We start from the raw sequence: 96255 nt of genomic DNA on the forward strand, positions 1-96255 counted from the left end.
ACTTGCAGCGACGGACCTCGGGACGCTCTTACACCACGTCTGCGCGCGCCACCGGTGGGATAGATGAATAGTGCGGTTACGCTGGTCGATTTCGACCGGATGCTCAATGGACTCGACCATATCTATTCGGAGTTCTCGCGCACCTGCGGTCTTTCGGATTGCGCCTATTGGATGCTCGTCGACACCAGCACGGCGGACGGCAGCATCGCCGTGAGTCGGCTGACGAGTGAATGGTTCTATAGCAAGCAGACCATCAATTCGGAATCAAGACGCTTAGGGCACGAGGGCTTGCGACGTTGGAGTTTGCCGAGGGCAGTCGTAAGAACAAGGTTGTGCGACTGACCGCAGAAGGTATGCAGTTTGCCAAGCGCTACGCGTTGCCGGCGCAAAAGGCCGAGCAACAGGCATTCGAGGCGCTCGAGCCGTGGGAACAGCGCGAGATCATGCGCTTGGTCGGTAAGTTCTCCCATGTTCTTAACGAAGAGTGCGAGGCATTTAAACGGCAAGTGGCCGCCGAGAACGAGGCTGACGATAAGGGCGAGGGGGAGACATGCGACTCTTAATGAGGTTTATGAGGCCGTACCGCGGTCTGATCGCGGTGACGCTGCTGGTGCTGCTAGTCGACAACGTCGGTACGCTGCTCGTGCCCACGATGTTGGCGAACATGGTCAACACGGGCATCACGACGGGCGACGTCGATTACATCTTGCGCAACGGTCTGTACATGCTCATCGCGACCGGCATGGCCAGCGGTGGTGCGGTGCTGGGCTGTTATCTTTCGGCCCGTCTGGCGGCCAATGTGGCCTGCGACATCCGCAACGCCGTCTACGATAAGTCGCTCGAGCTGTCCGCCAGCGACTTTGAGCGCTTTGGCACGGGTTCGATGATCACGCGCTCGCTCAACGACATCAACGTGATCCAGCAAGCGATCCTGCAGACGATTCAGCTGGTGCTGCCGGTACCGTTCTTGGCCGTGGCGGGCATCATCTTTGCCTGGTTTATCGATCCTGCCATGGGCACGCTGCTGGGCGTGGTCGTTGCGATCGTGCTGGTGGCGGCGGTCTTTACCGTTGCCAACGCCGCGCCGATCTTTATGCGCCTGCAGAGCTTTATCGACCGCATGAACGTGGTGCTGCGCGAGAACATCGTGGGCGTGCGCGTCATCCGCGCATTTAACAAGGAGCGCCACGAGGAGCAGCGCCTGGACGAGGTGTTTAGCGATTACGCGGCCAACGCCATCAAGGTCAACCACCTGTTTGTGGGCCTCGATAGCTCCAGCTTCTTTCTGATGAACATCGCCGAGGTGGCGGTGCTGTGGGTGGGCGGCAACCGCGTGGGCGTCCATGCCATGCAAATCGGCAGCATCTCGGCCGTGCTGGAGTACGCGATTCTGATCCTGTTCTTTGTGATGATGGCGCAGATGGTGGTGCTGACGCTTCCGCGCGCCGCGGCGTGCCTCAACCGTGCGCAGCAGGTGCTCGAAATCGAGCCGAGCATTGTGGACGGCAAGGCTACGCTGGGCGACGGGGCGCCTGAGTCCGCAGACGGCGCCGACGCGGTGGCCGTGTTCGACCACATGTCGTTCCGTTTTGACGATGCCGACGAGGACACCCTGTGCAACCTGAGTTTTGCCTGCCGCCGTGGACAGACGACCGCGATCGTGGGCTCAACGGGCTCGGGCAAGTCAACGGTGGCCAAGCTCTTGCTTCGCTTCCACGATGCCACGAAGGGCGCCATTCGCCTGAACGGCGTCGACCTGCGCGACCTTTCGCAAGACGACATCCGCGGGCGTATCGCCTATGTGCCGCAGAAGGCATGGCTGTTCTCGGGTACCGTGGCGAGCAACCTGCGCTTTGGTAACGAGGGTGCGACCGAGGCTGACATGCTCCATGCGCTCCAGGTTGCCCAGAGCACCTTTGTACTCGATCAACCGCAGGGGCTCGACACTCCGGTGGCGCAGGGCGGTACGAACTTTTCGGGCGGCCAGCGCCAGCGTTTGGCAATCGCCCGCGCACTCATGAAGCGCGCCGACCTGTATATCTTCGACGACAGTTTTTCGGCCCTGGACTTTAAGACCGATGCGGCACTGCGCCATGCGCTGCAGGACGAGACGTGCGATGCCGCGGTGCTCATCATCGCCCAGCGCATCTCGACTATTTTGCATGCCGATCAGATCGTGGTGCTCAAGGATGGCGAGGTCGTGGGCCTGGGCACGCATGGCGAGCTTATGGAAACCTGCGAGGTGTACCGCGCCATCGCGGAATCGCAGATGAAGGGAGGTGAGTAGCATGACCGAGGAGCTCGAGAAGCAGGGCGGCGTTGATGACGCCGTTGCCGCGGGGCTGGTTGAGGAAACGGCTGCCGCGTCGACCGAGCTGGATGACGCCGCCAAGGCTGCAGTCGAGCGCGAGGCTCGCCGCCAAGCGCTCTACGAGGAAAACGAGCGTGCCGAGGACGAGCGTGCCCGCGCCGAGGCAGAGCGTATGCGCGACGTGGACGACGAAGAAGAGGACGAGACGCCCCGGGATACCTGGGCGACGGTGCGCCGCCTGTGGAGCGAGGCCGTCGGCGACCATTGGCGCTTCTATATCGTGTTCGCGAGCATTGTGTTCTATGTCATCTTTAACACCGCCGCGCCGGCATATAGCGCCCGCGTGATCGATGAGCTGTGGGGCCACATTCAGGTGGCGTTTGCCAACGGAACCACCTTCAACATCACCTGGGAGAACTGCGGCAAGACCATCTTCGTCTACTTTATGATCTGGACTGCCGCTGCCTCGTTCTATGCGCTCCAGAGCTTTTTGATGTCGAGCGTGGCCGAACGCCTCAACCTGCGTCTACGCAACCGCATCGCACAAAAGCTCAACCGTCTGCCGCTTGCCTTCTTTGACGCGCATCGTCCCGGTGAGGTCGTCAGCCGTGCGACCAACGACTTGGACAAGATGTCCGAGAGCATGCAGCGCGGATTGCTGCAGCTGCTTGTGTCGGTCGGCACCGTGGTGGGCGCCGTGGGCGTGATGTTCGTGTTTAGCGTGCCGCTTACGCTAGTCTTTTTGTTCTTTACGGCGTTGTCGCTGCTGGTGACCAAGGTGGTTTCGCGCCGTACGCATGATGTGACGGGCGAGCGTCAGGAGTGGGTGTCCAAAATCACGAGCGCGGTCGAGGAAGGCTATTCGGGCCGTTTGGTGATTCGCGCATTCAACCGCGAGCACCAGAGCTCTGCCGAGGTGCACGAGGCCTCGGGCGAGCTGGCGCGCGTGAGCACCAAGGCCGACTTTATGATCAACGCCGTCGGACCCGCGGTTCGCTTTATCGGCCGTTTGGCGCAGATTGTGATTGCGCTCGTGGGCTGCAGCATGCTGGTCGCCGGTCACATGACCGTCGGCGTGTTCCAGGCGTTCTTCCAGTTTATCTACGAGGCGTCCGAACCCATGACGCAGCTGTCTTTCACTTTTAACTCGCTGCAGAGCGCGCTGGCGAGTGCGGAGCGCGTGTTCGACCTGCTTGATGAGCCCGAGATGGAGGCCGATCCGCTGCCGGATGAGGCCGCCAAGCTGCCGGGTCGCATTGAGGGCCGCGTCGCTTTTGAGCACGTGCGCTTTGGCTATGCGCCCGACAAGCCGCTCATGCGCGACGTGTCGTTTACCGCCGAGCCGGGCCAGAAGATTGCCGTGGTGGGAACCACGGGCGCAGGCAAGACGACGCTCATCAACCTGCTCATGCGCTTCTACGAGATTGACGGCGGGCGTATTACGCTCGACGGCGTGGATACGAGCCGCATGGATCGCGGCGAGCTGCGACAGCAGTTTGGCATGGTGCTACAGGACGCCTGGCTGTTCGACGGCACGATTGCCGAGAACATCGCCTACGGCTGCCCCGAGGCAACGCGCGAGGAGATTGTTGCGGCCGCTCGCGCCGCCCAGGTCGACTTCTTTGTGCGCACCATGCCTCAGGGCTACGACACGCGCGTAGCCAACGATGCCGAAAGCATCAGCCAGGGCCAGCGTCAGCTGCTAACCATCGCACGCGTGCTGCTCAACAACCCGGCGATTCTCATCCTGGACGAGGCGACCTCAAGTGTGGACACGCGCACCGAGCTTGCTATCGGCCGCGCCATGGACGCGCTCATGCGCGGGCGCACGAGCTTTGTGATCGCGCATCGCCTGTCGACGATCGTGGATGCCGACCTGATTCTGGTCATGGATCATGGCAACATTATCGAGCAAGGCACGCATAAGGAACTGCTGGCTGCCGAGGGTGCTTACGCCGACCTCTATCTGAGTCAGTTCGCATAGTGTGACAAAGGGACAGTCCCGCATGTCACATCAAAAAGAAAGGCGCGCCGGGGATGGATTCCCTGGCGCGCCTTTTGCGTCGGTGCCGATGTTGTTTTGTGCCGCTCGCGTTCCTAGTGCTCGTCCACGAGCTTGGCGACGAGGGCCTTGAGCTCGGCCACCTCTCGCTCGAGTTCCTTGACGCGGCGGGCATTCTCGGTAATGCCCTGGCGGTTGAGGGCGCTCTGCTCGGCGGCGTCATCGGGCATGTACTCGCGATGCTGCTTGGCGTCAAAGCTCTCCTCGAACACGCGGCAGCCGTTGCGCTTGATGATGCGCCCGGGCACGCCCACGACGGTACAGTTATCGGGTACGTCTTTGACGACGACCGAGTTGCCGCCGATCTTGACGTTGTTGCCGATGCGGATGTTGCCGAGCACCTTGGCGCCTGTGCCCACAGTGACGTTGTTGCCCAGGGTGGGGTGGCGCTTACCGGTCTCGTTGCCGGTACCGCCGAGCGTGACGCCCTGATAGAGCACGCAGCTGTCGCCCACAATGGTGGTCTCGCCGATGACGACGCCCATGGCGTGGTCGATAAAGAAATGTTTGCCGATCTGTGCAGCGGGATGAATCTCGACGCCGGTGATGTGGCGGGTGATTTGCGAGAGCACACGGGCGAGCGAGCGATGACCGTGCTCCCACAGCCAGTGCTCGGGCACGTGGTTCCACTTGGCGTGCAGGCCAGGATAGGAAAGGAAAATGACCAGACCGTTTTGCGCGGCGGGGTCCTGCGCTTGGACGGTCTTGATGTCCTCGCGAATGGTATTGATAAAGCTCACCGGCCGCCCTCCCTTAGCGCCATGGCAATGCGATTCAATAAAGTATAGCGATTCGCTAGGGATTAGGTAGAACAATCTTGGCAGCTTTGCACGACAGGTGTCAGTTATGCAAACTTGCTGGTAATGGAGTCATGCTTTTGTGGGGTTGCGCACGAGGGGGCGCCGCAACCGTATACTGGTCAACTTGGACGTATCCGCGCCCACAACTGAGAGGTTTTACTTCATGGGTTTCATCAATTTTATCGCCGAGCTGCTTAAGGACCCGCGCACCGCGATCGCCAGCTGGATCGCCGCCGGCCCGCTTATGGCCTACGGCTGCGTGTTCCTGATCATCTTTATCGAGACGGGCGTGGTGTTCTTCCCGTTCCTTCCCGGTGATTCGCTGCTGTTCGCCTCGGGTTTCTTCGCCCACAACGGCGGCTTTAACATTGTGGCGCTTCTGGCCACCGCATGGGCCGCTGCCATTTTGGGCGATCAGTGCAACTTTATGATCGGCCATTTCTTTGGCAAAAAGATCATTGCCTCGGGCAAGGTCAAGGCCATGACGCCCGAGCGCATCAAAAAGTCCGAGGACTTCTTGGACAAGTGGGGCCACCTGGCCATCTTCCTGGGCCGCTTCTTTCCGTTTATCCGCACCTTTGTGCCCTTCATCGCTGGCATGGGCGGCATGCACTGGCGCAACTTTGTCATCTTTAACGTGCTGGGCGGCATTACCTGGTCGACGGTCTTTACGCTGCTGGGCTACTTCTTTGGCGGCATTCCCTTTGTGCAGGAGCACTTTGAGCTGCTAATCGTTGGCATCGTTGCCGTGTCGATTATCCCGACCGTGGTCGGTCTGGTTAAGGCTAAGCTGGGCAAAAAGAACGCGTAGATCGAGCCGGCGCGCAAACCGTGCCGTTGAGGCCCGTCACCGCTTACGGTGACGGGCCTTTTTGCTTCGGTCAAATGAAAATACTTTAGTTAGTTAAAGAAAAACGTTTTATCCGACGCGCGTGCGGAGTACAATCTCGTGCATGCGAATCGACATGCCATTGGCTTTGATGCTGTTCGCGTGTCCTGTCCGGCTCTACGCTCCGGACGTGCGACGTTGCGACGCGGCCGGCCTCGGTCCTTGCGTGCGGGTTCGCGAGTGTGCAACTGTGTATGTAAGGAGCGACACATGACTGTCGAGAAGAAGGATATCGATTGGGGTAGCCTCGGCTTTGGCTACATGAAGACCGATTACAGCTACGAGGCTCATTGGAAGGATGGCGAGTGGGACGAGGGCGGCCTGACCACCGACCACACCCTGCATGTCTCCGAGTGCGGTGGCATCTTCCATTACTGCCAGGAGGTCTTTGAGGGCCTGAAGGCCTACACCGCCGAGGACGGCAGCATCGTCTGCTTCCGTCCCGACATGAACGCCGAGCGCATGTATAACTCCGCCCAGCGTCTCGAGATGCCCCCGTTCCCCAAGGACAAGTTCGTCGAGGCTGTCAAGCAGGTCGTTTCTGCCAACGCCGCCTGGGTTCCGCCCTTCGGTTCCGGCGCGACCCTGTACGTGCGTCCGTTTATGATCGGCTCCGGTGACGTGATCGGCGTGGCTCCCGCTCCTGAGTACACGTTCCGCATTCTCGTGACCCCGGTCGGTCCGTACTTTAAGGGTGGCCTTAAGCCCGTCAAGCTGCGCGTTTCCGAGTATGACCGTGCGGCACCGCACGGCACCGGCAACATCAAGGCTGGCCTGAACTACGCCATGTCCCTCAAGCCCACGATGGAGGCCCATCGCGAGGGCTATGCCGAGAACCTGTATCTCGACTCCGAGTCCCGCACCTATGTCGAGGAGACCGGCGGCGCGAACGTCCTGTTCGTGAAGGAGGATGGCACCCTCGTCGTTCCGCAGTCGCACACCGACTCCATCCTGCCCTCTATCACCCGCCGTTCGCTTGTTCAGGTCGCCGAGGATCTGGGCATGACCGTCGATCAGCGTCTCGTCGAGTGGGCCGAGGTCAAGGCCGGCACCTTCGTTGAGTGCGGTCTGTGCGGCACCGCTGCCGTCATTTCCCCGGTGGGCGAGATCGACAACAAGGTCTATGGTGCCGATGAGACCGTGACCTTCTCGGCTGGCTACACCGAGATTGGCCCCGTGATGAAGAAGCTCCGCGAGACCCTGACCGGCATCCAGTCTGGTGCTGTCGAGGATAAGCACGACTGGGTTTACACCGTCGCGTAAGCTGCCATAGCTGTTCGGCCCGAGGGCAACCTTCCTTTCCGGCGCGTCCTCGGACATGAAAGAACCTCCGCTGCGCACTTCGTGCGGCGGAGGTTCTTTCGTCCTGCGGAGTGCGCCGGAAAGGAAGGTTGCCCTCGGGCCTGCGTTACCTCGGCGCTGCCGTTACGGGCAATATAGATCTGAATTAAAGATGGCGCGCGGCCTTTTAGGCCGCGCTTTTGTTTTGGTTCGCGCCATGTGGGGGTGATGGCGACGTGCATTTTTGCGAGTATTCTGCAATCGAAGGCCCCTGCATACCGACCTCGGGCAAAAAATCGGGATTTCTCGATGTTTTCTACGAATGATGGGCGGGGTTATGGGCTGACAGCGTTTGATTTGCAGGGATATTCGCGGTCTTTGGCATTTATCGTAGCGCCCGAAGCCCTTGGTTATGTTGAATACTCCTAAAAATGCACGGCGCTTAGAGGGGGACCTTCGCGAAAAAGGAAACCGCCCCGTCGAAGTATGCGTTCGACGGGGCGGTTTATGCATATAGCCGATTTAGGATGCGCTGCCAAACTACTAGAACTTGACGGTCGGGGCCTGGCGGGCTGCTTCGGCGGCCTCGAAGCCCTGGCGTTCCTTAAACTGGAAGATGCCGGCAAAGATGACAGCCGGGAACGTCTGAATGGCGTTGTTGTAGCTGAGCACGCAATCGTTGTAGCTCTGGCGTGCATAGCTAATCTTGTTCTCGGTATCCTCGAGTGATGCCTGCAGCTGCGTAAAGTTGGTGTTTGCCTTAAGATCGGGATAGGCCTCGGCTACGGCAAAGAGCTGGCGCAGCGCACCGGTCAGCACGTTGTCGGCTTCCATCTTGGCCTCGGGCGTAGTGGCCTTGACGGCGGTGTTACGCGCGCTGATCACGGCGGAGAGCGTCTCCTGCTCGTGCTTGGCGTAGCCCTTGACGGTCTCGACCAGGTTGGGGATCAGGTCGTTGCGGCGCTGCAGCTGCGTATCGATGTTCTGCCAGGCGTTATCGATGCGGTTACGCTTGGTGACCATGTTGTTGTAGATGCCGGCGATGGCGCAGACAATCACAATGACAACAACGATGCCGATGATGACGGTAATCATGATGTCTCCGTTTCGAATGGCCGCGGCGGCATGCGCCAGCTGCCGTTGGTATAACGCTACTAGTATACCCGCAACGTTTTGCCGTGCCGAACTTTCCGGTAAGCGTTATGTTTTCGGTGGGGTTGGCACCGGGGCAAAGCGCGCGAGGTACAGGTGTAAGATATGCGACAGATTGACGAGTGTTGTCTTTGCCCTGAGGATGGCGATACCAGTGGACCTTCGCATCAAGAAAACCTACCGCGCCCTGTTCGATGCCTTTACCGAGCTTCTCGAGGAGCATCGTTTTGAGGACCTGACGGTTGCCATGCTGTGCGACCGCGCCATGATTCGCCGCACGACGTTCTACAAGCACTTTCGCGACAAGAACGATTACTTTGCCTTTTATATCGATGAGCTCATGTCGGGCTTGCCGCAAAAACAGCCCGATGAGGCCGGCGCAGTGTCTGCCGAGGACGTGCGCGCGCTTCGACACGCGATTTTGGACGATGCCATGGATTTGATTCTGGCGCACGAGCAGCTCATGGATAACATTTTGGCTAGCAGCATGTCGGGCATGTTGACCAACGTTATTTGCGACCGCATTGCCCGCTCCATCCGCGAGCGTGTGATGAACGTGCTTGCCGAGGATGCCCTGGCCCCCGTGTCGCTTGAGACGACGTCTGAGTTCGTCGCCGGCGGTATTATTCGACTTTTCACGATATGGTGGGAATCGGGCCACGATCTTGAGCGTCGACCCGAGATGGCCGACGTGGTCGATGCGCTGTTCGAGCGGACCATGACGCCGGTGCATCACTAAAAGTGGCGGAGAGAGGGGGATTCGAACCCCCGGAACGCTCTCGCGCTCAACGGTTTTCAAGACCGCCGCATTCAACCGCTCTGCCATCTCTCCGTGAGTCGTAATGATAGCATCGTTTTGAATTTGCAACAGGGAAGGCGAACGATGACGATCACCGAAATCGACGAGAAGTTCATGCGCGAGGCGTTGGCGGAGGCGCGCGCCGCCGCGGCGGTGGGCGAGGTGCCCATTGGCGCTGTGGTGGTGCGCGCGGGTGAGATTGTCGCGCGGGCGCATAATCGTCGTGAGCTCGATCAGGACCCTTCGGCGCATGCAGAGTTCGCGGCCCTGTGCGCTGCCGCTCGGTCGCTCGGTCGCTGGCGCCTTTCCGACTGTACGGTCTACGTGACGCTCGAGCCCTGCTGCATGTGTGCGGGGCTTATGGTTAACGCGCGCGTAGGACGCTGCGTGTATGGCGCGGCTGATGCCAAGGCGGGCGCTCTGGGTTCGCTGTATGACCTGAATGCCGATTCGCGCCTGAATCATCGGTTTAACGTGACCGCCGGCGTGCTGGCAGACGAGTGTCGTGAGGTGTTGAGCAGCTATTTTAGTAGGCTGCGTGGCACCGATGGTGCTGGCTGCGGTTGTGGGGCCGATCTTGAAGCACACGCCGCTCACGCCGCAGCACTTGCAGGTGTCGGTGAGGATACTGACACGGCGGTTGACTTTGGTCCTGCGTGCCGCCGACCCCGCCGTGTGCTGTTGGCGATCGACTCCTTTAAGGGCAGCGTTTCGAGCGCGCAGGCGGAGGCGGCGGTTGCCGAAGGCGTGCGCCGCGTTTGGCCCGATGCCGAGCTGAACGCTTTGCCGCTGGCAGATGGTGGCGAGGGAACGCTCGATGCCGTTGCCGCGTGCGGCGGTGAGATTGTGACCTGCGAGGTGGCAGGTCCCCTGGGCAAGCGCACGTCTGCCCGGATGCTGGTTGATGTCGAGCGCGAGTCCGCGGTCATCGAGATGGCCGAGGCGGCCGGCATTGGGTATTCGCCTTGCACGGAGTCGTCGGCGCTGGTTGCTACAACCTATGGCGTGGGCGAGCTCATGCTTCGCGCAGTCCGTGCTGGGGCAAAGACTATCTATATTGGTCTGGGCGGCAGTGCCACCAACGACGGTGGCGCCGGCATGCTGCAGGCGCTGGGCGCGCGTGTGGTCGATGATCAGGGATGCGATGTCGCCCCCGGTCTTGCAGGCCTTGAGCGGGTGGCGAGCGTTGATTTGGCGCCCGCGCTGCAGGCTTTGGATGGCGCTCGTATCGTTGTGCTTTCGGATGTCGAGAACCCACTCGTGGGGCGTCGCGGCGCGCTTGCGGTGTTCGGCGGACAGAAGGGTCTGCCGGCTGATGATGCCGAGGCGCTGAGCAGGTGCGACAGCTGGATGGTCGGCTACGGCCGCTTGCTCGACGCTGCGATTGCCGGAGCTCGAGTCCAGGGATTGTTGCGCGCACCCGAGGGCGCACGGACATTTGGCTCGGTGCTCGGCGTGCCCGGCGCAGGTGCCGCCGGCGGCCTAGGTGCCGCGCTGCTGGCGCTCGGTGCCGAGTTGCGCTCGGGCGTGGAGACGGTGCTCGATCTCGTGGGGTTTGACGAGCGTGTACGCGATGTCGACCTGGTCATTACAGGCGAGGGCAATATGGATGAGCAGTCCGCCGCCGGTAAGGCGCCGGTGGGTGTGGCCCGCCGTGCCAAGCGCTATAGCAAGCCGGTGGTCGCCGTCGTGGGCGGTCGCGCTGACAACCTGGATGCGGTGTATGAGCAGGGTATTGACTTGGTTTTGCCGATCTGCCGCAAGCCCATGGACCTGGAGCGGGCACTCGATTCGCAAGAAGCCACAACCAACCTCATCTGTGCCGGCGAGTCAGCCGCACAAGCCTATGACCTCGGCCGCATCTAGAAAAGTAGTCATTTTGGGACGGGGCTAGGAAAACACCCGTACAGGCATGTGAATCTGAACAAATCAATCCTGTGCCTTGTGGCGCTCGATGGTGCTGTCTGGGGATCGGAGACTATGCACTTCGGGTGTTGACGCCGCCATTTATGTGCCATTAGTAGATTGCTCTTCGTTCAGTTGTTCGCCAATTAATCCTGCCAATTAATTATCATTTCGGGCGAAGACGTGGATTATCTCCATGATGGATCTCTTTGGGCATAATGTTGTCTTTAAACTGTCCTAATCAATAGATCGCTCTTGGGAAGAGAGGGCGACACCAGAGGGGGAGAAGGGAATTGGAGAGGAAAGTTTTCGGCGGGGGGGGGGCAGAGAGTCGCTGCTCTCTGCCTTGCGCTGGTTCTCGGCTTCGGATGTTTATCCGTTGGCGCGACGGCCGGTGTCGCATATGCGGCCACGGAATCGCGGACTGCGTATACTGCGGAGGGGTTTGAGATCACCCAGGACGGCGTGACCTATTCGTGCGAGACCACGGATATGGGCACGGCGGAAATCAAAGGTATTGTTGCTGACGACAGTGTGACCGCGGTGAGTGTGCCCGGCTCCATCGAGCATGGTGGCCAGACCTACAAAGTCACCGAATTTCGTTTCTCGTCTGATATCGTGGCCAAGAACGTTGAGCAGCTGACGCTCCCCGACACGCTCGAAAAAATGTCCGGAGGAGGATTCCATTTCAGGAAGTTCGCAAAGCTCAAGGAGCTCCATATCCCTGGCTCTATCAAGAACTTCGATTGCCCGCTGCAAAACTCCAGCTCGCTCGAAAGGCTCTATTTCGATGAGGGCGTCGAGGAGATTAGCGCCAACTCGATGGTCAATGGCTGCAGCAGCCTTTCGGAGATCGATCTCCCCTCCACCCTCAAAATGATTTCGGGCACGGGCGCCTTCAGAGGAGCTACGGCCCTCACAAGCATCGAGTTTCCAAAAGATGTCGCCTTCGACGACACCATAGTGGGCGTGTTCCAAGACTGCACGTCTCTGACAAGTGTGTCGTTGCCCGCTTCGGTTACCAAGATCCCCTCGTACATGTTTGACGGATGCACCTCTCTAACGTCCGTCACCGCGCTGAGCGAAATCGAGTCCATCGGGGATGGGGCGTTTCAGAATTGCTCGAGTTTAACTGGCATCGATTTCCCGGGCACATTGAAGAGCATCGGATCCTCTGCTTTCCGGGGGTGCGCCAGCCTGGTGAGCGTGCCCGACCTGAGCAAAGTGACAAAGATGGGCAGCGCGGCTTTTCGCGAGTGCGGAAATCTGCGGGCGTCCGTGGACCTGTCCTCGCTTCAGAACATTCCGGACAATGCGTTCTGCTACACACCGGTTAAGATCGTGGGGCTTTGCGACAGCCTGAAGAGTATCGGTGAGTGGGCCTTTATCCAGAGCAACGTCGCCGTCCAGCTTCCCAGGACACTTGAGACAATTGGCAACTACGCCTTCTATTACGGCACGTTGCCGGAGCAGCTTTCCATTCCGGATTCCGTGACTTCCGTTGGCACGGCGGCCTTCTCGGGCGTAGGTGGCGTGAGGGATGTGACGATCGGGCGCGGCCTCACCAAAATACCCTTGGGTATGTTTGACGACAGCACGGTTCAGAAGATCACAATCGAAAACAGCAGGGACGACATCAAAGGCTCGGGGAACCTCCCGTCCTCTGGCGTCGATATCGTCTACACGCGCGAGTCCATCGATGACGGCGTCGGCGGTACCGTGAGCGATGACAGCACCAAGACCCTTCAGGAGCTGGTCAACGAGGCCCCCGATGGCGAGGAAACCGTCATCACCCTGAAAAAGCACGTGAAGCTTGACTCCACGCTCACGATTCCTGTCGGGAAGATGATTAAGATCACGTCGGATGAGCCCTATGCCATCTTGGCAAAGAAAAGCGGCTTCTCCGTACTGGTCAATGTTGCCGAGGGGGCATCCCTCGAGCTGTCGGGGAAAGTGTCCCTGAGTGGTCGCTACAACAAGGGCGCCATTATTTCTAGCAAGGGAGCAGTTGTGCTCTCTGACGAGGCCGTTGTGTGCGACGGCGCTGCGAGCACCGTCAATACTGGTGTTGTCGACGCGTCGGGAGACAAGGCTTCGCTTACCATGACGGGCGGCGTTATCGAGCAGTGCGAACTTAAGGACGCGTATTGCGGCGCTGTCCACGCGAAGGACGGCGCTCATGTTGTCATGAAGGGCGGCGTTATCCGTAAGAATCACGTGTCTTTCTCCACGGACGGCGATGGTAACTACCTTTCGTCTACCGGCATCATGCTGATGGGCGATGCCCACCTTGAGATGAGTAACGGCAGTATCGAGGATAACGCCGGCTATCAGGGCGGCGCGGTGGTCATGTACAGCGAGGCTCGTAACCAGAGAGCCTCCTTTGAGATGACCGGTGGTCAGCTTGTGCGCAACAGAGGCTATAAGCTTGGGAATCGAACTCCCTCCGGCGCAGTGCACGTCGAAGGGAATGCTGAGTTTACCCTCAAGGGCGGCAAGATCGAGGACAATATTGCGTATTCTGATGGCAAAGGCGGCGGAGTGTGCGTGGTCGATCGCGGCCTGCAGCAGGGTGGTAGGGACCGTACCGCTTTCACTATGAAAGGTGGCTCCGTATCGGGTAACTCCGCTTCCGCCGGCGGAGGTGTCTATACCTATTCAGATGACGTCATCCTCAGTGCGGGCGAGATCAAGGACAATGCTGCTCGGAATATGGGTGGCGGCGTATATAGCGAAGGCAACGAGTATCTCGTCTATAGCACGCTCCATATCGAAAACGCTCTCGTTGTTGATAACCATGCGAAAAAGCAGGGCGGCGGCATGTGGTTCTGCCCGACCGGAGATGCCAAGGTCTACGTCCAGAACGGTGGCCTGATCGCCAGGAACTCGGCCGATGAGGCGGGAGACGACCTCGTCTTCACCGGCTTCAAAGACGCCAAATACAAACTGACCTTGGCCAACCGCGCTCCGGGCGGCGGAAAGGTCAGCTGGTACAGAGACGGTGGGCTGTTTAACCCCGAAGGCACTTATGCGAAAACAAACACCGAAATCCCGCGATTCTCGCCCGACGGTGGCAACGGCGAGCCCCTGTCCTTTACCGACGCCACGCCGAACGTCGCGCTTAAATCTGTGATGAGCGAGGATGTGTATAACCTCGGCCGCGGTCAGACGTCGCTGACGATCTCTGGCAATACGGCCGAGCGGGGAGGCGGCATCGGCGCCAACGGCGGTGTCATCATCGGCAAGTCCGAGAACATCGACATTCCCATCAAAAAGGTCTGGGAGAACCCCAGGATTCCCCATCCTAATAAGGTCAAAGTAAATCTCAAGAACGGCGATACCGTCATCGATTCGATCACCCTGAGCGAGTCTGACGACTGGAAGGGCGTCTTCTCTAACCTGCCGAAGTACGATGCCTCCGGCGCCGTGATCAAGTACAAGGTGGCCGAGGACGCCGTCGAGGGCTACAGCTCGAAGGTCGCCGGCGACGCCGGGCGCGGCTTCACCGTGACCAACAACTCCACGGCCAAGGTCTCGGTGCCCGTCGAGAAGAAGTGGGTCGGCCCGGCGGCCGCCAAGGCCACCGTGCGCCTGCTCGCCGACGGAAAGGACACCGGCAAGTCGATCGAGCTCAGCGAGTCCAATAACTGGAAGGGCTCCTTCAAGGACCTGGCCAAGTACTCGAAGTCCGGCTCCGAGGTCGCCTACACCGTGGCCGAGGACGCCGTCGAGGGCTACAGCTCGAAGGTCGCCGGCGACGCCGGGCGCGGCTTCACCGTGACCAACAACTCCACGGCCAAGGTCTCGGTGCCCGTCGAGAAGAAGTGGGTCGGCCCGGCGGCCAAGAAGGCCACCGTGCGCCTGCTCGCCGACGGCGAGGACGCCGGCCAGTCGATCGAGCTGTCAAAGTCCAATAACTGGAAGGGCTCCTTCGAGGGCCTGGCCAAGTACTCCAAGTCCGGCGCCGTGATCGACTACGCCGTGGCCGAGGTGCCCGTCGAGGGCTACAGCTCTAAGGTCACCGGCGACGCCAAGGACGGCTTCACCGTGACCAACACTGTGCAGACGGGCGAGCTCGACGTCTCCAAGACCGTCGTGGCGCGCGAGGGCCTGGCGGTCGACGCGGACAAGATATTTAAGTTTGTGGTTGAGGCCACCGATGCCATGGGCCGCAAAGTGTCCGGCACCTACGGTGACGCGACGTTCGAGGACGGCAAGGCGACCCTCAAGCTCAAAGATGGCCAGACGGCGAGGATCACGGGGCTGCCCGCGGGAACTGCCTACACGGTGACCGAGCGCGCCGCCGCTGGCTACAAGGCTGCGGTGAACGGAGCCGAGGGCTCCAAGGCCGAGGGCTCCATCGCGGCAGACCAGGTCTCCTTCGCCGCCTTCACCAACACCTTCGACCCCGCCCCCGCCACGGCGTCCGTCCCCGAGCTCACCAAGGTGCTCGCGGGCGGCCGCAAGCCCGGCCTCCAGGAGGGGGAGTTCGTCTTTGAGCTCTCCCTCACCGACGGTGCGGGCAATGTTCTCGAGGGCTACCCAATCGAGGCGAAGAATGGCAAGGACGGCAAGGTTTCCTTTGGCGAGCTCAGCTTCACCAATCTGGGCACCTACCACGCGACCGTGACCGAGAAAGCAAGCGGCGATGTCCTGATTGAGGACGATGCGCACGCCTACACCTTCGACATCACGGTGACTCAGACTGGCGCCGGCCTTAAGGCCGAGATCTCCAACGAGCGGGGCAAGAAGACTTTCACCAACACCTTCACGCCGCACGACAACACCAAGACCGTCACCAAGGCGGACGCCTCGGGCGCCAAGGTCGATGTGGATGGCAAACCGGTGGGCGTGGGCGATACCCTCACCTATACCATCGGCTGGGCCAATAACGGCGTCGACGACAGGGGCGCCGCGCAGGCGGCCGACGTGACGGTGACCGATGTCCTGCCCAAGGGCGTTAACTATGTTGAGGGTTCTGCCGACGGTGCCGCCTACGACGCCGCGACGCGCACCCTTACCTGGTCGCTCGGCGAGCAGGCTGCGGGCGCCACGGGCACGCTCAGCTTCGACGTGAAGGTCTCCGCCGAAGCCGCCGTGGTCGACGACATCGCCAACACCGCAACGGTCAAGGTGGGCGAGAACGAGTCGCAGACCAACACGACCCACAACAGCGTGCCCCGCGGGGGCAACCTCACCGTCAAGAAGACGGTCGTCGGCGGCGACAGCCAGCGCGAGTTCGGCTTCACGGTCGCGCTGGCCGACGGGGACGGCGAGCCCGTCTCCGGCACCTTCGGCAAGGGCGAGCACGCCGTGACGTTCGCGGACGGCAAGGCGAACTTCACGCTTAAGGATGGCGGGGAGAAGATCATCTCCGGCCTACCCGTGGGCGCGCACTATACCGTGACCGAGGATGCCGCCGAGGGCTACACGACTGCGGTCAACGGGGCCGACGGCTCCAAGGCCGAGGGTGCCGTGACCGAGGACGGCGCGACCGTCGCGTTCACCAACACGTACGGAACGGCCACCGAGGGCAGGGACGTCTCTACCGCGGGACTCTTCACCAAGACGCTCGAGGGCCGCGACTGGGCGGAGGGCGACGGCTTCCAGTTCACGCTTACGGGCGAGAGCGGCGCCCCCATGCCCGAGGGCTCTGCCGACGGCTCCAAGACCGTCAGCGTGACGGCCGCCGCCGGCACCAAGGCGGGCGATAGGGTCGCCTTCGACTTCGGCTCCATCCGCTATACGCTCGATGACATCAAGGACGCCGGGTTCGCCGAGGTCGGCGGCAAGCGCGTGCGCGCCAAGACCTTCACCTACACGGTGCGCGAGGTCAGGCCCGTTGACGGCTCTGCCATCGCCGGCGTGGCCTACGACGGCCACGTCGCCACGATGACGGTGACCGTGACCGACGACGGCTCCGGCAACCTCACGGCCTCGACGCCCGCGATTGCGGAGGCGGGCGGCGGCGACTTCGTCAACACCTACACGACCGAGCTCGACTACTCGGCCCGCGCGGGAGTGCGCCTGTCCAAGACGCTCTCCGGCCGCGCCATGGAGGCGGGGCAGTTCGCCTTCACCGTGACCGCGGACGCCGAGACGGCCGCCAAGCTCGGCCTCAAGACCGGCAAGGACGCCTACGCCGTGGCCGCGGCCGATGACGGTGCGGCCGGCCTGGTCGACCTCATCGGCGGTGCTGCGGGCAGCGACGTGAAGTTTACCGACGCCGACGCGGGCAAGACCTACAGCTTCACCGTCACCGAGACCAAGCTCGGCGGCGAGGGCTACACCAACGACACCGTGCCGCGCACGGTGACCATCGCGCCCGGCTATGACACCACGACGGGCAAGCTTACGGTCACGACCACAGTTGCCAAGGACGGTGTCGAGGTCGCCCGCAGCGAGGTCTCCACGGCAGATGACGCCATGGCGGCGCCCGCGCCCGTGACGGTCGCGTTCCAGAACTCCTACGAGGCCACCGGAACGCTCGGCGGCGAGGGCAACGCGGCAATTAACGCCACCAAGACGCTGACGGGCCGCGCCGCGGCGGCGGGCGAGTTCTCGTTCTCCGTCCGCGATGCCCGGGGCGACGTGGTCGCGACCGCGTCCAACCGGGCCTCCGGCGACGGCGAGGCCGCGGGGCTTGCGTTCTCGCCCATCGCCTACACCACCGACGCTCTCGAGCGGATGGTGGCGGACGGCATCGCCACCAGGGCCGCCGACGGCTCCTGGGTCATTCCCTATACCGTATCCGAGGACGGCACGGACCGGCTGCCCGCGGGCGTGACGGCGGCCGTGTCGCGCTTCGGCATTACGGTCAAGGTGACCGATAACGGCAAGGGCGGGCTGGATGTGGTCGTGGTCTACCCCGAGGGATCCGACGGCACGCTGTCGTTTGTGAACGGCTATAGCGCCGGCGAGGCGACGGTCGACCTCGCGGGCACCAAGACGTTGGCGCTCGGCCAGGCCGGACTCGGCCTCACGCAGGCCGACATCGCGGGCAAGTACACCTTTAAGATTGAGCCGCTGGACGGCGCGCCCGCACCGGTTGACGCTTCGGGCAAGACGGTGGCCGAGGCGACCAACGACGCCACCGGCAACGTCGCGCTGGGCCACGTCACGTTTAAGCAGCCGAGCGACCTTGATGACGTCGAGATCGACGGCGACGGCCTGCGCACCAAGACGTTCGCCTACCGGGTGAGCGAGTCCGGCTCGGTCGACGGCGTGACCAACGACGCGACGGCGACCAGGACCTTCACGGTCAGGGTGGTCGAGGACACCAAGGCGGGCACGCTCGCCGCGGAAGTCCTGCCCGCAGAGGGCACGCCCGAGGGCAAGGGCGCGTTCGAGTTCACCAACACCTACGGCGTGAATCCGACGCTGAGCTCCGTCACCGACCAGATCAAGGTGAACAAGAAGCTCAAGGGCCGTGATCTGGCCGAGGGCGAGTTTGAGTTCCAGCTGGTCAAGATTGCCGCTGACGGCAGCGAGAGCGTCGTGGCGACGGGCAAGAACGCCGCCGACGGCACGGTCGCGCTCAGCCCCGTCACCTACACCGCGCCCGGCACGCACAGCTACGAACTGCGCGAGGTCGCCGGCACGGCGGGCGGCGTGACGTACGACAAGACGACGTACCGCGTGCGCACGACGGTCACCGATGCCGGAAACGGCACGCTTACCGTCAAGCACGAGCTGACGGATGCCGTGGGCGACAACTCGGTGACGTTCACCAACGGCTACCAGGCCGCACCCGTCACCCTCAAGCTGGGCGCTGCCAAGGTGCTCAAGGGCGCCGAGCTCAAGGCGGGCCAGTTTAGCTTTGAGCTCAAGAGCCGGGACGGCAAGGTCATGTCGACCGCCAAGAATGCCGCGGACGGCAGCGTCACGTTCGATGCGCTGACCTTCAAGCAGGCCGGCACCTACACCTTCACGGTGAGCGAGGTCGACGACGGCCAGGCGCACGTGACCTACGACAAGGCGGTGCACAAGATCGTCGTCACGGTGGGCGACGAGGCGGCAGACGGCACCAAGACGGGCTACCTGTCGGCGAGGGTCTCCTACGAGGGCGACGCCAACCTGCCGCCAGTCTTCACCAACAGCTACGCCGAGAATCCCGGGACCCCCGGCACCCCCGAGAACCCCGGCACGCCGGGCGGTGGCTCGGACGGCGGTTCCGATAGCGGTTCCGGCGACGGCTCCAAGGGCGGCATGCCCGACACCGGCGACCGCAGCCTGCCGGTTGAGGCGCTCGGCGCCATGGCCGGCATCGGCGCGCTGGCCGTCGCGGGCGGCGCGGTCCTGTACCGCAGGCGCCGCTAGCGATATGGACGAGTGGGGCGAATCCATCCGATGGGTTCGCCCCACTTGCCGTGGCGGGCGGGAGCAGGTAAGATATACCGAGCGCCTAGCGCGTTCGATGGGTTCGGATGACGACATGTTCCGAATCTGGTCAGGTCCGGAAGGAAGCAGCCATAAGGAGCCTCTGTCGGGCATCCGAATCCATCGAGTGCGCAGGCGTTTTTTGGTGCCGCGGCTACCCGCGAGTGCCGGCAGGGCGCTTGGTGTCTCGCTGGTCCTCGGCTTCGCCTGCGGGATCGCTCGACTACCAAGCGCCCTGCCGGCACTCGCGGGTAGCCGACCAAAACCGCCTGAAGGGTCACATTTATCTGAATAATTTAATCCCGTGCCTTTTGCTGCTCGCTGGCGTTGTCTGGGCATTGATGGCTACGTAGTTTAAGAGGCGGCGGTGCTGTTGTTTGAATTATTGCAGTTAAAGAGGTCCGTTTCCCTAGGTGGGGAAACGGACCTCTTTTTGTCTCTGGGCTTGTGGATTGGCGAAGACAATAACCGCTGGCAGCTATTTTGAGTTCTTGATGCGGCGTGTGGCAGTGGCGGTTATTCCGAGGCCTGCGGCGGCGACTGCTACGAGTGCGATTGCGCTCGGTGCTGTGTCGCCCGTGTTTGCGAGCTTGCCGGCGGTCGTATCTGCTTGCTTGCCGCTGCTTGTGTTCGCTTGCTTGGTGGAGCTTGGTAGGGCGTCTTTGCCGGTTGCAGGTGAGCCAACGGGCGGTGTCGCCTCGGCGGGTTGCGCTGAGCCGGAGGGAGGCACTGTCTCGGTCGGTTGCGTTATCTCGGGCGAGGTGACCTTGTCTGCCGCGGCTTTCGCCTCTTCGTATGCCTTGCAGGCGTCGTCATAGGCCGCTTGCGCCTTTTCCAAATCGTCGAGGAGCGCATCTCGCTTGGCTACGTCCTCATCGATGTGGGCTTTGGCTTCCTCTGCCTCACTTTCGAAATACTGAACCTGTCTTTCCTGGCTTTCGAGCCGGCGTTGGCAGTGGTGTAGATCATCTTCACAAGATTTTTCTCGCCTTTCTGCCGACATGATCTCACTTCGCAACTGCTTAATAGTTTCGTTAGAAGCTCCGTCGTCGATTGCCTTATTTAATTCTGCCTGAAGGCCGCTTGTCCGGTTGTGGGCCTCATCGTATTTGGCTTGGGCTGCATCGACGTTCGCTTGCATGGCGGGAAGGGGTTCCCTCCGTTTGGCGGCTTCCGTCACCACCATGTCGTAGATCTCTTGAAAAGCGGCAATGTCATCATTGAATCTCGCAATTTTCTCGGGACTTGCGGCGTCTTTTGCGGCCTCGAGGTTTTTGAGCGCTTCCTGCATGGCTGCATACGCTTTTTCTTTTGCGGCGGCCGCGTCTTCTGTCTGCGGGGCGCCCGAATTGCCGTTGGCGGCGCTCGTCTGCGAAACGGCCGCACCGGTGGGGGCGCTAGTTTCTGCCGCGATCGCCGTTACGGGGGGGGCGATTCCCGCGACAAGCGCCGCGGAAAGGGCGATGCCCACAGTTGCTCGTCTTGCTCTTCTTGCGAGAATGTCGTTCATCTCGGCACCTCATTTCAAGGGTCGGCGGCTCGGCTGGTAGCACTACTGTAAGTATACCAAGCGATTGGCGCGCCGCTGACCGGGCATGCGCACCCCTCCGCTTCTCTGGAAACCGAATCCCATTAGAAATGACGAGTTGTTTACGCTTCTTTTGGGCTCACCGTACTATCATGGTTCGAATTGAGTGTGAATGATGATAGGGAGCGCCTTTTTATGATTGAGCTGCTCAGGCGTTTTGGTGGTAAGTTTCGCCGGTATATGGTGATTGGCCCTGCGTGCAAGCTGATCGAAGTGATCTTTGACCTGCTTACGCCGCTGGTGATTGCCCAGATGATTGATAAGGGCATCGGCGCACACGATGTCAACGCCGTCGTCCGTTACGGCGCGGTGCTCGCCGCCATGGCTGTAATCGGCATCTCGTTTACGCTCGTCTGCCAAAAGATGGCGGCGCTGACCTCGCAGGGCATGGGCACCGACATCCGCGGTGCGCTCTACGGGCACATTAATAAGCTGAGCTATGCCGAGCTCGACCGCTTTGGCACGCCGTCGCTTATCACCCGCATCACCAACGACGTCAACCAGGTGCAGCTCGCTGTGGCGCTGGGCGTGCGCATGCTCATCCGCTGGCCCTTCCTGGCGGTGGGCTCCATGGTCGCGGCCCTTGCCATCGACCTTAAGCTCGGCATTATCTTTTTGATTTGCACGCCCGCCATCGGCCTGGTGTTTTGGTTTGTCATGGCGCGCTGTATCCCGTACTACAAGCAGCTGCAGGCAAAGCTTGACCGCATCGCGCTTATCTGCCGCGAGGGCCTTTCGGGCGCCCGCGTGGTTCGCGCCTTCGTGCGCGAGGACCATGAGCGCGAGCGCTTTGCCCAGGCAGCCGACGACCAGGCCAATACTGCCATCGCGGTGGGCAAGCTCTCGTCGATTCTCAACCCCGTCACGTTTCTTGTGATGAACCTGGGCGTGTGCGCCATCCTGTGGGTGGGCGGTATCCAGGTCAACGTGGGCGAGCTCACGCAGGGCCAGGTCATGGCGTTTGTGAACTACATGACGCAGACGCTCACCTCCATCGTGTACGTCGCCAACCTGGTTGTGGTCTTTACCAAGGCGAGCGCCAGCGCGTCGCGCATCAACGAGGTGCTCAATTGCATGCCGAGCATCACCGACGAGGACAACGAGACGGTCGCACTGCCCGAGCCGAGCGACCTGGCGGGTGACGCTGTTCCGGTCTCCGCGCTGAGCTTTGACCATGCGAGTTTTTCGTTTGGCACGGGCGCCGCCAACGCCGTCAATGACGTGACCCTGGAGCTGCCGCTGGGCAAAACGCTCGGCATTATCGGCGGCACGGGCAGCGGCAAGTCCACGCTCGTTTCGCTTATCCCGCGCCTGTACGATGCGAGCGCTGGCAGCGTGAGCGTGATGGGCGCCGACGTGCGCACTTGGCCGCTCGACCAGCTGCGCCATGTGGTCGCGACCGTCCCGCAGCGCGCGTCGCTGGTGAGCGGCACCATCCGCAGCAACCTGACCTGGCGTGACGAGTCAGCGACCGACGATGAGCTCTGGGCGGCGCTCGATATGGCGCAGGCCAGCGAATTCGTGCGCAACAAGCCGCAGGGGCTCGATGCCCCGGTCGAGGCGGGCGGTAAGAACTTCAGCGGTGGCCAACGCCAGCGCCTGACCATCGCGCGCGCCTTAGTGGGCTCGCCGCAGGTCCTGATCATGGACGACTCCGCCTCGGCACTCGACTTTAAGACCGACGCGGCGCTTCGCCATGCCATCCGCGAGCGCAGCGTGCGCGGTGCCGCCGAGGGCGGGCTGCCGCTCACGACGGTCATCGTGAGCCAGCGCGTCTCGACCGTGCGCGATGCCGACATGATCTGCGTGCTCGACCACGGATCGGTTGCGGGCCTGGGCACGCATGACGAGCTGTATGCAAGCTGCCAGCTCTATCGCGAGATTTGCCAGTCGCAGCTGCGCCGCGAGGAGCTCGAGGGCCAGCAGGGGAGCACGGTGCCCGCGTCCGCCCCGACTGCCCCTGCGCCTACTTGCTCAAAGGAGGGTTGCTAGATGAACCCGTATACTTCTTCCGGTTCGGTCGCCACGATGACCGCTAATGTGTCCGGCAACGATAACCTCAACGACCTGGGCGACGGCCCGCGCCAACCCGGTGATCCCGAGCGCTATCCCGTGGGCGCGGTGACGCGCCGCCTGCTGGGCTATGTTCGCCCGCACCGTATTTCGTTTACGGCGTCGTTTGTGAGCGCCGCCATCTCGGTGATCTTGCAACTCTATACGCCCATCCTCATCGGCGAGGGCATCGACCTTATCGTTGCCGCCGGTCAGGTGGACTTCGACGCGCTGCTGCCGCTCGTTACCAAACTCGCGCTCGTCGTGGTGGGAGCAGCGGCCTTCCAGTGGCTGCAGGGCTACTGCGTCAACCGCCTGTCCTACGAAACGGTGCGCGACATGCGCGTGGAGGCGAGCGATAAGCTCAGCCGCATGCCGCTCAGTTTTATCGACGGCCATGCCCACGGCGACCTTATGAGTCGCGTGGTCAACGACGTCGACCAGGTCGGCGACGGTCTGCTGCAGGGCTTTACCCAGCTCTTTACCGGCGTTATCACCATCGTTGGCACGCTCGCGTTTATGCTCTCCATCAACCTGATCATGACGCTCGTGGTGGTGCTCGTCACGCCGCTTTCCATTTTTGCAGCCGGCGCCATCGCCAAGCTTTCCAACAAGAGCTTTACAGCACAGCAGCGCATCCAAGGGCAGCTCGGTGGTCATATCGAGGAGTATGTGGGCGAGCAGAAACTTGTCGACGCCTTTGCCTACGGTCCGCACGCTCAGCAGCGCTTCGATGCCCTCAACGCTGAGCTCTACACCGCGGGTGAGCGCGCGCAGTTTATGGGTTCGCTCTCCAACCCCGGCACGCGCTTTATCAACAACATCATCTATGCCGTGGTCGCTGTGATCGGCTGCGTGGGCGTGATCACGGGCGTGCCCGCGGCGCTCACGGTGGGCGGCGTGCAGATTTTCCTGTCCTATGCCAACCAGTACACCAAGCCGTTCAACGAGGTCACCAACGTCATTACGCAAATTCAGACCGCGTACGCCTCGGCGCGCCGCATGTTTGCGCTGCTCGATGCGCGCGAGCAGGAGCCCGACGCGTCGGACGCCGTAGAGCTCGCCGCCCCGAAGGGCGAGGTCGCCTTTGAGCATGTGGACTTTAGCTACGTGCCCGACCGCAAACTGCTGCAGGATATCTGCATCGATGCCAAGCCCGGCATGCGCTTTGCCCTGGTCGGTCCTACGGGCTGTGGCAAGACGACGCTCATCAACCTGCTGCTGCGTTTTTACGATATCGATGCTGGGCGCATTGTGGTGGACGGGCGCTCGTCGCGTGACTACACGCGCTCGAGCCTGCGCCGTGCCTTTGGCATGGTGCTGCAGGACACCTGGCTGTTCGAGGGCACGGTGGCGGAGAATATCGCTTACGGTTGCCCCGATGCCACGCGTGAGCAGATTATCGAGGCCGCCAAGCGCGCGCACGCGCACAAGTTTATCGTGCAGCTGCCAGGCGGCTACGATACGGTCATCGGCGAGGACGGCGGCACGTTTAGCCAAGGTCAAAAACAGCTGCTGTGCATCGCGCGCGTCATGCTCACCGATCCGGCGATTCTGCTGCTGGACGAGGCGACGTCGAGCATCGATACGCGTACCGAGCTGCAGGTACAGGCGGCATTCGACGAGCTCATGGCCGGTCGCACAAGCTTTGTCGTGGCGCACCGCCTGTCGACGATCCGCAACGCCGACTGCATTCTGGTCATGCGCGACGGCCAGATTATCGAGCGCGGCACGCACGACGAGCTGCTGGCGGCAGACGGCTTCTATGCCGAGCTCTACCGCAGCCAGTTTGCCCAGTAAGCACGGTCGTGGGGCAAATTAATCAATCGACAGAAGGTGGTTTACATCTGTCACGTTAGTACTAAGATATTCATCTAATAAATTGCATTAGTGGCTTTAGTTTTGGGGGAAACGAGGCAACGTGACTATGACGTGCTCTTTGGTGGTTAACAGCAAGAGCGGTAATACCAGGATGGTTTCGGGTGCGATCAAGCGCGCTCTGCAGGCTGCGGGCGTTGAGTTTGTCCATGCCGCGGCGTTGAGTGACGATGCGGATGCAGATCAGGTTGCGCTCGAGGCGCAGGGGGCCTGCGCGGCCGACATGGTGCTCGTCGGTTTTTGGTGCGACAAGGGCGCGTGCACGCCTTCGGTCGCGGCGTTGCTCTCCGCCTTGCACGGCAAGCGCGTGTTCCTGTTTGGCACCTGCGGCTTTGGCGCCGACCAGAGCTATTACCAGCAGATTATCGACCGCGTAGCTTCCAATTTGGCTGGGGATGCCGAGCTTGCGGGCTGGGCGATGTGCCAGGGTAAGATGGGCCCTGCGGTCAAGCAGCGCTACGAGGCCATGCTCGAGCAAGATCCCGACAACGCCCGCTTTAAGATGCTGCTCGACAACTGGGTTGCCGCGAAGGATCATCCCACCAAGGAAGATATGGATAACATGGCGGCGGCGGCCAAGAAGGCCGTGCTGGGGGAGTAGCTCCCATCGCTGACGGCGGTCGGCCCATCTTTCTAAATGTAACGTCCTCCCGGGCGTCGGGGCACGAAGTTCCCTGCTCTACAGTCCTGCGCAAGACGAAGGCCACATTAAGTGGCCTTCTTTGCGTGCGGAACTTGCGATGAACTTCGTGCCCCGCCGTCCGGGAGGACGCCTCTTTATTGATGGGAGGCCTGATAGGTCGATGGTTCCGTGCCCGGATGCGTCCAAAGTGGGACGGGCTTTCCGGATGGGCAGGCTTTCGGAAAATGCGTCCCGGAATTTGCCTTTGGAATGGGACGTAGTTTCCCGTTGAGGCGCTTTGCGGAAAGTGCGTCCCACTCTGGGCGTTCGAAGTGGGACACACTTTCCCAAAGGCGTTCCAACGGGAAATTGCGTCCCATTATTCGGTCAAGAAACGGGATGCATTTTCCCAATGAGAGCAAAACCGGAAAATGCATCCCACAATCAGCCCTCAAAGTGGGACGCCGTTTCCCAATGAGGCTCAAGCGGAAAATGCATCCCGGAATTTGCGCTCAAAGTGGGATGCGGTTTCCGGTTGAGGGTCTAAGGGGAAAGTGCGTCCCAGAATCGACGCTTGAAATGGGATGCAGTTTCCCGATGAGGCACTCGACGGAAAACACATCCCAGAAATGGCCTTTGAGCTGGGATAAGATTTCCGCGGCATCTCGGATTCTCAAAAATGAGACACGCCGTTGGCGAAAATGAGACACGTGATATCGGGCATCGGACGTATCATTTGCAAAAATGAGTCCACTCCACTCGAGTAAAGCGAGGTCCCTCATGTACGTTCCACACCCCCGTATCCGTAGGCTGTCGAAAATCCCGCTTGTTGGGACGGCGGCGCTTGCTGCGTTGATCGCCACGAGCGTCGCCTGCTTCACGGCCACGCCCCAGGTTGCCCAGGCGGCAGACGCGCCCGCAATCACCGATATGACCGAGCAGGATTATCAAGCCCTGGGTCTGGGCACGAGCGAGGACATTCCGGCCGATACCGTTGGCCCCTATTCCACTGATACCCCCACGACGTTTGCCACGCGCAGCGAGGTCTATATGGCAGCTAACGGTAGCCATGGCAATCGCTACACTCTGCGCGACAAGCTCGAGAACGTCGAGCGCGGTGACATTGGCGGCAGCAGCAAACTCACCGATGGCTATGGAAGTGTGTGGGGCGCCGCAAAGTTCTGGCAAAACGTCAACAACTTCGATACGAACAGCGATCTCTACAAGCATAGCGACTACGGTGGCGGCACCTGGTCGTACCTAAGCAACAATGAGTCCTCAACAGTACTCGCCAACGACAACAACGGTTTCTCGGGCATTCACGCCACGAGTGTTGAGTTCTGCAGCGACGCCAGCATGGGCAAAAAGAGCCGCGTTGCCGAGCTCCGTGCCTACGGCGACAGTTCCTCCACGACGATTGACGGCAAGTCATACGCCGGAAAGGTTGAGCTGGTCCTCTACTCGTTTAGCAACGGGCGTACGCGCACTCTCGACACACACCTGCCGGTGACGGTCAACACTAATATGATGTACGAAGGCCGTTTTAAGTACCTGGATGCCGGTTACCTGCAAGAGCACGACGCCGTCTTTGATGTCGAGGCGGGCGATGTCGATGGCGACGGCGTCGACGAGCTTTTTGTCTACGCGGGCTGCTATGTCGACGAGAACGGCGTGCGCAAGGCTGTAGTCGACATGTATGACTTGGAGGGCGGCAACTGGAAGCAAAGCGTCGTCAAGATCGATGCCGGTAACGCCGCGGACTACACCACGCACAACAAGGGCGGGAACGACTCCTGGACGCAGCTTCAGTCAGCTCCTGTCGTTTCGCTAGCGGCCGGCGACCTCGATCGCGATTTTTGCGATGACCTCGCCATCGTGGTCTCGGCACCCTACGGCAAGAAGAATATTGATAAGTCGACGCATTGCGAGCTGTTTTCGTGGGATGCATCCAAGGGTGCGCTCGTCCATGTCGATGCTCTGGGCGACGCGGGCGCAATCTCCCTCTCCGCGAACGGCAAGACCATGGTCGCTGCGAATGCGACGTTCGGCACGTTTGCCGCCTACGATGAAGAAGGAAAGAAGACGGGTGAAACCGTCACGGGCCTTATTCTTGCGGGCTATGACTGGCAACGCAGCGCTTTTGATTACGGCGCTTCTGACGGCAGCAAGGGACTGTACGGCGCGCTGTACCGCTACGCGTATTTTGACTCGGAGTCTGGCGAGTTCAAGCTTTCCGATTGCAAGGAATACAGAGACGGGCTCCTCGCCTCCTATGGGCTGATGCATGTGCCCAACAGCGCATGGAAGGATAGCGCTCAGGATAAGCGCTATCCGTGCACCTTGGCGCCTATTGCCCTTGCCACTGCCAACCTTGACGGCCTGTTCGAGCAGCTGGCGGTCGACGAGGTGCTCGTGGGCGGCGATGTGTTCCGCGACTTTGCCTGCAACACGGCACAGAGCGGGGCTCAGGGCTTGGGGTCCATGGTCGGAACCATGAGCATGAGCGGTCAGCAATACAACAGCAGCAACAAGCATGACCACAAGGGTATAGAGCAGGTGTGGATCAGCGACGTCAAGGCGGGCAGCGTCTCGGGTTCGGACCGCTATAACGAGAGCTTTATCGCCGTGGTGGGCAAGCACCGCGACGAGGACCTGCGCAAGAACGATGACTACTATTGGATGACCGCCTCGCATTTTTCGCTCGACGAGAACGGAAAGGTGCGCCGCGGCGAGGAGCAGGTGATTAGCGAGAGCAACCGTCGCGGCACTACCTATGGCACATTTATCTCGCTCGCGCTGCCCGATGTCGACAACGACAGCGTCAAGATCACGTACAAGGACCGCTACAAGGTCTATACCAACCCGCGCGTGCTTGCCGTGCTGCAGGATGCGCCCTATGTTGAGGATCTGGAGCAGGCATACGGCTATCTGGTGTTGGGCGGCACGTCATACGGAGAGGAAAAGGGCACGGGGACATCCCAGGGCTATACCATTGGCGCCGAGTTGGGCGTTGCCGTCGAGGTGCAGACCGGTCCGCCCCTGGTTGCGATGAATGCTTCAGTCGATTTTGCCGCCGAGGGATGCTATGACTACCGGAGCGAGCGCACGGTCAGCGCAAACGTAAGCTATGAGTCGCATGCCGGCGAGGGTGACAAGACCGTGCTCTACACGATTCCGATGGTCTATTACGAGTATGAGATCGAAAATGAGGAAACTGGTGGCAAGGGCGTGATGGCGGCGCCCGTGTCGCTCGGCGCGCAGACCTCGGTCGTTAATGTCGAGGCCTATGACCGCATTGCCAAACAGCACAATATGACGCCGCTCAGCTACTTTTTGACCAACCGGTCGGGAGAACCCGGAACCTATCAAACGACGCTCAACGGCGAGACTCCCGTTGGGGATTCCTTTGGCCTGGGCAAGCCTGGCGTAACGCGCGCCTACACGCACGATGGGTTTAACGGCGCCGCCGCGCAGTCGGGGGCGAGCATTGAGCAGACCATCGAAGTCGAGGAGGGCAAGGAGCAGGAGCTCGAGCTCGGCTTGACGCTGAACGGCAGCGTTGTCATGGGCGCGAAGCTCGCAAAGCACGAGTTGTTTGGCGGCCTGTGCTTTGGTGCCAACGCCGGCTTTACTACGGGTAACTCCTCGAGTGAATCGACCGAATACGGCGGCACCGTCGACAACCTGCCCGAGGCCGCGCAGGGCAAGTACGGTTTTGTGTGGCGTCTGGGCGTCAACGCGGTGGATGTCGACAAGTTCGAGGCAGACTCGGGCGACAAGCTCGGCACCAAGGACACCGACCAGTTCTGGATCGTGGGCTATGACGTTAAGGACGTCGAGATGCCCGACGCGCCGGCCGTGACGGGCTTTACGGCAAACGCCGTCGATTCGACCAGCGTTACGTTTAGCTGGGACGATGTACTCGCAAACAAGAGTGGCTTTAGCTACGGCGTGGGCATGCTGCAGAGCAATGCGGCGGATGCGGTCGTCAATAGCTGGAAGATTGCCGACAACACGCAAACCTCGCTCAAGTGGGATGGGCTGCAGCCCAATACGGAGTATCGATTCGCCATCGCCGCCGTTAAGAATGGATCCACGACCGAAACAGGTATTCGCTCGGCAATCATCACGGTCAAGACCATGCCCGATGGCATGACGATGACCGTGAGCGGACCTGCGGCGGATGCTGCGGAGGGGTCGGATCTTGGATACGACTCTTCGGTTGAGCGCACGGCGGGAAGCCACCTGACGCTCTCGGCGATTGGCCATGTGAAGCAACTCGGTGCCGACGATAGCGAAACAGGGCTGGCACCGACCTATATGTGGTACCGCAAGGGCCGCGGCGAGACAGAGTTTAAGCTCGTGGGTGCCGATGGCAACCTCGCGGCTGGAACGGCCTCAAAGCTCGAGATTGACCTGACCGCAGACGATGACGGTGCGCAGTATTGCTGCCACGTGGGATACAACGACGTGGGCCTCGACACCGGCACGACGCTCGTGAATATCGAGGCCGAGGAGACGGCGCCCACAACGGTGAACGCCACCCCGATCCGCACGCGCCGCCTGTTCTCACAGGCAAGTGCGGGCGCCAAGAAGTTCCTGGACCATACGCTGGTAAACACCGCCGGCCCAACCGATTCCGAAGGCTCAAAGGACCCCGAGACTCCTGAGACCCCGACGAACCCGGACAAGCCCAAGTCCGACAACGGAGCTAAGACCGACACCAAGGTCAAGACTACGACCACAGCGAAGAACCTCGCAAACACCGGCGACCAAACATTCGCCCTAGTCGCCACCGCAGCAGCAGCGGGAGCAGCGCTCGTAGTGATAGCCCTCATCATGCTGATCAAGCGCCGCAAGACCCACTAGTAGCCAGTCGAACATATCGACAACCCAAAAACCCGGGTAGCCAAAAAACAGGCCACCCGGGTTTTCTGTTGAGTGGAGACTCCGCAAGCGGAAACTGCATCCCACAATTAGCGCCCGGAACGGGACACATTTTCCGTCAAGCCCTCATCCGGAAAATCCATCCCAGTTTGAGCGCCCAGACCGGGACGCACTTTCCCAAAGGGTCCTCAACCGGAAAATACATCCCGGAATCCAGCTGAATAGTGGGACACACTTTCCCAATCGGGTCCCAAGCGGAAACTGCATCCCATTCCAGACAAGAATTCCGGGACATACTTTCCGCAAACAAAGAAGGCCACATAACGTGGCCTTCAACTTATATATGTTCGGCGATACACCCAAGACAAGCCACGCCCCAACATCAGGGCGTCTGTCCAGGCGGAGGCATATAAGGTTCATCGCGAGTTCCGCACGCAAAGGAGGCCACTTAATGTGGCCTCCGTCTTGCGCAGGACTGTCCGAGCGGGGAACCTTATATGCCTCCGCCCGGACAGACGTTTCAGTTATGAGCGACCCGCTACTTAATCTTGGTCGTGCCCGGTGCCAGGTTGGGGTCGGTCTCGTTGGCCTCGGTCTGGAAGTGCTCGGTGTAGACGTTCTTGCCATCGCGGAACATCTCGTAGTACTGCATCTTGGCGTAATCCTCGCGCGCCTTGGTGGCGGCTGCGGCAGCGGCGTCGTCACCGGTGACGTTGGAGGAAAGCGCCCAACGCAGGCTGGCGTCCTCGTAGCCGACGGAGTTGATGGCGGGCAGCGACTCGCGCAGTGTCATATGCGCCTTCTGATAGTCGGAAAGCGGGGCGCCGATCAGCTGCATCAGCTGGGTGGACAGGTAGTTGGTGGACAGGTCGTCGACCTCACTCGTCTGGTCGCAACCGGCAACGTCGTAGTTAGCCCATATGATGTAGTCAGTCTGCCACAGGCGTTCCTGGTGCGTGGCATCATCCTCGCCGGTAAACCACTTGTCGTTGAACTTGGACGGGAAGAACGGCTGGTGGTCGCCCCAGAACACCACGACAACCTTACGGTCGAGCTTGCTCAGGGCGTTGAGGAAGTAGCGAAGCGCCTGGTCGGACTGCTCGATGCACGAGACATACTCGTCGACATCGGAGAGCGTACCGTCCTCGACGGTCTTGGCGTCCAGGTCCGTCGTGTCGATGTTCAGGTGCATCTGCTTGTCGACCGGCAGCAGGCCCGTGTCGTAGCCCGAGTGGTTCTGCATGGTCACGTCGAAGATAAACTGCGGATCGGCGTTCTGATCGAGCAGCTCAAGGATCTTGTCGTAGGTTGCCTGGTCGGTCACCATGCCGCGCAGGGTGTCGGCTCCCTGGAAGTCGTTGATGGACAGGAACTGGTCAAAGCCAAAGTCCTTATAGACGTTCTCGCGGTTCCAGTTGGTCGCGTGGTTGGGGTGCATGGCCGTGGTGGAATATCCGAGCGACTTGAACTGCTCTGCCAGGTTCCCAGTCGTTTCCATGTTGTAGATGGTGTAGGGGTACACGCCCGAGCCCAGGTTTGCCATGGAGTTGCCGGTCATAAACTCAAACTCGGTATTGGCGGTACCGCCGCCGTAGGCGCTCACATAGAGCTTGCCGCGGCTGAGGCAGTTGGACAGGTTCTTAAAGTACTGCGGGCCCTCGTAGCCGGCGCGCATGTTCTGATAGATCGACAGGTCCGAGAAGGTCTCGTTCATGATGGCGATGACCGTGGGCTTCTCGCTGTCGAATTGCTCCTTTGCGGCGGTGCGCTCGTCGCTCTTGGCGGCGTCGGACTTGTCGTAGGCCTTGGCGTACTTTTTGAGCGTGGCCTTGGCGTCATCGACAGAATAGTCGGCGGGTTTGGGCGGCTTGATGGACTGCGCTGCACTAATAAAGGCAGGCAGATAGCCCTCGCGCCAGTAGCTCTCGAGCGGGCGCCAGGTGTAGACGGTGATGCCGAGGGTGTTGTAGTAGTCGATGAGCGTGACGTGTGCGGTCACGCCGCCCAGGCACAGCACCGCCACGAGTAGGTTGGTGAGCAGCATGCGCTTGGCGCTGGCCGCGCCCTTCTGGCGATGCGGCGCCACGATGCCGGCGTACTCGCATAGCAGCATGGCGATGGCGGTAAAGCCCATGGACAGCACGCAGAACAGCGAGATGGAGAAGGTGTAGCCGTTGCCGGCGACTGCGGCGGCAGTGGAGATGGCCGAAAGGTCGCCCGGCTGGATGGGCATGGATTTAAACGTGATGACGAAGAACTCGGCAATGCCCAGGACAAAGAGGGCAAAGGCCAGGACGGCGGGAGCTGCGCCGTGGCGCTGGAATAGGAAGAACAAGCCGACCATGAGCACGGTGATGATGGCCCACTCGAGCAGGATGCACAGGGGGTAGACCCAGGTAAAGTCGTGGTTGGACGAGACCTCCATGCCCAGCAGCGCAAAGACGCCGGCGAGCAGCAGGCACAAGACGGCGGCGACGAGCGGGCGGCCCACAAAGGCACCGCGCAGGCGGGCGAGCTTGCCGGTGGGGGCGGGGGCGTCGGCTGAGGCGAACGCAAAGACGCGCGGGGCGATGCGGTCGCGGGCGATGCTGGCCCAAGCGCAGCCGGTGAGGATGGCGTTGGTCAGGATGAGCATCACAAAGGCGAGCGGCTCGTTTTGGGCGACGAGGCCAATAGCGCCCCAGACGGTCAAAAAGAGCTGGAACAGGCCGAAGACGACGCTCCACCCAAGAGCGCTTTTGGCAACGGTGCCCGACTGTGCGCGAATGGCCTTGGCCTCGCGCAAGACAAGGTAGACGGTCGCCGCAAGACCGACGAGCGAGATGGCGGCAGCGAACATGCTGAGACTCCTCACAAACTTAAAACCTACGAAAGCGGGGATTAACCCGATTGTTACCGAGATATGCGCAGCATTTGACGGCTGCGTACAACAACCAGCCATAATAACGCGCGAGTATGGCGGTGTTGCGCAATGGAGTGCCCACCTGCGCGATAATGGACGGGAATTACACGGAAACGTAAAGGCTTCTTAAAGAAATGGCGAGGGTAGGGCGATGAGCGAGCAGGTTTGCAAGGCGGACATGGGCGGCGACGGAGCTGCGGTCGTGGATACGTACGGCTATCCGGTCGAGACTACGGGCAACGCGGTACTGGACATTTTGGAGCACCGTTCGTCCACGCGCGCTTTTGCGCGCGATGACAGCGACCGTCCCGTGGCGGTGACCGACGAACAGCGGGCGGCGATTCTGCATGCGGCGAGTCGCGCGCCGTCGGCGGGCGCCATGATGATGTATTCCATCGTGAGCATTCGCGAGCAGGCTACGCTGGACCGTCTGGCCGACCTGTGCGATCACCAGCCCATGATCGCCAAGGCGCCCTGGGCACTTATATTTGTGGTCGATTATGCCAAGTGGATCGATCTGTTTGAGCACGTGGGCTGCTTTGAACCCGAGTTTGTCGAGCGCATGGGCAAGGCGCCCCGCCGCGCGCCGGGTTTGGGCGACTTTGCCATCGCGGCGCAGGATGCCGTGATCGCCGCTCAAAACGCCGTGGTCGCCGCCGAATCTCTGGGGCTGGGGAGCTGCTATATCGGCGATATCGTCGAGAACGCCGAGGAAGTTGCCGCACTGCTGGACTTGCCTGCCTATACCATGCCGCTGTCGATGCTCATCATCGGCACGCCCCGTAAGGAGCGCCCGGCAATCGCGCATCCCGTGGTGAACCTGGTGCACGAGGAGCGTTATTGTCGCGCCGACGCCGCGACGATGGATGCGCAGGTGGCCGAGATGGATGCGATGTTTCGCCCGCACGCCCGCGAGGTGGGCGAGCGCGTCATCGACATCTACACCCGTAAGCACACGAGCCCCTTTATGGCCGAGATGAGCCGCTCTATGGAGTGGTGGTTCAAAAACTGGCTCGGAAAATGACGAATGTGACAAAGGGGGCGTCCCTTTGTCACATTCCATATCGCCGCGGTGGCCTAAAGGCCGCATAAATGTTTATCTAGCTGGGAAAACGGTGCCATTAAAATATGGGCTGATTACATATAATCCCGTCGAACGTTAATATTGGGAGGAAACCGGCTTATGGAACAAAAGGCAAAGGAAGTAGCCTCGCACGCTGCGATTCCTGTGAGCATCTCGGCGATGCTCGTCACGCTGGGCGTGGTGTATGGCGATATCGGCACCAGCCCCATGTATGTAACCAAGGCGCTCGTTGCCGGCAACGGCGGTATCGGAAGCGTCACGCAGGAGTTCGTGCTCGGCGCGCTCTCCCTTGTCGTGTGGACGGTCACGCTGCTGACGACCGTCAAGTACGTGCTGATCTCGCTGCGCGCCGACAACCACGGCGAGGGCGGCATCTTTGCCCTGTACAGCTTGGTCAAGCGCTGCGGCAAGTGGCTCATCATCCCCGCCATGCTGGGCGGCGCGGCGCTCCTCGCCGACGGCATCCTGACGCCTGCCGTTACCGTCACCACGGCCATCGAGGGCCTGCGCACCATCCCGGCGGTCCATGCCGTGCTCGGTGACGACCAGGGTCGTGTCGTCGCCATCACGCTTGCCATCATCATCGCGCTCTTCTTGGTGCAGCGCATCGGCACGGCCAAGATCGGTCACGCCTTCGGCCCCATCATGACGCTGTGGTTTTTGTTCCTGGGCGGCACGGGCCTGTTCTTTGTCTGCCAGTATCCCGCGGTGCTGCTGTGCCTCAACCCGTTGCGTGGCATCGCTTTTCTGCTGAGCCCCAACAACCATGCGGGCATCATGATTTTGGGCAGCTGCTTCCTCGCTACCACCGGTGCCGAGGCGCTCTATTCCGACATGGGCCATGTGGGCCGCGGCAACATCTATGCCACCTGGCCGTTCGTTAAGTGCTGCCTGCTGCTGTCCTACATGGGCCAGGGCGCGTGGCTTATCAACAACGCCGGCAACCCGGAGCTCATGGGTATCGCCGACCTCAACCCCTTCTACCAGATGCTCGCCCCGGGTCTGCGCCCCTTTGCCGTCGGCCTTTCCACCGTCGCGGCCATCATCGCCTCGCAGGCGCTCATCACCGGCGCATTCTCGCTGGTGTCCGAGGCCAGCCGCCTGGACCTCATGCCGCATATGCAGGTCTTCTATCCTGCCGAGACCAAGGGCCAGCTCTACATCCCCATGGTCAACAACGTCATGCTCGTGGGCTGCGTCGTCGTGGTGCTGCTGTTCCAGAACTCGGCGCACATGGAGGCCGCGTACGGCCTGGCCATTACCCTGACCATGATGTGCACGACAATGCTGCTCTTCTTCTATCTGCACGTGGAGCGCAATCTCAAGGTCGCGCCGTGGATCTTTGCTGCCTTCTTCCTTATGCTCGAGGGCTTCTTCTTTGTGAGCTCGCTCACCAAGTTCTTCCACGGCGGCTACTTCACCATCCTTATGGCTGCACTCATCATGGGCATCATGGTGTGCTGGTACAACGGTACGGCGGTCGAGCAACGTCAGTTTACGCTGCTGCCGCTGCGCAGCTATCTGCCGCAGCTCAAACGCCTGCGCGACGACGATCGCTACGAGCTCATGAGCGACAACATCGTGTACCTGACCAAGGACACCAACACCGACTATATCGACCGCGATATCGTCTACTCGATTTTGGACAAGCACCCCAAGCGCGCTCGTGCCTGGTGGTTCGTGAATGTCGAGACCATGGAGGAGCCGCATACCTTTGCCTACTCGGTCGAGACGTTCGGCACCGACTACGTGTTCCGCGTGCATCTGTATCTGGGCTACAAGATCAACCAGCGCGTCAATGCTTACCTGCGCCAGGTTGTTCAGGATCTGGCTGCCAGCGGCGAGCTGCCGGCGCAGACGCACGATTACTCGGTCTACAAGGACCCGGGCAACATCGGTACGTTTAAGTTCGTCATGATCCGCAAGCTGCTGGCGCCCGAAAGCGACGTGGAGCCCAGCGAGCGTACGGCCATCACGCTCAAGTACATCATCCGCCGCGCCGCCGGCACGCCTGCGCGCTGGTACGGCCTGGAGAACTCCAACGTGAGCTTTGAGTACGTGCCGCTGTTCACCAAGTTTAAGGCCGTGAGCAAGATGCAGCGCCTGGCTCCCGACGAGCGTCCGTAGTCGACGTCTGCTGTTTGTCTAGCGACCGCAGGCTGCAAAGGCTATACACTTGAAACCACCACAAGGAGGCCACCACCGCAAAGGTGCCAGTCCCCTTTGTGGTGGTTTTTGTTTTTGAGAGAGGGGCGGGGCGCTGATGGACGTCCGTACGGACGGCGATATGGCCGAGAACTTTTGGTGGCGGCGCACGACGTTGACGCGTCGCAGCCCTCTGTATGACGCCTGCGTGTCGGCGGGACTGCTGGTCGCGGCGACGATTGTGGGCGCGCTGCTCGACCATCCGGGTCTCGCGCCGAGCATCATGATCGTCTATGTGTTCGCCGTGCAGCTGTGCGCATTCTTTACCTGGAGCCGCCTGTATTGCCTGCTGAGTTCGGCTGCCGCCGTGGCGCTCTACAACCTCTTATTTGTCGACCCGCGCTACTCGCTGTCGTTTATCGACCGCGTCTATCCCGGCATGTTCTTCATTATGTTTGCGGTCTCGCTCGTGTCGAGCTCGATTGCGTTGGCCCTGCGCCGCGCCTTGGCGCAGGCCGCCGCCAGCGACCGCCGCACGCAGATGGTGCTCGAGACCAACCGCATGCTGCAGCGCTGCGCCGATAAGCAGCAGATTGTCCATGCCATGGCAACGCAGCTGGCGCGTCTTTCGGGCTGTCCTGTCGTGTGGTACAGCGCCGACGCCGAGGGCGATGACCTGCTGCCGCGTGCGACATACACGGCCGTGGGCGATGTCGCGCCGGTGCATGAACTGGCGCCGCAGATGCCGCCGCGGCTCTCGGCGTCCGCCTATGTGGGAACGCCGCTCGATGCCACCTACGGCGGCTCGGCGTTCTACGGCATCTACCTGACCGTGCGCTCGGGCGACACCATGGTGCGCGCGGGCGATCCCGCCTCGGTGGTGGGCGTGCTGGCTATCGTTGCCGAGCCCGACGTGCTGACGCACGAGGAGCGGACACTTGCCGATGCCATCGTGAGCGAAGGCGAGCTGGCACTCGATCGCGCCCGCGCCATGGAGGCCCGCGAGGAGGCGGCGGTGCTTGCCAAAAATGAGCAGCTGCGCGCCAATCTGATGCGCTCCATCTCGCACGATCTGCGCACGCCGCTTACCAGTATTTCGGGTAATGCCGACGTGCTGCTCGATCAGGGTTCGACCGGCACCGCGGTGCTCGATGCCCAGACGCGCCGCGGCCTGCTGCTATCCATTCGCTCGGATGCGCTGTGGCTCAACGCCACGGTCGAGAACCTGCTCGCCATCACCAAACTCGAGGGCGGCGGCATGCATCTGTCGACCACGCTCGAGCTTATGGACGATATCGTCGAGGAGGCGCTGCGCCATGTTAATCCGGCCGTGCGCGAGCACGACCTTAAGGTGGTGGCGAGCGATGAGCCGGCGCTCGTCAATGTCGATGCGCGCCTGATGGTGCAGCTGGTGGTAAACCTGGTGAACAATGCCATTACCTACACGCCCGCAGGCTCGCATATCGTGATCTCGATTGACGCCGGCGATGGACGCGTGGCGTGCTCGGTGGCCGATGACGGCCCGGGCATCGCACCCGAGGACCGCGAGCGAATCTTTGAGTCGTTCTACACCGCCAACCACGGTCTTGCCGACAGCCATCGCAGCGTGGGCCTGGGTCTTTCGCTCTGCCGCTCCATTGCGTTGGCGCATGGCGGTAGCATAGAGGTTGCCGCGGCGGACCCGCACGGCTCGGTCTTCACGATTGAGCTTCCCGCCGCCGACGTTTCGTTTGATAAGGAGTAGCACCGTGCCGAACTCTGCCGTGAAACCGCTCATCTTGGTCGTTGAGGACGATCCAGCCGTTCGCAACCTCATCGTTGCCGCGCTCGAGGCGCACGGCCTGCGCCATATGGCTGTGGAGACCGCTCATGCCGCTATCGCCGCCGCCTCGTCGCAGGCGCCAAGCATTGTGCTGCTCGATCTGGGCCTGCCCGATATGGACGGCGTCAAGGTGGTGGAGTCGGTGCGAGCGTGGTCGGGTATGCCGATCATCGTGGTCTCGGCGCGCAGCGAGGACGCGGACAAGATCCGCGCGCTCGATGCTGGCGCCGACGATTACCTGACCAAGCCGTTTTCGGTCGAGGAGCTGCTCGCGCGCATTCGCACGACGCTCAGGCGCCTTTCGTATGCGCAAACGGGCGGCGTTGCCTCCGAGGGCTCGTTCGATACCGGCGAGCTGCATATCGATTTTGATGCTGGCATCGCCATGATGGATGGCGAGGAACTGCACCTGACGCCGATCGAGTACAAGCTCCTGTGCCTGCTGGCGCACAACGCCGACAAGGTGTTGACGCACCAGTTTATCCTCCACGAGATTTGGGGCACGGCGACCAAGAGCGACCTGGCGAGCCTGCGCGTCTTTATGGGCGCGCTGCGCAAAAAGATCGAGTCCGACCCCGCGCATCCGCGCTATATCCAGACGCATGTGGGCATCGGCTACCGATTGGTCATCCAAGGCTAGATCGCCAACCACCATCCCAATATGAGTTGCGGTGAAATACGGTCTAAATTTGCCTAATTCCAGGCAAAACAGTCCGTATTCCACCGCAACTTTGTTATTTGCCCTTGGGCTTGCTGGCGTAGAACTTCTTCTTTTTGGGCTTGCCGGCGGAGTCAGGCTTGCCGTTGCCGCGCGGCCCCCGGTCGCCTGCCTGCGCGTGCGCGGGCGCCGTTGCGCGAGGCTTGCGGGCTTCGGGGTTGCGCAGCTCCTCGACGCGCTCGGCAATTTCCTCGGCGCTAAAGCCGACTTCGGCCATGGCGTCCTCGATGGGCAGGCGGCGCACGATGTAGCAGTGGTGCACCTTCTGGTTGCGCGCGAAGTCCTCGGGGATGGTCTGCGCCGTAATGTCCTCCAGCACCACGCCCGCGCGGGCGAGCTTGCGCGTTTCGGGGCGGAAGCCGCGCAGGTTGCAGCTAAAGATGGCATGGCCGCCCTGCGCGAGCAGGCGCGATACGCCAGCCAAAAGCTCAACATGGTCGCGCTGGACATCCCAGGTGCGACGGCCCATCTTGGACGAGTTCGAGAACGTGGGCGGATCGACAAAGATCAGGTCCCAGCGGTTGCGCGTCTGGCGCTGGTCGCGAATCCAGGCGAGCACGTCGTCGCGCACAAAATGATGCTGAGGCCCCACAAAGCCGTTCTGGCGCATGTTGCGCTCGGCCCAGTCCAGATAGGTGTTGGAGAGGTCGACCGTCACGGTCTCCTCGACGCCGCCATCGGCCGCGTAGCAGGTGGCAGTGCCGGTGTAGGCAAACAGGTTGAGGAAGCGGCGCGCCTGCTTGGCGTGCTCGCGCACCAGGTTGCGGGTGACGCGGTGGTCCAAGAAGATGCCCACGTCCAGGTAGTCGTCAAAGTTGACGGCAAAGGTGAGGCCGCCCTCTTCGATGAGCGGCAGACGACGGCGCGCGATATTGGCGCGCTCGCCCGAGCCGCCCTTGCCGGCGCCCTGCTTGCCGTATTGCGAGCCGCCGCGCGAACGCATGCGGGCCTTGGCGTGCACATGCTCGGCGGGAACATCTAGGATACGCGGCGCGATGGCCAGGATATCGAGCATACGGGCCTGGGCCAGTGCGGGGTCGATGGTCTTGGGCGCGGCATATTCGGCGATGACGAGCCAGCGGCCCGGCGTCTGCGGGCAACCCTCGTACAGATCGATGGCGGCGGAGTAGTCGGGCAGGTCGGCATCGTAGACGCGGTAGCAGCTCACGCCCTCGCGCTTGGCCCACTTGCGGCGCAGGCGTGCGTCCTTGCGCAGGCGGTTGGCGAACTGCTCGGACTCGGGGATGAGCACGGGCAGCGGCTTGCCGTCACCCAGGTCGAGTGTGGCGGCAGGTTCGGGCATGGCGGAAGCGGCGGCTTCATCGTTGACTTCGTTGGCATCCGCAATCTCGGCCTCGGCATCCGCACCGGTCGCAGCCTCAAACGCTGCGGCGGCGTGGTCGAGCGAGGGCCAGACTTCGACGGTCGCCTCTTCGTTGTTGGGCATGACGGCGATCGAGCACTCGGGCTCGGTGTGGAGCGCGCGGGCCAGCAATCCGTCGTGGGTGAGCGCGGCGACCGGTGCCGAAGCGAGTTCGGGCGCGCGGCGCAGCTCGCCGACCAGCGTCATGGCGTCGTGCATGAGCGAAAGCGGTGTCTCGGTCGTATCCGCGACCACGGCGGCGCCGGCGACAGCGCCCGCGTGGTCCAGTACGGTGGCGGACTTGGCGGCGCAAAAATCGACAAAGCGCTTGTAGCCGGCACATTTAACCATGCGCTCAGCGGTCTTACGGGCGGCGGGGTCAACATCCACGGCCACGATGCACGCCTGGCGCTCGCGCGCTGCCGCCTCGCGCTCGCGCGCCTCGGCAAGCAGCTGCTCCCACAGGGCGGCATCGTGCAGCTGCCAGCCCTCAAAGCCCCAGCGCTCGCGTGCGGCGCCCGGGGCGCGGTCGGTCAGAATGTTCACGGCCTCCAGCAGCAGACCGCCGCCGGCGCACGAGGCGTCGACCAGCGTGGGCAGGGCTTCGTTCTCGTAGTCGTCGGCCGTCAGCTCGCGCTCGCACAGCGCGGTCCAGCCGACCTGCGCCAACACCAGGGCGGCGTAGTCGGGGCGCAGCACGTGCGCGCCCTCGCCGGCTCGAGTCGCGGCGGGCGGCAGGCGCTTGAACAGCGGGTCGCCCGAAAGGTCCAGGCTTATGCTCGCACGGCGCTGGCGTAGCGAAAGCAGCAGGTGGACATCGGGGTCGGCAGCATCGACATCGGCGCGACGGCCCGTGGTCTCGGCCAGGCGATCGCACAATGCGTCCTTGGCGCGCAGGGCCGAGAAGCGCGTGTTGCGCAGCTGCTCGGTCACACCACGGGCGGTGATGGCAATGGTGGCGCCGGGGCGGACGATGTTTTTCCAGGCAATGTCGTAAACGCCGTCGTACAACGCATCGGCATCCTGCGCCTCAAAGCGCCCAAGCACCACAAACACGCGGCTGGCCAGGCGCGACCACAGACAGGCGCGGTAGCCTTCTTCGAGCTCGCCCTCAAACGTAGCGCGGCCCTTAAGGCGGCGTACATGCGAAAGCCCGAGCCGTTTAAGCTCGTCGGCGAGTGCGGACTCAAAGCCCTCGGGGCAGCTTGCGTAAAATTCCATGGGTGACCTCTCTGGTTGCGTCGCTCCATTATATGATGGATGCTTCGTTTGCCATCGCCCTCGAAAGGAACCCATATGATTGATGCGTGCCTCGATTCCGCCGTGCTCTTTTTTGACGTGGACGGCACGCTGACGTCGTTTGATCCAGACGATATGACCGACAAGGACTTCAATGCAATCCATCCGTCGAAGGCTGTTGTCGATGCATTTGGTCGCCTGCGCAATGCGGGTCACCAGGCATTTATCTGCACGGGTCGCCCTTTGTGGCTGGTTGCCGATGGCCTGCGTGCGCTGAACCCGGCGGGTATCGTTGCCATGGCGGGAGCGACGCTCGAGGTCGAGGGCCGCGTGGTGCATGAGGACTGCTTTGACGAAGACATTGTTGAGGAGCTCGCGCGCCGCATTATTGTGGCGGGCGGTGAGGCGTTGTTCGAGACGAACGGTGCCACCTATTCACTTGAGCCAGTTGGTGTCGAACAGTCATTTCTGCTAGGCGCCGGCGTGGTGCATGGCGTTGATCAGATGCGCGTCGATGGCCGCTTGCGCGTAGGCAAGGTGTGCATTAACGCGTGCGACCTGGCTCGCGTAGCCAACGATGACGGCTTTATCGATCGCAACTTTGAGCTGTGCAATACTGGCGGCCAGAACCGCGAGCTGAGTCCCAAGGGCATCGACAAGGGCGTGGGCGTGGCGCGAGCGCTGGAATACCTAGGTCGCACCGGCAACGCGCGCACCTTTGGCTTTGGCGATTCCGGCAACGATCTGGGTATGCTCGCCGCTGTCGAGACGGCTGTCGCCATGGGCAACGCCATGCCCGAGGTCAAGGCGATCGCCGACTACGTGACCGACGACGTCGCACACGACGGCACCGTCACCGCCATGCAGCATTTCGGCCTCATCTAATGAATCTCGCGTTCTGACGTTTGCTCCAACTGCGGCTCTTTGCTTTTGCATGCTCAATCGATTTATCAATCCAAACACTGAAGCGATTATACCGTTCGCCGAGAAGATAAAAAACCGCAGTTCACGCCTTGATAAACGTAGGTAAAGTGTTTAGCAGTTTATTGGCCGTATGCTAACGAAAGGAATCAGGCAGATGGCAATCAAGGTGTTCGCTGACGGTGCAAACCTCGAGGGCATGCTCGACATGTACGAGAACGGCAACGTTCAGGGTTTCACGACCAACCCGTCCCTTATGAAGAAGGGCGGCGTGACGGATTACCGCGCGTTTGCCAAGGAGGTCCTGGCCCACATCACCGACGTGTCCGTGTCGTTTGAGGTCTTTGCCGACGACGTCGAGACCATGGAGGTCGAGGCCCGCGAGATCGCTACCTGGGCCGAGAACGTCTACGTCAAGATTCCGTGCGTGACCACCAAGGGTGAGTCCACCGCCGAGCTGGTGCGCAAGCTTTCGGCCGACGGCATCAAGGTCAACGTCACCACTATCTTTACTCCCGAGCAGGTCGATGAGATGGTCGAGGCCGTTGACGCCGAGACGCCGTCCATCATCTCGCTCTTTGCCGGTCGCATCGCCGACACCGGCGTCGATCCCATTCCGTTTGTGACGGAGTCGGTCAAGACGGCCGCCGCCAAGCCCAACTGCGAGGTCCTGTGGGCATCCACGCGCGAGCTCATCAACATTTACCAGGCGCAGGCCTGCGGTTGCCAGATCATCACGGTGCCCAACAGCATCCTGGCCAAGCGCAAGAACATCGGTCGCGATCCGTACGAGGTCTCGCTCGACACCGTGCGCGGCTTTGCCAAGGATATCGCGGCGCTCGGTTTCCATATCCTGCCGTAACGCGAACACTGGCTGCGCCGCGGACTGCTCGCCCCGGCCTTTCCTTTCCCTATCGCTCACGCGCTTCGCGAGGGTCGCGCTAGACAAAGGAAAGACCGGGGCTGCCGACACGAGCTTGCCGGCAAGTTAGCACTCGGCTTCCATATCCTGCCGTAGGCAAAGGTACCCCCGCCTGCGACGTGCAAAATTGAGAGTATTCAGCAAGGTAAAGGCTTTTACCAGCTGGTTGAAGCACGGAACAGCCCCCGTTTTGGCTCTGATGACGCTAAAACGGGGGCTGTTTCTTGCTTTTTCGTCTCTGAGGGGCGTTCGGAGCGGCGGAAATTGCAGAATACTCGCGATTTTGCACGCTGCTACAGGGGGTACCCTTGCTTTGGCGGTTTATTTCCCCTGCACCATGGTGAGCGAGATCTTCTTGCGGTCGCGATCGACCTTCTCGACCCATACCTTGACCGTGTCGCCGACGCGCACCACGTCGCTGGGGTGCTTGACGAAGCGGTTGGCCAGCTTGGAGATGTGTACGAGGCCGTCCTGGTGCACGCCCACGTCGACGAAGGCGCCAAAGTCCACGACGTTGCGCACCGTGCCCTTGAGTTCCATGCCGGGCTCTAGGTCGTCGATGGAAAGTGCCGAGCGGCTAAAGACCACCTCGGGCGCGTCGTCGCGCGGGTCGCGGCCGGGCTTCTTGAGCTCGTTGACGATGTCGATGAGCGTGAGAGTGCCGCAGTCCAGGTCGCTTGCCAGCGCCGAGATGCTGCCCAGGCGGCGCTCGATGTCGGGCACGCCGCCGCGGCTGAGCTCGCTTGCCGCAACGCCGGCGCGCTCCAGGACGGCCGTGGCCACCTCGTAGCTTTCGGGGTGGACGCTTGTCGCGTCGAGCGGGTTCTTGCCGCCGCTGATGCGCAGGAAACCTGCGGCGTTGAGGTACGCCTTGGGTCCCAGCTTGGGGACCTTCTTGAGCTGGCGGCGATCGGTAAAGGCGCCGTTTTCCTCGCGGTAGGCCACGATGTTCTTGGCCACGCTTGGCGTGATGCCCGATACGTATCCCAGCAGGCTTGCGCTCGCGGTGTTGACGTCGACGCCCACACGGTTGACGACGTCTTCCACCACGTGGCCCAGGGTGCGCGAAAGCTCGGCCTGGTCAAGGTCGTGCTGGTACTGGCCCACGCCGATGGACTGGGGCGGAATCTTGACGAGCTCTGCCAGCGGGTCTTGCAGGCGGCGGCCCAGGCTCATGGCGCCACGCACGGTGACGTCCAGGTCGGGATATTCCTGGCTGGCGAGCTCGGAGGCGGAGTACACCGACGCGCCGGCCTCGTTGACGATGGTGTAGCGAAGGCTGGGCGCCTGCTCGGCAATGAACTCCGAGACGACTTCCTCGGTCTCGCGGCTGGCGGTGCCGTTGCCGATGACGATGGTGTTGACGCCGTCCTTCTTGACGAGGCGGGCAAGCTCGCGCTTGGTGCCGGCGACGTCGTGGCGCGGCTTGGTGGGGTAGACCACGCCGTGGTCGAGCAGCTTGCCGGTCTCGTCCATGACGGCGACCTTGCAGCCGGTGCGGTAGCCCGGATCGAGCGCGAGCACGCGGGCACCGCGCACGGGGCGTGCCGAGAGCAAGCCCTCGAGATTCTTGGCAAAGACATTGATGGCCTCGGTCTGAGCGCGGACGGTGAGTTTGGCGCGGGCCTCGCGCTCCAGCGAGGGGGCCATGAGACGCTTGTAACCGTCGGCGACAGCGGCGTCAAAGACGGGCGCGAACACGCCCTGGCGACGGGGCCAGCGGCTGCCGAGGCGCGCCGTGGCGGCAGCGCCGTCGACGTTCACGCGCACGCGGAGCTTGCCCTCGCGCTCACCGCGGTCGATAGCCAGCACGCGGTGGTTGGGAATACGGCGCAGCGGCTCGTCAAAGTTGTAGTAGGGCTCGTAGGGAGTCTTTTCCGCGGGGTCGGTGGCCTCGACGACGATGTCGGCGGTGTTTTGCGTAAAGGCGCGCAGGTCGGCGACGTTCTCGGGGTCCTCGGCCACCGTCTCGGCCACGATGTCGGCGGCGCCGGCGAGCGCCTTTTCGGGCGTGTCGAAACCGGCCTCCTCGTTGACGTATGCCGCGGCGGCGTCGAGCGCGCTGCCCTTGGCCGAAGCCTGCATGATGATCATATTGGCGAGCGGCTCCAGGCCTGCCTCGCGGGCCTTCTGCGCACGGGTCATGCGCTTTTTGCGATAGGGCTTGTAGAGGTCCTCGACGCGCTGGAGCTGCGTGGCCTCGCGAATCTGCTGCTCGAGCTCGGGCGTGAGCTTGCCCTGCGCGTCGATGAGCAGGATGACGTCCTCTTTGCGCTGCTCAAGATTGCGCAGGTAGGACAGGCGCTCGTCGAGTGCGCGCAGGGCGACGTCGTCCATGCCGCCCGTGGCTTCCTTGCGGTAGCGCGAGATAAAGGGGATGGTATTGCCCTCGTCGATGAGCTTGACGGCCGCCTCGACGTTGGCGGCCTTAAGGTTGAGCTCGTGGGCGAGCTGCGCGATAAGATCCATGGAACTCCTTGCGTTTATGGTGCATTTGCAGCACAGAGCTACCAAGGATACCACCCGTCCCAAAAGACTGTTTTGGGGCCGCGCCACAAAAACGGCCTATCTACTACGTTTGAACCGTATGGGTCGACCATCCCCGGTTTTCCGAGAACGCGCAACCTGTCTACCTGCGGTTTTTATTTCTCGAAATTTGGCATGGTTGAGGGCAATCGGTTAAACGTAGTAGATAGGCCCATTTCGTGGCGAGCGAATCAAGCCGAGGTACAAAATGGCTCCTGCTCCAGAAAAATCGTCGGCAAGGTAGCAAAATGCCCCGCGGGCAGGAGGCTGCTCGCGGGGCAAAGAAGAGGGGCTTATTTATGGCGGACCGAGGGTCTCGGCATGGGGTTTCTGCCGCGGCCGCTCTTAAGGCATTACAGCTCGACGAGCTGGCCGGTCTCGGCGGCCTCCTTGATGGCGTTAAGCAGCGTGAGCGTCTTGACGTTATCGGCGGGGGTCACGACGGGCTCGACCTCGCGGCGGACAACCTTCACAAAGTGCTTGAGCTGCATCTTGTGCGGCAGTGCCGGGTCGACAGCCGGAATCTCCATCTGCAGCGGCTTGTGCCAGTTGGAGGCACCGTCGTAGGAGAACTGGTGCAGGCGGGGCAGCGAAAGGGCGCCCTTGGTACCGCCAATAAAGTAGACATCGGCGTCGAAGGGGCGGTACTGCGGGTCCTCGCGAGCGGTTGCCTCCCAGTTCCAGGGGCTGGCGGTGGCGTCGGAGATGGTCATGCTCGCGAGCGCGCCATCGGCAAAGCGGACGTTGACCACGGCGGAGTCCTCGGTCTCAAAACCGCGGGCGGCGCTGGACTGCATACCCTGGACGGCAACGGGCTCGCCCAGCAGGTAACGGAGCAGGTCGACGTCGTGCACCAGGTTGACCAGAATCGGGCCGGCACCCTTCTTGCGGCGCCACTCGACGTCGAAGTACTCGTCGTTCTTATAGATCATGTAGTGGAAGCTCGACACGGTGAGCTTGCCCAGCTCGCCGGACTCGATGATCTCCTTGGCCTTGTTCACAAACGGGTTGTGGCGACGGTGCTGACCCACGAGTACGGGCACGCCGGCGGTCTCGGCCTCGGCGGCGAAGGCCTGGGCATCCTCGAGATCGTTGGAGATCGGCTTTTCGACCAGCGGCACGATGTTGCGCTTGATGGCCTCGCGGGCAACGCCCAGATGCAGGTCGTTGGGCGTGGCGATAATGACGGCCTCGGGCTTGACCTCGTCCATCATCTGGGCGGGATCGGTATAAAACGGCACGCCGGCGGCCTCGGCCGTGGCGCGGGCGCCCTCAAAGGCGTCGGCGATGGCGACGAGCTCGGCCTCGGGCTCCTCGGTGACAAAGCGGATGTGGTTGCGGCCCATGGCGCCGGCGCCGATAACGGCAATGCGGACGGGGTTGAGCTCAGACATTTCGACTCCTTAATACTGGTGACCGGTGGAATGCGACAAAAGGGCTGCCCCTTTGTCGCATCGGTAAAACTAGGCGGACTTCTTCTTGCTGTCGGAGACCATCATGTAGACGGTGAGCACGACGGCGATGGCGGCGATCACGATGGCGCCATAGAAGGACTGCTGGTAGGCGGCGCTGCCGGCCTCAGCGTGATATAGCACGGCAGTGATGGGCTGGCTGATCCAGGTAGAAGCGGCGTAGCCCAGGAACATGATGCCGTAGTTGACGCCGATGTTGCTGGTGCCAAAGGCGCCACCGGTAAGCGGCGGGTAGATGACGAGCAGGGCGCCAAAGCTAAAGCCGAGCAGGGCGAGTGCCACAAAGAACATGCTCTGCGTAAAGCTCATCGACATGATGACGAGCGCGACGATGGTGACGACAAGGCTGATGAGCAGCGACTTGTAGGCGCCGAGCTTGTCGATGATCTGGCCAAAGGACAGACGACCGACCAGGTTGGCGCAGGTGTTGACGGAGACCACCACACCGCCGAGGGCGACAGCTGCGGCGCTCGTGGGGTCGGCGAAGAGCTGGACGGCGGCGATGGAGGCAACCTTGCCCACGAGCAGGGTGCCCGCGGTGGCGGCAAAGGCGAAGGTGACGATGAGGACCCAGAAGCGCGGGGTCTTGACCATCTCGCCCGGGGTGAGGTCGCCGAAGGTGCCGGCGTGTGCGCCGCCCTTGGGGGCCTCGAAGCCCTCGGGCAGCCAGCCGGCCTCGGGGGCCTTCAGGAACAGGGCGGAGGCGGTGATCATCACAAAGAAGATGACGCCGAGTGCCTTGAGGGCGCCAAAGATGCCGAGGCTCGGGATGAGCAGCGAGGCGAGTACCGGGGACAGCACGGCGGGGCCGGCGGTCGAAGCGGCCAGGGTGATGCCGGAGGCGAGGCCCTTCTTGTCGATGAACCACTTTTGGCCGGTGGTGAGCGCCGGGTTGTAGCCCAGGCCGTTGCCGATGGCGGCGACGAGCGAGAACCACAGGTAGAACTGCCACGGCTCGGTGACGGTGCCGGACAAGAACCAGCCCACGCCGTAGCACACGGCGGCGGCGATTACGACGTTGCGCGGGCCGATCTTGTCGGAGATACGGCCGGCGAAGATGCCCGTCACGGCCATGATGGTCTGAAAGACCGGGAAAGCCCAGGTAAGTGCGCTGGACCACTCGGGGTAGACGGCGAGCAGGTTCTTGGACACGACGGAGTACAGCGCGATGGAGCTGATGAAGAACATGGTGACGCACGCGGCGGAAAGCACGACGGCGCGACCCTTGTTGGAGTTGGTGGAAGCCATTGGACTCTTTCTAATCGATACGGGGGAGAGGCGGGCGTCACCGCGGGGCCTCCCTGTCAGGCTGGTTTACTGGTCAGTCGGCTTTGCGACGCCGGACTCGTCGGACCAAAGCTTGACACCCTTGTTCTTAAGGTAGTTGTCGGCGTATGCGCGACGGCCACCGGGCTTGGCGGTGAGGTCGCCCATCATGTTGGAGAAGCCGCCATCGACCTTGATGGCGTCGCCGGTGGTAAAGTCCGAGCGCTTGGACGCCAGGAACATGACGGCGTTGGCGATATCGCTGACCTCGCCGATACGGCGCGTGGCGATAAGGCGGCTGCGGCTCTTCTCGACCTCGGGGTCGGCGTAAAAGCTCGCCGACATGGGGGTCTTGACAAAGCAGGGCTCGACGCAGTTGGAGCGCACGCCGTAAGGGCCCCACTCGGCGGCGAGCATCTTGGACATCATGTTGACGCCCGCCTTGGTGGAGCTGTACACGCCCGAGAACGTCTCGGGGGAGTGGCTGGCGACGGTCGAGATGTGCACCAGGCGGCCCTGGCCGGCCTTGATCATCTCGCGACCAAAGCGCTGCGAGGTGATGAAGTAGCCGGTGAGGTTGACGTTGAGCACCTGCTCCCAGTCGCTCAGCGGCAGGTCCTCCATGGCGGCGAAGCGCAGGATGCCGGCGGTGTTGACGAGAACGTCGACGCGGCCGAAGTCGGCGATGGTGGCGTCGACGGCGGCCTGAACCTCGGCCTCGTCGGTGGCGTTCATCTTGTAGCCCTCGGCGTGGATGCCAAACTCGGCGGCGAGGTCGGCGGCCGCGGCCTTGACCTTCTCCTCGTCCAGATCGAGCAGGACGACGTTGGCGCCGTTGCGGGCGAACTCGCGGCAAATCTCGACGCCCATACCGCCGAGCGCGCCAGTCACGGCGCAGACATCGCCCTCGAGCTTAAGCCAATTGCTCATAGGAACTTCCCTTCTTGTGCCTCCCGGTGGGTCGCTCCCATTAATCGACCCACGTGGTTTTCGCTGGTTATCGTATGCTTAGCGTTCGCGCAGGTGAATTGCATATTTGTTAGAATGGCATTAACCATAGGTTTATACTATGCATTGAGGTTTGTTCTCAATTGAGCGCGTGACCTGCGAAAACGACCCCCTGCGGTGCTGTGCGCCCGCGCGTGCGAAAACGGGAGATTGACGTGTACGATCGACGACTTGACGCTATTTCGGCCGCCGCGGAGCTGGGAAGTTTCTCGCGTGCCGCGGCAAAGCTGCGCGTGTCGACGCCGGCACTCGTCAAGCAGGTTTCGGGCTTCGAGGCCGAGTTCGGCATCACGCTGTTCGAGCGGTCGCACTCGGGCGTCAAAGTGACGCCGGCAGGCGCTCTGCTGGTGGACGACGCGCGCTCGATTATGCGGCAGTCCGAGGACGCGCTGCGTCGTGCCCGGCGCGCGGCGGGCGATGGCGGTGCCGTGCGCCTGGGCGTGTCGATGATGTGCCCGGGGCGCCAGACACTGTCGATGTGGACAGGCGTGCACGAGCTGGAGCCATCGTTGCGCTTTGAGATCGTGCCGGTAAGCGATCTCTACGACGAGCGCGAGACCGTCATGCGCAGCCTGGGGCGCGAGGTGGATGTGGTGCAGTCGAGTTTTTCGACCCCGCGCTGGGGCGACGCCTGCCAAAAGCTCCTCATCGTCAACGTGCCGTTTTATATCGACGTGCCGCGCACAAGCCGGCTCGCGCGCAAGACGCGCATCACGGTTGCCGACCTGGAGGGCATGCGCCTGCGCGTGCTCCGTCACGGTAACGATGCCATGGACAGCCTGCGTATTGATCTTTTGGCCGACGGCGGCGTGGACGTGATCGACGTGGACAGCTTTGACTTTGCGCTCTTTAACGAGGCGGAGGAAAAGGGCGACGCGGTGCTCACCTGCGGCGCATGGTCGGGGGTGCATCCGGCCTTTGTGGGCGTGCCGTTTCTATGCGGCCGCGAGGTGCCGGTCTTTCTACACTACCCGCTCGAGCCAACCCTCCAAGTACAAAAATTTGTCAACGCCATGGCCCAACTCCTCAACTAGCTCATTTGGCGCGGGTAGTCTTTTTGGGACGGGGCTTTTTAGCTACTTTCGCCGCCCTGCCTGCGCACCCTCAAAGTAGTCAAAAAGCCCCGTCCCAAAAAGACTAACAAAACGAGGCCCTGGCCAAACGGCCAGGGCCTCACAAACTTTTATTCCGTTCTAAATGACGGGCTGATTGCGCGCAGGAGGGTGCCCCGGGGCGGCGGGGTATTTCCTCCGCGCGCAGTTTCGCAGCGAAGCGAGAATGTTTGAGCACGGAGGAATTACCCCGCCGCCCCGGGGAACCCTCCGTCAGTAACCGTTCCTACTCCAGCTCAAACGCTCCCGTGTACAGCTGGTAGTAATACCCGCGCTTGGCGATCAGCTCGTCGTGGTTGCCGCGCTCGATGATGTGGCCGTGATCCAGACAGATGATCGCGTCGGAGTTGCGCACGGTGGACAGGCGGTGCGCGATGACAAACGTCGTGCGACCCTCCATGAGCTTGTCCATGCCGGCTTGCACGATAGCCTCGGTGCGGGTGTCGATGGAGCTCGTGGCCTCGTCCAGAATCATTGCCGGCGGATCGGCGACGGCAGCGCGGGCGATCGAAATCAGCTGGCGCTGACCCTGCGACAGCTGGGCGCCGTTGCCGGTGAGCATGGTGTCATAGCCGTCGGGCAGGCGGGTGATAAAGTCGTCCGCGCCCGCGAGCTTGGCCGCCGCGATGCACTCCTCGTCGGTCGCATCCAGGTTGCCGTAGCGGATGTTATCCATCACGGTGCCGGTGAACAGGTTCACGTCCTGCAGCACGACGCCCAGGCTTCGGCGCAGGTCGGCCTTGCGGATCTTGTTGACGTTGATGCCGTCGTAGCGAATCTTGCCGTCGGCGATGTCATAGAAGCGGTTGATGAGGTTGGTGATGGTCGTCTTACCGGCACCGGTGGCGCCGACAAACGCGACCTTCTGGCCCGGCTTGGCAAACACGGACACGCCGTGCAGGACCTCGTGGTCGGGCGTGTAGCCAAAGTCCACGTTGTCCATGACCAGGTCACCGCGCAGCGGCACGTACTCGATCTCGCCGGTTGCGCGGTGCGGATGTTTCCACGCCCACATGCCGGTGTGGTGGTCAGCCTCCTCGAACTCCCAAGTCTCGGGGTTCACCTGTGCGTTGACGAGCGTCACGTAGCCTTCGTCGGCCTCGGGCTTCTCGTCGATGAGCTCAAAGATGCGGTCGGCGCCGGCGAGGCCCATGACCACGGCGTTGATCTGCTGCGAGATCTGGCCGATCTGTCCGCAGAACTGCTTGGTCATGTTGAGGAACGGCACCACGACGGCGATGGACAGCGCCATGCCCGAGATACTCAGGTTGGGCACGCCCAGCGCCAGGAAAATGCCGCCCGCCAGTGCGACCAGCACGTAGAGCAGGTTGCCCAGGTTCATAAGGATGGGCATGAGGATGTTGGCGTACATGTTGGCCTTCTGGGAGACCTCGAAGAGCTTTTCGTTGCGCTCGTCAAAATCGGCCTCGGCGGCAGACTCGTGGCAGAACGCCTTGACGACTTTCTGGCCGTTCATGACTTCCTCGATATGGCCCTCGACCACGCCGAGTTCGGTCTGCTGCGCAATGAAGAAACGCGCGGAGTTGGAGCCGAGCAGCTTGGTCATAAAGGTCATAAAGGCGACGCCGGCGATGATGACCAGGCACATCCACACGCTGTAGTACAGCATGATAAAGAACACCGTGACGATGATGATGATCGTCATGAGCAGGTTGGGCAGCGACTGGCTGATCATCTGACGCAGCGTGTCGATGTCGTTGGTGTAGTGGCTCATGATATCGCCGCGCTGGTGCGTGTCGAAGTAGCGGATCGGCAGGTCCTGCATGCGGTTGAACATCATCTCGCGCAGCTTCTCCAGCGAGCCCTGCGTGACGATAGCCATGGCGCGGTTCCAGAAGAGCGAGGACAGGACGCCGACGCCGTAGATGCAGGCGAGGGTGGTCACGAGCTGTGCGATCTTGGGCTGCGCGGCTTCCCAATCGCCCGACTGCCACGATTCGCCAATAATTTGCAGGGCGCTCTGCAGGAAGGTCGCGCCGATGGAGTTGATGATGGCGCAGAGCACCACGCCGGCGACGACGAGGGGCAAAAGCACGGGATAGAAGCCAAAGAGCGTCTTGATGAGGCGCGACATGGTGCCGCCCTTGCGGTTGAGCGCGCGCTCGGCGGTCGTTGCCTTACTCATGGGCCTCGCCTCCTTCCTGGGTCTGAGCTTGCGTTGCGGATGCCTCGGTGTCGGCCTCGACGGCCCCTTCGCCCTCGGCGCTCATCTTGTTCTGCGAGGTAAAGGTCTCGCGGTAGATCTCGCTCGTCTTGAGCAGCTCTTCGTGGTTGCCGATCTGTGCGATGCGGCCGCCCTCCATGACAATGATGCGGTCTGCGTCCTGCACGGAGCTGATGCGCTGGGCGATGATGATCTTGGTCGTGTTGGGCAGATAGCTTGCCAGCCCTGCGCGAATCTTGGCGTCGGTCTTGGTGTCGACGGCGCTGGTGGAGTCGTCCAGGATCAAGATCTTGGGGCGACGCAGCAGGGCGCGTGCAATGCACAGGCGCTGCTTCTGACCGCCCGAAACATTGGAGCCGCCCTGTTCGATCCAGGTGTCGTAGCCCTTGGGGAAACCGTCGACAAACTCGTCGGCGCAGGCCAGATGCGCTGCCTCGCGGACTTCCTCGTCGGTGGCGTTCGGGTCGCCCCAACGCAGGTTCTCGGCGATGGTGCCGCTAAACAGCACGTTTTTCTGCAGCACCATGGCGACCTGGTGACGCAGCGCGTCCAGGTCGTAGTCGCGCACGTCCACGCCGCCCACGCGCACAGCGCCTTCGGTGGTGTCGTACAGGCGGGCGATGAGGTTAACGAGCGTGGACTTGGCCGAGCCGGTGCCGCCGATGATGCCGATGGTCTCGCCGCTCGTAATGTGCAGGTCGATATCGTCGAGCGCCTGGCGCTTCGCATGCTTGGAATACTTAAAGCTCACGTGGTCAAAGTCGATGGAACCGTCGGCAACCTCGAGCACGGGCTCGGCGGGATCGGCGATCGTGGGCTCGGCGGCCAGCACCTCGGCAATGCGGTGTGCCGATTCGTCGGCCATGGTCACCATGACAAAGATCATCGACAGCTGCATCAGGCTCATGAGAATCTGGAAACCATAGGTAAAGGTCGAGGAGAGCTGGCCCACGTCGAACAGCGTGCCCTGGCTTGTGATGATGAGCTTGGAGCCCAGGTAGATGATGACGACAAACGCGCCGTTGACGCAGATGTTCATCATGGGGTTGTTAAAGGCGAGCAGCTTCTCGGCGCGGGTGAAGTCCATCTGGACGTCGCGCGCGGCGGTCGCGAACTTCTCCTTCTCAAAGTCTTCGCGCACATAGCTCTTGACCACGCGCATGCCGGTGACGTTTTCCTCGACGGACTCGTTAAGGGCATCGTACTCGTGGAACACGCGCGAGAAGATGGGGCGCACCTTAAAGATGATAAAGAATAGTCCAAAGCCCAGCAGCGGAATGATGACCAGGTAGACCATGGCGACGCTGCCGCCCATGATAAACGCCATGGTAAAGGCGAAGATCAATACCAGCGGCGCGCGCACGGCGATACGGATGATCATCATAAAGGCCTGCTGCACGTTGTTGATGTCGGTAGTCAGGCGCGTGACGAGCGAGGAGCTCGAGAACTCATCGATGTTGGCAAAGCTGAACGTCTGGATTTTGTAGAACAGGTCGTGACGCAGGTTCTTGGCGAAGCCGCAGCTCGCATGGCTGCAGGTGACGCCTGCCGCGGCGCCAAAAGCAAGCGATGTCAGCGCGATGAGCACCAAAAGGCCCGCGGTAGGAAGCATCTCGGCTACGGCGGCGCCGTCTTTGATGGCGTCGATCAGGTTGGCGGTGATAAATGGAATCAGCATCTCGCAGAGCACCTCGCCAAGCACGAGCAACGGCGTGGCAACGGTGACTTTCATATAGTCGCGGATGCTGCCCATGAGGGTTTTAATCATCCAGTTCCTCCCAGGTTACGCGGATTTTATCGAGCATTTCGGCGAGGTCCTCGCGCTCGTCATGGGTGAGCGCGCTAAAGGCCTGCTCTCTAAAGCGAATGCGGGCCGCCTGGTCGATGCGGGCGTTTTCTCGGCCGGTTTCGGTCAGGCGAATGGTGAGTTGCCGTCGATCCTTGGGGTTACGGCTGCGCTCGATGAGGCCGTTGAGCTCGAGCTTGGACAGGATCTCGGAAAGCGATCCCGGCTTGAGGTCAAAGTGCATGCCGAGCTCCTGCTGCGACATCTCGCCGCCAGGTTGCTTGGCCAGCAGGCAGATGATGGGCGCCTTGCCGGACACGCCTCCGCCATGAAAATGCATGTAATGGCCGCAGAAGCCAAGCCCGTTAAGGATGCGCTTGGCAAGTGCATCCGATTGCGATTGCGCCTCGGGCGAATCTGCAGGCTCGATGGGGTCGCCGCCCGGCGTATGGGGGCAGAGGTCGATGCATTCGTCGCACATGGTGTTGCTCCTTTCTTTAGTTAGGTAGAGAAATTGTTTTGTACCTAAGTGATTCTAGAGGTACCTAACTGATTGTCAAGGTACCGAATCGATTTTGTGGCAGTGCTGGGGTGCCGGTGCCAGGGGAATCTTGGACAGTCTTCGCAGCGTAGATTCAGCGGGCCACGGCGTATCCCGGAGTTTTCGATAGGTTCATTAAGGGGGCGAGACTGGCAGCTGCCGGTCTCGCCCCTTGGCTTTCCGAGACTTAGAGCGGCTCGTCGCCGGTTCGGAGGATGGCGAGATATGGCTCATATGAAAACGTGCGGTATCGTTTCCTGCTCGTATCACGTTGGACAAGAATGCCCCAATCGGTAAATTGGGATATAAGGTTGTTTGCGCTCGATCTGCTAATCTGCATTCGTTCAGACACAAAGGCGGTGTCGACGATCGGATTGCCCTCGAGAAGGTCGAGTAGCATAAGGGCGTTCGTCGTAGCCCTTCCCGCCTTTTCGCGAATCAGCCTTTCGGTTTCCGAATGGAGGTCGACAAGCTTCCGCATCGAATCCCGCGCCTCGCGTGCGCTTGCAAGCAAGCAGGTACTGAAAAACGAAACCCATCCCTCAAAATCGCCTCTCTGCCTTACGCGCATAAGCCAATCGTAGTATTCGCTCCTGTGTCGTTTGAGTTCATACGAGGGGTAGATGACCGGCTTGGTGAGCGCCCCATCATGTATGAGCGAAAGGAGGATGAGCAGACGCCCGAGGCGTCCGTTGCCGTCGAGGAACGGGTGCGCGGTTTCAAACTGGTAGTGCACCAAAGCGGCCTTGATGACTGGATCGATGTCGTCACGCTCGTTGATGAAAAGCTCGAGGTCGCCAAGTGCCTCCTTCATATCCTCCGTGTTGGGAGGGACATACGGGGCCTCATTGAGCGTGCAGCCGTTTGGTCCGACCCAGTTCTGAGTCGTCCTGAACTGTCCCGGCGTCTTGTCGGAGCCTCTGCCATTTCCAAGCAATGTGGCATGGACGGATTTGAGCAGCCTCATACAGAGTGGCAGTTCCTCCATGAGCGTGGTCGCCTGCTGCACCGCTCGAGTGTAGTTGACGACGTCGGTTAGGTCCCGGCTCGCATTGGATTCGTTTGACGGGTCAAGAACATCATCGAACGTACATTGCGTACCCTCGATTTGAGAGGACAAGAGCGCTTCCTTGCGAACGTACATAGAAAGGTACATGTCGATGTTCGGAACAAAGCGAGACATGCCCTCAACCTCGCCGAGTATGGCGCGGCAATCGGAGACAAGCCGCATGGAATCAGCGGATAAATTGATTGGAAAGAATGAATCCATATTGGCGGGTCTAAACGAATCATAGGCGAGGGCTCCTGAAAGGTTGTGCCTGACGTTTCCCTGTCGTCCGGGTGTGATGGGTGCGAGCATCGTTAGTGTCCTAAGAACAAATTTAAGCCAAAACTTGTTCTTAGAATTTTATAGCGCCTTCTAAGGCCAAGTTTCTGCAATAAGAAGCGTCAGAAAAACTCTAAGAACAAAATTACGCCCAAACTTGGTCTTACATCCGAAGGCAAGACTTAGATTGCACTGCGCTACACTTAGTCGCATTATGGCGACATCGCGCCGCGCCCGACCCAAGGGGGACACTCATGAAGAACACTCAGCTGCTGCTGATCAACGATATGTGCGGCTACGGCAAGGTCGCGCTCTCGGCCATGCTGCCGGTACTGTCGCACATGGGCTATCGCATCCACAACCTGCCGACGGCGCTCGTTTCCGATACGCTCAACTATCCCAAGTTCTACATTCACGACACCACGGAGTACGTGCGCCAGAGCCTCGCTATCTGGGAGGAGCTCGGCTTTGAATTTGATGCTATCTCGACCGGCTTTATCGTGACCGAGGAGGAGACGCGCATCATCTCGGACTTTTGCCACCGCCGCGCTCAAAAGGGCACCAGGGTGTTCGTCGATCCCATCATGGGCGATAACGGCAAGCTCTATGCCGGCGTGCCCGAGTCGACCATCGGACTCATGCGCAGCTTGGTCGAGTGCGCCGACTACGCGGTGCCCAACTATACCGAGGCGTGCCTGCTCACCGATACGCCTATCGCCGAAGAGATTACGGCCGATGAGGCCCGCACGCTCGTGGACGCCATGCTCGCGTTGGGCACCAAGTCGGTTGTCATTACGAGTGCGAAGGTCGATGGGGCGAGTGCCGTCATCGGCTACGACCATGTGGCGGGGGAATACTTTGAGATTCCGTTTGAGCTGATTCCGGTGTACTTCCCGGGTACGGGCGATACGTTCTCGGCCGTGCTCATGGGCCGCGTGATGAACGGTTGGAGCCTCCAGCGTGCCACGGCCGATGCCATGCGTGTGGTGGCCGAGCTTATCGAGCGCAATGCCGACCAAGAGGACAAGTCGGCTGGCCTTCCCATCGAGGCCTGCCTGGATGTGATTGACCATGAGTAACGCTGACGAGGGCGGCGCCAAGCCTGCAGGCGAGAGCAAGCCGCTCGGCGCGCCGCGTGGCAAGCGTCCGCGTATCCGCATTAGCTGCGTGGACCAGTTGGGAACGTGCCGCTGCCATCATGGTCACAAGCCAGGCGATGTCTTTGACTTTGACCGAGACCGCGGCAAGATGTGCGCTATGGCCTGCCATGTGGGCTTTCCTTACATTGACATCTTGCGTTACGGCGGAACCGTGCCCGGCAACGAGCCCGGCACGGCAAAGTTCTGCTGCCCCGAGGTCGATACATTGAACGTCTGGCTCGCCGAGATCGTCGACGAGTAGTCGAGCGAGGATTTTCTCCCGCCGAGATAATGAGCGTGGATTTTTCCCGTTTTGGACGCAATTTCGCGCTCAAAGTGGGAGAAAATCCACGCTCGATTTGTATATGGGAATCCCGATCTCGTTTATGCCCGTGCTTAGGCGTTATCGTCGTTGTCCTGCGTGCGAGTAAGGTCAAATTTCTGCATTTCATCCGATTTGTGGCTCTAAAAACTCTGCATTTCATCGATTACAGCTGCTCGAGCATAGCGGTGCAACCGGCGAGCACGTCGCGGTAGGTGGCATCGAAGTTGCCGGTGTACCAGGGATCGGCCACGTCGCCGGGGCGCTCGATCCAATCGAGCAAGCGCGTAATCTTGCCGTCGGGGTCGTCGTCAAAGATGCGACGCAGACCGCGCGCGTTCTCAGCATCCATATAGACAATGCGATCCCAGTTGCCATACTCCGCGCGCCGCACCTGACGTGCGCGATGTGCGACGACGGGAATCCTGACTTCGCGCAGCTTGGCGACCGTGCCATGATGCGGCGGGTTGCCGATCTCTTCGGTTGAGGTTGCTGCAGAATCGATGACAAACTCGCCCGCGCGTCCAGCGCGGCGCGCTAGCTCGGTAAACACGGACTCAGCCATCGTCGAGCGACAGATATTTCCACAGCAGATAAAAAGAATGCGTTGCATGAGCGGTTTCCTTTCTGGGCGGTCGCGCGGGGCTTACAGGCTGCCCTTGAGACAGTTTGCTCCGATAAAACCCGCTGCGTACAAGGGGAGGTGGCGCAGCTCGCGCCCGTCATCAGTTTCGCTGCGGGCAAAATTGTTCTCGGACAAAATGTAGGCATATGGCGACCGGGCTTTGTCCATAAACGACCCGAGGGTTCTTGCGCGCACGTTGCGTGCGGACTTTACCTCGACGGGCACAATTTCCATACGGTCGGTCTGAAGTAGAAAATCGAGCTCACCGCTCGTCTTCCAAGACGACGGCGGCACCCAATAGTACGTCCGCAAACCATTGCTCGAAAATGCCTGCATGACCGAGTTTTCGGCCAGGGCACCTCGAAAGTCGGAAGACAGTGCTATGGCGGAATCCTCTTTGAGGTCGAGCCAGAGCCGCGGGTTGATACCGAGTTTGTAGAACATGAGGCCCGTATCGAGAAGATAGACCTTAAAGAAACTTCCGTCTTCGTCGTCGAAGGGAACGAGGGGAGGTTCGATGCCTTCGGTCAGGTTGTTGACCGATATGATGGCGGCGCCTTCGAGCCAGTCGAGCGGCTCGATAAGCTTGGCGCGACGGCCTCCGCGTTCGACCTCGGAGTACTTGAATTTCTTTGTGGACGATCTCAGCAACTGGGACGGAATGGAGCGCCATACCTTGCGCGCCGCCACGCCACTGATCCCGTTTTCGGGGTCGGTCATATCGGCGGTGTAGGTCTCGTCGATTTCGCGCTGCTCGACGCGCGCGTCTTCGATGGATAACGTCTTGCGATATGCGTTGACGGCGGCGGGCATGCCGCCCACGACCTGGTATCGATGAAACAGGCTGAGCGCGGCTTGGTGCGCGGCGTAAGCATCGAGCGTGCCGGCGTGGGTACGAACAGCATCGGCCATCTGCTCCTCATCGAGCGCCCAGAGAAACTCCTCGAACGACATGGGATGCATGGTCTCTTGACGAACGCCGCTGGGAAAAGGCAACTTGCGCTTGCGCGTGGCGACACCGAGTTGGCTGCCGGTCGCGCATATGCGCCAGCCCGAACCCGAGAAAAAGCGAAGCGAGTTGAGCGCCCGTTCGCAGAGCTGCACCTCGTCAAACAGGATGAAGGCGGTTTCCTTGCGAATGGGGGTGCGTTTATAGTCTGAAATTCGCGCCACGATGGTGTCAACGTCGTCGGTGGGACAGTCGAACAGCGGAGCAATCAGTTCAAGATCGGTCTGAAAGTCGAGTTTGACAAACGCATCGCCGGCGATTCGCCTGCCGATTTCCTCGGCAGCGTACGTTTTGCCTACGCGTCGCGCACCACGGATGAGGAGGGGGCGTGAGGCGTCCTTTGTCGCCCATGATTCGATAACGGATTCGATTGATCTGCGCATGGGGCCACCTTTCCGATTTCGTGTACTTCAGATACATAGTTTAGTACGATTTCGTGTACTTAAAATACACGAAATCGTAGAAAAGCGTGTATCTGAAATACACGAAATTGCACTGCCGGAGCTTGCAGGCGGATAAACACTACTAGTATGGGACGGTTTTCACTGGTTGCTCGCCACCTTGGGCTGTGTTCGTCCCTATGCCTGCATCCGGGGCTGTGCTGATTGACGACGGCGCTCCCAGCGGGCGAGCTTGATCGTCACTAGCGCAAGCGCCCAGGCTACGAGCGAGAACGCAGCGCCCACGGCACCCACGTACGCAATGCCAATTCCGTTTACCACGGCGCCGCCCACTGCGGTGCCAAACGAGATACCGACGTTAAACGCCATGGGCTCAACCGAACTCGCGAGCACCATCGACTTGGGATGGCGGCTGCGCGCCACGTCCATAAAGTGTGTGATGCACGACACCGAGAACAGGTACATGAGCATCGCCAAGCTAAAGACAAAGACCAGCGCGAGCGGCATGGTGCCGCCCACAGCAAACAACCCGAGTAACGCCACAGCCTGCAGCACAAACGTCACGAGCAGCGCCTTCATGCCAAAGCGCGCATCAATCCATCCGCCCAGGATGTTCGAGATCAGGCAGAACGCGCCGTAGGCCATGAGCGTGGTGCTGGCTTCGACCGTGCCCATGCCCAGCACCTGCTCCAGATAGGGCGTCACATAGCCGTAAAACACATAGACCGATCCCACGCCAAACAAGAAGATGAGCATGCCGGTGATGATACTCGGTTCGCGCAGCAGACCCGCCTGTTCGCGGAAGGTGGCGGGTTCGTCGGTCTGTCCGGCGCGCGGCATAAACACCACGAGCGCGGCGCAGATCAGAACGGCAAAGGCCAGCGTGCCGTACATGGCAACGTGCCAGTCGAGCGTGTCGGCCACAAGCTTGCCGATCGAAGTGACAAAGACCATTGCTACGGAAAACGCACCATATACCACCGAGATGGCAAGCGAAGTTTGCTGCGGGGACAGCAGCTCGGGGATGTACGTCACACCCACGGCGAGCAGTGCGCCCGAGACGGAACCTAGGATGATGCGCGAGATAAACAGCACCTGGAAGTTGGGCGCTAACGCCATGACCAGATTGCCGAGCACAAAGATAATGCTGTAGCACACGAGCAGCTGGTAGCGGCGGAATCGCCCCGTGCTGAGCGCAAGCACCGGCGTAGCGATAGCGTAGACAAGCGCGAACACGCTGATGAGCTGGCCCGCAGTGGCAAGTGATACGCCGAGCTCCGTTGCCAAGTCGCTCTCGATACCGATGACCACGAACTCGGAGCAGCCGAGTGAGAATCCCAACAGCACGAGTAGCGCTAGGCAGAGCTTGGTGCGCGCGGGGGAGAGCGCGGCGGCGGTTGACTTGCTTTTAGGCGTGGTTGCGGCGGTCAAGGTTGTCACTCCAATGTCGCATGAATAAGCGGGATTCAATCCCTGCAACTCTAACAGAATGTGGCAAAGGGACAGTTCCTTTGTCGCAGGCTGCGCTTGCCTGTATAGTCGCAATACAGGTGAAAATGGTCTCAGGTACATTGCGGGCGACAGGAGATCCCATGGGTATGCACACGACAAAGGTTGTAGTGGGCGAGGGCAAGTTTGCGCTCGAGGCCCAGTTGACGGTGACGCCGCGAGGCATGGCGGTGTACGCCTGCTCGCCGGAGTTTGCGCACCTGGGCGCCACGGCGCAGGCCATTCCTCGCCCCGAGCCCGGCCGTACGGCGACGGTGAGCATCCTGGCCGTTCCGTGCCATCGAGACGAGATCCCGGCGCACGATATTGCGGCGGCGCTGGCCACGCGCTTTGGCGTGCCGGTAGTTGCAAGCACGGGTTTTCATGTGGAGAACGCGACCGCGGACGACTTGCGGCGCATGCTCGATACCACCAAGGAACTCATCGCCGCGCTCGAGGAGGCCGCAGCCCGCATTCTGCGCGCCGGCTGGGATGAGGGCGGCGCAGGCGCCGAGGTCGTGGCGGTCGATGCTGCGACCGGCGAGGCACTTGGCCCCGTCGATCGCATCGAAGCCCATACGGGGGAGGGCGTCCTGCATCAGGCATTTCTGACGCTTCTGGTCGAGGGCCAGGGCGAAGACGCGCGCCTGCTGCTCTGTCGCCGCAGTCCGCTCAAGCGCCTGTGGGGCGGGGTGCTGGCCGATAGCTGCGCCGGCCATCCGCTCCCCGGGGAAGACGTCGCGGCCGCCACGGCGCGTCGCATCAACGAAGAGCTTGGCATCACGCGCGGGCCCGATCAGCTCAAGCACCTCGGTCACGTGGTGTACTGCGAGGACCACGGCGACGGCCGCTGCGAGTGCGAATGGTGCGAGGTCTACCTTGCCCATGTTGAGCCGGGCGAGCTGCATATCAACCAAGAGGAGATCTCGGAAGTGCGCCGCGTGGCCCCGTCCGAGCTTAAAGGCTACCTGCAGGGTCACCCCGAGCAGCTGGCCCCCTGGCTCCGCGAGGCCCTCAGCGACCCATCCATCCGTACGGATCTCGCTATGTGAAACAAAAGACAGTCCCTTTGCCACATCCAAACCGTCACAACATTCGATGAAAATCTCGAAATCGAGGAAAAGCGTCGAATGTTGTGACGGTTTTGCCCAGAGGATCGCTTCTCATCCAAAAATCCCGCTTGACTGTATTGCCACAACACAGCGCAACGTAAGGGGTGTCCGATAACGGGCGCCCCTTTTTAAGTGGCAACGTGGCCGCGAATCCGGAGCGCCCCCAACAAGAAAGGTGGAGAGATGGAAGCGGAAAAGAAGGCGTTTAAGATCACCAAGCGCGAAATTGGCTTTGTGCTGGGTATCGTTGTCTTTTTGCTGGTGAAGTTTCTTCCTTTGGCGGAGCTGAGCTCGACGGTCGAGCTCACGGTCGGCGCTCAGACCTGTCTGGCACTGACGCTCGCCACGGTGGTGTTCTGGGCATGTGGCGTGGCGCAGCCGGGCTTTGTGGGCCTGCTCTACTGCGCGCTGCTCGTTCTGTTCAAGGTGTGCGTGGACGACACGGGCGCCGCGAGCATCTCGGCGACAGTCGCCTCCACGTTTAGCTCGTGGACCAAAGCCACCATGTGGCTCGTCATTGGTGCCTACCTCATCGCCAGCGCGGTCAAGGAGTCGGGCCTGGGCGAGCGCATCGCCTATGCGTTTATGCTCAAGTTCGTGCGCGACGCCAAGTCGCTCATCATCTCGATCTTCGCGCTCACCTTTGTGCTGTCGCTGCTGATCCCGCATCCGTTCCCCCGCGCTTTCCTCATTCTCGCCGTCGTCTCGGTCATCGCCGAGTCCGCCGGCTACGGTGACGACGACCGCGGCAAGCTCGGCTTCCTCGTGTTTGCCGCTGCCGCTCCGGGTTCCATGTTCTTCCTGACGGGCGATTCCACGCTCAACCCGCTCGTTGCGCAGTACAGCGCCGAGGCCGGCGGCATGAGCCCGTCGTTCGTTGACTGGTTCTTGTACATGAGCGTGCCTATGCTGGTCGCGCTGCTGTGCACCCTGTTCCTGGGCCTCTTCCTCTTTAAGCCCAGCAAGGAACTCGTCTACGATCGCGAGCAGATCGTGGCCAAGCAGGCTGCGCTCGGCAAGCTCTCCGTCAAGGAGATCCGCACCATCGTGTGGCTTATCATCGCCATCGCGCTGTGGCTCACCGTCTCGGGCGACTATATCGGCTGGGTCACCCTGGCCATTGGCGTCGCGCTCGCCATGCCCATCATCGGCGAGGTCCTCACGCCCGCCAGCTGGAACGCCGTCGACATCAAGTCCCTTATGTTCCTGACGGCCGCCATGGCCGTGGGCTCCGTGGGCGGTGCCACCGGCATGAACGCCTGGATCGCCGACGTTGTGCTTCCCAGCTCCGTGCCCGAGAACATCTTCCTGTTCGCCCTGCTTGTCGCCGCGCTCTCCATGATCATCCACATGTTCATGGGTTCGGTCATGGCCGTGCTCGGCGTGTGCGTGCCGGCGTTCATCAGCTTCGCGGCCGGCTCCAGCGTGAGCCCGCTCGCCGTGGCGCTCATCGTCTTCACGTCCATCAACATCCACTACATCCTACCGTTCCATAACCTGCCGATCCTTATCGGCGAGGGCAAGGACGCCGGCGGCTACACCTCCAAAGAGGCCATGCGCATGGGCATTCCCCTCACTGCGGTCGTCTTTATCGTCGTGCTGGTCGAGGCCGCCTGGTTCCACCTCTTTGGCCTGATGTAAGCGGTCGAGTGCTTGGCTGTAATTAGCCGAGTGCTTGAACTGCGAGTGCCCGAGCGCCCCATCCATGAGCGCCGTGGCCCCACTACGTTCCCCAGCCCGGCGGCACTCCCGCCGCCGGGCACTCTCCCGAAAGGAGCACGCTATGTCCACTACCGATGCTTCCCAGATCCACGACCTGCGCTCCGCGCTCGACTTTTTGCGCGAGATGCCGGGCCAGCTGCTCGAGACCGACACCCAGGTCGACCCGGACGCCGAGGTCTCGGGTGTCTATCGTCACGTCGGCGCCGGCGGCACCGTTATGCGTCCGACCAAAGAGGGTCCGGCGATGGTCTTCAACAACGTCAAGGGCTTTGACGATGCTAAGGTCTGCATCGGCATGCTTGCCAGCCGCAAACGCGTTGCCGCCCTGCTCGACCTGGACGAGGAGCACCTGGGCCTCGAGATCGGCAAGCGCTTCGAGAACTTGATCGCGCCCGAGCAGATCGCCGAGGGTGCGCACGTCGACTGTCAGGAGGTCGTGTACAAGGCGACCGACGAGGGCTTTGACCTGCGCAGGATCGTTCCCGCTCCCACCAACACGCCCGTCGACGGCGGCCCCTACATCACCATGGGCCTCGCCTACGGCACGAGCCCCGACGGCTCCCAGTCCGACGTGACCATCCATCGCTTCTCCTGCGTCGACAAGGACAAGCTTGCCATGTGGATCACCCCGGGCAGCCGTCACCTGGGCGCGTTCTTTGACGAGTACTGCCAGCGCGGCGAGGACATGCCCATCTCCATTTCCATCGGCCTGGATCCCGCCGTGTACATGTGCTGCGGCTTCGAGGCTCCCACCACGCCGCTCGGCTTCAACGAGCTGCAGATCGCCGGCGCCCTGCGCGGCCACGCCGTCGAGCTTGCCGACTGCGTCACCGTTCCGCAGAAGTGCATCGCCAATGCCGAGTACGTGCTCGAGGGCTACCTCATGCACGACGAGACCATCAACGAGGATGTCAACGGCCACGGCTACGCCATGCCCGAGTTCCCCGGCTACACCGGCGGCGCCAAGGTCTGCCCGGTGATCAAGATCACCGCCGTCACCACGCGCGTCAATCCCATCATGGAGAGCTGCATCGGCCCTTCGCACGAGCACGTTTCCATGGCCGGTATCCCCACCGAGGCTTCCATCTACAAGATGGTCGAGACCGCTATCCCGGGTCGCCTGCTCAACGTCCACGCTGCTCCCTGCGGCGGCGGCAAGTTCGTTGCCATCATGCAGTTCAAGAAGTCGAGCAAAAATGACGAGGGCCGTCAGCGCAACGCCGCCATGCTCGCCTTCTCGGCATTCTCCGAGCTCAAGCACGTCATCCTTGTTGACGAGGACGTCGACATCTTCGATATGAGCGACGTGATGTGGGCCATGACCACGCGCTTCCAGGCCGACGTGGACCTCATCACCATCCCCGGCTGCCACTGCCACGTGCTCGATCCGTCCAACGACCCCGCGTTCGACCTCACGATCCGCGAGCACGGCATCGCCTGCAAGGCCATCTTCGACTGCACGGTTCCGTTCGACCTTAAGAAGAACTTCATCCGCTCGCAGTTCATGGAGATCGACAAGGACAAGTGGGCCAAGGAGATTGCTTTCTAGTAAGTAGCCCTACCAAGTGGTTAAGGAGTTGTCATGCCTGAGTCTTCTGTCCGTCCCCGCCGCATCGTCGTTGGCGTGTCTGGCGCCAGCGGTGCCGCGCTGGGCCTTGAGTGCCTCAAATGCCTGCGTCAGGCCGGTGCCGAGTCGGCGCTTGTCGTCACGCGCGGGGGAGAGATCACCATCGAGCAGGAGCTCGGCATGACGCTCGACGAGTTTGTCGCGCACGCCGATGTGGTCTACGACAACAAGAACATCGGCGCCGCCATCGCAAGCGGTACCTATCCGGTTGACGGTATGATCGTGGCGCCCTGCTCCATGAAGACGCTCGCCGGCATCGCGAGCGGCTACAGCGAAAACCTGTTGCTGCGCGCGGCCGACGTGCAGATGAAAGAGCAGCGCCGCCTGGTGCTCATGGCGCGCGAGACGCCCTTCAGCGCCATTCATGTCGACAACATGGCGCGCCTGGCGCGCGTACCGGGCGTCATGCTCATGCCGCCCATGCTCACGTTTTACAACGGCCCCGCCACGCTCGACGACGCGGTGCATCACATCGCCGCCAAGGCGCTCGAGGCCGTCGGCGTGTCATGTGCAAACTATAAGCGCTGGTCGTAGGTGCCTTTAGGGTAGGATACGAGTAGTGTTTGAGCCCGCTGCCCCTGTGGGCGGCGGGCTTTGGTGTGTCGGGAGGACCCATGCAGACGGGCATGTATGCGATTAGCGAGATGGCGAGCTTGTTTAACGTTTCGCGCCAAACGCTCATCTACTACGACAAGATCGGCCTGTTTAAGCCCGCCGTGGTGAACGAAAAGGGCTACCGTTTCTATTCGCCCACGCAGATCCCGCTCATGCGTCTGATCTGCATGCTGCGCGACCTGGGGCTCGAACTCGACGAGATTGACCGCCTGACCTCGACGTTCGACATTGGCGAGATGACCGATCACCTGCGCTCGCGGGTGCAGGCGCTCGACAAGCAGATTGCCGGGCTCAAGGCTGAGCGCGCGAGTGTGCAGGAACGCCTGAGCTTTTACGACGAGGCAGTCTACTGGCGCGAGCGCGAGGGCAGTCCGGAACTCAAGCAATTCGAGCGCCGCTACGTGGTCTTTGAGGAGTTTCCGGGCGATATCGAGCGCGGTCGCTCGATGCTTCACCCCACGCTCATGCGGGCAATCCTGCGCATGCGCACGCTGACGGGCACGCGCCCCATGCGCGGTTGGGGCGCCATGCTGCGTCGCGAGGCGCTGCATTCCGACGATCCCATCGCCGGTGCCGGCTCCTTTGCCGTACTGCCGCGCGGTGCCGAGGAGCTGCTGCCGAGCGACGCTGCCGAGCTGGCAGAGATCGGCATCGAAGTGCTGCCCGAGGGCACATACCTGTGCATGAGCCGCTGGGGCATGCCGTACGAGCCCGAAGGCATCCGCGCCATCGTGGCCTGCATGGACGAGCACGCGCTCCAGCCCATCGGCAACGCCTTCGACTTTTGCTACCTCGATACCACGAGCTACGACGAGTCCCACCAAGAGGACTTCTGCTGCATCCAAATCCCCGTCGCCCTCCAGATGTGACAAGGGGACTGCTCCTTCGTCGCATTCGTGGTGTGGCTGCTGCCTAAACCGTCACAACATTCGATGAAAATCTCGAAAACGAGGAAAAGCGTCGAATGTTGTGACGCTTTTCCTGTCTGTGCCGGCGAGCTCCCGTGCCATCTGGGGGTATAAGGCTGGCAAGTGTTTATTTGCGAGGCTTAAGGGGCGCCCCGTATGGATATCGATAACTTTGAATGGTGGTATAGCGAGGGCGAGGCTCCGGACGAGGAGTGGGACGAGCCCGCGCCGCGTGACGTGTCGAGCGACGAGGACGAGGCCGGCAACGATGCTGCTGTCGAGCCTGACGCCGCCTCCGATGCCGCCGAGCCCCTGACCTTTGAGCAGGCTTGGGCCCAAGCCGAGGCCGATGAAGCTAAGGCCGATGCCACGGCCACACTCGGTGAGCCGGCGGACATGTCCATCTCGCCGGCCAAGATCCCGCAGCCGCGCCATAACATCGACCCCGGCAGTACGGCATCCTTCAGCATTCTCGACGTGCCCTCGCAGGGTGCCCAAGCACCCGCGCCCACACGTCGCCCCGACCTGGCTCGCGAGGAGGACGCGGGCCGTCGCTCTCCGCTCGGCCCCATCCTCATCGCCTTCATGGCCGGCGTTATCGCATGCTCGGTAATTGGAAACGTCTGGAGCCATGTTGAACAACAACGAAAAGACGCCGCCAAGGTCGAGATGTCCGTCGAACAATCGCTCAGCCGCACGCGCTCGGTGCATGTATCGGTCGAGGTCAAGGACGGCGCGACGTGGGACACCGCGCGCGGCGACAGCCAGATGCTCGTCCATATCGTGGGTCGCACGCTCAAGGGGCAAGCGATCGACGAGTACCAATACGTCAATTCCGAAGGTGACGGCATCGAGCTCAAGCCCGGCGACTACGAGCTCACGGTCGATGAGCCGCCCGTCGCCACCGACGGCACGCGTTACCGTGCCTCAAAGCGCATGGTTCCGGTGAGTTTTAATTCACAGGCGCCCGATACGGTCGATAGCACGCCGCAGGGCGGGTTTGACCTTTACGCTATTGCTCAATAACTGCACCTGTCGCTCAACCCCGCCGCCAAGAGTGGGACAATAGCCCTCGACACCGTTGTTTACTATTGGAGGAAGTAGCATGTCCACCGTCACTACCATCAAGCGCGGCGGCCTCACCGCGGCCATCGATTCCATGGGCGCCCAGCTCACGAGCCTTGCCCTCAACGGCAACGAGTATCTGTGGCAGGGCGACCCGGCCTTTTGGGGCAAGCATGCGCCTATCCTGTTCCCCATCGTGGGATCGCTGCGCAACAACATGGCGACATCTGCGGCCGGCACCTGCGAGATGCCGCGCCATGGACTCGCTCGCATCGTCGAGCACAAGTTGGTCGAGGTTTCGGAGGACGGCTCCTCGGTAACGTACGAGATCACTGACACGCCCGAGTCGCTCAAGGCGTTCCCGTTCCACTTTAAGCTCAACATGACCTATGCCCTGACCGGCGACGCCACGCTCACGCAGACCTTTGCCGTCACCAACACCGGCGACGTGGCCCTGCCGTTCTCGGTGGGCGGTCATCCTGCATTCAACGTGCCCGCCCCCGGTGCCGAAGACGAGGCGTTCGAGGATTACGAGCTGGCGTTTACCGAGGCTTGGACTAACGAGGCCCCCATCATCACGCCCGACGGTCTTATGACGTTCGAGGGCAGCTACAAGGCTCCCGATAACTCGGACGTGCTGCCCATCACGCACCGCAGCTTCGATAACGATGCCATCATGTTCACCGATGTCCCGGGTTCCACGCTCACGCTGCGCGGCCGCAAGTCGGGCCACGGCGTCAAGATCGACTTTGAGGGCTTTAAGTACATCGGCGTGTGGTCTGCCGCCAACGACGCCCCGTTTGTGGCGCTCGAGCCCTGGACCGGCCACACCACCATGGACACCGAGGACGACGTCTTTGAGCACAAGGTCAACACCATTACCTTGGCACCGGGTGAGACGGACGTTCGCAGCTTTAGCGTTACCCTGCTCTAGAGGTTCCGCCGTTCTAACGAACGACGGACCGGTCGACGCTGCGCGCCACCCAGAGCGACAATTTGTCATTCAAAAGGCAAGGCATGACCAGAAGGTCTATGCCTTGCCTTTTTCATGCTAACTTGTTCGCTCTGGGTGGCGCCCGCTGGCATTGCCAAAACATCGACGCTCCCAATGACTACCGTGTGTCTATTAATTTTTCGAGCTTGTGCTGCGCTGCTGGTCGCTGGCGTATATCCTGTTAAGTCGTCAGCATACGATTCAACAGGGAAGGCAGATTATGCATTCTCCCCATCAACGCGACGCGCATCCACAGCCGGTATGCAGCCGTCGCATCTTTTTGGGTAGCGCCCTCGCTGCGAGCGCTTCTGTCGTCGCCGGCGCACTTGCCGGCTGCCAGCGTCCCTCCACGCTGGAAGTAGTTCAGCCCACGACGGGCGGCGGTCGCGATGACCTGTCCGATTCTGTGATCGGCAAGGATAAGATCCGCATCGGCATGGAGGCGGCCTACGCCCCGTACAACTGGCAGGTTTCCGAGGCCAGCGAGTTCACGATCCCCATCGACAACGTGCAGGGCGCCTATGCCGATGGCTACGACGTGCAGATCGCCAAGATCGTCTGCAAGGCTCTCGGCGGCGAGCCCGTTGCCGTCAAGCAGAGCTTCTCGGGCCTTATCGATTCGCTCAACAACGGCCAGATTGACCTCATCATCGCCGGCATGAGCGCCACGCCCGAGCGCGAGGAGTCCGTCGGCTTTTCCGACCCGTACTTCATTGGCTACTTTGGCCTGTTCGTAAAAGAGGGCTCGCCCTACCAAAACGCCACCAAGCTCAGCGACTTCAGCGGTGCCACGGTGCTCGGCCAAAAGGACACCATGCTCGATACCGTCATCGACGAGATTCCGGGCGTTGTGCACAAGAACCCGGTCGATTCGGTCCCCACGGTGTTCTCGAATCTGCTGCAGGGCACGTGCGACGCCGTGACCTACAACACGGAGAACGAAAAGGGCTATATGGCCCAAAATCCCGGTATCGTCCCCATCCACTTTGCCGAGGGCGAGGGCTTTAAGCAGGAGGTCACGGCAAATGTCGGTTGCCGCAAGGGCTCGGACAAACTGCTTAAGCTCATCGACAAGACACTCAAGGGCATCAGCCAGGAGGAGCGCGACCAGATGTGGGACGCGTGCCTCGACCGTCAGCCGGCATAGGGAGGCAGCATGAAAGGCATCAATCGTCTGGCCTCCTTTATCAAGGCCGACCACCGTTATGTGTACCTGGGCACGAGCGTTATCGCGGCGCTCGGCTTGGCATTTAGCCAGCGCAACCCCACGCCGCTGAGCTTTTTGGCGCCCACCGGCATCTTCCAGGATTGCCTTTGGGCGATTCTTTGGGCCTGGATCGTCGTGTCGGCGGCAGCGCTCGTCACCAAGGTTATGCACTGGAGCGACTATCGCGAAACGTCGCCGTTTGCATCCGAGCGTTTCCGTCGCGGCGCGCGCCTGGGCAGCTATGTCGTGGTTGCCATCGCGGCGATCTTCTTTATCGACCGCTGCGTCATGTCGTTTGTCGACCTGGTGCAGGTGAGCATTGTCTCGGACTCCAATCCCAGCGACTTTCTGTCGAGCTTGGTCTACATGACCTACAAGAGCGGCGACTTCTTTATCCGCGGTATCGAGATCACCATCGCGCTTGCCACCCTCGGCACGGTCATCGCCTTCTTCTTGGCGCTGCTCTTTGTGTTCTTGCGCACCCAGACCTTCGATCGCGTCGACAACGACCTGGTGCGCTTCTTTAAGAGCATTGGCCGAGGCTTTGCGACCGTCTATTCCACCGTCGTGCGCGGCACGCCCATGATGGTCCAGGGCCTGCTCATCTATTACGCGGGCTTTACCGTTCTGCGCGGCATGGGCTTCGAGACCGCCCAGGCCAACCAGATCTGGAGTACCTTCACCGCCGGCCTCGTCACCATCTCGCTCAACTCTACCGCCTACATGATGGAGGTCCTGCGCGGCGGCATCGAGTCCATCGATCCCGGCCAGGCCGAGGCAGCGCGCTCGCTGGGCCTGTCGCAGTGGCAGGCTATGCGCAAGGTCGTGTTCCCTCAGGGTATTAAAAACGCGATCCCGGCGCTCACCAACGAGCTCATCATCAACATCAAGGACTCGTCGGTGCTCTCGGTCATCGGCGTGTTCGACCTCATGTACGCCACCACCACCGTCGCCGGCGTGTACTACCGCCAGATGGAGGTCTACTGCGTGGCGCTCGTGGTCTATCTGATCCTGACGCTCGTGGCGAGCCGCCTGCTCGAAGCCTTTGGCAAAAAGCTGGGCGCCGAGGCCCCTGCCACGCTGCCCAGCTCCAACTAGGCGCAAGACGAGGAGAATCATCATGGCAGATACCGCCACTACCGGCACTGCGGCAGCCGTGCAAAACCAAGAGCCGCTTATCCGCGTCGAGGGCCTGCGCAAGAGCTTTGGCTCACTCGAGGTACTCAAGGGCATCGACCTGTCCGTCAATTCCGGTGAGGTTGTCACCATCATCGGCGCCTCGGGCTCGGGCAAATCGACCTTCCTGCGCTGCCTCAACCTGCTCGAGACCCCGGACGCGGGCCACATCTGGTTCCACGGCCAGGACCTCACGGCCGAGCGCTGCAACATCAACAAATTGCGCGAGGACATCGGCATGGTGTTCCAGGGCTTTAACCTGTTCAACAACATGGATGTGCTCGACAACTGCACGCTCGCGCCCGTCACGCTCAAAAAGATGAGCAAGGCCGAGGCCGAGAAGGTCGCGATGGAGCATCTGACGAGCGTGGGACTCGAAAAGTTCGCGCACGCCGCCGTTGGCCGCCTGTCCGGTGGTCAAAAACAGCGCGTGGCCATCGCTCGTGCCCTATGTATGAATCCGCAGATCATGCTGTTCGACGAGCCGACCTCCGCGCTCGACCCCGAGATCGTGGGCGAGGTGCTCGAGGTCATGCGCAAGCTCGCCGCCGACGGCATGACCATGGTCGTCGTCACGCACGAGATGGCCTTTGCCCGCACGGTGTCCGACCGCGTGGTCTTTATGGACAAGGGCGTGGTGCTCGAGGATGCCGCGCCGGCCGAGCTCTTCGGCAACCCCAAACACCAGCGCACTCGTGAGTTCCTCTCTCGCTATCTCGAGGACAAATAACCGACCGCAAACGCTTACGTTGCAGGGCCGCTCCCGTGGGGCGGCCTTTGTCGTCACAATCGAAAGGATGTCATGGCCGAGGTTTGGCGCTTCTTTGCGCATGAGGACGATTTTGCCGATATAGACGAGGTCAGCGCGTGCGAGCGCTTGGGCCGCGTGCTGTCGTTTCCGACCATTTCGAGCATGGATGCCGAGGCGGTGGACTGGCAGCCCTTCGACGACCTGCGCGCCTATATGCAGCAGGCCTGGCCGCGCGTGTTTGCGGCGGGCGAGGTCGAGCTTATCGACCACTCGCTGTTGGTGACGCTTGTCGGCTCCGACCCTGCTCTCAATCCCGTTATGCTCATGGGCCACATGGATGTGGTTCCCGTGGTGCCGGGTACTGAGACCGACTGGACGCACGCCCCCTTTAGCGGGCGCGTGGACGACACCTACATCTGGGGCCGCGGCGCGATCGACATGAAAGACCAGGTCGCAGGCATTCTCGAGGCTGTCGAGTATGCGCTGGCGCACGGTTGGCAGCACGAGCGCACGCTGCTCCTGGCCTTTGGCCAGGACGAGGAGACTACGCAGTACGGAGCAGGCGCCATTGGCCGTGCGCTCAAGGGGCGCGGCATTGAGCTTGAGTACCTGATCGACGAGGGCGACTACCGCATCGTTCCGGCTGCCGAGTACAGCGCGGGCGAGGGTTGGCTCATGCACGCCGACCTGGCTGAGAAAGGTTATGCCGACATTGTGCTCAAGACAAAGAGCACGGGTGGACATTCTTCCAGCCCCTACGGCGGCACGTCGCTTGAGGTGCTCAGCCGTGCCATCACCGCAATCTGCGATATCGAGTGGCCGACGCGCGTGACCGACTTGCTTGCCGCCCAACTCGTCGAGTTGGGGCTCTACACGGCCGATGAAATTGCCGCCAACGGGGACGCCATTGTCCGTGATTGCCTCGCCAGCAAAAAGCTCTATCCGCTGGTGACGACTACCTGCGCGCCCACGCAGATCGAGGGCGGCAGCACCGGTGCCAACGTGATGCCACAGGACATGTGGGCCAATATCAACTTCCGCATGCTCGAGGGCACGGGCGTGGCCGATGTCGCTACTCGCTGCCGCGAGGCCGTTGCCGCGGCGGGCCTTGCCGGGCGCGTGGAGGTCGAACTCGGCCCCGGCAGCTCCGAGCCTTCGCCGTCTCCGCGTGTCGGCGGGCCGGGGCTCGAGGCCGTCCGTGCCATCGCCGCCCACTATTTCCGTGAGCCTTTGGGGACGGAGGAAAACGGATTATTCGAGCCGGTGGCAATTGTGCCCTCGACCGTGATCGGTGCGACCGACGCTGCCAACTACCAGCGTATTTGCCCTGAGTGCATTCGCTTCTCGGCCTTTGTGGTTGATGACGACGAGTGTGATCGCGGCGTCCACGGCACCAACGAGCGCATCACCCGCCGTGCCTACCTCCAGGGCATCCGCTTCCTCGTCGCTCTACTCCAAACGCTCTAGAATGTGATAAAGCGACAGTCCCTTTGTTAGCCGTTGGGGACGTTCTCAAACGACTAGTCGTTAAGGAACGTCCCCAATGGCTGCGTCCAATCATTCCGTGCGGGTTATATGCAGGTTTGCCTGCGCACGCTATCATGTATGGGTTAGACCGCAACTATGTACCCCATACGCGAAGGGATGCGCATGTATCTGAAGATCGACATGTTCTAGCCGGGCTTACCCCCGTAGTGGCGCCGCGCGCCCCATCAACTCTGCCGATTTTCACCTTCACGCATATAAAGGAGTCCCGCCATGCGCGACAAGCTCGAAAAGATTATCAAGGCCTACGAGGAGCTCGAGAAGAAGCTCTCCGACCCGGCCGTCGCCTCTGATATCAAGGAGTTCACGCGTCTCAACAAGGAGTACGCGCACCAGTCCGACCTCATCGCCGCTTCGCGTGAGTACATCGGCGCGCTCGATGACATCGAGGCCGCCAAGGAGATGCTCCACGATACCACCGATGCCGATGAGAAGGAGATGCTCCAGATGGACATCTCCGAAAACGAGGCCAAGCTTCCCCAGCTCGAGGAAGACATCAAGTACATGCTCATCCCGAGCGACCCCAACGACGACAAGAACACCATCGTCGAGATCCGCTCCGCCGCCGGTGGCGACGAGGCGGCCATCTTTGCCGGCGACCTGTACAAGATGTATCAGCGCTTCTGCGAGTCGCGCGGCTGGAAGACCACCGTGCTCGACTCCAGCCCCAGCGAGGCCGGCGGCTTTAAGTCCATCGAGTTCAAGGTCGAGGGCGACCGCGTCTACTCCGTCATGAAGTTCGAGTCCGGCGTGCACCGTGTCCAGCGCGTCCCCAAGACCGAGTCCCAGGGTCGCATCCAGACCTCCACGGCAACCGTCGCCGTGCTTCCCGAGGCCGAGGAGATCGACGTTCAGATCAACCAGTCCGACCTGCGCATCGATACCTACTGCGCCTCCGGCCCTGGCGGTCAGTGCGTTAACACCACCTACTCCGCCGTGCGCATCACCCACCTGCCCACCAACACCGTGGTGCAGTCGCAGGAGCAGCGTTCCCAGATCCAGAACCGCGAGGTCTGCATGCAGATGCTGCGCGCTCGTCTGTACGAGATGGAGCTCGAGAAGCAGCAGGCAGAGCTCGGTGCCGAGCGCCAGAGTCAGATCGGCCACGGCAACCGTTCCGAAAAGATTCGTACCTACAACCAGCCCCAGGACCGCGTGACCGACCACCGCATCGGTTTCAACTCCACCTACAACGGTGTCCTTCTGGGCGACCAACTCGGCACCGTGATCGAGGCACTCGCCGCCGCCGAGCGCGCCGAGAAGCTGGCACAGGCCGTTTAGTAGGTTACGCGGTTTTGCCAAACCGCGTAACGGCTCGACGCTGCGCGCCGCCCAGAGCGACAATTTGTCATTCAAAAGGCAAGGCATGACCAGAAGGTCTATGCCTTGCCTTTTTCATGCCAACTTGTTCGCTCTGGACGTCGCTCGCTGGCATTGCCAAAACATCGGCGTTTCCTTGGTTGTCAAATGATCCGTAGGGAGTCATTGGGGACATTGCTTTGAGATGTTATTCAATCGGTTTTGATGGCCTTTGAGCTGCTTACCTGCTTAAAGTAATTAACGGCATGCATCTGCAATTGAAAATATTGCTCGAAAAAACGTCCAAGAAATCGCGGGGCGATTTTTGACGCGTCGCGCGTCAAGCGATGTGGCAAGCGTTTGGTTAGATATTGGTCAGTTTTGGGGCAACCTTGCCAAAAGCTTGACGGATGCAGATTTAGACGTCGACGAATGAACACTTCAGGTGGGCTCCAAGCAAAATTCTGGGCTGATTCTCGATAATCGCCTTCAATCGTCCCTTGCCAGGCGCTGGCCTCGCTTACAATCTGCTCCGACATTCGCGCGCCGCCCGGCGCTTAAGAGGGGAGGGCCCCATGGCAAACGAGATCTGGACCATCAAGCGTTGTCTCGAGTGGACCAAGGAGTACCTGGTCGAGCGCGGCGAGGAGCATCCCCGTCTTTCTGCCGAGTGGCTGCTGTGCGCGGCCACGGGCCTGGCGCGCATCGACTTGTATATGCGCATGGACGAGACGCTTAACGCGGCCCAGCTCGAGACCATGCACGCGGCCGTCGTTCGTCGCGCCAAAGGCGAGCCGCTGCAGTACATCACCGGCAGCACGCAGTTTCGCATGATTGACGTCGCGTGCGCTCCCGGTGTGCTCATTCCGCGCCCCGAAACCGAGATGCTCGTCGAGGAAGTCCTCAATTATCTGGATGCCGAGGTGCTGAGCCCCGAGGCTGCTGCCCGTCAGCGTGTTGAGCTGCCTTGGAACGATGAGGTCGAGGAGGCACGCAAGGCCGAGGCCGCGCTGGCAGACGAACGGGCGACTGCCGAGCGCCGTGCCGCTAATCTGACGGCTGCCGATGAGGCGGCGCTAGGCGGCGACGTACTGGGCAGCCGTGCCTATGCCGAGGAACTGGCCGATCGCGAGGCCGAGGAAGCCGCCGCGCAGGCAGCAGAAGCCGAAGCCGCGGAAGCCGCCGAGTCCGAGCTCGACGAATACGGCGTCGCCATCGAGGGTGCCGATCAGGAGACGGCTTTAGCTCAGGATACCGCTGCGCCTGCCCCAGCCGAGCCCTGTACTGCCCGCGTTCTCGAGGTCGGCTGCGGCACGGGCTGCATTTCGCTCTCCCTTGCCTGGGAGCGCCGCGGCCACGTTACCTGCACCGCCACCGATATCGAGTCGCGCGCCATCGATCTGGCCACCAAAAACCGCGACACCCTCGGCCTCACGGCAGATGAGGTTGCCTTTAGCCTCACCAACCTGGTGAGTTCCATTCCCCGCGAAGAGTGGGGCACCTTTGATGTGCTCGTCTCCAACCCACCTTACATCCCGACCGACGTCATGCGCTCGCTGCCGCACGAGGTCAAGGACTTTGAGCCCGACCTGGCGCTCGAGGGCGGCGCCGACGGCCTCGATATCTTCCGCCGCCTGCTCAACGCGGCGCCTTACATGCTGCGCGCCGGCGGCCTGTTTGCCTGCGAGCTCTACGAGGGTACCCTCGATGCCGCGGCCGAGCTCTGTCGCCAGGCAGGCCTTTCGGACGTGCGTATCGTCCATGACCTTACCGATCGCCCCCGCATCGTCCGAGCCATCGTCACCGAGCCCAAGCAGCGCCAGTAATATTTATTAACTGGTTAACAAAAATTATAAATTAGTTTATAATTAGGACGGCTGAAAGAGGTCGGTCCATGCAACCTCTTACCTTTCGGGAAATCATTGCCCTACTCAAGCACGATGGATTCGTGAAGGTCGCGCAAGTCGGTAGTCATGCTAAGTATGTTTCTAGCGATCGTGTTGTCACCGTGAACGGCTCTGGTGGTGATCGACCAAAGAAGGGCACGTGGGCAAGTATTCGTCGCCAAGCTGGACGGTAGTTGGAGGCAAAATGAGGCAGCGATTTACCTATGACTGCGTTCTCATAAAAGAAGACGACGGTTACTGCGCCAGCTTCCCGCAGATTCCCGGCGCCTTTGCCGATGGCGATACGCGCGAAGACGCGATTGCCCATGCCACCGAGGCACTGATGGCGTTTTTGGCCGACGACCTCAACAACGGTTTGACTCCGGCGGGGTACGAACGCTCGGCCGAGGTCGTGGCCCTTTCAGTCGAAATCGACCACGAGGACGCTCGGGAAGCGGCGTGCCGAACATTTAAAGACGCAGCGCTGGACCTCAAAGTCTCCGCTCCGCGGATTACCGCGCTGGTCAAAGCCGGAAAGCTCGATGTTGAACTCGTCGACGGCCGTCGGATGATAACGATAGACAGCATCGAGCGCTACGCCGCCCAAGAACGCCACGCCGGCAGGCCAAAGAAGTTCGTCGCAGTCCAATAACCCCCTCACTTTCACCGACTACTAGAGCCGCTCACCAAACCAACATGCGCTCTGGGCAAATAGGTTGAACGTTTCGTGCGAGAATGCCCCACAGTAAACAAACTTGCACCAGAGCGTAAGGGGCTGGCATACACATGCAGACGGTCTATCGGGTATACGAGGGAACGCGCGAGCCGCATCGGCTTGCCGTCGAGCGCACGGCCGAGGTGCTCGGCCGCGGCGGCCTGGCTTTGATCCCGACCGAGACCGTCTACGGTGTCGCCGTGGCAGTCAACGCCTTCTCGGACGCCGTGCCCCAAGATACAAGCGAATTCCCATCGTGGCCGCGCGATCCGCAGGCTGCCGTCAATGGCGCCGCAGTTCCTGCGCTCGGCACCGGCTATCGCCGTATCTTCACTCTCAAGCAACGTGAACTCACGCAAACCGTCGCTTGGCTGGTCGATGGCGTCGAAGCACTCGACCGCTATGGCGTGGATATCCCGGAAGATGCCCGCATACTCGCGCGACGATGCTGGCCGGGAGCCCTGACTATCGTGGTCAAGGCAGCCCCCTGCGTGCCGACCTTTATGCGCGCTGCCGACGACACGGTGGCACTTCGCGCTTCGGCCTCGCCCGTGGTGCAGGCGCTCATTCGCGCCTGTGGCAGCCCCCTTGCCTGCACCAGCGCCAACACGCATGGCGCGCCCGCGCCGGCAAGTTTTATCACGGTGGAGGGTCGCATCCTGGAGGGGGTCGATGTTGCCGTCGACGCCGGTGAGACCCCGTGTCGCGACGCCTCGACCATCGTGTCGTTTCAGCACGGCGAGCTCCAGATCCTGCGCCAAGGCGCACTTCCCGCATCAGAGATCGAACGGGTCCTGTCCGACCCGATGCAATAGAAAGGTTTAAGCGATGTCGTTGAATCTGGGCAGCCTGGGCATGGAAGATGCCTCGTTTGACTTTGGCGGTTCCTACATCATGGCGCTCGACTGCGGCACCACCTCGGTACTTGCGACCATCGTCGACGAGTACGGATGCATCGTCGCGCAGGCACGTCGCAGCGTCAAAACCAGCTTCCCGCGTCCCGGCTGGGTGGAGCAAGACCCCATGGCGGTCCTTGCTAGCCAGATCGCCGTCATGATGGAAGTCCAGTTTAAGAGCGGTATCCACTCCGACCGCATTGCTGCCATCGGCATCTCCAACCAGCGCGAGACCACGGTGGTCTGGGATCGCGTGAGCGGTCAGCCGATCTATAACGCTATCGTATGGCAGTGCCGCCGTACCGCACCTTTGATCGACGAGCTTGTCGAGCAGGGCGCAGAAGGGCTGGTGCGCTCCCGCACGGGACTCACGCTCGACCCGTATTTCTCGGCCTCCAAGGTGCAGTGGATTCTCGACAACGTCGACGGCGCACGCGAAAGCGCGGCGGCGGGCGACCTCATGTTTGGCACCATCGACACCTGGCTCATCTACAACCTCACCGGCGGCCAGGTCTTTGCCACCGACTACACCAATGCCAGCCGCACGGCACTCTTTAATATCCATACGCTCGATTGGGACGACGACCTGCTGGCACTCTTTGACGTTCCACGTTCCATGATGCCCGAGGTTCGCTGGAGCTCGGGCGACTACGGCCGCGTCGCGAGCGACATCATGACCAACATGCCGCCCATCATGGGCGTGGCGGGTGACCAACAGGCGTCGCTGTTCGGCCACTGCTGTTTCCGTCCCGGCCAGACCAAAAACACCTATGGCACGGGTTGCTTTATGCTCATGAACACCGGCGACGAGATCGTCGAATCCAAGAATGGCCTGGTCTCCACCATCGGTATCGCTGCGGACGGCAAAGTCAGCTATGCGCTCGAGGGCTCTATTTTTGCCGCCGGCTCAACGATGAACTGGCTTCGCAACAACATGGGCATCATCTCGAGCGTGAGCGAGTCGGCACAACTCGCCGCTTCGATTAGCGACAACGAGGGCTGCTACTTCGTTCCGGCCTTTGCGGGTTTGGGTGCTCCCTGGTGGGACCCGCATGCTCGCGGTATCGTGTGCGGTCTGACCGGCGCCTCGAGCCGTGCGACCATCGTACGTGCCGCCTGCGAATCCATGGCATATCAGAGCTACGACGTGCTGCGCGCCATGGAGCAGGACGTGGGGCTTTCGATTGAGCGCCTGTCTGTCGATGGCGGTGCCTCGCGCAACGAGTTCATCATGCAATTCCAGGCCGACCTGCTGGATATCCCCGTGCTGCAATGCGAGACGGTGGAGACCACGGCAATCGGTGCCGCGTACTTGGCGGGTCTTGCCGTCGGCTATTGGGAAGACCTGGAAGAGCTGGAGCAAAATGCCCAGATCGTTAGGACCTTCCTTCCCCACATGTCCGCCGAGCGCCGCGAGCAAAACCTTGCGGGCTGGCGTGATGCAGTCAGGCGCTCGCTCAGCACCTCACAGTAGGGCTGCGATGGGCTGCTCGATACAACAAACCGCTAAACTAATGCATGGCGTGCGGCGGCAACATTGCTGCGCGCCTTGTCAGCAAGGCCGTTTTGCGGCCGCAACGAAAGGGGCAATCAACCCATGACCGTCACCTACGATGCGTCCCGTGTGACGCTTGTCGATCACCCGCTCGTCCAGCACAAGCTGTCGATCCTGCGCGACAAAAACACCGGCACCAACCAGTTCCGTCAGCTCGTGCGCGAACTCGCGCTTTTTGACGGCTACGAGGCCATGCGCGACCTGCCTATGGAAGACGTCGAGGTCGAGACCCCTATCACCACCGCAACGTTTAAGCAGCTCGCCGGCAAGAAACTCGCCATCGTGCCCATCCTGCGTGCGGGCCTTGGCATGGTCGACGGCATCCTCGACCTGGTGCCCTCCGCTCGCGTGGGCCACATCGGCATGGAGCGCGACGAGGTCACCCACGAGCCGCACGAGTATTACTGCAAGATGCCCAAGGATATCGACCAGCGCATCTGCCTGGTCGTCGACCCCATGCTCGCCACGGGCGGTTCGGCCGAGATGGCCATCAGCTACCTGCGCGGGCGCGGTGTCAAGGACATCCGCATGCTGTGCATCGTCGCGGCCCCCGAGGGCCTCAAGTCGCTGACCGAGAAGGATCCCGATGTACATATCTATACCTGCGCCATCGACGACCATCTCAACGAGGCTGCCTACATCGTTCCCGGCCTGGGCGACGCCGGCGACCGCATCTACGGCACGCTCTAGTCGCTGGGCTAAACGGCCGCGGCTGCAAATACGAAGAAACGGTGCGCGCGGACGAACAAAAGGCGACCGCGCGCACTTCTGTTAACGGACGTTTTGCCCTGCAGGGTTCGAGAAAAACGTATTACCGTACCTGCGGCATAAAGAAGGTCTTAAGAAAACGAACAGGTGCGTATTAACCGATGCTTTTTCGGTTGTACTTTAGCGATTGGCTCGTACAATAGTCACCAATGTTTGGCGGGAACTGTTCTGTGAAGCGTTAAAAAGGAAAGTGAGGACGCCAGTGTTTCAGATAGCCGATCTGCTCGCTATCGTTGCAGGCGCCATCGCGGGCGCAATTGCCTTCCTTCCCTTTGTCTTTACGCTCAAGCCGGTTCTTGACGATAAACAGAATGCGGACATGCTCAAGGGTATGGTGAGTCTGGCGGTCTCGGCAATCGCCCTGCTAGTCTTTACCTTGGTTGTGTTTGTGTTGTTCGGAGAGGCATTTCGCATGTTCCTCCTGGGCGAGGCGATCGGCTTCGTGGCCTTTATGGCTGCCTGCACGGTTCGTGTCGTCAAGGCGCTGCGAGATCCTCATGAGGTCGAAAGGTAAGTCGTGGAAATTTTTGAAAAGCTGCCTGATGAGATTAATCATCTGGTCAGCGAGTTCAGCTCCACCCCTGTCGTGGGCGATCTGAGCTGCGGCATCACGCAGTACTCGTTTTGGCTGATCGTCTCCACGATCGTGCTCCTGATCGTCCTGGCCGTGTTCAAGAAGAAGCAGACCCTGGTCCCCAAGGGCTTCTTCGTCAACGGTTTCGAGTACATCATCGAGTACGTCGAGAACGATATCGGCAAGGGCGTCGTGGGTGAGAACTGGAAGAAGCACTTCCCGTTCCTGTGCTCGCTTTTCCTGTTCATCCTGATCAATAACATGATCGGCCTGATTCCGGGAATGAAGCCCGGCACCGGCGCAATCGGCTCCACCGCCGCGCTCGCCATCTTCGCCTTCGTGTACTTCATCTACTACGGATGCAAGGCTCACGGCGTGATCGGCTACATCAAGAGCCTCGCCCCGCAGGGCGTAAGCTTCCCGATGAACGTGCTTGTGTGGGTCGTCGAGCTTTTCTCGACCTTCCTGCGTCTCATCACGCTTGCCGTCCGTCTGTTCTGCAACATGTTCGCAGGACACGTGGTCATGGGCTCGTTCGCCATCATGGCGAGCATGTTCATGCAGCCGCTGCTTCAGCAGGTTTCCGCGGCCCACGCCGTTGGCGCCCTGCCTTCGCTAGCCTGGCTTGCCATCCTCATCCTGATCTATGCGATCGAGCTTGTGGTCGGCGCCATCCAGGCTTACGTCTTCACGGTCCTTACCGCCGTGTATGTCTCCGAGGCAGAGGAGGTCGCGGAGGAGGAGTAGCCTTCCGCTCGCGCCTTAAAGGTAAGCAATTCGTTAAACCGCCGGTGCCCGTACCCATGGAGCCCGGCAGTTATAAAAAAGGTTATCCTGCGTGAAATAAGACACGCACGACAAAGGAGGAATCGTGGGAGTTATCGGTTACGGTCTCGGTGTTATCGGCGCTGGTCTTGCTATCGGCCTGTCTGCTCTGGGTGCTACGGGTGCTATGGCCCGTCAGCCTGAGGTCCAGGGCCGCGTGTTCACCGTCTTCATCATGGGCTCCGCCTTCGGCGAGGCTCTGGCTCTGATCGGCTTCGTTGTCGCGCTGATCGTTAAATAGCACGGAGCGTCAAGTATGAATCTTTCATCCCAGAAGAGCGCGATCGCACTCTCCGCGTCCGCGGCCGCGCTGCTCATGCCGGTTTCCGCGTTCGCTGAGGACGGCGCTGCCGGTGCGGACATCCTCATCCCTAAGATGGCGGAGTTCATCCCGGCGCTTATCGCCTTCCTGATTATCTGGATCGTGCTGGCCAAGGTCGCCCTGCCGGGCATCATGAAAACCATGGAGGAGCGCGGCAAGAAGATCGAGGAGAGCCTCGACGAGGCCGAGAAGACCAAGCAGGAGGCTATCGCCAAGCGCGCTGAGTCCGACTCGATCGTCACCGACGCCCGTCGTCAGGCTGCCGACATCGTTCTCGAGGCCCGTAAGGACGCCGAGTCCGAGCGCGCCCGTATCATCGAGGCTGCTCACAAGGAGGCCGAGGAGATCATCGCCAAGGCCCATACGACCGTCGAGGACGAGCGCAAGTCCATTTACGCCGGTGCCGCGAGCTCCATCGCCGACCTGTCCGTTGCCGTCGCCACCAAGATCGTAGGCGAGGCACTCGAGGACGATGCCGAGCAGAAGAAGCTCATCGAGCGCTACATCCAGGAAGCAGGTAGCCTGAATGCCGACTAGCCGCTATCAGGACAAGGTGCTCGAGACCTACGCGCGCTCCCTTCTGGAAGCCGCTAAGGCCGAGAACCATGTGTTCGAGGACCTCGAGATGATCGAGCGCTTGGCTTCTGCCAGCCCCGAGATCATCGCCGTGCTCGACACCATGTCCAAGCGCGACCAGCTCGACCTTCTTCCCAAGGTGGCAGCTGCCTTTAAGTATGTTGCCGAGGAAGACGAGGATGTAGTGGGCGTGACCGTCACCACGGCGATCCCGCTCGACGACGAGCTGCGTCAAACCATCACTAAGAAATGCGAGCAGGACTTCGGCCGCAAGGTATTCCTTATCGAGCGGGTCGACCCGTCTATCGTGGGCGGCCTGGTGCTCGAGGCCCGCGGCGAGCGTCGTGATATTTCCGTCAAGACGCAGCTGCGCATCGCGCAGGAGACCCTCGCAAACTCTGCTAATTCGTACGGAGGTGAAGCCTAATGTCCGAAACCCTCAATGCCCAGGATATCGCCAAGAAACTGCAGGAGCAGCTCACGAGCCTCTCCGCGACGGTCGATACGCATGAGGTTTCAACGGTCGACGAGGTAGGCGACGGCATCGCGCGCGTCTCCGGCCTCAAGAGCGCCATGGCAGGCGAGCTTCTGGAGTTCAAGAGCTCCGATACCGGTGAGACCGTCTTCGGCCTTGCCCAGAACCTTGACCGTGACGAGGTCGGCGCCGTTCTGTTCGGTGCCGTCGACTCCATCAAGGAAGGCGACGAGTGCCGCACCACTGGCCGCATTATGGATATCCCCGTGAGCCGTGCCATGCTCGGCCGCGTCGTCAATCCGCTCGGTCAGCCCATCGACGGCCTGGGCGACATCGTCGCCACGCACCGTCGCCCCATCGAGTTCAAGGCTCCCGGCGTCATCGATCGTACCCCGGTGTGCGAGCCGGTTCAGACCGGTCTGCTCGCTATCGACTCCATGGTGCCTATTGGCCGCGGTCAGCGTGAGCTCATCATCGGCGACCGTAAGACCGGTAAGACCGCCATCGCCATCGACGCTATCCTCAACCAGCGCGGCAAGGGCATGGTCTGCATCTATGTCGCCATCGGCCAGAAGGCCTCCACGGTTGCCAACATCCGCGAGACCCTCGCTCAGCACGGTGCGCTCGACTACACCATCATCGTTTCGGCCACCGCTGCCGATTCCGCCCCTATGCAGTACATCGCGCCTATGGCCGGTGCCGCTATCGGCGAGTTCTTCATGTACAACGGCGAGGACGGCAAGCCCGCCAGCGAGACCAACCCCGGCGGCCACGTGCTCGTCATCTACGACGACCTGTCCAAGCAGGCTGTGGCCTACCGTCAGATGTCGCTGACGCTGCATCGTCCGCCCGGACGCGAGGCCTATCCTGGCGACATCTTCTACCTGCACTCTCGTCTGCTCGAGCGTGCCGTCAAGATGTCCAAGAAGAACGGTTACGGCTCCATGACGGCACTGCCGATCATCGAGACCCAGGACGGCGACGTCTCGGCCTACATTCCGACCAACGTCATTTCCATTACCGATGGTCAGATCTACCTGCAGTCCGAGCTCTTCTTCCAGGGTCAGCGCCCGGCAGTCGATGTGGGCATCTCCGTGTCCCGCGTCGGTGGCGATGCGCAGACCAAGGCCATGAAGCAGGTCGCCGGCAACCTCCGTCTGGACCTCGCTTCCTATCAGGAGCTCGCTGGCTTTACGCAGTTCGGCTCCGACCTCGACGAGGCTACTCAGAAGCAGCTGACCCATGGTGCTCGCATGACCGAGCTCCTGAAGCAGCCGCGTTACAAGCCGTTTGAGGTTGGCGAGCAGATCGTTACGCTGTTCGCTGGCAACGAGGGCTTCCTGGATGACCTGGAGATCGTCGACGTGCTGCCCTTCCGTGCCGAGCTCATCGAGTACATGGACAATGGCTTTGGTTCGCTGCTCGACAAGGTTCGCGCCAAGAAGATCGATGATGACACCAAGGCTGAGCTCTTGCGCGTCATCGGCGACTTCAAGCAGCAGTTCATGGCCAAGCACCATTCGGATGTTTCTGGATCAGAGGAGAACTAAGCCCCATGGCCAACCTTCGCGACATTAAGAAGCGAATCTCCTCGGTTACCACGACCAAGCAGATCACGCGCACGATGGAGATGGTCTCTACGGCCAAGATCCGTCGTGCCCTCGATCGCTCCAAGCAGGCCGAGCCCTATAAGGAGGCGCTGACCGACGTCATGTTGACGGTCGCCGGCGACGCCTCCTGTTCGGGCACCGATCCCATGCTGCAGAAGCATGAGAGCGTTAAGCGTGGCCTGATTGTCGTTATTGCCTCGGACCGCGGCCTTGCCGGCGGTTTCAATACGACGGTGGAGCGCACGGCCGAAAAGCTCGCCGCTTCTTGGGCGAACGACGGCATCGAGTGTGAGATCATTGCGTGCGGACGCAAGCCGGCCACGTATTTCCGCGACCGTGCAAACGTTGTCATGCACTTTGAGGGCAATTCCTCCGAGCCCGATTTTAATCAGGCTCGCATGATTTCCTCTCATATCTGCGATGCGTATCGTGCCGGTGAGCTTGACCGTGTCGAGCTTGTCTACCACCACGCCAAGAACCGCGTGGATCAGGAGCTTCGCGTCGAGCATCTGTTGCCGCTCGACCCCGAGATGATCGCTATGGCCCACGGTCCGCGTAAGAACGAGACCGACGCCCCTAAGCGCATCTCGTCCACGTTCGAGTTCGTGCCCTCTCCCGAGCATGTTCTCGGCAAGCTTGTGCCGTCTTATATCCTGACGGTCATCTACCAGGCCCTGATCGATTCGGCGGCTGCCGAGCAGGGTGCACGCCGCAAGGCCATGCACTCCGCGACGGAAAACGCCACCGCGATCATCTCGACCCTTACCCGCACGTATAGTCGCGTGCGCCAGGCTTCGATCACGACCGAGATTAACGAGATCGTCGGCGGAGCCTCAGCATTGGAGGAACAGTAATGGCTAATAACACCGTAAAGCTTGCGGTCGAGGAAGCCACCAAGAAGACGACTGCCGGTGATGGTCGCATCGTGCGAATCATCGGCCCTGTCGTCGACGTCAAGTTTGACGGCGCGGTGCCCCCGATCTACAACGCGCTCACGGTCGAGGCCGAGACCCCGATCGGTCATCTGAGCACGATCCTCGAGGTCGAGAGCCAGCTTCCGGGCGGCGTCGTCCGCACGGTCGCCATGTCCTCGACCGACGGCCTGCAGCGCGGCCTCATCGCCACCGATACCGGTGAGCCCATGAAGATGCCCGTTGGCCCCAAGACGCTCGGCCGAATTTGGAACGTTATGGGCAAGCCCGTCGACGGCAAGCCCATGCCCGAGGTGGAGGAGTTCTACCCCATCCACCATGCAGCGCCCCGTTTCGACGAGCTCACCACCAAGACCGAGATCTTCGAGACCGGCATCAAGGCCGTCGATCTGCTCGAGCCCTACATCCGTGGCGGCAAGACGGGCCTGTTCGGCGGCGCCGGCGTCGGCAAGACCGTTCTGATTCAGGAGCTCATCAACAACCTCGCCCAGGAGCACGGCGGCACCTCGGTGTTCACCGGCGTCGGCGAGCGTACCCGCGAGGGCACCGACCTGTTCCTCGAGATGAGCGAGTCTGGCGTTATCGACAAGACCTGCTTGGTCTATGGTCAGATGAACGAGCCGCCCGGAGCGCGTCTGCGCATCGGTCTGGCCGGCCTTACCACCGCTGAGTACTTCCGCGATCGCGGCCAGGACGTTCTGCTGTTCATCGACAACATCTTCCGCTTCTCCCAGGCGGGTTCCGAGGTTTCCGCACTGCTGGGCCGCATGCCGTCCGCCGTTGGTTACCAGCCCACGCTGGCAACCGAGATGGGCGACCTCCAGGAGCGCATTACCTCGACCAAGACGGGCTCCATTACCTCCGTCCAGGCTGTCTACGTCCCCGCAGACGACCTGACCGACCCGGCGCCTGCCACGACGTTTACGCACCTCGACGCCACCACGGTTCTTTCGCGTAGCATTTCGTCGCTCGGCCTGTTCCCGGCTATCGACCCGCTCGCGTCTTCCTCCGACGCTCTCGATCCCTCGATCGTCGGCGAGGAGCACTACCGTGTCGCCGTCAAGGTCCAGGAGCTCCTGCAGGAGTACTCCGACCTTCAGGACATCATCGCCATTCTGGGTATGGACGAGCTGTCCGAGGAACAGCGCCTTACGGTCAACCGTGCCCGTAAGATTCAGCAGTTCCTCTCGCAGTCCTTCCACGTCGCCGAGAAGTTCACCGGTAACCCCGGTGTCTACGTCCGCGTCGAGGATACCGTCCGCTCTTTCGCCGAGATTGTCGACGGCAAGGCCGATGACCTGCCCGAGCAGGCTTTCCGCTATGCTTCCACGATTGAGGACGTGCGCGAGCGCGCCCGCAAGATGGGGGAGAAGTAGGTTATGCGTATCCGCATCGTGTGCCCCGTGAGCTGCGCCTATGAGGGCGACGCTGCGTTTGTGTCGATTCCGTCCACGGATGGCGAGTTTGGCGTTCTGCCTGCTCACTCCAGCGAGATCTGCACGATCGACCGCGGTTACGTTCGCGTTTCCGATAAGGCCATGGGCACTGTCGACCACACGTTTGCCGTGGCCGGCGGCTATGCCCAGGTTGCGGACGATGTCGTGACCGTTCTCGCCGAGCGCGCTTGCGATTTGGCGACCGTCGATGCCGACAAGCTTAAAGCTGATATTCAAGGTTTTGAAGAGAAGCTGGGTAATTTGTCGGAGGATGATGCACGCCGCGCCTACCTCTATAATGAAATCGCATGGTGTAAGCTCAAGCTTGCCCAATAGTCAAACGATTTAGCGTTCGACCATTTGCGAACACATCATGCCCGGGATGGCCTAGCCACCCCGGGCATGCTTTTTGAAAGGGTAGACCTTGGATATTATCCGCGTTGAGGGTGGCCACGCCATCGGAGGCTCCGTGCCCGTCTCGGGTGCTAAGAACTCCGCGCTCAAACTCATGGCGGCAACGCTTCTGGCGCCGGGCAAGACGACGCTGCAGAACGTGCCCGATATTTCCGATGTCCACGTGATGGGCAAGGTGCTCAAGGGCATGGGCGCTACGATCGATGTTCTCGACGAGCACACGCTCGAGATTGATACCTCTCAGGTCGATTCCTGGGAGGCCCCCTACGAGCTCGTTGCCAAGATGCGTGCTTCCACCGCCGTCATGGGGCCCCTGCTGGGTCGCTTCCATCGCGCCAAGATCGCCATGCCGGGCGGCTGCAACCTGGGTGCTCGCAAGATCGATATGCACATTCTTGGTCTTGAGGCCCTGGGCGTCGAGTTTGATACCGCCCACGGCTATATCAACGCCAGCGCGCCTCAGGGCCTGCGCGGCACCACCGTCACGCTCGAGTTCGCCAGCGTCGGTGCGACCGAGAACCTCATCATGGCCTCCGTGCGCGCGCAGGGCACCACGGTTATCGACAATGCCGCCCGCGAGCCCGAGATCGTCGATCTCGCCAACATGCTCAACGAAATGGGCGCCAAGATTGTTGGCGCCGGTACGCCTGTCGTGACCATCGAGGGCGTGGAAGAGCTGCATCCTGTTACCCATCGCGTAGTGGGTGACCGCATCGAGGCCGGTACCTTTATCGTCGCCGGTGCGTTGATGGCAGACGATCGCGGTGTCGATGTCACGGGCTTTTGTCCCATTCACTTGGGCATGGTGCTCAAGAAGATGGAGCTCATGGGTATCGACTGCGAGCGCGTCGAGGATGGCGTCCATGTGAACCGTGCTGAGCATCTCAAGCCGGTCGACATCCAGACGCTTCCGTTCCCCGGCTTCCCGACCGACATGCAGGCGCAGATTATGGTGCTCTCCGCCCTCTCCGACGGCAGCTCCGTTATTACCGAGAACATCTTCGAGAATCGCTTTATGTTTGCCTCTGAGCTGGTGCGCATGGGTGCCGACATTCGTATCGAGAGCCATCATGCCATGATTCATGGCGTCAAGGGCTTCTCGGGCGCACAGGTTACCTCGCCCGATCTGCGTGGCGGAGCGGCCCTCGTCGTAGCGGGCTTGATCGCCGACGGGACGACCGAGGTTTCGGCCATCCATCACATCAAGCGCGGCTACGAGCGGTTTGTCGAAAAGCTGCAGGCGCTCGGCGCGCATATCGAGCATGCTACCGTCTCCGATCCCGTCATCTACTAATACAGGTTGCCTATGTTTAATAAAAAGCCCCTCGCGGATACCACCACCCGAAGACCCTCAACTGGTGCGCAGGCCAAGATCTACAGTCGCGATAACGTGGCTCGTTATTCCGAGCGAGCTCGCCAACGTCGTCGTAGCCACACGATTCGCCACGTCGCGCTCATTGTCGTGCTTGGCGTGCTACTGAGCGCCACTACCGCTGCCGGCCTGTGGTTTGCCACCATTATGGGCAAGCTCGGCGATTCTAATGTCATTACCGACAATCTGCGTCGGGTTCTGGTTGACACCGATGAGGCAAAGGATCCGTTCTACGTGCTGCTTCTTGGCACCGACGGCCGTCCGGGCGAGGATACGTATCGTGCCGACTCGATTATCCTGGCACGCATCGACCCCACGCAAAAGCAGGCGACGCTCATTTCCGTTCCGCGCGACACCAAGGTCGTGTACAAGGGCGAGACCATGAAGATCAACGCCTGCCATACCGTTGGCGGCGCCGAGGCCATGGTCGAGGCGGTCAACGAGCTGTGCGGTGTTCAGATTTCCCACTATGCCGAGGTCAGCTTCGACGGTATGCAGGCGCTGATTGATTCGGTTGGCGGTATCGACATTAACGCAACCGATGATGTTGACGACCCCGAGCACCTGGATATTAAGATTACCGCTGGCCAGCAGCATATGGACGGTGCCACCGCCCTTACCTATGCCCGCTGCCGCTACACCTATGCCGACGGCGATTACACGCGCATGCGCCACCAGCGTCAGGTGCTTGGCGCCCTTGCCAACCAGATTCTCAATAACTTCGATGCCACGAAGATCTTTGGCCTGGTTAATTCGCTGTCCGATATGCTCGTAACCGATATGAGCGTTCAGGATATCGTGGCTACGGTCAATGCCATGCGCGGTATGGATGTCGACGGTATCTACTCGGCCAACCTGCCCTCGTACGCCGACGACAGCACCATGATCGACGGCGTGAGCTATGTCTTTGTCTACGAGGACGAGCTCAAGGAAATGATGGAGCGCGTCGATGCCGGCAAGGATCCCAAGGGTCCCAACACCATGGGTCTTTCCGACGGCTCCAGCTCTACGATCGGTGACCTCAGCAACAACACGTCTGACGACTACGCAAACGGTACCGCAACCTCATCGGTCAGCTCTGACGATTCCGATGGCTCAAGCGATTCGAGCGATTCGGACTACTACGAAGAGCCCACCGGCGACGGCAACGGCTACGAGGCCAACTACTAGGGTTACGCGGTTTTACCAAACCGCGTAACCGCTTGACGCTGCGCGGGCCGCATTTGGACAATCTGACGTTCAACTTCAAGGGCGCGACCAGAAGGTCAGCGCCCTTTCGTTTCACGTCACCTTGTCTCAAATGCGACCCGCTCGCTGCCCGTCCTCAACCTGCGACGTTAGTCATTGGGGACGTTCTTAAACGACTGGTCAAAGGGGACACTCTTGATGCACTTGGCACTTGGGGACGTTCCTTTTGTGCCGGCAGTTTGGGACACTCCTTGCGTTAAGAGGCTGGCGTGCGTCAACCTGTTCTCATTGCAGCAAAAAATCGCCCCGTTCTTGGTTGAGGACGGGGCGATTCGTCTTTTTGACTTGCGCAGCCAGGCTTATGCAAAGCGGGCGACGAGCTCCTGGAGCACGTCGGTCATCTTGACGAGCGAACTGACCGGGACGAATTCGTTGACGCCGTGGTAGCAATAGCCGCCGGTGGAAAGGTTGGGGCAGGGCAGACCGCGGAACGACAGCTGCGCGCCGTCGGTGCCGCCGCGAATCGGCAGCACTTGGGGCTCAACGCCGCAGGCAAGGTAGGCTTCCTTGGCAACATCAATAAGCTCGGGAAAGTCACAAACGATCTCGGCCATATTTCGATACTGCTGCTTAATCTCGACTGTCACGCGCTCCTCACCCAGACGCTGGTTGAGCATCGAGGCGGCGGCATCAATAAGGTCGAGTTTCTGCTGGAACTTGGCGGCGTCATGGTCGCGGACGATATAGCGCGCTGTGGCGTGATCGACGGTCGCAGATACACCCTCAAGGTGATAAAAGCCCTCGTAGCCTTCCGTATACTCCGGACGCTGCACGTAGGGGAGCAACGCGTTGAAGTCGCAGAACAGATTGCCTGCGTTGACCATACGGCCTTTGGCGTCGCCCGGGTGGATGGACTGGCCCTCAAAGCAGACGGTCGCCTCAGCGGCATTAAAGCACTCCCACTCCAGCTCGCCGATGGGGCCACCGTCGACCGTGTAGGCATACTTGCAGCCAAAGGTATCGATATCCAACAGCTCGGCTCCGTGGCCGATCTCCTCGTCAGGGCAGAAGCAAATGCCGAGTGCGGGATGGGGCAGAGAAGGGTCCTGAGCGATACGCGCGACAAGCGACATGATCTCGGCGACGCCTGCCTTGTCGTCCGCGCCCAGCAGCGTGGTGCCATCGCTGCAGACCAGGTCCTCACCCGCGAGGTCGTTCAGGGCGGGAAGCTTGGCGGTACTCATGGCAACGGGCTTACCGTCAACCGTGCCGCAGACCAGGTCGCCGCCTTCGTAGTGCACGATGTGCGGCTTCACGCCGGCGCCCGGTGCAACTTCGGTGGTGTCGAGATGGGCGATCAGGCCCAGGGCGGGCTTGTCCTCAGCGCCCACACTTGCGGGGATATGCGCGCAGACATAGGCGTGCTCGGTCACGTGGGCATCTTCCGCACCAAGCTCGCGCAGCTCTTCAGCCAGCACGTTGGCAAGGTCAAACTGAACGGCGCTCGAGGGTACCTGGTCGCAGTTTGCATCCTCGGACTGCGTGTTGATCTGGACGTAGCGCAAAAAGCGCTCGAGGACATCGGGGTTCGTGGTGGTGTTTTCCATAAAGACCGCTCCAATCTTGGTCGTCGTGTGCAACAAGAACTCTAGCACGGTATGCCACGGCATACCGCGACGCTTGGATGGGGTAGAATCAGCCAATGAATGCAGAAGGGACGGAAGATCATGGATACGACAAATAGCTCGCGCGAACTACATCTGACGGTGGCGAACGAAGACTACTTGGAGTGCATGGTTCGCATTGAAAGCGAAGAGGGGGAAACCAACGGCGTGCGATCGGTCGACATCGCGCAGCGCCTTGGCGTCTCCAAGGCATCGGTCAATAAAGCGGTTTCGGCGCTCAAGGCATCCGAGCTTGTCGAGCAATCGCACTACGGCAAGGTAGTCCTGACCGATCGCGGCCGCGAGGTTGGCACGGCTATCTGGTACCGTCATCGCCTCGTCCGCACGTTTTTGGTTCAGGAGCTCGGTGTCGAATTTGAGCGAGCCGATTCCGAGGCCTGCATGATGGAGCATGCGCTATCCGAGGACACGATGAACCGCTGGCTCGCCTATCTCGAAAAGCAGGGAATCAGCGTCGAGGAATAGCGGGATATATATGGATACGAGTTATTACAATCGCTTTGGTGCCGAGGAACTTACGCGCCGCTTGTCGAGCGAGACCTTGTTGGCGCAGGGCCCCATGGGCAGTGTTCTGTTGAGTGAGTACGACGCCGCCGATATTCCACCGGCGTTTTGGAATCTGGCAGAGCCGCAGACCGTTTCTCGTATCCATCGCTTGTATGTCGCCGCCGGCGCGCAGGTACTCATTACCAATACCTTTCAGGCATCAAGCTATGCCCTCAAGCACGACCAGATTGCGCCGTCCGTGGCGGAGGTCAATCGCGGGGCCGTCGACGATGCCCGCCAGGCGCACCCTCAGCTGCTGCTGGGCTCGATGGGTCCGATCGGTATTGAGTGGTTTGCCGAGGACTCGGCCGAGTTTCGTGAGATCCGAGGCATTGCGCGCGAACAGGCGCACGCCTTGCTCAATGCCGGCGTTGACGGTCTGCTGATCGAGACGGTGACGTCTATCCGTAATCTGCAGCCCATGCTTGCCGGCGCCCGAGATGCCGCCGACGGCATGCCTGTTCTGGTGAGTTTTGTCGTTGACGATAAAGGCGACCTGCTGGGCGATGGCCTCAACATCGAGGCAGCCGTTTTGTACGCCGAAAAACACGGCGCAAACTCGGTTGGTGTTAATTGCTGTTCGCTTGCGGCCGCGAATGCGGCGGTGCCCAGGATGGTTGCATCGGCGACTACTCCCGTCACGGTGCGTCCCAACGTAGGCGATCCGGTCCAGACTCAGGATGGCCCCGTATGGCACGAGAACCCTGAAGCTTTCGCGCGCGCATGCATCGAATGGAGACATGCCGGTGCCGCAATGGTGGGCAGTTGCTGTGGAACCACGGCAATCACTACGGCAGCGATGGCCGAGGCGCTCGATATATAAAGGGCAAAACCGCTCCATACGGGGCGGTTTTTTTATTGCCTGCATGTCCTCGGCAGCATTTGCCCAAATGGTGAATGCTGGTACCGGCAGGTTGCCGGGTGCGTGCTGCGGGTATACCTCATGCGTACCATGATCCAAACACTGCGAGGTGTCTGCGCGTGTGCGCGATAATTCATTTTGGAACTGACGGTTGGCGCGCTCGCGTCGATGAGGACTTCACTGCCGATAACGTTGCCCGTATCGCCGATGCCGTCGGCGAGTTGTGGCAAAAGACCAATCCGGGCAAAACGGTATATATAGGGTTCGACACTCGGCCCTTAGCGCGCGAGTTCGCTGAGCTTGCGGCAGGCGTGCTTGCCGCTCACGGATTGGACGCAGTGCTCGCATCTCGGCCTGTTCCGACCCCCGCCCTTACGTGGGCGGCGGCGTATGACGGCGAGGCCTGCGGTGCGCTCATGGTGACGGGATCCCATCATCCGCAGGGGTATCTGTGCCTTAAGCTGCGCATGGGAGATGGCTCGACGGCCAATCAGGATGTCATCGAAGAGCTCGAAGAGACTATGGCCCCCGAGCCGATGGGGATCGAGGAACGCTATCGCACCGCGGATATTATTCCTGACTATATGCAGGCGGTGGCATCGTTTGTCGATGCCGAGGCCATTCGAGCCGCTCACCTGCGTGTGGTAGTTGACCCCATGGGCGGCGCGGCCCAGGGATATCTTGCCGACCTGCTGCGGGAGCTAGGCGTCGAGGTGCACGAGATTCATGCCGGACAGTCGTCCGATCAAGAGGACATTTGCCCCGACCCTGTTGAGCCGTGGGTGGACGCTTGCGAGCGTGCGGTTGTCGAGGACGGGGCGTGCGCAGGCCTGGTGACCGACGGCGATGCCGACCGTATCGGTGCGGTCGACGAACGCGGTAGATATATTCATCCGCATCAAATCATGGCGCTTGTTTTGGGCGACCTCGTTCAATTCCGCAATTTGGAGGGGCGTGTCGTCGTCAATCTCTCGTGCTCGACGCTCGTGCGTCGCATTGCCGAGGCGCTTGGCTGTCGTGTGACCGTTAAGCCGGTCGGTTTCAAATATATAGCTGCAGAGATGAAGAAGGGCGGCGTCCTCATGGGAGGCGAGGAGGCCGGCGGTATCGGCATCGCCGCGCATATGCCTGAGCGTGATGGAATCCTTGCTTGTCTGATTCTGTGTGAGCTTATGGCAAAGACGGGCGCGCCTTTGGGCGTTTTGGTCGATCAGCTCGAGGCCAGTTTTGGTAAGACGAGCTATGGGCGTCGCGATTTGCGCCTTGAGGCCGAAGACGCCGAATCGCTGCGAACGCTGCTTCCTGGCATGAATCCTAAATCGATTTGCGGCAAGGCGCCGCAGGCTGTAAGCCATATGGATGGTTTACGTTTGGCATTCGAGGATGACACCTGGCTGCTGATCCGCCCCAGCGGGACCGAACCGGTGGTTCGCGTATACGCCGAGGGGTTCTCGGTGGAGGAGCGCGATGAGTTGCTCGATGCCGGCTGTGCCTTGGCTAAGGGAGCCTATCAGCTTTAGCCATATGACGCTTCACTATAAAGAGGCCCTCGGTGAGCGGTAGAGAACGGCTGGCAAACGTAAGCAGGGTTTTAATATGTGTAGGAAATGTGTACGCCCAGATTCCCGCCCCCGGCGCCCCTCCGGTCTGGCAATATATCTCCTTGCCG

The 96255-nt window shown here is 61.3% G+C and carries 71 protein-coding genes, 1 tRNA gene and 1 other RNA gene; 54 read left to right on the forward strand and 19 right to left on the reverse strand.

Features of this window, described 5'->3' with window-relative positions:
• Nucleotides 1-296: 296 nt before the first annotated feature.
• The 3 genes from DWW73_RS08885 to DWW73_RS08895 are packed head-to-tail and all read left to right on the forward strand — an operon-like array spanning nt 297 to nt 4295.
• Nucleotides 297-563, forward strand: coding sequence for a hypothetical protein (locus DWW73_RS08885; protein ID WP_117779371.1), 267 nt, complete (start codon nt 297-299; stop codon nt 561-563).
• On the forward strand, nt 563-2287 hold the full coding sequence (locus DWW73_RS08890; protein ID WP_117779372.1) for an ABC transporter ATP-binding protein: 1725 nt from the start codon (nt 563-565) through the stop codon (nt 2285-2287). The genes DWW73_RS08885 and DWW73_RS08890 overlap by 1 nt, the downstream gene beginning before the upstream one ends.
• 1 nt (nt 2288) lies before the next feature.
• Nucleotides 2289-4295 (forward strand): ABC transporter ATP-binding protein, encoded by a 2007-nt coding sequence (locus DWW73_RS08895; protein ID WP_199413508.1) that lies wholly within the window; start codon nt 2289-2291, stop codon nt 4293-4295.
• Between the two features lie 113 nt (nt 4296-4408).
• Here the strand turns inward: DWW73_RS08895 and cysE are convergent, their stop codons facing one another.
• Nucleotides 4409-5113 carry a serine O-acetyltransferase gene (gene cysE, locus DWW73_RS08900; RefSeq protein WP_117779373.1) on the reverse strand — a complete coding sequence of 235 codons (705 nt, stop codon included), beginning with the start codon at nt 5111-5113 and terminating at the stop codon, nt 4409-4411.
• A gap of 223 nt (nt 5114-5336) precedes the next feature.
• Here cysE and DWW73_RS08905 point away from each other — a divergent pair, with 223 nt between their 5' ends.
• Nucleotides 5337-5984: a DedA family protein gene (locus DWW73_RS08905; protein ID WP_117779374.1), complete on the forward strand. Its 648-nt coding sequence runs from the start codon at nt 5337-5339 to the stop codon at nt 5982-5984.
• A gap of 288 nt (nt 5985-6272) precedes the next feature.
• A complete protein-coding gene (locus tag DWW73_RS08910; protein ID WP_117779375.1) occupies nt 6273-7325 on the forward strand; it encodes a branched-chain amino acid aminotransferase in 1053 nt (350 codons plus the stop codon).
• Nucleotides 7326-7886: 561 nt separating this feature from the next.
• Here DWW73_RS08910 and DWW73_RS08915 read toward each other — a convergent pair.
• Nucleotides 7887-8438, reverse strand: coding sequence for a LemA family protein (locus DWW73_RS08915; RefSeq protein ID WP_082421874.1), 552 nt, complete (start codon nt 8436-8438; stop codon nt 7887-7889).
• 211 nt (nt 8439-8649) lie between these two features.
• On the opposite strand from DWW73_RS08915, the gene DWW73_RS08920 reads away from it, so the two are divergent.
• Nucleotides 8650-9234, forward strand: coding sequence for a TetR/AcrR family transcriptional regulator (locus DWW73_RS08920; protein WP_158551589.1), 585 nt, complete (start codon nt 8650-8652; stop codon nt 9232-9234).
• Between the two features lie 3 nt (nt 9235-9237).
• On the opposite strand, the gene DWW73_RS08925 is transcribed toward DWW73_RS08920, so the two are convergent.
• Nucleotides 9238-9327 (reverse strand) — tRNA-Ser (locus DWW73_RS08925).
• A gap of 51 nt (nt 9328-9378) precedes the next feature.
• Here DWW73_RS08925 and tadA point away from each other — a divergent pair.
• From tadA to ffs, 3 genes are all read left to right on the forward strand, one after another.
• Nucleotides 9379-11160, forward strand: a complete 1782-nt coding sequence (gene tadA / locus DWW73_RS08930; protein ID WP_117779376.1) for a tRNA adenosine(34) deaminase TadA — start codon at nt 9379-9381, stop codon at nt 11158-11160.
• Nucleotides 11161-11664: 504 nt separating this feature from the next.
• Entirely contained in the window at nt 11665-19518 is a 7854-nt protein-coding gene (locus DWW73_RS08935; RefSeq protein WP_117779377.1) for a Spy0128 family protein, read from the forward strand.
• A 94-nt stretch (nt 19519-19612) separates the two neighbouring features.
• An RNA gene (ffs, locus tag DWW73_RS08940) (signal recognition particle sRNA small type) lies at nt 19613-19708 on the forward strand.
• A 348-nt stretch (nt 19709-20056) separates the two neighbouring features.
• Here the strand turns inward: ffs and DWW73_RS08945 are convergent.
• Nucleotides 20057-21088, reverse strand: a complete 1032-nt coding sequence (locus DWW73_RS08945; protein ID WP_117779378.1) for a hypothetical protein — start codon at nt 21086-21088, stop codon at nt 20057-20059.
• Between the two features lie 213 nt (nt 21089-21301).
• On the opposite strand from DWW73_RS08945, the gene DWW73_RS08950 reads away from it, so the two are divergent.
• The 4 genes from DWW73_RS08950 (at nt 21302) to DWW73_RS08965 (ending at nt 30587) form a co-directional block, all read left to right on the forward strand.
• A complete protein-coding gene (locus DWW73_RS08950; protein ID WP_117779379.1) occupies nt 21302-23158 on the forward strand; it encodes an ABC transporter ATP-binding protein in 1857 nt (618 codons plus the stop codon).
• Complete coding sequence (locus tag DWW73_RS08955) at nt 23159-25018, forward strand: ABC transporter ATP-binding protein (RefSeq protein ID WP_117779380.1); 1860 nt, start codon at nt 23159-23161, stop codon at nt 25016-25018. It abuts the gene before it with no gap.
• A gap of 127 nt (nt 25019-25145) precedes the next feature.
• Complete coding sequence (gene bilS / locus DWW73_RS08960; RefSeq protein ID WP_117773858.1) at nt 25146-25697, forward strand: flavodoxin family protein BilS; 552 nt, start codon at nt 25146-25148, stop codon at nt 25695-25697.
• A gap of 801 nt (nt 25698-26498) precedes the next feature.
• On the forward strand, nt 26499-30587 hold the full coding sequence (locus DWW73_RS08965) for a fibronectin type III domain-containing protein (RefSeq protein WP_117779381.1): 4089 nt from the start codon (nt 26499-26501) through the stop codon (nt 30585-30587).
• Between the two features lie 556 nt (nt 30588-31143).
• Here the strand turns inward: DWW73_RS08965 and DWW73_RS08970 are convergent.
• The gene (locus DWW73_RS08970; RefSeq protein WP_117779382.1) at nt 31144-33444 is read right to left on the reverse strand and encodes an LTA synthase family protein; all 2301 of its coding nucleotides are present in this window, start codon (nt 33442-33444) and stop codon (nt 31144-31146) included.
• 214 nt (nt 33445-33658) lie between these two features.
• On the opposite strand from DWW73_RS08970, the gene DWW73_RS08975 reads away from it, so the two are divergent.
• From DWW73_RS08975 to DWW73_RS08990, 4 genes are all read left to right on the forward strand, one after another.
• The gene (locus DWW73_RS08975; protein ID WP_117779383.1) at nt 33659-34531 is read left to right on the forward strand and encodes a nitroreductase family protein; all 873 of its coding nucleotides are present in this window, start codon (nt 33659-33661) and stop codon (nt 34529-34531) included.
• A 159-nt stretch (nt 34532-34690) separates the two neighbouring features.
• The gene (locus tag DWW73_RS08980; RefSeq protein ID WP_117582962.1) at nt 34691-36718 is read left to right on the forward strand and encodes a KUP/HAK/KT family potassium transporter; all 2028 of its coding nucleotides are present in this window, start codon (nt 34691-34693) and stop codon (nt 36716-36718) included.
• Nucleotides 36719-36854: 136 nt separating this feature from the next.
• Complete coding sequence (locus DWW73_RS08985; protein WP_117779384.1) at nt 36855-38480, forward strand: ATP-binding protein; 1626 nt, start codon at nt 36855-36857, stop codon at nt 38478-38480.
• A 4-nt stretch (nt 38481-38484) separates the two neighbouring features.
• Nucleotides 38485-39198, forward strand: a complete 714-nt coding sequence (locus tag DWW73_RS08990; protein WP_199413509.1) for a response regulator — start codon at nt 38485-38487, stop codon at nt 39196-39198.
• 94 nt (nt 39199-39292) lie between these two features.
• On the opposite strand, the gene rlmKL is transcribed toward DWW73_RS08990, so the two are convergent.
• Nucleotides 39293-41860, reverse strand: coding sequence for a bifunctional 23S rRNA (guanine(2069)-N(7))-methyltransferase RlmK/23S rRNA (guanine(2445)-N(2))-methyltransferase RlmL (gene rlmKL, locus DWW73_RS08995; protein ID WP_117779385.1), 2568 nt, complete (start codon nt 41858-41860; stop codon nt 39293-39295).
• A gap of 75 nt (nt 41861-41935) precedes the next feature.
• On the opposite strand from rlmKL, the gene DWW73_RS09000 reads away from it, so the two are divergent.
• On the forward strand, nt 41936-42763 hold the full coding sequence (locus DWW73_RS09000; protein ID WP_158563808.1) for an HAD hydrolase family protein: 828 nt from the start codon (nt 41936-41938) through the stop codon (nt 42761-42763).
• A 193-nt stretch (nt 42764-42956) separates the two neighbouring features.
• The gene (locus DWW73_RS09005; RefSeq protein WP_233509180.1) at nt 42957-43661 is read left to right on the forward strand and encodes a transaldolase; all 705 of its coding nucleotides are present in this window, start codon (nt 42957-42959) and stop codon (nt 43659-43661) included.
• Nucleotides 43662-44042: 381 nt separating this feature from the next.
• Here DWW73_RS09005 and DWW73_RS09010 read toward each other — a convergent pair whose 3' ends face one another.
• The 4 genes from DWW73_RS09010 to DWW73_RS09025 form a co-directional block, all read right to left on the reverse strand.
• Complete coding sequence (locus DWW73_RS09010; RefSeq protein WP_117779388.1) at nt 44043-46190, reverse strand: Tex family protein; 2148 nt, start codon at nt 46188-46190, stop codon at nt 44043-44045.
• 410 nt (nt 46191-46600) lie between these two features.
• Nucleotides 46601-47641: a Gfo/Idh/MocA family protein gene (locus tag DWW73_RS09015; RefSeq protein WP_117779389.1), complete on the reverse strand. Its 1041-nt coding sequence runs from the start codon at nt 47639-47641 to the stop codon at nt 46601-46603.
• A 69-nt stretch (nt 47642-47710) separates the two neighbouring features.
• Nucleotides 47711-48967, reverse strand: a complete 1257-nt coding sequence (locus DWW73_RS09020; protein WP_117779390.1) for an MFS transporter — start codon at nt 48965-48967, stop codon at nt 47711-47713.
• Between the two features lie 66 nt (nt 48968-49033).
• Nucleotides 49034-49915, reverse strand: coding sequence for an SDR family NAD(P)-dependent oxidoreductase (locus DWW73_RS09025; protein WP_117779391.1), 882 nt, complete (start codon nt 49913-49915; stop codon nt 49034-49036).
• Between the two features lie 233 nt (nt 49916-50148).
• On the opposite strand from DWW73_RS09025, the gene DWW73_RS09030 reads away from it, so the two are divergent.
• Nucleotides 50149-51027 (forward strand): LysR family transcriptional regulator, encoded by an 879-nt coding sequence (locus DWW73_RS09030; protein ID WP_233509181.1) that lies wholly within the window; start codon nt 50149-50151, stop codon nt 51025-51027.
• Between the two features lie 304 nt (nt 51028-51331).
• Here the strand turns inward: DWW73_RS09030 and DWW73_RS09035 are convergent, their stop codons facing one another.
• The 4 genes from DWW73_RS09035 to DWW73_RS09050 all read right to left on the reverse strand — a co-directional run bounded on the left by DWW73_RS09035 (nt 51332) and on the right by DWW73_RS09050 (nt 56977).
• On the reverse strand, nt 51332-53251 hold the full coding sequence (locus tag DWW73_RS09035; RefSeq protein WP_117779393.1) for an ABC transporter ATP-binding protein: 1920 nt from the start codon (nt 53249-53251) through the stop codon (nt 51332-51334).
• On the reverse strand, nt 53244-55058 hold the full coding sequence (locus DWW73_RS09040; RefSeq protein WP_117779394.1) for an ABC transporter ATP-binding protein: 1815 nt from the start codon (nt 55056-55058) through the stop codon (nt 53244-53246). Before DWW73_RS09040 ends, DWW73_RS09035 begins: the two co-directional genes overlap by 8 nt.
• The gene (locus DWW73_RS09045) at nt 55051-55557 is read right to left on the reverse strand and encodes a MarR family winged helix-turn-helix transcriptional regulator (protein ID WP_117779395.1); all 507 of its coding nucleotides are present in this window, start codon (nt 55555-55557) and stop codon (nt 55051-55053) included. Before DWW73_RS09045 ends, DWW73_RS09040 begins: the two co-directional genes overlap by 8 nt.
• A gap of 247 nt (nt 55558-55804) precedes the next feature.
• A complete protein-coding gene (locus tag DWW73_RS09050) occupies nt 55805-56977 on the reverse strand; it encodes a Fic family protein (protein WP_117582978.1) in 1173 nt (390 codons plus the stop codon).
• Nucleotides 56978-57198: 221 nt separating this feature from the next.
• Here DWW73_RS09050 and DWW73_RS09055 point away from each other — a divergent pair, with 221 nt between their 5' ends.
• Entirely contained in the window at nt 57199-58023 is an 825-nt protein-coding gene (locus tag DWW73_RS09055) for a PfkB family carbohydrate kinase (protein WP_117779396.1), read from the forward strand.
• Entirely contained in the window at nt 58016-58345 is a 330-nt protein-coding gene (locus tag DWW73_RS09060) for a TIGR04076 family protein (RefSeq protein ID WP_199408661.1), read from the forward strand. The genes DWW73_RS09055 and DWW73_RS09060 overlap by 8 nt, the downstream gene beginning before the upstream one ends.
• 226 nt (nt 58346-58571) lie before the next feature.
• On the opposite strand, the gene DWW73_RS09065 is transcribed toward DWW73_RS09060, so the two are convergent.
• From DWW73_RS09065 to DWW73_RS09075, 3 genes are all read right to left on the reverse strand, one after another.
• Nucleotides 58572-59018: a low molecular weight protein-tyrosine-phosphatase gene (locus tag DWW73_RS09065; protein WP_117779397.1), complete on the reverse strand. Its 447-nt coding sequence runs from the start codon at nt 59016-59018 to the stop codon at nt 58572-58574.
• 33 nt (nt 59019-59051) lie between these two features.
• The gene (locus tag DWW73_RS09070; RefSeq protein ID WP_117635560.1) at nt 59052-60422 is read right to left on the reverse strand and encodes an ATP-binding protein; all 1371 of its coding nucleotides are present in this window, start codon (nt 60420-60422) and stop codon (nt 59052-59054) included.
• A 195-nt stretch (nt 60423-60617) separates the two neighbouring features.
• A complete protein-coding gene (locus tag DWW73_RS09075) occupies nt 60618-61880 on the reverse strand; it encodes an MFS transporter (RefSeq protein ID WP_233509183.1) in 1263 nt (420 codons plus the stop codon).
• Nucleotides 61881-62032: 152 nt separating this feature from the next.
• On the opposite strand from DWW73_RS09075, the gene idi reads away from it, so the two are divergent.
• The 12 genes from idi to prfA all read left to right on the forward strand — a co-directional run bounded on the left by idi (nt 62033) and on the right by prfA (nt 75931).
• On the forward strand, nt 62033-62980 hold the full coding sequence (gene idi / locus DWW73_RS09080) for an isopentenyl-diphosphate Delta-isomerase (RefSeq protein ID WP_158563809.1): 948 nt from the start codon (nt 62033-62035) through the stop codon (nt 62978-62980).
• Nucleotides 62981-63223: 243 nt separating this feature from the next.
• The gene (locus tag DWW73_RS09085; protein ID WP_199413510.1) at nt 63224-64681 is read left to right on the forward strand and encodes an SLC13 family permease; all 1458 of its coding nucleotides are present in this window, start codon (nt 63224-63226) and stop codon (nt 64679-64681) included.
• Between the two features lie 142 nt (nt 64682-64823).
• Entirely contained in the window at nt 64824-66311 is a 1488-nt protein-coding gene (locus DWW73_RS09090) for a UbiD family decarboxylase (RefSeq protein WP_117779399.1), read from the forward strand.
• A 33-nt stretch (nt 66312-66344) separates the two neighbouring features.
• The gene (locus DWW73_RS09095; protein WP_117779400.1) at nt 66345-66923 is read left to right on the forward strand and encodes a UbiX family flavin prenyltransferase; all 579 of its coding nucleotides are present in this window, start codon (nt 66345-66347) and stop codon (nt 66921-66923) included.
• An 80-nt stretch (nt 66924-67003) separates the two neighbouring features.
• The gene (locus DWW73_RS09100; protein WP_117637680.1) at nt 67004-67873 is read left to right on the forward strand and encodes a MerR family transcriptional regulator; all 870 of its coding nucleotides are present in this window, start codon (nt 67004-67006) and stop codon (nt 67871-67873) included.
• 195 nt (nt 67874-68068) lie between these two features.
• The gene (locus DWW73_RS09105) at nt 68069-68938 is read left to right on the forward strand and encodes a hypothetical protein (RefSeq protein WP_055252426.1); all 870 of its coding nucleotides are present in this window, start codon (nt 68069-68071) and stop codon (nt 68936-68938) included.
• Between the two features lie 79 nt (nt 68939-69017).
• The gene (locus DWW73_RS09110) at nt 69018-69911 is read left to right on the forward strand and encodes an aldose 1-epimerase family protein (RefSeq protein ID WP_117779401.1); all 894 of its coding nucleotides are present in this window, start codon (nt 69018-69020) and stop codon (nt 69909-69911) included.
• Between the two features lie 280 nt (nt 69912-70191).
• Nucleotides 70192-71118, forward strand: a complete 927-nt coding sequence (locus DWW73_RS09115; RefSeq protein ID WP_117640968.1) for a transporter substrate-binding domain-containing protein — start codon at nt 70192-70194, stop codon at nt 71116-71118.
• 9 nt (nt 71119-71127) lie between these two features.
• On the forward strand, nt 71128-72276 hold the full coding sequence (locus DWW73_RS09120) for an amino acid ABC transporter permease (RefSeq protein ID WP_117779402.1): 1149 nt from the start codon (nt 71128-71130) through the stop codon (nt 72274-72276).
• Nucleotides 72277-72298: 22 nt separating this feature from the next.
• On the forward strand, nt 72299-73084 hold the full coding sequence (locus tag DWW73_RS09125) for an amino acid ABC transporter ATP-binding protein (protein WP_089573110.1): 786 nt from the start codon (nt 72299-72301) through the stop codon (nt 73082-73084).
• A gap of 72 nt (nt 73085-73156) precedes the next feature.
• On the forward strand, nt 73157-74572 hold the full coding sequence (locus DWW73_RS09130; protein WP_117779403.1) for a M20/M25/M40 family metallo-hydrolase: 1416 nt from the start codon (nt 73157-73159) through the stop codon (nt 74570-74572).
• Between the two features lie 291 nt (nt 74573-74863).
• Nucleotides 74864-75931, forward strand: a complete 1068-nt coding sequence (gene prfA / locus DWW73_RS09135; RefSeq protein ID WP_055252487.1) for a peptide chain release factor 1 — start codon at nt 74864-74866, stop codon at nt 75929-75931.
• A 230-nt stretch (nt 75932-76161) separates the two neighbouring features.
• Here prfA and DWW73_RS10075 read toward each other — a convergent pair whose 3' ends face one another.
• Complete coding sequence (locus DWW73_RS10075; RefSeq protein ID WP_147343554.1) at nt 76162-76488, reverse strand: hypothetical protein; 327 nt, start codon at nt 76486-76488, stop codon at nt 76162-76164.
• Between the two features lie 36 nt (nt 76489-76524).
• Between DWW73_RS10075 and DWW73_RS09140 the strand changes: the two genes are divergently transcribed.
• The 17 genes from DWW73_RS09140 to DWW73_RS09220 all read left to right on the forward strand — a co-directional run bounded on the left by DWW73_RS09140 (nt 76525) and on the right by DWW73_RS09220 (nt 91475).
• Nucleotides 76525-77775: a HemK/PrmC family methyltransferase gene (locus tag DWW73_RS09140; protein WP_117779404.1), complete on the forward strand. Its 1251-nt coding sequence runs from the start codon at nt 76525-76527 to the stop codon at nt 77773-77775.
• 68 nt (nt 77776-77843) lie between these two features.
• Nucleotides 77844-78029, forward strand: a complete 186-nt coding sequence (locus DWW73_RS10420) for a type II toxin-antitoxin system HicA family toxin (RefSeq protein ID WP_117779405.1) — start codon at nt 77844-77846, stop codon at nt 78027-78029.
• Complete coding sequence (locus tag DWW73_RS09150) at nt 77996-78487, forward strand: type II toxin-antitoxin system HicB family antitoxin (RefSeq protein ID WP_147330254.1); 492 nt, start codon at nt 77996-77998, stop codon at nt 78485-78487. The genes DWW73_RS10420 and DWW73_RS09150 overlap by 34 nt, the downstream gene beginning before the upstream one ends.
• 134 nt (nt 78488-78621) lie before the next feature.
• Entirely contained in the window at nt 78622-79365 is a 744-nt protein-coding gene (locus tag DWW73_RS09155; protein WP_089573104.1) for an L-threonylcarbamoyladenylate synthase, read from the forward strand.
• A 13-nt stretch (nt 79366-79378) separates the two neighbouring features.
• The gene (gene glpK, locus DWW73_RS09160; RefSeq protein WP_089573103.1) at nt 79379-80920 is read left to right on the forward strand and encodes a glycerol kinase GlpK; all 1542 of its coding nucleotides are present in this window, start codon (nt 79379-79381) and stop codon (nt 80918-80920) included.
• Between the two features lie 123 nt (nt 80921-81043).
• Nucleotides 81044-81691 (forward strand): uracil phosphoribosyltransferase, encoded by a 648-nt coding sequence (upp, locus tag DWW73_RS09165; protein WP_035138786.1) that lies wholly within the window; start codon nt 81044-81046, stop codon nt 81689-81691.
• Nucleotides 81692-81971: 280 nt separating this feature from the next.
• Entirely contained in the window at nt 81972-82283 is a 312-nt protein-coding gene (locus DWW73_RS09170) for a hypothetical protein (protein WP_117564996.1), read from the forward strand.
• A 3-nt stretch (nt 82284-82286) separates the two neighbouring features.
• Nucleotides 82287-83090, forward strand: a complete 804-nt coding sequence (atpB, locus tag DWW73_RS09175; protein WP_022094263.1) for a F0F1 ATP synthase subunit A — start codon at nt 82287-82289, stop codon at nt 83088-83090.
• Nucleotides 83091-83214: 124 nt separating this feature from the next.
• Complete coding sequence (locus tag DWW73_RS09180) at nt 83215-83409, forward strand: ATP synthase subunit C (RefSeq protein WP_022094262.1); 195 nt, start codon at nt 83215-83217, stop codon at nt 83407-83409.
• A gap of 15 nt (nt 83410-83424) precedes the next feature.
• Entirely contained in the window at nt 83425-84027 is a 603-nt protein-coding gene (gene atpF, locus DWW73_RS09185; protein WP_006235712.1) for a F0F1 ATP synthase subunit B, read from the forward strand.
• Nucleotides 84017-84493 carry a FoF1 ATP synthase subunit delta gene (locus DWW73_RS09190; RefSeq protein WP_117779406.1) on the forward strand — a complete coding sequence of 159 codons (477 nt, stop codon included), beginning with the start codon at nt 84017-84019 and terminating at the stop codon, nt 84491-84493. Before atpF ends, DWW73_RS09190 begins: the two co-directional genes overlap by 11 nt.
• The gene (atpA, locus tag DWW73_RS09195) at nt 84493-86091 is read left to right on the forward strand and encodes a F0F1 ATP synthase subunit alpha (RefSeq protein ID WP_117779407.1); all 1599 of its coding nucleotides are present in this window, start codon (nt 84493-84495) and stop codon (nt 86089-86091) included. The genes DWW73_RS09190 and atpA overlap by 1 nt, the downstream gene beginning before the upstream one ends.
• Nucleotides 86092-86096: 5 nt before the next feature.
• Nucleotides 86097-87005: an ATP synthase F1 subunit gamma gene (gene atpG / locus DWW73_RS09200; RefSeq protein WP_089573102.1), complete on the forward strand. Its 909-nt coding sequence runs from the start codon at nt 86097-86099 to the stop codon at nt 87003-87005.
• Nucleotides 87005-88459 (forward strand): F0F1 ATP synthase subunit beta, encoded by a 1455-nt coding sequence (gene atpD, locus DWW73_RS09205; protein ID WP_006235717.1) that lies wholly within the window; start codon nt 87005-87007, stop codon nt 88457-88459. Before atpG ends, atpD begins: the two co-directional genes overlap by 1 nt.
• 3 nt (nt 88460-88462) lie before the next feature.
• Nucleotides 88463-88855 carry an ATP synthase F1 subunit epsilon gene (gene atpC, locus DWW73_RS09210; RefSeq protein ID WP_006235718.1) on the forward strand — a complete coding sequence of 131 codons (393 nt, stop codon included), beginning with the start codon at nt 88463-88465 and terminating at the stop codon, nt 88853-88855.
• Nucleotides 88856-88943: 88 nt separating this feature from the next.
• The gene (gene murA, locus DWW73_RS09215) at nt 88944-90227 is read left to right on the forward strand and encodes a UDP-N-acetylglucosamine 1-carboxyvinyltransferase (RefSeq protein WP_117779408.1); all 1284 of its coding nucleotides are present in this window, start codon (nt 88944-88946) and stop codon (nt 90225-90227) included.
• Between the two features lie 12 nt (nt 90228-90239).
• Entirely contained in the window at nt 90240-91475 is a 1236-nt protein-coding gene (locus tag DWW73_RS09220) for an LCP family protein (RefSeq protein WP_117564993.1), read from the forward strand.
• Nucleotides 91476-91852: 377 nt separating this feature from the next.
• Here DWW73_RS09220 and pepT read toward each other — a convergent pair whose 3' ends face one another.
• On the reverse strand, nt 91853-93100 hold the full coding sequence (gene pepT, locus DWW73_RS09225; RefSeq protein ID WP_117779409.1) for a peptidase T: 1248 nt from the start codon (nt 93098-93100) through the stop codon (nt 91853-91855).
• Between the two features lie 120 nt (nt 93101-93220).
• Between pepT and DWW73_RS09230 the strand changes: the two genes are divergently transcribed.
• From DWW73_RS09230 to DWW73_RS09240, 3 genes are all read left to right on the forward strand, one after another.
• Nucleotides 93221-93643 carry a metal-dependent transcriptional regulator gene (locus tag DWW73_RS09230; protein ID WP_089573098.1) on the forward strand — a complete coding sequence of 141 codons (423 nt, stop codon included), beginning with the start codon at nt 93221-93223 and terminating at the stop codon, nt 93641-93643.
• Nucleotides 93644-93653: 10 nt separating this feature from the next.
• The gene (locus tag DWW73_RS09235; RefSeq protein WP_055252635.1) at nt 93654-94547 is read left to right on the forward strand and encodes a homocysteine S-methyltransferase family protein; all 894 of its coding nucleotides are present in this window, start codon (nt 93654-93656) and stop codon (nt 94545-94547) included.
• 158 nt (nt 94548-94705) lie between these two features.
• Nucleotides 94706-96106 carry a phosphoglucomutase/phosphomannomutase family protein gene (locus DWW73_RS09240; protein ID WP_117766198.1) on the forward strand — a complete coding sequence of 467 codons (1401 nt, stop codon included), beginning with the start codon at nt 94706-94708 and terminating at the stop codon, nt 96104-96106.
• The last annotated feature ends 149 nt before the right edge of the window (nt 96107-96255 follow it).

The sequence above is a fragment of the Collinsella sp. AF16-8 genome (assembly GCF_003462695.1).
Taxonomy (GTDB): domain Bacteria; phylum Actinomycetota; class Coriobacteriia; order Coriobacteriales; family Coriobacteriaceae; genus Collinsella.

Bases quoted from the DNA above. Each gene is read 5' to 3' on its own strand.
- DWW73_RS09085 (WP_199413510.1), top strand. From the start codon at position 63,224: ATGGAAGCGGAAAAGAAGGCGTTTAAGATCACCAAGCGCGAAATTGGC.
- DWW73_RS09025 (WP_117779391.1), bottom strand. From the start codon at position 49,915: ATGAGCAATTGGCTTAAGCTCGAGGGCGATGTCTGCGCCGTGACTGGC.
- DWW73_RS09110 (WP_117779401.1), top strand. From the start codon at position 69,018: ATGTCCACCGTCACTACCATCAAGCGCGGCGGCCTCACCGCGGCCATC.
- atpG (WP_089573102.1), top strand. From the start codon at position 86,097: ATGGCCAACCTTCGCGACATTAAGAAGCGAATCTCCTCGGTTACCACG.
- glpK (WP_089573103.1), top strand. From the start codon at position 79,379: ATGTCGTTGAATCTGGGCAGCCTGGGCATGGAAGATGCCTCGTTTGAC.
- idi (WP_158563809.1), top strand. From the start codon at position 62,033: ATGGGTATGCACACGACAAAGGTTGTAGTGGGCGAGGGCAAGTTTGCG.
- DWW73_RS09235 (WP_055252635.1), top strand. From the start codon at position 93,654: ATGGATACGAGTTATTACAATCGCTTTGGTGCCGAGGAACTTACGCGC.
- DWW73_RS08955 (WP_117779380.1), top strand. From the start codon at position 23,159: ATGAACCCGTATACTTCTTCCGGTTCGGTCGCCACGATGACCGCTAAT.
- DWW73_RS08980 (WP_117582962.1), top strand. From the start codon at position 34,691: ATGGAACAAAAGGCAAAGGAAGTAGCCTCGCACGCTGCGATTCCTGTG.
- DWW73_RS09105 (WP_055252426.1), top strand. From the start codon at position 68,069: ATGGATATCGATAACTTTGAATGGTGGTATAGCGAGGGCGAGGCTCCG.
- DWW73_RS09115 (WP_117640968.1), top strand. From the start codon at position 70,192: ATGCATTCTCCCCATCAACGCGACGCGCATCCACAGCCGGTATGCAGC.
- DWW73_RS08945 (WP_117779378.1), bottom strand. From the start codon at position 21,088: ATGAACGACATTCTCGCAAGAAGAGCAAGACGAGCAACTGTGGGCATC.
- upp (WP_035138786.1), top strand. From the start codon at position 81,044: ATGACCGTCACCTACGATGCGTCCCGTGTGACGCTTGTCGATCACCCG.
- prfA (WP_055252487.1), top strand. From the start codon at position 74,864: ATGCGCGACAAGCTCGAAAAGATTATCAAGGCCTACGAGGAGCTCGAG.
- rlmKL (WP_117779385.1), bottom strand. From the start codon at position 41,860: ATGGAATTTTACGCAAGCTGCCCCGAGGGCTTTGAGTCCGCACTCGCC.
- DWW73_RS10420 (WP_117779405.1), top strand. From the start codon at position 77,844: ATGCAACCTCTTACCTTTCGGGAAATCATTGCCCTACTCAAGCACGAT.
- DWW73_RS09015 (WP_117779389.1), bottom strand. From the start codon at position 47,641: ATGTCTGAGCTCAACCCCGTCCGCATTGCCGTTATCGGCGCCGGCGCC.
- DWW73_RS09220 (WP_117564993.1), top strand. From the start codon at position 90,240: ATGTTTAATAAAAAGCCCCTCGCGGATACCACCACCCGAAGACCCTCA.
- DWW73_RS08910 (WP_117779375.1), top strand. From the start codon at position 6,273: ATGACTGTCGAGAAGAAGGATATCGATTGGGGTAGCCTCGGCTTTGGC.
- DWW73_RS08905 (WP_117779374.1), top strand. From the start codon at position 5,337: ATGGGTTTCATCAATTTTATCGCCGAGCTGCTTAAGGACCCGCGCACC.
- DWW73_RS09010 (WP_117779388.1), bottom strand. From the start codon at position 46,190: ATGGATCTTATCGCGCAGCTCGCCCACGAGCTCAACCTTAAGGCCGCC.
- DWW73_RS09005 (WP_233509180.1), top strand. From the start codon at position 42,957: ATGGCAATCAAGGTGTTCGCTGACGGTGCAAACCTCGAGGGCATGCTC.
- DWW73_RS09045 (WP_117779395.1), bottom strand. From the start codon at position 55,557: ATGTGCGACGAATGCATCGACCTCTGCCCCCATACGCCGGGCGGCGAC.
- bilS (WP_117773858.1), top strand. From the start codon at position 25,146: ATGACGTGCTCTTTGGTGGTTAACAGCAAGAGCGGTAATACCAGGATG.
- DWW73_RS09070 (WP_117635560.1), bottom strand. From the start codon at position 60,422: ATGCGCAGATCAATCGAATCCGTTATCGAATCATGGGCGACAAAGGAC.
- DWW73_RS09040 (WP_117779394.1), bottom strand. From the start codon at position 55,058: ATGATTAAAACCCTCATGGGCAGCATCCGCGACTATATGAAAGTCACC.
- atpA (WP_117779407.1), top strand. From the start codon at position 84,493: ATGTCCGAAACCCTCAATGCCCAGGATATCGCCAAGAAACTGCAGGAG.
- DWW73_RS08970 (WP_117779382.1), bottom strand. From the start codon at position 33,444: ATGTTCGCTGCCGCCATCTCGCTCGTCGGTCTTGCGGCGACCGTCTAC.
- DWW73_RS09130 (WP_117779403.1), top strand. From the start codon at position 73,157: ATGGCCGAGGTTTGGCGCTTCTTTGCGCATGAGGACGATTTTGCCGAT.
- DWW73_RS09155 (WP_089573104.1), top strand. From the start codon at position 78,622: ATGCAGACGGTCTATCGGGTATACGAGGGAACGCGCGAGCCGCATCGG.
- DWW73_RS09120 (WP_117779402.1), top strand. From the start codon at position 71,128: ATGAAAGGCATCAATCGTCTGGCCTCCTTTATCAAGGCCGACCACCGT.
- atpF (WP_006235712.1), top strand. From the start codon at position 83,425: ATGAATCTTTCATCCCAGAAGAGCGCGATCGCACTCTCCGCGTCCGCG.
- DWW73_RS08915 (WP_082421874.1), bottom strand. From the start codon at position 8,438: ATGATTACCGTCATCATCGGCATCGTTGTTGTCATTGTGATTGTCTGC.
- DWW73_RS09065 (WP_117779397.1), bottom strand. From the start codon at position 59,018: ATGCAACGCATTCTTTTTATCTGCTGTGGAAATATCTGTCGCTCGACG.
- DWW73_RS09050 (WP_117582978.1), bottom strand. From the start codon at position 56,977: ATGCTCGCACCCATCACACCCGGACGACAGGGAAACGTCAGGCACAAC.
- DWW73_RS08965 (WP_117779381.1), top strand. From the start codon at position 26,499: ATGTACGTTCCACACCCCCGTATCCGTAGGCTGTCGAAAATCCCGCTT.
- atpC (WP_006235718.1), top strand. From the start codon at position 88,463: ATGCGTATCCGCATCGTGTGCCCCGTGAGCTGCGCCTATGAGGGCGAC.
- DWW73_RS09000 (WP_158563808.1), top strand. From the start codon at position 41,936: ATGATTGATGCGTGCCTCGATTCCGCCGTGCTCTTTTTTGACGTGGAC.
- DWW73_RS09100 (WP_117637680.1), top strand. From the start codon at position 67,004: ATGCAGACGGGCATGTATGCGATTAGCGAGATGGCGAGCTTGTTTAAC.
- DWW73_RS09190 (WP_117779406.1), top strand. From the start codon at position 84,017: ATGCCGACTAGCCGCTATCAGGACAAGGTGCTCGAGACCTACGCGCGC.
- DWW73_RS09035 (WP_117779393.1), bottom strand. From the start codon at position 53,251: ATGAGTAAGGCAACGACCGCCGAGCGCGCGCTCAACCGCAAGGGCGGC.
- DWW73_RS09140 (WP_117779404.1), top strand. From the start codon at position 76,525: ATGGCAAACGAGATCTGGACCATCAAGCGTTGTCTCGAGTGGACCAAG.
- DWW73_RS08950 (WP_117779379.1), top strand. From the start codon at position 21,302: ATGATTGAGCTGCTCAGGCGTTTTGGTGGTAAGTTTCGCCGGTATATG.
- DWW73_RS08975 (WP_117779383.1), top strand. From the start codon at position 33,659: ATGAGCGAGCAGGTTTGCAAGGCGGACATGGGCGGCGACGGAGCTGCG.
- tadA (WP_117779376.1), top strand. From the start codon at position 9,379: ATGACGATCACCGAAATCGACGAGAAGTTCATGCGCGAGGCGTTGGCG.
- pepT (WP_117779409.1), bottom strand. From the start codon at position 93,100: ATGGAAAACACCACCACGAACCCCGATGTCCTCGAGCGCTTTTTGCGC.
- DWW73_RS09060 (WP_199408661.1), top strand. From the start codon at position 58,016: ATGAGTAACGCTGACGAGGGCGGCGCCAAGCCTGCAGGCGAGAGCAAG.
- DWW73_RS08890 (WP_117779372.1), top strand. From the start codon at position 563: ATGAGGTTTATGAGGCCGTACCGCGGTCTGATCGCGGTGACGCTGCTG.
- DWW73_RS09095 (WP_117779400.1), top strand. From the start codon at position 66,345: ATGCCTGAGTCTTCTGTCCGTCCCCGCCGCATCGTCGTTGGCGTGTCT.
- DWW73_RS09020 (WP_117779390.1), bottom strand. From the start codon at position 48,967: ATGGCTTCCACCAACTCCAACAAGGGTCGCGCCGTCGTGCTTTCCGCC.
- DWW73_RS10075 (WP_147343554.1), bottom strand. From the start codon at position 76,488: ATGTCGGAGCAGATTGTAAGCGAGGCCAGCGCCTGGCAAGGGACGATT.
- DWW73_RS08895 (WP_199413508.1), top strand. From the start codon at position 2,289: ATGACCGAGGAGCTCGAGAAGCAGGGCGGCGTTGATGACGCCGTTGCC.
- DWW73_RS09090 (WP_117779399.1), top strand. From the start codon at position 64,824: ATGTCCACTACCGATGCTTCCCAGATCCACGACCTGCGCTCCGCGCTC.
- DWW73_RS09125 (WP_089573110.1), top strand. From the start codon at position 72,299: ATGGCAGATACCGCCACTACCGGCACTGCGGCAGCCGTGCAAAACCAA.
- DWW73_RS08985 (WP_117779384.1), top strand. From the start codon at position 36,855: ATGGACGTCCGTACGGACGGCGATATGGCCGAGAACTTTTGGTGGCGG.
- DWW73_RS09055 (WP_117779396.1), top strand. From the start codon at position 57,199: ATGAAGAACACTCAGCTGCTGCTGATCAACGATATGTGCGGCTACGGC.
- DWW73_RS09230 (WP_089573098.1), top strand. From the start codon at position 93,221: ATGGATACGACAAATAGCTCGCGCGAACTACATCTGACGGTGGCGAAC.
- atpD (WP_006235717.1), top strand. From the start codon at position 87,005: ATGGCTAATAACACCGTAAAGCTTGCGGTCGAGGAAGCCACCAAGAAG.